This is a genomic window from Ornithinimicrobium murale (genome assembly GCF_003352835.1).
Classification (GTDB): Bacteria; Actinomycetota; Actinomycetes; order Actinomycetales; family Dermatophilaceae; genus Ornithinicoccus; species Ornithinicoccus muralis.
In genome coordinates this window covers 115,343-206,209 of record NZ_QLVD01000001.1, presented here as the reverse complement: position 1 = coordinate 206,209, position 90,867 = coordinate 115,343, and the positions used below count along the sequence as shown (strand labels likewise).

Below are 90,867 nucleotides of genomic sequence, written 5' to 3'. Positions count from 1 at the left end.
CTCGGTGGGGGTGGATCTCGCGTGTCGGTGCGCTCGGTGGGGGTGGATCTCGCGTGTCGGTGCGCTCGGTGGGGGTGGATCTCGCGTGTCGGTGCGCTCGGTGGGGGTGGATCTCGCGAGTCGGTGCGCTCGGTGGGAGTGGTGGGTCAGCCCCAGGCGGGAAGGGTCGGGAGCGAATGGCGGCTGGTGAGGCCGTTGTCGATTCCTCGACTCACCCACCGCAGCAGGTCGGCGGGCCGGCCGTGCACCTCGGTGCCCCCGCCGGCGACGTGCCAGTGTCGTCCGTCGGTTCCCATCAGGGTCAGGGGCGGCGCACCGGCCCGCGAGAGACGCTCGGCAGCTTCGACGAGACCGGCGCGCACCACCTCCGGCGGCACGTCGGCGAAAGTGAACTCGCGATCGAGATCGACGTGATGGAAGGTGACCTCGCGCAGCCGGGCCCAGGGCACCTGGTCGCCGGGTAACGTGGCGGCGCCCAGCCGCACCGGGTGCAGGTCGGTGCGTCCCCGCAACGACTGGACCCTGGCGCGGAAGGCATCGGCTGCGGAGAGCACGTCGGCTCGCAGCCGGGCGATCGGTTGGGTCGCGCCGTCCTCGATGTCCTGATCACGTTGCTCGCGGGAGGAGTAGGCCGGCGTCTCCTGGCCGCTGGCAGCCCACAGCACGAGGTGCTGCAGGGCATCGGCATTGCGCGCCAGATGGGCCAGCACGTGCGCGCGGGTCCACCCCTCACACAGGCTGGCCCCGGACAGGTCCTCCTGGGTCATCCTGGCCAGCGTGCCGGCCAGCGCCTGGTCGGCCTCGGCGAGCAGGTCGATCGTTCGACCCACGGACGGGTGTCCCTCTGACATGGTTCCTCCCTCAGCCGCGGCCCGGCCGGACGGTAGCCGGTCCTGCTGTCGATGGTGCCGCGCCGGGAGCCGACCCGCAACAGGGGCAAGGTGCCTGTCGGGCGGTGGACCACTAGCGGGCGCGACCCACGCTCCGGAGGACGAAGTCGGCGAGGTCCTGGGACTGTTGGACCCGGGACGGTTCGTGCACATACATCATGTGTCCGGCCTCGTAGTAGCGGTGCTCGATGTTGTCGTGCAACGCAGGCGGGATGTCCAGCTGGGCCAACACCTCACGCGCGGCGAAGAATGGCGTGGCGCCGTCGAACCAGCCGTAGGCCACGTGGAGCTGAAGGTGTGGGTTGGCGCGCATCGCCCGGGCGAGCCGGGGGGTGACGTCGACGGGCTTGCCCTCGAAGTCGGAGTAGGACCACGGATGCACCCGGCGCGAGATCTGCTCGTAGTGCAGGTCAGAGTGATACCCGAGGTCGGCGCGCACGTGCTGGTTCCACGCCGCTGCGTAGGGACCGGAGATCGCATCGTGACTCGGGTCCGCGTCCATCATCTCCGCGTTGCCCGAGGCCGCCGGTCCGGTGAAGCGCGAGTCGAGCCGCCCGACGACCTTGCGCTCGGAGCGCAACAGCTCGGTGAAGAACCGGACGTGCTCGACTCGCAGGTCGGCGCGGTCCACCCACTCCTCGGAGAGGCCGGTCAGCTCGGACACCCGGGCGACGTGGCGGGCACGTTCGGGGCCGACGAGACGCACGCCCCGGCTGAGTGCATAGGCGTAGTCCTGGGCGGCGTACTCCTCGGCGGCCCGGACCACTGTCGACAGGGACTTGCGTCCGTGCTTGCCGTGGTAGTGCGCGACGGCGGCGTAGGTCGGCAGGAAGCCGGCGAAGGCACGGGCGTCGGGCTCGTGCAGACCGATCGACCCGAAGTCCAGCACCGAGGAGATCAGCATGATCCCGTTGAGGTACATCCCGTAGCGGGTCTGCAGGTGATCGGCCAGGGCCGCAGCGCGCAGTGTGCCGTAGGACTCACCGGCGAGGAACTTGGGGGAGAGCCACCGCTCGTTGCGTGAGGTCCACAGGCGGATGATCTCGCCCACGGACTCGATGTCGCCGGTGAACCCGTGGTAGCCGTTGGGCTTCTCACCCTCGGCGGCCCGGGAGAACCCGGTGGAGACCGGGTCGATGAAGACCAGGTCCGAGACGGCCAGGAGGCTCTCGGGGTTGTCGATCAGGCCATAGGGCGGTGGCAGCAGTTCACCGACATCACCCATCTGGACCCTGCGCGGCCCCAGCAGACCGAGGTGCAGCCACACCGACGAGGAGCCGGGGCCACCGTTGAAGGCGAAGGTGACCGGACGCTCTGGCGCATCCGGGGCGCGGTCGGCGACGTAGGAGGTGAGGAAGACCTCGGCCTTGGGCTTGGTGCCGGTGAAGACATCGTCCTCGTAGACCTCCTCCCGCAGCACGACGCGGCCGGTGGTCGCCGTATAGGTGAGGGTCTCGCGGCCGATGGTCAGACTGTGTGTGGTGGTGACCAGGTCATCCTTCGGCTCAGCGGGCTCGGTGGTGACCTTCGGGCCACCTGCCTTCCCGCCGGTGGCGTCGGCGTCGGTCGTGGTGGGGTCAGCGGTGTCATCCGTGGGGGCCATGCCACGACCTTAAGGCAGGGTCGGGAGTATGGTCTGTGTCCGTGAGTCTCCAGCCCCATGGACCGGTCACGGTGGGTGTCGCCCTCCCGGTGCCCGAACCGTGGGGGAGTCTGGTCCGGGAAGCGCGGCTCGGCTACGGGGAGGATCGCGCGGCCCACATCCCGACCCACGTGACCCTGCTGCCGCCGACGGAGACGACCACAGACCGGCTGGAGGACCTGCTGGAGCACCTGGGGGTCGTCAGCCGGGCGAGTCCGTCCTTCGACGTGGTCCTGCGCGGGACAGGGACCTTCCGACCGGTGTCCGACGTCGTCTACATCCAGGTGGCGCAGGGTGTCTCGTCGTGCGAGCAGCTTGAGCGTGCCGTGCGTGCAGGACCCGTGTGCCGCACCCTCGAGTTCCCCTACCACCCGCACGTGACGGTGGTGCACGACGAGCCGCCCGAGGTGCTCGATCGGGCCTTCGCTGAGCTGGCCGACTTCACGGCCGAGTTCGTCGCGGACGAGTTCGTGGCCTATGTCCACCACGGCGATGAGGTGTGGCGGCCACTGGTGACCTATCCGTTGCAGGGCAGGGACGCTCAGGCCACCGCCGGGGAGTGCTGACCGATGGCACGGGCGTAGTAGCCGATCAACTGCTCGGTCAGCGCTGGCCAGGAACGCTCCTCCACCCGGACCCGGCCAGCCGAGCCCATCGACTCGCGGTCATCGGCCAGGTCGCCGCTGCAGAGCCTGGCAACCGCCTCGCGCAGCGCCCCAGGTCGGTCGGGGTCGAACAGCAGCCCGGTCCTGCCCTGGTCGATGAGGTCGACCGGACCGCCCCTGGCGGGGGCGACGACCGGCAGGCCGGCGGCCGCGGCCTCCTGCAGGGTCTGGCCGAACGTCTCCCGCGTGCCGGTGTGCACGAACAGGTCGAACGCGGCGTAGCTGCGAGCGAGGTCGACGGCCTCCTGGCGGCCCAACAGGACGACCCCGGGCAGCTGTTCGCGCAGGATCTCGGCGCTGGGGCCGTCGCCGACCAGCACGATCCGGGTGTTCGGGAGCCCGTTCAGCTCGGTGAGCCGGTGCAGCTCCTTCTCCGGCGCCAGCCGGCCGACATAGCCGATGAGGATCTCGCCGTTGGGAGCCAGCCGGCGGCGCAGATCGGCCGTCTGCGGGTCGTTCCGGCGGTCGGGGTGGAAGAGGGTGGAGTCGACCCCGCGCCCCCACAGCGCCACCCGCGGGACGTCGTGCGCGGCGAGGTCCTGGAGGGCGGCGTTGGACGGCGCCAGCGTGATGTCCGCCTGGGAGTGGATGCGCCGGATCCAGCGCCACGCGGCACGTGCCGTCAGGTCACCCACGGGGCCGGAGTGCTGACGGATATAGCTCGGCATGTCGGTCTGATAGATCGCGACCGACGGGATGCCCAGCCCGCGGGCCGCGGTCAGTCCCCGCACGCCCAGCACGAACGGCGAGGCGACGTGCACGACGTCGGGCCGGAACCGGTGCAGCACTGTCTCCAGCTCATAGGAGGGCAGCCCCACCCGGAACTGGCGGATCGGCAGACTGCTGACGGTGTGGACGGGATAACCGGCATAGCGTTCCGGGGCGGCCGTCTCGGCCCACGGGGTCGTGCCAGGGGCGACGACCAGGGCCTCGTGGCCGCCGTCACGCAGGCACTCCAGCACCTTGCAGACGCTGGTGGTGACGCCGTTGAGGGCGGGGAGGAAGGACTCGGTCACGATAGCGACGCGCACATGACCCAGGGTGTCGCCCTCAGGTGGTGGAACGGCGACCTCCGGGGAGGTGTCCAGTGAGCGTGAGGTGACCAGCGGGTGACCGAGGGCGTCCCGGAGGCGTCGCCGGTGCCGGGCCGGGTGGGTCATGTGAGGTCCTCACGGCCGGACTGCTGCAGGGTCTCCACGATGCCCTTGACGTCCTGCACCCGTGCCCGGGTGGTGACCAGGAGCGCGTCGGGGGTGTCCACCACCACGATGTCCTCGACACCCAGGGTGACCACCGTGCGTCCGGCGTGCGGTGCGACCAGGCCCGTGCTGTCCCGGGAGACGACCTGGTGGGCCGGACCCAGGACGCGCATGCCGTCGTGCTCTGTCTCCAGCAGCGACATCAGCGAGGCGAAGTCGCCGACGTCGTCCCACGGGAAGCCGGCCGGCACCACCGCGACCCGACCCGCGTCGGCAGCGGGCTCGGCCACGGCGTGGTCGATCGCGACCTTCGTCAGCGAGGGCCAGACCTGTTCCAGGGTGGCCGGCTCGGTCGCCAGCTGGCGCAGCGACTCGGCGAGCGCGGGGTGCCACCGGGCCAACAGGTCGAGCAGGGTCGAGGCACGCACCACGAACATCCCGGCGTTCCAGAGATAGTCGCCGGAGTCCACATAGGACTCGGCGGTCTCCCGGTCGGGCTTCTCCACGAACTCGGCGGCCTGCCGTGCCTGGCGGGCACCGGGCCAGGGGTCGCCCACCTTGATGTAGCCGAACCCGGTGGCCGGATAGGTCGGCGTGATGCCGAGGGTGACCAGGGCCCCGGAGTCCGCGGCACGCACTGCCTCGCGCACACAGTCCTGGAAAGCCTGGTTGTCGCCGATGACATGGTCGGCCGCAAACGAACCGAGGACCGCGTCGGGGTCACGCCGCTCGAGGACTGCGGCAGCGAGCCCGATGGCGGGCATCGAGTCCCGCGGAGCCGGCTCCACGAGCACCTGGTCGGTGGGAAGATCCGGCAGCTGTTCGCGCACGGCCTCGGCGTGCCGCACGCCGGTGACCACCATGACGCGGTTGCCGGTCAGGGGCTCGAGCCGGGCCACGGTCTCCTGGAGCAGGGACCGGCCGCTCCCCGTCAGGTCGTGCAGAAACTTGGGGGAGGTGCGGCGGGACAGGGGCCAGAGTCTGGTCCCGGCTCCTCCGGCGGGGATCACTCCCCAGAAATGGTCCATGCTTGCGTCCGCCTCGCTCACGTCGCCAGCATAGGGTGACGGACGTGAGCCAGCCCGACACCGACCTGCGGAACCGCGCGTTGCACCTCGGCTACGGGCGGGTGGTCAGGCCGGTCCTGTTTCGCCTCGGCGCCGGGGACGCCGAGGCGGCACACCACCGCACCGTGGACCTGGTCGAGGCACTCAGCGCCAGACCACGGCTGCTGTCCGCGGTGTCCCGGGTCCTGCGAGCGCCCTCAGTGCCCGTGTCCCTGCTGGGGCTGACCTTCCCCAACCGGGTGGGTCTGGCCGCGGGCATGGACAAGGACGGCCGGGGGGTGCGGGCCTGGGGGCCGCTCGGCTTCGGGCACGTGGAGCTTGGCACGGTCACGGCTCACCCGCAGCCGGGCAACGACCGACCGCGGCTGTTCCGGCTCCCGGCCAGCCGGGGGGTCATCAACCGGATGGGCTTCAACAACGCCGGCGTGCACGCCCTCGCCGAGCGGCTGCGGCGCGCCCGCGCGGAGGGGACTGTCGGCATACCCGTCGGGGTGTCGATCGGAAAGACGAAGGCGACGCCGTTGGACGAGGCGGTCGAGGACTATCTGACCTCGGTGCGGGCGCTGGACGGGCTGGCCGACTACCTGGCCGTCAACGTGTCCTCCCCGAACACCCCGGGCCTGCGCGGTCTGCAGGATGCCGGACCGCTCGCCGAGCTGATCGGGGCCGTCGTGGCACAGACCCGTGCCCTGGCGGGAGAAGGGCGTCCCGTCCCGGTGCTGGTCAAGCTCGCCCCAGACCTGACCGACGCTGCGCTGGACCAGGCCCTCGAGGTCGCCGTCACTGCCGGGGCCTCAGGCCTGATCGCCACGAACACCACGATCGGACGGCACCACGTCGCACCAACCGATCGAGCCCTCGCCGAGCGGGAAGCCGGCGGCCTGTCCGGTGCGCCGCTCACTCGCCGTGCCCGCGAGGTCGTCACCAGGGTGCGGGCCCTGACCGACCTGCCGCTGATCGGTGTCGGGGGTGTGATGACGGCCGATGACGCGGCCGCGCTGCTGGACGCGGGGGCCGACCTGGTCCAGCTCTACAGCGGCCTGATCTATGCCGGTCCGGGCCTGATTCGTGAGGTCGCCGCGCTCTAACCGGAACGGCGCCAGGTAACCTGGCCAACGGACATCCGCCCACCCCGACCCCAGGACCTGACCCGCGTGACGCTGCACCAGACCCCATCCGCCGCTCCCGTTCCCGCCACTGACGACCTGATCGAGGCCGCAGCGGCTGCCGTGGAGGCACGACGTGAGGATCTGCTGACCCTGCGCCGCGACCTGCACGCCCACCCGGAGGTGTCGTGGCAGGAGCATCGCACCACCTCCACGGTCATGGAGCACCTGGAGGCGGCCGGCATCTCGGTGCAGGCGATGGCCGGCAGCGGTGCCATCGCGGACCTCGGGGCTGCCGACCCACGCGTCAGGATCGCCCTGCGAGCCGACCTCGACGCGCTCCCGGTCGAGGAGGAGACCGGCCTGCCCTTCGCCTCCCGGCAGCAGGGGGTCTGTCACGCGTGCGGACACGACGTGCACACCGTGGGGGTCCTCGGCGCCGGGCTGGCACTCGCCTCGCTGCAGGAGCAGCTCGAGTCCCGCGGCGTCGGCGTCCGGCTCATCTTCCAGCCCGCCGAGGAGTCGATCCCCGGTGGGGCGCACAAGGTGGTTGAGGGCGGCTGGCTGGAGGGCGTGCACCGCGTCCTCGCCGTGCACTGCGACCCCTCGATCGATGTCGGCACCATCGGGCTCAAGGTCGGTCCCATCACGGCGGCCTCGGACTCCGTCCACGTCACGCTGGCCGGTCGCGGCGGTCACACCTCTCGCCCACACCTGACCCAGGACCTCACGTTCGCCCTGGGCAAGGTGATGACCGACGTGCCCGCCGCGCTGTCTCGCCGGCTCGATCCCCGCTCGGGGACCGTTCTGGTCTGGGGCGCCGTCCGGGCCGGCAGTGTCGCCAACGTGATCCCCTCCCGTGGGGAGTGTGTCGGCACGCTGCGGATGCTGGACTCCGAGACGTGGGCCACGACCGGCCCGCTCATCGAGGAGATCGTGCACGCCGTGGTCAGCCCCTACGGCGTGAGCGCGGAGGTGCGGCACGTCAAGGGCGTCCCCCCGGTGGACAACGACCCCGCCGCCATCTCGGCGATGACCGCGGCCGCCGGTGCCGTGCTCGGTCCCGCGGCCATCGTGCCCACCCGGCAGTCCCTGGGCGGGGAGGACCTGGGGTGGTTGCTCACCGACGTGCCCGGTGCCATGGCCCGGCTGGGCACCCGCACGCCCGGCGGGGCGACCCACGAGTTGCACCAGGGTGACCTCGTCGTCGACGAGGAGGCCGTGCTCATCGGTGCCAAGTTCCTGGCCGCCGCGGTTCTCAGCTCCGTGGGTGCCGACGGCCTCGTTTGAGGGGTGACCCCCAAAGGTCACGAATTCGACACCATCTGCTCATCTGAGGAGTTTGCGGCCCTGCGGCGCGCCTCCCGCGGGTTAGCATTCCCGTGATCTACGTCCCCTTATCAAAGGAGTGCCCCGTGAGGGTCTTCAAGATCGCCGCTGTGAGTGCGGCTGCCGTCATGGTCCTCGCTGCGTGTGGCGATGCCCCGGACGAAGAAACCGAAACCACCTCCGACACCGACAACGCCGCCGATGAGGGCGAGCAGACCGGCGACGACGAAAGCGAGGAGACGGCTGCCGGGGGTGACAACTCCGACTTCAAGGCGTGCATGATCTCCGACGCCGGTGGCTTCGACGACCAGTCGTTCAACCAGGCCGCCCACTCCGGTCTGACGGGTGCAGAGGAGTCCCTGGGCATCGAGATCGCCGATGCCGAGTCCAACTCTGATGCGGAGTTCGCTCCGAACATCGACGCGATGGTCCAGCAGGGCTGTGACTTCGTCATCGGCGCGGGCTTCCTGCTCGAGCAGGCCATCGAGGACGCGGCCAACGCCAACCCGGACACCAACTTCGGGCTGGTCGACTCCGGTTTCCAGGACGCGGACTTCGCCCCGATCGAGATCGACAACGGCAAGCCGATCCTGTTCAACACCTCCGAGGCAGCCTTCCTGGCCGGCTACCTCGCCGCGGGCATGACCGAGACCGACAAGGTCGCCACGTACGGTGGCCTGCCGATCCCGTCGGTCCAGATCTTCATGGACGGCTTCTCCGACGGCGTCGACGCCTACAACGAGGACAACGGCGCCGCCGTCGAGCTCCTCGGCTGGGACAAGGAGGCCCAGAACGGCTCCTTCGCGAACAGCTTCGACGACCAGTCCCAGGGTGCCTCGCTCGGTGAGCAGTTCATCTCCCAGGGTGCAGACATCATCATGCCGGTGGCGGGCCCGGTCGGGCTGGGCACCGCCTCGGTCGCCGAGGGGACCGACACCAAGTTGATCTGGGTCGACTCCGACGGCTACGAGACCACCGAGTACGGCGACCTCATCCTGACCTCGGTCCTGAAGCACATGGGCCCGGCTGTCGAGGGCGCTATCACCGAGACGGTGAACGGTGAGTTCTCCAACGAGCCGTACGTCGGCACCCTGGAGAATGAAGGTGTCAGCCTGGCGCCCTTCTACGACTTCGAGGACGCCGTCCCGCAGGAGCTGAAGGACAAGCTGGCTGAGTACGAGGAGCAGATCATCTCCGGGGAGCTCGTCGTCGAGTCCCCGAACGCACCGTGAGCCACTGAACCGAGGAGGGACTCAAACTCTCCGATGTAGCGGCCCAGCCACCCCTGGCTGGGCCGCTACGCTGTCCCGGAACCACGAGGGAGGAGCCGAGGAGCGATGAAGCTCGAACTGCGCGGGATCACCAAGGTCTTCGGGCCGTTGGTGGCCAACGACCACATCGACCTCGTCGTCGAACCCGGCGAGATCCATGCCCTGCTCGGTGAGAACGGCGCCGGGAAGAGCACGTTGATGAACGTGCTCTACGGCCTCTATGACCCAGACGGCGGCCAGATCCTGCTGGATGACACACCGGTCACCTTTCCCGGCCCCGGCGACGCTGTGCTGGCTGGTATCGGCATGGTGCACCAGCACTTCATGCTCGTCCCTGTCTTCACGGTCGCCGAGTCGGTGGCGCTGGGATATGAACCTGTGGGGACGGGGGGGATGCTCGACCTCGCGTCTGCGCGGCGCAAGGTGCGGGAGATCTCTGAGCGATTCGGCTTTGACGTCGATCCGGATGCGCTCATCGAGGAGCTGCCGGTCGGGGTGCAGCAGCGGGTCGAGATCATCAAGGCGCTCTCCCGAGACGCTCAGATCCTGATCCTCGATGAGCCCACGGCGGTCCTCACCCCGCAGGAGACCGATGAGCTGATCAAGATCATGGGTGAGCTCAAGGCGGCTGGCACCTCGATCGTCTTCATCACCCACAAGCTCCGTGAGGTCCGGGCGATCGCGGACCGCATCACCGTCATCCGCCGCGGGAAGGTCGTGGGGGAAGCCAGCCCGCAGTCGACCGAGACCGAGTTGGCCTCACTGATGGTTGGTCGCTCCGTGAACCTCGCCGTGGAGAAGAACCCGGCACAGCCCCGCGACAACGGGTTGGTGGTCTCCGACCTCACCGTCCTCAGCGGGACGACGGCCGTGGTGGACCGCGTCGGCTTCGAGGTGCGCGGTGGTGAGATCCTGGCGATTGCCGGTGTGCAGGGCAACGGCCAGACCGAGTTGGCCGAGGTCATCCTCGGCATCGACGAGGCCGCAGCAGGCACGATCACCCTCGACGGGGAGGAGCTGCTGGGCCAGAGCGTGCGGCAGCGCCTGCGCACCGGGCTCGGCTTCGTGCCCGAGGACCGCTCCACCGATGGTGTGGTGGCCAGCTTCTCGATCGCCGAGAACCTCGTCCTGGACCTCTACGGCACCGACGAGTTCTCCCGGGGAGTCTCGCTCAACCTCGGCAAGATCGCGCGGAACGCGGAACACCGCACGAAAGAGTTCGATGTGCGGCTCACCGACATCCACGACCCGGTCTCCACCCTGTCCGGGGGCAACGCGCAGAAGGTCGTCCTGGCACGCGAGATGTCCCGGCCGCTGCGGTTGCTGGTCGCCTCTCAGCCCACACGTGGGCTGGACGTGGGATCGATCGAGTTCGTCCACGAGCGGATCGTCGCCGAGCGCGACCGGGGCACACCCGTGATGATCATCTCGACCGAGCTGGACGAGGTGCTCGCCCTGGCGGATCGGGTGGCGGTGATGTATCGCGGACGGATCGTGGGAATCATCGACGCCGCCGAGTCCGGGCCCGCGGGCATCAATCGTGACGTGCTCGGCCTCATGATGGCAGGCGTTCCCCTGGAGGACGCCGTGGAGCAGGCAGCCGGCACCCAGTCAGTGCTCGCCAGTGCCGACGCAGCGGCCACAGGAAGGGACCTCACGTGAGCGAGCCGAACAGCCCGGGCAGCCGACCAACCTCGGACGACTCCGGCCACGAGGAGCCGACCCAGGCGGACACCAGCCAGGACGAGGGCGGCCCGGCCGGGTCCACAGGAGCCGACGACACGGCATACGACCCTCGCTCTGGCTCCGCGATCCTGCGCCAGGTGGTCGGTGGCGATGTGGTGATCTCCCTTCTGGCGGTCGTCATCGCGCTGCTGCTCGGTGGCGTGTTGATCGCCTTTGCCGACGAAGACGTCGCCAAGACGGTGAGCTACATCTTCGCCCGTCCGGCCGACTTCTTTGCCGCTTCCTGGGAGGCGGTGAGCGACGCGTACAAGGCGCTCTTCCGCGGGGCGATCTTCGACTACGAGGCGGACACGTTCAACCGCAAGATCCGACCGATCACCGAGTCCATGACGTTTGCCACTCCGCTGATCCTGGCCGGTCTCGGCATCGCCGTCGGCTTCCGTGCCGGCCTGTTCAACATTGGTGCCCAGGGCCAGATCATCGTCGGTGGCATCGTCGCCGCCTACCTGGGGTTCGCCTACGACCTGCCCGCGGTGCTGCACCTGCTGCTCTGCATCCTCGGTGGGGCGCTCGGTGGGGCGCTCTGGGGTTTCATCCCCGGCATCCTCAAGGCCCGCACCGGCGCCAACGAGGTGATCGTCACGATCATGCTCAACTGGATCGCGGTCAACCTCATCGCCTATGTGCTCACGCTCGGCAAGTTCAACGCCAGCGGCACCGGGCTGCGCAGCCCCCAGATCGGCCCCCATGCCGGCTACCCACCGCTGATCCCAGATTTCCTGGTCCCGGGCAACACCTTCCGCCTGCACTGGGGCTTCGTCGTGGCGATCCTCGCGACGATCTTCGTCTGGTGGCTGCTGGAGCGCTCGACGATCGGCTTTGAGGTGCGGGCGGCCGGCGCCAACCCGCACGCCGCACGAACCGCTGGCATGTCCGTGGGCCGGGTCACCGTCCTCACCATGGTCATCGCCGGCGGCCTCGCTGGGCTGGCCGCCACCTCGCAGGTGCTGGTCACCGGGGGGTCCCTGACGGCCGGCGTCGCCGCCACCTACGGGTTTGACGCCATCACGGTGGCCCTCCTGGGCCGCTCCCGACCGCTCGGCACCTTCCTGGCGGGGCTGTTGTTCGGTGCCTTCCAGTCCGGAGGCACCTTGATGCAGTCGGTGACCTCGACACCCATCGACATCGTCTTTGTCGTGCAGTCCGTCATTGTCCTGCTGATCGCTGCCCCGCCGCTGGTGCGGGCGATCTTCCGACTCCCTGATCCTGATGCGCCGCCCAAGCGCGGTCGGGCTGCAACGAAGGAGGCCGCAGCATGACCACGCCAGTCGTGCCCGTGACAGCCGGAACGCCTACCGGGGATGTGCCCGCCGACGGGGCCGTCCTGGGGAAGATCTCCTACCGGATCCCGGTCATCTACGCCGTCCTGGTCGTCTTCGCGCTGCTCGGGCTCGTCGGCACGCTGCTCCGTCGGGAGGGGGTCTGGAGCCAGACGACCGAGTTCCAGTCGCGTTATGGCGACCAGTGGTTCACGATCCCGAACTTCAGCGTCCCGTCGCTGCTGACGATCATCGTGCTCACGGTCCTGATCACCGGTGCCACCGGTTACGCGTACGTGCTGACCGCCGCTCGCAGGACGATCCCGGTCTGGCTGCACATCGCGGTGGGTCTGGCCTTCGTCGCGGCCTTCCTGACCTGGGCAGGCGCGGGCAAGACCTCCGTGATCCCGGTGACCTCGTTGCTGGCCGGAGCGCTGGCACTGTCGGTCCCGCTGATCTTCGGCGCGATGTCGGGCGTGGTCTGTGAGCGCTCGGGCGTCATCAATATCGCGATTGAGGGGCAACTGCTCTTCGGTGCCTTTGCCGCGGCGGTGGTCGCCTCGCTGGCCACGCAGCCCTATCTGGGGCTGGTGGCGGCGCCGATCGCAGGTGCCATGGTCGGTGCCCTGCTGGCTTGGTTCGCCGTCAAGTACCAGGTCAACCAGATCATCATCGGGGTGGTGCTCAACACCCTGATCCTGGGACTGACCAGCTTCTTCTTCTCCACCCTGCTGGCCGACAACCGGGAGACCTGGAACGCGCGTCAGCCCCTCGGGGTCATCGAGATCCCGCTGTTGAGCCAGATCCCGATCATCGGTCCGGTGCTCTTCCGGCAGAGCATCCTGGTCTATCTGATGTACGCCGCCGTGATCATCCTGCAGATCATGCTGTTCCGGAGCCGGTGGGGGTTGCGCACGCGCGCCGTCGGTGAGCACCCCAAGGCCGCGGACACCGTCGGTATCCAGGTCAACAAGCGTCGAGTCTGGAACACCATCCTCGGCGGAGCCATCGCGGGCCTGGGTGGGGCGTTCTTCACCGTCGGCAGCGGCTTGGCCTTCGGACGCGAAATGTCCGCCGGCAACGGGTTCATCGCGCTCGCGGCGATGATCCTGGGCAAATGGAACCCGACCGGTGCCCTGGTGGCCGCCCTGCTGTTCGGCTTCTCCAAGAACCTTGGCAACGTCCTGGGGACCATCGGTTCGCCGATGCCCTCCCAGATTCTGGCGATGCTGCCCTATGTCATTACGATCTTTGCGGTCGCCGGGCTGGTCGGTCGGGTGCGCCCGCCTGCCTCCAATGGCGTCCCCTACTCCAAGTGAGGTGGCACGATGACTTCTCCTGAGATCGACTGGTCCGCGCTCCAGGCGCGAGCGACCGAGCTGATGGAGCGCGCCTACGCGCCCTACTCGAACTATCCGGTCGGTGTCGCCGGACTGGTCGACGATGGCCGCATGGTCGGCGGATGCAACGTGGAGAACGCCGCCCTGGGCGTCGCGCTCTGTGCCGAGTGCGGCATGGTGTCCGAGCTCGTCGCGACCGGGGGCGGCCGACTCGTGGCCGTGTCCTGCGTGAACCGGGCCGGCGAGACGATCATGCCCTGCGGCCGCTGCCGCCAGCTCATCTGGGAGCACGGCGGAGCCGAGTGCCTGCTGGCGACCCCCGAGGGGGTCCTGCCGATGTCGCAGGTCCTGCCCCAGGCGTTCGGGGCCGAGGACCTGCAGCGCTGATCAGTCGCCGCCGAGCAGGCACTCCTGTGGCAGGCCGGCGGCGAGCATGCGGGTGGCGTGGGCGCCGTCCGCGGCGACGAACAGGGCCGTGCCGCCAATGCCCTTGACCTTGTCGTAGGCCGTCCTGACCGTCCCGGCATCGATGGCGAGGCGGCCCTGGGCCTCGGGGAGGAAGGTCGGCGTCGCGCCCTCCTGAGCCGGGACGTCCTCCGTGCGGGCGACCTTCGTCGGGTCGAGGGCGGCCTGGCTCATCGCCCGGGCCAACTCGTCCATCAGCGTCCGGTCGTCGGGTCGGCCGCGCTCCGGCGGCCCGAAGGACACCTCACCCTCCCGCACCAGGTAGCGCTGCACCGCCAGGCTGGCCTGCTTGTCGCGGTTGAAGGTGGTGTAGGCCATGCCCTCGCCAGCCGTCTGGGCGGGCAGGTCCTCACTCTGCTCGCGCCCAGGGAGGTTCACCTGAGCGGCGATGACCAGCATCTGGGGGTCCAGGCCGATGGCCAGCGTCTGGGCGCAGGCGACCACTGCCGTCAGGCGGGGGGCCGTGACCACGGTGAGCACCCGATCCTCCCGGAGGGCGATCAGGGACGGTGGCATGGTCGTCTCCCCACCGCGCTGGGTCAGCGAACGGCGCTTGAGGTCCTGCACGGCGGGGACGATCTGCTTCATGGCCTGGGCGAGATTCACCGGCACAGGATCGCACACCCGTCTCCCGGTCTCCGGCACCCACGGCGACCTGACCCGCGGACCCGGCCCCTCGGCATACGGCCGGATCGGGGACTCACTCGGGGTCGGTGCCCGGTTGCAGGTAGGGAACGCTCATCCGTCCCTCCGGATCCAGGACACCCACCAGGCGCTCGGTGATGTCGGCCAACTCGGACACCTGCTCCTGACTGAGGGCGTCGAAGACCAGCCCGCGCACCTGGGCCACGTGCTCGGGGGCGGTGGCCACAACCAGGTCCCACCCGGACACGGTCAACCGTCCGATCGTGACGCGACGGTCCTGCGGTGACGGGGTCCGCTCCAGCAGGCCCCGCTCCTCCAGCCGACGCGCGACGTGGGAGAGGCGGGGGAGGGTGGCGTTGGTGCGGGCTGCGAGCGCGCTCATCGGCAGGGTTCTGTCGGGGGCCTCGGAGAGCATGGCCAGCACGTAGTAGTCGAAGTAGGTCAGCCCGGCCACCTGACGCAGGTGCGAGTCGAGCTGGGCGGGCAACAGTTCCAGGACGGTGACGATGCGCACCCACACCGTGAGCTGCTCATGGTCCAGCCACTGTGGCTCGTCGGGCTCGCGCGTGGTCATGGGGCACACTCTAACGTCGAACTTGTGGGAACAACCAACCGTGGCAGGGTGGCGCGGATCTCCTGACCGCGTGGCGTGCCGGGGCAGATGTCGCGCCGGGGCCCCCAAACGCGACCGATTGCTGTTGGATGGAGGGGTGAGTGAGAACTTCGACGCCGTTGACATCATCCGGGCCAAGCGCGACCGGCACGAGCTGTCCGGCGAGCAGATCGCCTGGACCATCGATGCCTATACCCGTGGCGTGATCGCCGACGAGCAGATGGCCGCGCTCGCGATGGCGATCCTGCTCAACGGCATGGATCGCCGCGAGATCAGCGACTGGACCGCGGCGATGATCGCCTCGGGGGAGCGGATGGACTTCTCCGCGCTGAGCCGTCCCACCGCGGACAAGCACTCCACCGGCGGGGTCGGCGACAAGATCACCCTGCCGCTGGCACCGCTGGTGGCCGCCTGTGGTGTGGCGGTCCCGCAACTGTCCGGCCGCGGACTCGGGCACACCGGTGGCACCCTCGACAAGCTCGAGGCGATCCCCGGCTGGCAGGCCGACCTGTCCAACCAGGACATGCTGACCCAGCTGGAGGCCATCGGGGCGGTCATCTGTGCCGCCGGTGCGGGACTGGCCCCGGCGGACAAGAGGCTCTATGCGCTGCGTGATGTGACCGGCACGGTCGAGGCGATCCCGCTGATCGCCTCCTCGATCATGAGCAAGAAGATCGCCGAGGGGACCGGTGCGCTGGTGCTCGACGTCAAGGTCGGCTCCGGTGCCTTCATGAAGGATGCCGCGCAGGCCGGCGAGCTGGCCCGCACCATGGTCGGCCTCGGCACCGACGCCGGCGTGCGCACGGTCGCCCTGCTCACCGACATGTCCACGCCGCTGGGGCTGACGGCGGGCAACGCACTCGAGGTGCGCGAGAGCGTCGAGGTGCTGGCCGGTGGGGGACCCGCAGACGTGGTCGAGCTCACGGTGGCACTGGCGCGCGAGATGCTCGTCGCCGCGGGCGTCGACGACGTCGATCCGGCCGATGCCCTCGCCGACGGTCGGGCCATGGACGTCTGGCGGGCCATGATCTCCGCGCAGGGTGGGGACCCGGAGGCGGCGCTCCCGGTGGCCCAGGAAACGCAGCAGATCACCGCCGGGGCGGACGGTGTGCTGACCCGCCTCGACGCGCTCCAGGTCGGTGTCGCAGCCTGGCGGCTGGGGGCCGGACGTGCCCGCAAGGAGGACCTGGTGCAGGCCGGTGCCGGTGTCGAGCTGCACGCCAAGCCGGGTGACACGGTCACCGCGGGGCAGCCGCTGCTGACCCTGCATACTGACACCCCGGAGCGCTTCTCGCGGGCCCACGAGGCGCTGGACGGTGCCTGGGAGATCTCCACCGCCGGGGCGCACGTCCCGACCCCGCTGATCATGGACCGGGTCTCGGCCGACTGACCGTGGCGGTCACCGACGAGCGCCGGACGGCCCACGTCGTCCTGGCCCGGGATGGGGTCAGAGCGGCTTGACCATGAGCAGGCTCGGCCCGTCCCAGTCGAGGCCCTGGAACTCCTCGAGCGGCAGGAAGTCGCGGGCGGCATAGAAGGCCCGCGTGGCGGCATATCCCTGATCCTCGTAGGACTCCCCGACGGTCTTGACCTCCAGCAACCGGACACCGTCGTCGCGCAGGTCCTGCTCGATGGCGGCCACCAGGGCTGAGCCGGCTCCCGTGCCGTGGTGCTCGGGGGCGACGGCAATGAGGTGGATCTCGGCGGTCACCGGGAAGTGTCGATCCACGAGTGCCACCCCCATGGTGGTGCCCTCGACCTGCGCGAGGTAGGAGTCCTTGGTGGCCGCGGCGGTGACGTAGTGCTCGTTGGCCGAGGGGATGCCGAACCAGTCGGGCAGGGCGCCCAGGATCCGGCGGGTCGCCTCCGGGTCGTTGCCGCGGATGATGGTGATCGTCATGCGTGTCCTTCCAGGTGGAGGTGCTCCCCGGTCCAGCCCTCGCGCAGCCACCGGTCGTGGCTGGCGACGACGACGGCCCCGGGATAGTCCGGCAGGGACTGTTCCAACTCGGTGACCAGGAGCAGTGACAGGTGGTTGGTCGGTTCGTCCAGCAGCAGCACATCGGGCGGGTCAGCCAGTAGCACAGCGAGGTCCAGGCGGCGACGCTGCCCCACGCTGAGGGCGCCCACCCGACGATCGGCATCCCGACCCGGGATCAGCCCGAAGGTGGCCAGTGGGGTGCCCTCGGCCCGGTCCAGGCCCACTGCGGCGGCGTATGCCGAGCGCACCGTCTGCGACGGGTCTCGCCGGAGCGGTTCCTGGCTGAGCAGGGCGACGCGCAGCCGGTCGGGGCGGGTGATCGAGCCCGCGTCGGCCGCGAGTTCCCCGGCCAGGACGGACAGGAGGGTCGACTTGCCCGAGCCATTGGCACCGGTGACCAGCAGCCGGGTGCGTGCCCCCAGTGACACAGAGGTCGGGGACAGCCGATGGGTCACGGCGAGACCGGTGGCGGTGAGGACCGGCCCGGTCGCCGGAGCTGGGCGCGCATCCGAGGCTGCCGTGCCACCGAACCCGACAAAGCGCATCCGGGCCGGGGGCTTGCGCACCTGGTCCTGCTCGAGGCGCTCCAGCGCGGCCGCGGCGTCGTTGACGCGACGTGCCACCACCTTGGCGTTGCGGTCGGCATAGAACTTCTTGGCTATCCCGCCCTCGGTCCGCGGGGGTCGGTCTGGGCGTCCGACGGTGTGGTCGTCGCGCACCCGCTGGCGGAGGCGTGCAAGCTCGGTCTGCTCGTCCCGGAACCGGCGCACCCAGCGCTCCCGCTCGTCCTGCCGGTGCCGCAGATAGTCGGTGTAGCGGCCGGAGAACTTCGTGAGCCCAAAGCCGGAGCCGGGGGAGTCCGTGTCGTGCCGGACCGAGACGAACGGTCGTGGTGCCGGGTCCAGGTCGAGCAGCGTCGTGCCGACCTCATCGAGGAACGCACGGTCGTGGCTGGCCAGCAACACCGGGCCCGACCACCCCTGGAGCAGACCCACCAGCGCCTGGCTGGCCGCGTCATCGAGGTGGTTGGTGGGTTCGTCGAGCAGCAGGGTGTCGGGGGAGCGAAGCAGCAGCCAGGCCAGGGACAACCGGGACACCTGTCCACCAGAGAGTGCCTCAGCCCGTCGGTCTCGGGGGAGGTGAGCGAGTCCGAGCCCGGACACCACGCGGTCGATGCGGTGGTCCAGCCCCCAGGCGTGGTGGCGCTCGGCGGCCTCGATCGCCCGCTCCAGTCGCTCTGCAGCGCCGGCATCACCCGCGGCCATGGCCTGGCCCTCGACCTCGACCTGCCTGGCCAGCTGGCGCACCGGGGCGGTGGCGTCGGCCAGCACCCCCTCGATCGTGAGGTCGAGCGGGAAGGGCGGCTCCTGGTGGAACAGGCCGACCGAGCCGGGCACGCTGATGGCGCCCGCATCGGGCTCGTCGCGGCCGGCGGCGATCCGCAGCAGGGTCGACTTGCCGGAGCCGTTCTCACCGATCAGGCAGGCGACCTCACCGGAGGAGACGGTGAAGGAGACGTCCGTCAGGACACGGCGATCCGGGAACGAGCGCGAGATGCCGTCGAGGCGCAGGTGATCGGCGCCGGAGACGGCAGGGGTATGCAGTGCAGCTGGCTGGGTCATGGGAACTCCCGTGAAAGCGGTGGTCCGCAACCGTCCGAGGACTCGGCGTGACGGCGCGGCAGGACGGCTTCAGGAGATCCACATGTGTCCGACTATACGTGTGAGCACCGAGACCGGCGAGCCAATTCTCGGCCCACTGCTCCACTGAGACCGGGGAACACCGCACCTCGCGTTACCCACCGTCAGTGCCGCGCGTCATCGTCCGCGCCTCGCGTCACCCACCGTCAGTGCCGCGCGTCATCGTCCGCGCCTCGCGTCACCCACCGTCAGGTCCGCGCGTCATCGTCCGCGCCTCGCGTCACCGTCTGCTCGTGTGTCATGCGGTTCCGGTGTGACGGTTTTCGGGCTCTGACCCGAATCTTGCAGGACCGAGATCGCATGACAGGCCGTTGCTGGGTGGTGAGAGACGTCTTGTGGTCGCATCCCGGCCCGAGGGCAGCGGCGTGCGGCTCCCGGACGGCACGGAGCTCGAACTTGCCGCGGCGCAGCGCGAACTCGCCAGCGCCAGCAGCGCGGCATCGCTGAGCACAGCACCGCGCCCAGGTGAGTCACTCGTCCAGCGTCTGGAGCGTCTCACCGAGGCCCCCTGACCTGGTCAGCGGCCTTTGGGGTGCCAGACGGTCTTGGTCTCCAGGAAGGCTTCGAGTCGGTCCAGGCCGGGTTCGGTGGTGAAGTCTGGTTCGGTGGCGGTGGCGGTGGTGCCTGCGGGGCGCAGCACGCGTTTGAGGTTGGTGGCGGCGGTTGCCTCGAGGTCGCCCCAGGTGAGGCCTTCGACGTCGGCGGCGCCGGTGAGGTCGATGGCGTTGACGTCGCGGTGGGAGGCGAGCCAGGGGGCGATTTCGGCGGTGTGGCCGGTGATCAGGTTGACTACGCCGCCGGGGACGTCGGAGGTGGCCAGGGCCTCGGCGAGGGTGATCGCGGGGACGGGGCGGTCCTGGGAGGCAAGGACGACGCTGGTGTTGCCGGAGACGATGATCGGCGCGAGGACGGAGACCAGCCCGAGCAGGGAGGAGGATTGGGGTGCCAGGGCGGCTACGACGCCGGTGGGTTCGGGGGCGGAGATGTTGAAGAACGGGCCGGCGACGGGGTTGAGGCCGCCGAGGACCTGGGCGTACTTGTCGGACCAGCCGGCGTACCAGACCCAGCGGTCGATGGCGGCAGAGACGGTGGCCTCGGCGCGGGTGGGGGTGAGTCCCTCGGCGGCCCGGACCTCGGAGACGAACTGGGCGCGCCGGGACTCCATGACCTCGGCGACGCGGTAGAGGACCTGGCCGCGGTTGTAGGCGGTGGCTCCGGCCCAACCGGGCTGGGCCTTGCGGGCGGCCACGACGGCGTCGCGGGCGTCCTTGCGTGAGCCCTGGGCGGCGTTGGCCAGGAACTTCGGGCTCCGGCCGGTGGTGTAGACCTCGTAGGAGCGGCCGGACTCGGAGCGGGGGAAGGCACCGCCGATGTAGAGCTTGTAGGTCTTGCGGACATCGACCCGGTCCGGGGAAGTGCCCTTGCCCGGAGTCTTGCGGGTCTGGGTTGTGCGGGTCTGGGTTGTGCGGGTGCTCACGTGGCGGCTCCTGTCGTGACGTAGGCGGACAGGCCGTGGCGGCCGCCCTCGCGGCCGTAGCCGGATTCCTTGTAGCCGCCGAAGGGGCTGGTCGGGTCGAACTTGTTGAAGGTGTTGGCCCAGACCACGCCGGCCTTGAGCTGGTCGGCCATCCACAGGATCCGGGAGCCCTTTTCGGTCCAGATGCCGGCGGAGAGCCCGTAGGGGGTGTTGTTGGCCTTGGAGACGGCTTCGCCGGGGGTGCGGAAGGTCAGCACGGACAGGACCGGGCCGAAGATCTCCTCCTGGGCGATGCGGTGGGTCTGGGAGACGCCGGTGAACACGGTGGGGCGGAACCAGAACCCGTTGGCCGGCAGCTCGCACTCGGGGGACCAGCGGGTCGCGCCCTCGTCCTCGCCGACCTTGACCAGGGTGTTGATGCGCTCGAGCTGCTCGGCGGAGTTGATGGCGCCGATGTCGGTGTTCTTGTCCAGGGGGTCTCCGACGCGGAGGGTGGCCAGGCGGGCTTTGAGTTTGTCCTCGACCTCCTGTGCGATGGACTCCTGGACCAGCAGGCGGGACCCGGCGCAGCAGACGTGGCCCTGGTTGAAGAAGATCCCGTTGACGATGCCCTCGACGGCCTGGTCGACCGGTGCGTCGTCGAAGACGATGTTGGCGGCCTTGCCACCGAGCTCGAGGGTGGCCTTCTTGCGGGTGCCGGCGATCGTCCTGGCGATGGCCTTGCCCACGGCGGTGGACCCGGTGAAGGCGACCTTGTCGACGTCCTGGTGGGCGATGAGCGCCTGGCCGGTCGGGCCGGCGCCGGTGATGATGTTGACCACGCCCGGGGGCAGGTCGGCCTGCTGACAGACCTGGGCGAACAGCAGCGCGGTCAGCGGGGTGGTCTCGGCGGGTTTGAGGACGACAGTGTTGCCGGTGGCCAGAGCCGGGGCGATCTTCCAGGCGAGCATCAGCAGCGGGAAGTTCCAGGGGATGACCTGCCCGACGACGCCGTGCGGGCGCGGGTTCTGACCCAGGGAGGCATAGGCCAGCTTGTCGGCCCACCCGGCGTGGTAGAAGAAGTGCGCCGCGGCGATCGGGACGTCGACGTCGCGGGACTCCTTGATCGGTTTGCCGTTGTCCAGGGACTCCAGCACCGCGAACTCCCGGGCCCGCTCCTGCATGATGCGGGCGATCCGGAAGAGGTACTTGCCCCGGTCCGCGCCACTGAGGCTAGACCAGGACCCGAAAGCGGCGCGCGCGGCGGCCACGGCCCGGTCCACGTCCTCCGCGCTGGCCTCGCAGACCTCGGCCAGGACCTCCTCGGTGGCGGGGCTGATGGTCTTGAACGGCGTGCCGCCACGGGAGTCGACGAACTCGCCGTTGATGAACAGCCCGTAGGAGCTCTGCAGATCAACGACGGAGCGGGACTCCGGCGCCGGTGCGTACTCAAAAGTCGGCATGGGTCAGCTGCTCCTAGTAGAGGCTGGGGGAGTCGTCGGCGATGTAGTCGGCCCCGGAGTAGGCGCCCGTGGCCAGCTTCTGCCGCTGCAGGATCAGGTCGTTGAGCAGGCTGGAGGCGCCGAACCGGAACCACTGGTTGGTGAGCCAGTCCTCGCCGGCGACCTCGTGGACGGTCACCAGGAACTTGATGGCGTCCTTGCTGGTGCGGATGCCACCTGCGGGTTTGACCCCGACCTGCTGCCCGGTCAGTCCCCGCCAGTCCCGGACCGCCTGCAACATGATCAACGTCACCGGCAACGTTGCCGCGGGTGCCACCTTGCCGGTGGAGGTCTTGATGAAGTCGCCCCCGGCCAGCATCGACAGGTAGGACGCGCGCCGCACGTTGTCGTAGGTGACTAGCTCACCGGTCTCCATAATCACCTTCAACCGCGCGTCGCCGCAGGCTTCCTTGACCGCGACGATCTGGTCGAAGACGCTCAGGTAGTCGCCAGAGAGGAACGCACCCCGGTCGATCACCATGTCGATCTCATCGGCGCCCGCGGAGACGGCGTCCGCGACATCGGCCAGCTTCACCGCCAGGCTCGCCCGCCCCGACGGGAACGCGGTCGCGACCGCGGCGACCTTGACACCACTGTCGCCGAGCACGTCCCGGGCGTGGCCGACCATGTCGCCATAGACACAGACCGCCGCCGGTCGCGGCGTGGACAGGTCACTGGGGTCCGGGGTCAGGGCACGAATGGCCAACCCCCGGACCCGACCGGCAGTGTCGGCACCCTCCAGCGTGGTCAGGTCGATCATCGAGATCGCCTGATCGATCGCCCACGCCTTGGACGTGGTCTTGATCGACCGCGTCCCCAACGACGCCGCACGGGCCTCCGCGCCGACCTGGTCCACACCAGACAACCCGTGCAACCACGAGGTCAACGCCGTGTTCGTCAACCGCGAGACCCCAAGGACCTCACGGGCACGGGCAGGCGCGTCGGACGCAGTCGTCACGGGGGCGGCGGTGTCGGTGCTCACCGCTCGAGTCTAGCCCGGGAGACCCGTCCGGCACCTAGGATCGGGTCATGGCAGAGCACTTGGAACCGGTCCGCATCCCCGTCCCCGGCGGGAAGATCATCGAGGAACTGGCCGGTCGCGTCTCGACCGGCCACAACAACTACTCGGTGGCGCGCATGAGCGCCCCCGCCGGGTGGGAGGAGCCAGCCCAGACGCCGGTCTTCGACGAGGTCACCTATGTCGTCTCCGGCGAGATCCTGGTGCACACCGGCGAGGGCACCGAGACGATCCGGGCCGGGGCAGCCCTCCTGACCCGGGCCGGTGAGCGGGTGCGCTACGAGGCCGGCCCAGACGGTGCCGACTATCTCGCGGTCTGCGTGCCGGCCTTCTCCGAAGAGGGCGCCCACCGTGCCTGAGCCACTGGCCCCCGAGGTCATCCGCTCCGCCCCGAAGGCGGTCCTGCACGACCATCTCGACGGTGGCCTGCGCCCGGCCACCATCCTGGAGCTGGCCGGGGAGGTCGGCCACGAGCTGCCCGCCGATGACGTGGACGGTCTGGCGGTCTGGTTCCGGGACAGCGCTGACTCGGGGTCCCTCGAGCGCTACCTGGAGACCTTCGACCACACCGTGGCCGTCATGCAGACCAGGGACCACCTGGTGCGCGTGGCCCGGGAGTGCGTGGAGGACCTGGCTGCCGACGGCGTGGTGTATGCCGAGGTGCGCTATGCCCCGGAGCAGCACCTGACGCGAGGGCTGAGTCTCGACGAGGTCGTCGAGGCCGTGGACCTGGGGTTGCGCGAGGGGGTGGAGTCTGCTGCGGGTCAGGGCAACACGATCCGGGTCGGTGCGCTGGTGACCGCCATGCGGCATGCTGCTCGCTCGCGGGAGATCGCCGAGCTCGCCGTCCGCCACTGGGACGCGGGGGTCTTCGGTTTCGACATCGCCGGTGCTGAGGCGGGCTTCCCACCCACACGCCACCTGGACGCCTTCGAGTATCTGCGGCGCGAGAACTTCCACTTCACTATCCACGCCGGCGAGGCCTTCGGGCTGAAGTCGATCTGGGAGGCGATCCAGTGGTGCGGTGCCGAGCGGCTCGGCCACGGCGTGCGGCTGGTTGACGACATCACCTGCGACGGCGTGCCGGTCGCGGAGATGGACGACCAGGTGCCCTACGCCGACTGGACCCAGGACCAACTGGACGGGGTGCAGCTCGGCCGGCTCGCGGCATACGTCCGTGATCGCCGGATCCCTCTGGAGATGTGCCCGTCGAGCAACCTGCAGACCGGCGCCTCGCCGACCATCGCAGCCCACCCGATCACCCTGCTGGACCGGCTGCGTTTCCGCGTCACGCTCAACACCGATAACCGGCTGATGAGTGGGACGTCCATGTCACGGGAGATGGAGCTGCTGGTCGCCGAGGCGGGGTGGGACCTGCCTCACCTGCGGCGGGTCACGGTCAACGCGATGAAATCGGCCTTCCTGCCCTTCGACGAGCGTCTGGCGATCATCGAGGACGTGATCAAGCCCTTCTACGACCAGTAGGTGCCCGACCCGTCGTCAGCGGGACAACGGGTCGGGCCCCAGCACGCGGGCACGGAGGCGGTCGTCGCGCTCCAGTTTGATCATGTCGCGCCGGCGGCGCTCGGCCATGATCGCTGACATCACCGCCTCCGGGTGTGCCCAGGGTGGGGGAGGCGGTGAGACATAGGGCATCAGGTCGGAGAACAGTGCTGAGCCGGTGGCCGCGCGGCTGGGCGGGGTGAGCTCCTGGCGCCGGGTCAGGAACTGCCGGACTGCAACGGCCAGACCGTCCGGGATGACGCCGATGTCAGTGCCGATCGCCCACGGAGCCAGCTCGGCGGGCATCTCCGCCGGGGCAGGCAGGGAGAGCCGCACCCGTTCGCGGACGACGTAGGTGCCTGCGAGAAAGTCACCGAGCCGCTTGGCCCGCTCGTTGGAGGCAGCGATCAAGAGCGCGAGTCCACCGGCGGTCAGCCACACCTCGAACCAGGCGGTCAGCCCCCGGATCAGGGCGTGCCGGAAGCCGATCGGCCCCGTGTCATCACGCACCGTGCGCAGCCCGAAGACCAGCTTGCCGAGGGTGCGTCCCTGGCTGAAGGTCTCGCTGGCCACGGGCACCGCCACCAGGGAGCCGACCAACAGCAGGATGAGGATCGCCTGCAGGAGCGCCATGTCCTGACCGACCAGGCTCCACGGGGAGGCCCAGAAGGCGAGCAGGAGCACGATCACCACGATGGCCAGGTCGATCGCGCCCGAGGCCATTCGCATCGGGAGGCTGGCGGCGGGCAGGTCGATCTCGACGGCCTCGGAGGTGACGAAGCGGTCGGTCTCGAAGATGCCCCGGGTTGCCATGGTGGCGCCAGACTACTGGCACGGCACCGCCCGCGGTGCGCCACGGCATACGGCCTGCGCCCCACCGGACCACTGACGGGGTGCCCGTATCCTGACCGAGTGGACCTCGACGCACTCGTGACGCGCCGCCGACCGGGCTGGGACCGGCTCGCGGCGCTGTCCCGGCAGCGTCTGCTCGGTGGTGCGGAGGCCGATGAGCTGCTCGACGGCTATCAGCGCGTGGCGACCGATCTGTCGACGGTGCGCTCGACCGCTCCCGACCCGTCGCTGATCACGCACCTGTCGGGGTTGTTGGCGGGGGCGCGGTTGCGCTCGGCCGGGGCCCGAACCTTCTCCTGGGCGATGGTCGGCCGATTCTTCGTCGAGGACTTCCCGGCGGCGCTCTACCGGCTGCGGCACTGGTGGATCCTGACCGCCCTGATCAACGTCCTCGTGGGGTTCGCGCTGGGCACCTGGCTCTACTACAACCCGGTGATCGAGAACACGCTGATCTCCCCGGCAGAGGTGGCGCAGCTGGTGGAGAGTGACTTCGCCAACTACTACTCGGAGAACGCCGCGAGCAGCTTCGCGGCCCAGGTCTGGATCAACAACGCCTGGGTCGCTGCGCAGTGCATCGTCTTCGGCGTCCTCGGCCTGCCGGTGATCTATGTCCTCTGGCAGAACATCGCCAATGTGGCGGTGACCGGCTCGTTGATGCACCAGCACGGTCGGGCCGACGTCTTCTGGGGGCTGATCACCCCGCACGGCCTGCTCGAGCTGACCGCTGTCTTCGTCGCCGCCGGGGTGGGGCTGCGGCTGTTCTGGGCGTGGGTGGCGCCCGGGCCCCGAACCAGGCTGTCCAACCTGGCGCACGAGGGCCGCACAGCCGCCGGAGTCTCACTCGGGCTCATCGTGGTGCTGCTGATCTCCGGCCTGATCGAAGCGTTCGTGACACCGTCGCCGTTGCCGACCTGGGCGCGAGTGGGGATCGGCGTGCTCGCGCTGGGGCTGTTCGTGCTCTATGTCTTCACCCTCGGGCGCTCCGCGGTGCAGCGTGGCATCACTGGCGACGTGGACGAGTTGCAGGTCGGGGCGTCGGCGCCCACGGTGGGCTGACGAGCTGGCGCGCTGACGAGCTCCGGGCAGCCTCCCGCACGCTACGAGCGTCAGCGCCGGCCGCGATGTCAGGCGTTCGCGTCCGCACTCACCGGCCGAGGGGCAGGCAGGTGGCCAGAGTCGACCAGAACGTCTCGGCGACGGCGGGCGGCACGGGGCTGGCCCAGGACTGGTTGGTCAGCAGGACTGCGACGAGGTCTCGGGCCGTGTCGTTGCGCCAGGTCGAGCCCAGCCCGCCGTCCCAGCCGTAGCTGCCCACGACGGTGGGGGTCGACCCCTCGAGGGTGACCCCGACGCCCAGCCCCCAGCCCGCGCTGCCATCGGGTGAGGGCCCGGACGCCCGGAGCTGGGCGTCGGTCAGCTGGTTGCTCGTCATAGCGGTGACGCTGTCCGCGGAGAGGATGCGCTCGTTGTCGCGATGCCGGCCGTCGCGCAAGACTGCCCCGAAGGAGAGGAAGTCCTCGACGGTGGAGACGAGCCCGCCGTCGCCGCCCTCAAAGGTCGGTGGGCTGCTCCACTGACCATCCGGCGGGTCGTAGACCTCGAGGCGCTCCGGCTCTGGGGGCTGTCGCTCGCTCTCCGGACCAGCCGCCGCGAAGCAGGCACCCAACCGGGCCAGTGACTGAGCAGGCACGGAGAAGGCGGTGTCCGGCATACCGAGAGGATCGAGCACCCGCTCACGGAGGACATCTCCCAGCGCGGCGTCGCTGCAACGTGCCAGCAGCACCCCCAGCACCTCGGCACCGGTGTTGTAGAGCCAGCGCTCCCCAGGCTGGTGCCGGAGGGGAACGCTGCCCAGAGCAGCCAGCCACGCGTCGGGAGGCAGGTGGTGCTGTGGTGCCGGGGGGCCAACGACCAGGCCTAGTTCGGACAGACGCTGGTCCAGCGGAGTGGGGACCCCGAGCATGGTGAAGTCCATGCCGTGCCCGAGGCGGAAGGTCAGCAGGTCCTCGACCGTGATCGGCCGGTGTGCGGGCTCGGTCTGCTCAAGGGGGCCGTCCGGGCGGGTGAGCACCCGACGGTCCGCGAGCTCTGGCAGCAGCTCATCGACCGGCTGGTCCAGGGACAGCACGCCGTCCTCGACGAGTGAGAGGGTTGCGACCGCCGTCACCGGCTTGGTCATCGAGCTGATGCGATAGATCGTGTCCAGCCGTGCCGGGACCGTGCGCTCCGGGTCGAGGTGACCCAGCGCACCGGTGCGGCGCTCACCTCCGACGTCGAACCCCCAGGTGAGGCCGGGTGGAGTCCCTGCCTGCACCAGGGGCTGCAGGGCTCGGGTCAGTTCGGCGGAGACGCGGTCCAGGTCAGCGGCAGTCATGGTCACGTGAGAGTAGACCGGGCCACCACGACAACCTCATCGGCACGGTGCCGCACGTCCGTCCCCTGCGCCCTGACGACGGGTCGGACGTGCGGCACCCGGAATGCTGCAATCCATCGGGCTCAGCGCCGCGTACCACCTCAATCAGTTCTGTGATGCACAGCACACTCACTCTGGAGGAATGATGCGACGAACTGCCCTTGTGTCAGCGACTGCTCTCGCCCTGACCGCTCTGCCCCTGGCTGCTTCCGGTGATGCAGCCGACACCGGCCGACCCATCACGGTCGCGATGACCGGCGCCGCCGAGCGCCCAGATCCCGGTGACCCGGACGGCTCCGGAACAGCGCACTTCCGCATCAATCCGGGCCAGGAACAGTTGTGCTACACCCTCGAGGTCTCAGACATCGCGGCAGCCACCGCAGCGCACATCCACGTCGCCGGACCCGACGTCGCGGGACCGGTCGTCATCCCGCTCGCACCACCCACCACCGGCATGTCCTCCGGGTGTGTCGACGCAGACCGGGCGCTGCTCCGCACGATCATGACGGACCTCGATGGCTATTACGTCAACGTGCACAACGCGGAGTTCCCGGGTGGCGCCGTGCGGGGCCAGCTGGGTTAGGCGATCGTCGCCGCGGTGCGCTCGGTGGGCTGGGATCGCGCGTCACGGTGCGCTCGGTGGGCTGGGATCGCGCGTCACGGTGCGCTCGGTGGGTTGGAATCGCGCGTCACGGTGCGCTCGGTGGGTTGGAATCTCGCGTCACGGTGCGCTCGGTGGGTTGGAATCGCGCGTCACGGTGCGCCCGGTCGGGAGGGGAGGCGGGGTTAGAGGAGGCCCTGGGCCTTCAGCGCCAGGTAGTGGTCGGCCAGTTGCGGCGGCAGCTGCTCGGGGTCGGCCTCGATGACGTGCACGCCCATCCGCTCCAGGGCGTCGGCGGTGCGCTGTCGCAGGGAGATCGTCCGTTCCGCAGCCGCCGCGTCATAGACCGCCTCCAGGTCACCGAGGTCGGCGCGCATCCGGCCCAGCTCCGGGTCGGCGACGGAGGCAACGACGACGCGGTGGTGAGCGGTCAGCGCGGGCAGCACCGGGAGCAGCCCCTCCTCGATCGCCGCCGGCTCCAGCGCGGTCAGCAGCACGACCAGGGCTCGTCGCCGCGTCAGGCCGGTCACCTTGCCGGCCAGCAGGGTCCAGTCCGCCTCGACCAGCACCGGCTCGATGGGCGCCATCGCCGTCACCAGCTGGGCCAGCAGGGCCTGACGGTCGGTGTCGGGGGTGACCCGACCCCGGACCCGGCGGTCACCGGCGATCAGGTCGATCCGGTCACCGGCCCGGGAGGCCAGGGCAGCCAGCAGCAGCGTGGCATCCATCGCGGCGTCGAGACGTGGCTGGTCGTCGATGCGGGCCGCGCTGGTCCGGGAGGTGTCCAGCACCAGGATCACCCGCCGGTCCCGCTCCGGCTGCCACGTCCGCACCACCACGTGCTGCCGGCGGGCGGTGGCGCGCCAGTCGATCGAGCGCACGTCGTCGCCCTCGACATAGTCACGCAACGAGTCGAACTCGGTGCCCTGACCGCGGGTGCGCACCGCGGAGCGGCCGTCAAGCTGACGCAGTTGGGCCAGCCGGCTCGGCAGGTGCTTGCGGGAGTGGAAGGGGGGCAGGGCCCGCACCGAGCCCGGGACGCGTTCGGACCGCTGACGGGCCGCGACGCGCAGCGGTCCCCAGACCCGGACGGTCACCCGGTCGGTGCGGCGGTCGCCCCGTCGGGTGGGCACCAGCCGGGTTGTCATCCGGCGGCGCTCGCCGCCGGGCACCGCCAGGGGGTGCCGCTCGCCGGAGGCCCCGGCCGAGGGCACCCAGGCGTCGCGCACTTGGCCGTGCATCCGGCGTCGGGTCGGGTTGGTGACCGTCAGGGTCGTGGTGGTGGCCTCGCCGAGCCGGACCTGCTGGTCTGCGCTGCGGCTCCACCTCAGCGTCTGGGGCGAGGGTGCCAGCAGCAGGTCCAGGCCGACGATGACCAGGACGCCGAGCACCCACCAGCGGACCGTCGACAACGCCGGCCACTGCAGGACCGGCGCCAGGCCCAGCAGGACCAGCGCCACGGCCCGCCAGCTGAGAGCCACGGCTAGCGGGGGACCGGCACGGAGTTCAGGGCGCTGTCCAGCACCGAGGTCACCGAGACGCCCTCGAGCTCGGCCTCCGGGCGCAGCGCCAGCCGGTGGCCGAGGGTGCCATGGGCCAGGGCCTTGACGTCATCCGGCGTCACGAAGGACCGCCCGTTGAGCCAGGCCCAGGCCCGGCTGGTGCTCATCAGGGCGGTGGCACCACGTGGGCTGACGCCCAGCTGCAGCGACGGGGCCTGACGTGTGGCGCGAGCGATGTCCACGATGTAGGCGATGACCTCCGGGGCCACCTGCACGCTCCGCAGGGCGGCGGATCCGGCACGCAGATCGGCGGGCCCGGCCACCGGACGCACCCCGGCGCCGGCGAGGTCGCGCGGGTTGAAGCCGGCGGCGTGGCGCTGCAGCACCTGCATCTCGTCCTCCCGCGGAGGGATCGGCAGCACGACCTTGAGCAGGAACCGGTCCAGCTGTGCCTCGGGGAGCGGATAGGTGCCCTCGTACTCGACCGGGTTCTGCGTCGCCGCCACCAGGAAGGGGTCGGGCAGGCGCCGCGGGGTGCCGTCGACAGTGACCTGCCGCTCCTCCATCGCCTCCAGGAGCGAGGACTGCGTCTTCGGTGGGGTGCGGTTGATCTCGTCGGCCAGCAGCAGGTTGGTGAAGACCGGCCCCTCCCGGAACTCGAAGTCGCTGGTCCGTGAGTCATAGACCAACGAGCCGGTCACGTCTCCGGGCATCAGGTCGGGCGTGAACTGCACCCGCTTGGTGTCCACGTCCAGCGCGGCTGCGAGCGCACGCACCATCAGTGTCTTGGCGACGCCGGGCACGCCTTCGAGCAGGATGTGCCCGCGGGCCAACAGCGCCACGATCAGACCGGTGACGGCCTGGTCCTGGCCGACCAGGGCCTTGCCCACCTCGGCGCGGACCCGCTGCAGGGCGTCGCGGGCCTGTTCAGGGGAGCGCGGCTCCGGCCCGCCCCCGGTGGCGCGAGCTCGCTCGTCGTTCGTCGTCATCAGCCGATCATCCCTTCCTCGAGGGACCGCACCTCGCGGGCGATCCGAACCAGTGTCTCGTCATCGGGTGCGGTCGCCTCGACCAGCAACCGGTGCAGCTCATCGGTATGCCGACCGGTCGCCTCCGCGACGGCCTGCACCACCAGGTGTGGCGGGGCGTGCCTGGTCAGGCCCACCCGGGCCGCCAGGCGGCGCCGGGCCCCGAGCTGCAGGACGGCCAGGGCACGCTCGCGGTCCTGGGCCCGCCGGTACAGCTGGCTGCGGCTCCGGGTCGTCTCGACCGACCTGATGAGGGCGGGCAGTGGCTCGGTCACCACCGGGCCGAGGCGGCGTCCGCGCCACAGCATGGTGGCCAACAGCGCCAGCACCAGCAACACCACCGAGGGAAGGAAGGCCTCGGGCAGCACGTCGATGAGGGACTGGGGAGCGGTGTCGCCGGCGTCGGACACGGCCGGGACATACCAGACCAGGTGCGGGTGGGCCCCGAGCAGCCGCAGGCCCGCAGCGGCGTTGGCGTCATCGGTGATGTGCTCGTTGGTCAGCGACGTGGCGATGCCGGCCACCACGGTGTCGGGGCGGTCCCCGGCAGCAGGCAGCTCGACAACGAAGCCGGCCTGGGCACCACCCGCGTGGTAGCCGGGGGTCGGCGGGAAGCACGGGACGACCGACCGGTCGTCGCCGGTCACCTCGACCAGCCGGTTGGCGCCGCTGACCTGGTCGCCGTCCCGCCAGTGCAGCAGGCCGGCCTCGCAGCCCGGCGCGGCCGATCCCACCTGCGCATAGCTGCCGCCCTCGACCGGCAGGTCGAGGACCTCCCCGGTGTTGGACTCGGGGCTGAGGACGACCAGTCGACCGGCCCCCTCGGCATACCGGCTCAGTTGCTGCCCCGCATCCTCGCCGACCAGGGCCGTGCCGGCCACCAGGACCGTGCTGTCCGGGGAGACGGGTGTGCCCAGCAGCTGGGGGAGACCACGGGCGACGGTGACCTCGACACCCTGCCGCTCCAGCACCCGGGCGAGAGCCTGCATGCCGTTGTCCTCGGGGTTGTCCGGGTCGAACGGGAGCTCGTTGGTGGTGCGCATGCCCCCCAGGACGGCCGCGGCGACGGCAAGGACCAACACGACCACGCCCCAGAGGGCCAACCGGCGTCCGGTGCTGGCCCTCACGAGGCGACTCGGGCTGGTCGGGTCCGGGCGAGGGTCCGGTCCAGCTCGCGCACCCGCTCGGCCTGCACCTGCTGGGCAGTCCGACCGCCGTAGCAGACGGCGTCGAAGGCATCGGCGGCGGTGAGCAGGTCGCTGGCGCGGTCGGGGAACGGCTGGCGCAGGGCGACGGCGATCTCGTGCGCCGTGGTGCCGGGCAGCTCATCGAGCAGCGCCCGCTCGTCGGTCGCCGCGGCGATGGCACGGTAGGAGTCCAGCAGGACGGCGTCCCAGTCGCCGGCCCGGGCGGACGCCGCAGCCCGGGCACGGTAGTCCTCTGCGCTCAGCCCGGCCTCGGCCAGCACGGGACCGGTGTCCCGCGTGGTCAGCCGGCGGGAGCGTCGCGTGCCACGGATGGCGAAGAACACGGCCACGACGACCAGCGCGATCACCACGCCCAGCAGCAGGGTGGACAGGCCGGTGGAGCCGGGGATGATCTCGATCAACCCCGAGAGTCGCTCCATCAGCCAGTTGAGGGCTCGGGCGATGAAGGACTCGGGCCGGTTGTAGTCGGCGCCGGAGAGCTCGCGCTGCAGCAGCTCCCGGGCCTCGTCCCGGTCAGGATCGAGCACGGGTCAGGACCGTCGCGCGGCGGCGCGCTCCTGAGCGGCGCGGACCAGACCGACGTCCAGGCCCTCGCGCCGCATGCGCTGGTCGAGGTAGAGCAGGGCCGTGACGCCCGCGGTGAAAGGCGTCACGATCGCACCGACCAGGAAGGTGCTCACGTGTTCGACGATGACGCGGAGGTAGTACTGCGTGCTGATGTCACCGGAGACCAGCTCGATCAGCAGCCCGATCAGGAGTCCAAGGATCCCACTGATGAGTCCCGCGAAGATGGTGGCGAGCAGACCGGCCAGCAAGGTGATGCCCAGCACGCGCCAGGCCTGCTTGCCCTCGGTGAGGGCCCAGGTGCGCTTGATGCCGGTGCCCGGGCCGGCCTTCTCCAGGACGACGGCTGCCGCTCCGAGGGACAGGCGGGCATAGAGCCAGAGCGTCAGCGGCAGGATCGCCAGGAAGATCGGGATCATCGCGATCACGCCCAGGGGGCCGAGCACAGCCAGGGCCACCATGACCAGGACCAGCCCCAGGACGAGCCCGACGATGATCAGGAAGGACAGGATCGAGATGCCGATCAGCGAGGGGATGCGTCCCTTGACCGCGCTCCACGTCTGCCCGATGCCCACCCGGTCACCCAGGGCCGCCTCGCTGACCACATAGATCACAAAGCCGCTCAGGGCCATCGTGGCCAGGGAGTTGAGCAGGGTAGGCACCAGACCCGCCACGGCGATGGCATCGAGCGTCGCCAGATCGGGGAACAGCGTGGGGATGAACATCGTGAAGGCCAGCGAGGGCACCATCAACACGCCGAGCACGAGCACGGCCATCCCGATCGTGGCCTCGGGGTTGCGCCGCATGGTCCGCAGCGCGCCCTCGAACATGTCACCCAGCCTCAGCGGACGGAGCGGGATGACTCCTGGCTGGTGCAGCCGCGCCAGCTCCTCCGGCGGAAGGTTGTGCCACTGCCCCGGCTGTCCGTAGGTGGGTGGCGGTGCCTGTCCGTAGGGCGGCTGTTGGCCGTAGCCCTGCCCGTAGGGCGGCGGTGGGGGCTGTCCGTAGGGCGGCTGTTGGCCGTAGCCCTGTCCGTAGGTGGGCGGTGGGGGCTGTCCGTAGGGCGGCTGTTGGCCGTAGCCCTGTCCGTAGGTCGGTGGCGGGGCCTGTCCGTAGGTCGGTGGCGGGGCCTGTCCGTAGGGCGGCTGTTGGCCGTAGCCCTGTCCGTAGGTCGGCGGTGGAGGCGGTGTCTGCTGGCCGTATGCCGAGGGGTCACCGTAGGTGGCCTGCTCGCCAGGGGGAGGTGGCGAGGCAGGGGTATCCCGACCGGCAGGCGGGGACTGCGGGTCGTCGGAGGCGGGCTCCTCGTCGTGACCGGAGTCGACATAGCGTCCCGGCTGCCAGTAGGTCGGCTCGGCGTCGGAGTCGTCGTCGGACTGCCAACGGTTCTGGTCAGGATGCTGTCCCACGTCGACGCGCCTCCTGCTCGGTGTGTCCCGGTGTGCGTGCGATCAGGTCCGGGATCCTGCCCTCGGCCTCACGGGCAGTCATCGGCTCGGCTCCCAGGGCCTGCTGGGCACCGACGATACCTGGCTCCAGCCGCCGGAGCGCCAGCCCTCTCCGGATGAGGGTGAGCGGTGGTTTGCGCCGCTCGGCCAGGTCGCGGATCAGCCGGCGGGCGAAGGTCTTGGTGGGGCGGTTGCGGATGCACCAGGCGTCGGCAAGCAGGCCGCGGCACCTCAGTCCGGCGATCGTGTCGGCGGCGAAGATGCCCTCGGCGATCACGACGGGGTGACCCTCCAGCTCCAGGCGGTGCGTGCCGGTCGCGCGGGAGGTGGCGATGTCATAGACGGGCACCTCCACCGACCCCTCCCGGCAGAGGGTGTCCAGGGCCTCGAGCGCGTCGTCCAGCCGCCACGAGCGCACGTCGTCCCAGTCGGGCAGGTCGGCCTGTGGGCTCATCGGCAGGTCCGGGTCGTCCACCTCGCGATAGAAGTCGTCGAGCTGCACGATCGGCCAACCGTGGGCGGCGTGCAGGCGGCGGGCGAGCCGCGACTTGCCGGCTCCACTGGGGCCGGCGAGCACCAACACCCGGGCACACGGGGCGGACTCGGGACTCATGGGGCAGCAGTTTACGTCCCCGGATGGGCCGGTCCCGGCCCTACACTGACCGGACCATGGCTGCCTCCGAGTCACAGACCTATCGCACCCTGCCCGCACGCATCGTCGGGTGGGTGATCCTGGTGGCGGTCGCCGGGCTCGCCGTCGTGATGGGCTCGGTCGAGGCAGGTCTGGGCAACAACCCGTTCTCACCCGCCGCCTTCCTGGCCGTCGTCGCAGCGATCGTGTGGGTCGTGCTGCTGCGGCCTGCCGTGCGGATCGAGCCTGGCGGGGTCACGATGAGCAACCTGGTCACCGACGTGACGGTCCCCTACGAGCGGCTGGGCGCGGTCAAGCACCAGTGGGCGCTCGAACTGGTCGACAACGCCGGGACCAAGCACAGCTCCTGGGCGATCCCCGTCCGGCGGGAGCTGCGACCCCGCCGCGACATCGACAGCTATGCCGAGTCGACTACCCGACGGAAGGCCCGGGAGGGCAACAACGCCGAGGTGATCGCGGGCCGGGTGGAGAAGGAGTGGCAGCGGTGGAGGCTGGCTGGCGGGGTGGAGGAGCCCGGGCGCGGCGTGCACCGGACCTGGGCCAGGGGCGCCCTGGTGCCCCTGCTCGGATCCGTTGCGTTCCTGCTGGTCATCTTGCTTGTCGGCTGACCGACGGGCGGTGCTCGTGCCGGTTGGTCAGGCCCGGGTCAAATCCTCCATGGTGGCGCGGACCGCACTCAGGCGGCGTCCCGCCTCGGACCGTGCCGCCGCTAGGTCCTCGCCCTCGACGGGGACGATCGCCTCAAGGTAGACCTTGAGCTTGGGCTCGGTGCCACTCGGCCGGACGATCACCCGGGTGTCGTCGGCGAGCAGGTAGCGCAGGCCCTCGGTGGGCGGCAGACCGTCCGCGCCCTCGGCGAGATCCTCCAGGGAGGCGACAGCGACACCCCCGAGCTCGGCCGGGGGATGGCTGCGCAGACGCTGCAGCACGGGGGCGATCATCCTGAGGTCCTCGACCCGCACCGAGAAGGCGTCGGTCTGGTGGACACCGTGGGTCAGGGCGAGATCATCCAGCAGGTCCTGCAGCGTGCGGCCCTCCTGCTTCAGGGTCGCGGCCAGCTCGGCCACGAGCAGAGCGGCGGTGATGCCGTCCTTGTCCGGCACGGTGGCCGGGTCGACGCAGTAGCCGAGCGCCTCCTCGTATCCGAAGCGCAGTCCCGGCACGCGTCCGATCCACTTGAACCCGGTCAGCGTCTCCTGCGCGGGCAGGCCGGCGGCACGCGCCATCGCGCCCAGCAGACGGGAGGAGACGATGGAGCGGGCCAGCACGGTGCGCTCCCCGGAGGGGTCGACGCCACGGTTGAGGATGTGCTGACCGAGCAGGGCACCCACCTCGTCGCCCCGCAGCATGCGCCAGCCGTCCGGGCCGGGCACCGCCACCGCGCACCGGTCGGCGTCCGGGTCGTTGGCCAGGACGACATCGGGCTGCACCGTGTCCGCCTGGGCCAGAGCCGCATCGATCGCGCCCGGCTCCTCGGGGTTGGGGAAGGAGACGGTCGGGAACTCCGGGTCGGGCGCAGACTGGGTCAGCACCGTCTGCGGTGCCGGGAAACCGGCCGCGGCGAAGGCGGCCAGCACTGTGTCGGACCCGACACCGTGCAGTGCGGTGTGCACGACGGACAGCTCCCGTGGGCTGTCGGGGGAGACGACCGCGGAGGCCGCCTCGACGTAACGCTCCACGAGCCGGTCGTCGAGGGTCTCCCAGCCGGAGGCTGCCAGGGTCACCTCCGTGGCGGTGGCGACGGCGCCGATGTGCGCCGCAATGTCGGAGTCGGCCGGAGGCACGATCTGGGAACCGTCGCCGAGGTAGACCTTGTAACCGTTGTCCTGCGGCGGGTTGTGACTGGCGGTCACCATCACGCCGGCGTCGGCACCCAGGTGGCCGATCGCGAAGGCCAGGACCGGGGTCGGCAGAGGTCGCGGCAGCACCAGGGCACGACCACCGGCGGCGGTCACCACCGCCGCGGTGTCCCGGGCGAAGACGTCGGAGTTGTGCCGCGCGTCGAACCCGATGACCACGGTGGGCGCCGCGTTGACCTGCTCCTTGAGGTATGCCGTGAGGCCGGCTGCGGTGCGGATCACCACCACGCGGTTCATCCGGTTGGGACCGGCGCCCAGGGCCCCACGCAGGCCGGCCGTGCCGAACTCCAGGAGGCCGGAGAACCGGTCGGCCAGCTCGGCCAGAGCAGGCCCGTCGGAGGACCTGGCCGCCTCGATCAGCGCGGTCAGCTCGTCCCGCGTCTGCTGGTCCGGGTCGTCGGCGAGCCAGGCCTCGGCGAGGGGGATGAGGTCGGTGGCTGTCGGCATACTCACATCCTGCCGATGATCTGCGCGAGAAGGGTTCCGCAGCGCTCTGCCGCGGCCTGGCCGGCCTCGATGACCTCCTGGTGGGACAGGGCGGTCTTGCTGATGCCGGCGGCCGGGTTGGTGACCAGGGAGACGCCGAGGACTTCCATGCCTGCCTCGCGGGCGGCGATCGCCTCCAGGGTGGTCGACATGCCCACCAGGTCACCGCCGAGGATCTTGGCCATCCGCACCTCGGCCGGGGTCTCGTAGTGCGGGCCGCGGAACTGGACGTAGACCCCCTCGGGCAGGCTCGGGTCGACCTCCCTGGCCAGATCCCGCAGCCGTGGTGTGTAGAGGTCGGTGAGGTCGACGAAGTTGGCGCCCTCGACGGGCGACTCTCCAGTCAGGTTGATGTGGTCGCTGATCAGCACCGGCGTGCCGGGTGCCCAGTCGGGGTCGAGCCCGCCGCAACCGTTGGTCAGCACGATGGTGCGGCACCCGGCGGCCGCCGCGGTGCGGACGGCGTGCACGACGGCACGCACGCCGCGACCCTCGTAGAAGTGGGTGCGCGTCCCGAAGACCAGGGCCCGCTTGCCGCTGCCGCTGATCTGCACCGAACGCATCGTGCCGGTGTGCCCGGCGACGGCCGCGTCGGTGAAGCCCGGAACCGCGGTGTTCTCGATGGTGGTGACCGTCTCACCGACCAGGTCGGCGGTCTGGCCCCAACCGCTGCCCAGGACCAGGGCGACGTCGTGCTGAGGGGTGCCGGTGTGCTCGGAGATGACGGTCGCGGCCGCCCGCGCGAGCTCTGCAGGGGATTCGGTGATCACCGGGGCACTGTACCGATGGTTGGATGGGTCCTGTGAGTGGAATGCAGAAGTCAGTGGTCATCGTCGGGGGCGGACCTGGAGGGTATGAGGCCGCACTGCCGGCTGCGCACCTGGGTGCCAGGGTCACCGTGGTCGAACGGGAGGGGGTCGGAGGGGCCGCGGTCCTGACCGACTGCGTGCCCAGCAAGGCCCTCATCGCCACCGCCGACTTCATGGACCGGTTCAGCGCAGCCGACCGGATCGGTGTCGGCTTTGACGGCGCGCCCGGCGACCAAGGGGTCCGGGCCCGACTCACGGATGTGAACAGCCGCATCATGCGACTGGCCAGCGCCCAGAGCACGGACATCCGCGACAAACTTCTCGACGCAGGGGTTGAGGTCATCAGAGGGGCTGGTCGGCTGGTCCGCCCCGGCGTGGTCGAGGTGGCCACCGAGGTGGACAGCGTGGAGTCCGGGGAGGAGCCATCCCCCTCAGCCGAGGAGCGGCGCGGGGGCACCCGCCAGCTGGACGCCGACGTGATCCTGGTGGCCACGGGTGCGCGACCACGGGTGCTCGACACTGCCGTTCCCGACGGGGAGCGGATCCTGACCTGGCAACAGATCTACGAGCTGCCCGAGCTGCCCGAGCACCTCGTCGTCATCGGCTCCGGTGTCACCGGCGCCGAGCTGGCGCACGCCTATCTCGGGCTCGGCTGCCGGGTCACCCTGGTCTCCTCGCGCGAGCGGGTGCTGCCCGGTGAGGACCAGGATGCCGCCACGGTGCTGGAGGAGGTCTTCCGCAGCCGTGGCATGACCGTCCTGAACCGCTCCCGTGCGGCCGGTGTGGTCCGGGTCGGTGACGGGGTCGTGGTGACCCTGGAGGACGGTCGTGAGGTCAGTGCCTCGCACGCGCTGCTCGCCGTCGGCTCGATCCCGAACACCGCTGACCTGGGTCTGGAGCAGGCCGGCGTCCAGCTCTCCGCCTCAGGCCACATCGACGTCGACCGGGTCTCGCGGACCTCGGTGCCCGGCATCTACGCCGCCGGGGACTGCACGGGCGTGCTGCCCCTGGCCTCCGTCGCGGCGATGCAGGGGCGCATCGCGATCGCCCACGCCCTGGGCGACGCGGTGGCGCCGCTCAACCTCGGCCGGGTCAGCTCCAACATCTTCACCGACCCGGAGATCGCCACGGTGGGCGTCTCCCAGGCCGATGTGGACTCCGGCAAGGTCGACGCCCGCGCGGTCATGCTGCCGCTGACCGGCAACCCGCGGGCCAAGATGCAGAACACCAAGCACGGTTTCGTGAAGATCTTCGCCCGCAACGGAAGTGACACGATCCTCGGCGGTGTGGTCGTGGCGCCCCGCGCCTCTGAGCTGATCTTTCCGTTGACGCTGGCGGTGGCCAACCGGCTGAACGTCGACCAGTTCGCCTCGACCTTCACGGTCTACCCCTCGATGTCGGGGTCCATCGCCGAGGCAGCCCGCCAGCTGCACACCACCCTGGCCGACTGAACCGGCCGCTGGCTCAGGCGACGAGGTCGCTGGCTCAGGTGACGAGGTCGCTGGCTCAGGTGACGAGGTCGCTGGCTCAGGTGACGAGGTCGCTGGCTCAGGTGACGAGGTCGGCCGGGCGGGTAGGTAGGCTGCGAATATGAGCGACTTCGACCTGTTCCGCATCTCCGAGGACCATGAGGCACTGCGTGAAGCGGTGCGCGAAGTGGTCGATCACAAGATCACGCCGTTCGCGGCCGCGGTCGACGAGGAGAGCCGGTTCCCGCAGGAGGCCCTGGACGCGCTGCGCGCCACGGATTTCCACGCCCCGCACATCGCCGAGGAGTACGACGGCGTGGGGGCGGACGCACTCGCGACCTGCATCGTCATCGAGGAGGTCGCACGGGGCTGTGCATCCTCCTCGCTCATCCCGGCCGTGAACAAGCTGGGCACGATGCCGCTGATCCTGGGCGCCAGCGAGAAGATCAAGGCCACATACCTCCCGCCGGTCGCGCGCGGCGAGGCGATGTTCTCCTACGGCCTGTCCGAGGCGGGCGCCGGCAGCGACACCGCCGGCATGAAGTGCAAGGCCATCGAGCAGCCCGACGGCACCTTCCTGCTCAACGGCCAGAAGTCGTGGATCACCAATGCTGGCGTCTCGGACTACTACACGGTCCTGGCGGTGACCGACCCCGACGGGGAGCGGGGTCGCAACGTCACCGCCTTCGTGGTCGAGAAGACCGACGAGGGATTCACCTTCGGTGAGCCGGAGAAGAAGCTCGGCATCAAGGGCTCCCCGACGCGGGAGCTGCTCTTCCAGGACTGCTCGATCCCCGGCGACCGGATGGTCGGTGCACCGGGCGAGGGCCTGAAGATCGCGCTGCGCACCCTGGACCACACCCGCGTCACCATCGGGGCGCAGGCGGTCGGTATCGCTCAGGGCGCGCTGGACTTCGCCCTGGGCTATGTCAAGGAGCGCCAGCAGTTCGGCAAGAAGATCGCGGACTTCCAGGGCATCCAGTTCATGCTCGCCGACATGGGCATGAAGCTCGAAGCGGCCCGTCAGATGGTCTATGTCGCCGCGGCCAAGTCTGAGCGCAACGACGGGGACCTGCCCTTCTTCGGCGCGGCCGCCAAGTGCTACGCCTCGGACGTGGCGATGGAGATCACCACCGACGCCGTGCAGCTGCTCGGTGGCTACGGCTACACCAAGGACTTCCCGGTGGAGCGGATGATGCGGGACGCCAAGATCACCCAGATCTATGAGGGCACCAACCAGGTGCAGCGCATCGTCATGGCCCGCCAGCTCCTCAAGGGGTGAGACCCGTCGCGGTCAGCCAGGACGACCTGAGGCACCTGGCACGCTGCGTGGAGCTCGCGCGTGAAGCGCTGGAGGCCGGGGATGAGCCCTTTGGCTCGGTCCTGGTCGACGGGGCTGGGAGCGTGCTGTTCGAGGACCGCAACCGGGTCCGCGACGGTGACCGCACGCGCCATCCGGAGTTCGAGATCGCGAGGTGGGCTGCTGAGCACCTGACGCCCGACCAGCGGGCCGACGCCACCGTCTACACCTCCGGGGAGCACTGCCCGATGTGCGCCGCTGCCCATGGGTGGGTCGGGTTGGGGCGGATCGTCTATGCGGTGTCCTCGGCCGAGCTGCAGAGCTGGCGCGCACAGTGGGGCGCACCCGCCGGGCCGGTCGCCCCGCTCCCGATCGCCACGGTGGTGCCCGACGCGGTCGTGGCCGGTCCGGCGCCGGAGCTGACCGAGGTGATGCGTGCCCTGCACCGCGGCAGCGTCACTCGAGCGACCGGTGGGGTCTGAGTCACGACACACCGGCGGGGGAGCGCCCGGCCTGCTCGCTCCGTGCCTAGATTGCTGCCCAGACACCGGTCACCACGGGAGTGAGACGAGATGGTCAGCAGCCCTCCTCGCACCGCAGCACCCCGGGCGCAACGCCCGGCGCCAGCGCCGCGATGTCCGATCTCGGCGCGACAGCGTGCTGTCTACCGGCGCCGCAGGATCGTGGCGGCCGGCCTGGCGCTGCTCGTGCTCGTCGGACTCGTCCTCGGGGTCCGCGCGCTGGTCCTGGCGGTCACCGGTGGTGAGGAGGCGGCCCCACCACCGGCAGCGGCCGACCAAGCCGTGCAGATGGAGCTGCCCACCGGGGAAGCAGCGATCGCGCTGCGACCGGCGGACGTGAACAACAGCAACCGGATCGACCCGGAGCCGGGCGAGGCCGTCTGGTACACCGGCCATGACCGGGTGCGCCCCGGTGAGCTCGGCACAGCGGTCATCGTGGGGCACGCCGAGCACGACGGCGAGCCGGATGCCTTCGCGGACCTCGGCTCGGCCGCCGAGGGGGAGCGGGTGCGGATCACCTTCGCCGACGGAGTCACCCTGGAGCTCGACGTCGTCAGCACCCAGGTGCTGACCGAGGATGAGCTCCAGCAGTCGGATGTCGTGTGGGGCCCACAGGACCAGACCCACCGGACGGTGCTGGTCACCAGCGACACGGTCGAACGCGGCGACGCCGAGGGCCACATCGTGGTGGTCAGCGAGTTGGGCTGATCCCAGGCGCCGTTAGGCTGAGGCCCTGTCGCGATGGCGCGGCCGCCGGCCCGGGCCGGTGACACGGTGGAGGCGAGAGGCAGGGTCGGTGGACAGCACGGCGCGCAGTCGGGACGGCAGTGTCCATGTCACCGACGAGCGGTTCAACACCGTCTCCCACCTGTTCGGGACCTGTTTTGCCCTGGTCGGCGCAGCCCTGCTGATCGCCCAGGCCGGCGGGCAGGCGGATCCGTGGAAGATCATCAGCTTCAGCATCTATGGAGCCTCCCTGATCACGCTGTTCCTGTGCAGCACGCTGCACCACGGCCTGGACCTCGGCCCACGGATCAACGGTGTCCTGCGCACGCTCGACTACACCTCGGTGTTCTTCCTGATCGCCGGCACAGTCACGCCGCTGGTGCTCGTCCTGTTCCGCACCACCTACGGATGGACCGTGTTCGGTGCCGTGTGGGGCATCGCGGCCATCGGCATCGTGATGCGCTCAGTGTGGACGCACCTGCCCAAGTGGGTGACCAACACCCTCTACATCACCCTGGGCTGGATGACCGTCCTGCTGGCGTTCGCCGGCGAGCTGTCCCTGGGAGCCCTGCTCCTGACCGCTGCGGGTGGAGTCGTCTACAGCCTCGGGTTCGTCATCTTCGTGCTCGAACGCCCCAACCCGTGGCCGGGTGTCTTCGGGTTCCACGAGATCTGGCACGCCCTGGTCGTGCTGGCGGCCTTCCTGCACTACCTATTGATGTACTTCTACGTCCTGCCTGCCTGAGCAGCCCCGACCGAGCCCGGGTCAGCCGCCCGCGCGCTGCACCGCAGCCAGCACCGCGGCCGCGACCGTCTCGTCGTGGTCCGGTGGCACACACCGCAGGTCCAGCAACAGGTCACCGGAGTCGAGGCGGCCGACAACGGCCGGGTCACCGGTGCGCAGGGGCGCGGCCAGCTCCTCCGGGAGGGCGACCGCCCAGCCGGGCAACCGGACCCCGGGGGCTCCACCACCGCCGACCACACCGTCATGAGCCCGCACCCGGCCACCCACCCGCTCGGCCAGGAGCTCGGCACGCAGCCGGAGGGTCTCCGGGTCCGCCGTGCGATAACGGGTGACCGGGACGTCCACGTCCTGCAGCGTGGCCTCCAGGGCTGCCAGTGCCAGTTTGTCGACCCGCAGGGCGCGGGCGAGGGGGTGGCGCCGCAGCTGGTGCACCAGCTCTGGCCGGCCGAGGACCAGCCCCGCCTGCGGGCCACCGAGAAGCTTGTCCCCGCTCGCGGTCACCAGGGCTGCTCCCGCGCGCAGGGCTGATGTGGCGTCCGGCTCGTCGGGCAGGGCAGCGTCGGGGGAGAGCAGTCCCGAACCGATGTCCACCACCACCGGGGGTCCGAGCGGGGCCAGGTCCGCAACCGCGACGCCGCCGGTGAACCCCTCGACCCGGAAGTTGCTCGGGTGGATCTTGATGATCGCGCCGGTCTGCGGGCCGACCGCGTCGCGGTAGTCGGCCACGGTGCTCCGGTTGGTCGTGCCGACCTCCCGGAGCCGGGCCCCGGTGGAGGTCATGAGGTCGGGCAGCCGGAAGCCGTCGCCGATCTCCACGAGCTCACCGCGGCTGACGACAACCTCCTGCCCTTCGGCGGCCAGAGCGGTCACCGCCAGGAGCAGCGCGGCAGCTCCGTTGTTGACCACGAGTGCGTCCTGGCCCTCCGGCAGCCGAGCCCGCAGCTCGGTGAGCACCGCCTCCCCGCGCGGGCCGCGGCGGCCGGTCGCCACGGCATACTCCACGTCGGTGTAGCCGCTGGCCCGGACCACAGCCCGCACCGCACGGTCGGACAACGGGGCCCGACCCAGGTTGGTGTGGACCACCACACCTGTCGCGTTGAGCACCGGCCGCTGGGACCCGGCACGGTCCGGAAGCTCCCGGACGGCCCGCTCAAGCACCTCCTCGGGAGCGATGGCACCCTCGCGGGCCAGCGACTGGGCAGCGTGGACGGCCGTCAGCACTCTCGACCGGGACAGGCCCCCGGCAGCAGCGGACAGGCGGGGGTCAGTCAGCAGCTCGTCGGTGCGCGGGATCCGGCGCCGCGGGTCGGTCTCGCTCACCGGGCCGAAGCGCTCAACGGATGATCTGGACCGGGCACTTCGCGTGGTGCAGCACGCCGCGACTGGTCGATCCCAACAGCAGACTGGTGAGCTCGCTGCGGCCCCGCGCGCCCACGATGAGTGCTGAGGAGTCCGCAGCAGCCCGGGCGATCGCCTGTTCGGGACGCCCCTCCACCACGACCGTCGTCACGGTCAGGTCCGGATCCTCGGCCAGGATCTCGGCCCGCGCCTCCTCGGCCACGGTCTCGGCACCTGCCGTGCGCACCTGCACCGCCTGGGCCATCGACGCGTAGCCCTGTGGTGGCATGCCGCGGTTGTCCTGGTAGGGCCGCTCCCACGCGGTGATCACCTCCAGCGGGGCGTCGTAGCGCTGGGCGACGTCGATCGCCCGGCGCACCGCCCGGGCCGCGCTCGGCGAGCCGTCCGTGGCCACCGACACCTTGTGCTCGGGACCTGGCACCGGGAGGTCGCCCTCGGGGACGATGGTCACCGGACAGCGGGCCAGCGAGGCCACGTGGTAGGCCGTGGAGCCGAGCAGGATGCCCGCGACGCGCCCGCGGCCGCTGTTGCCGACGACGATCATCCGCGCGGTCAGGGAGATCTCCTCCATCGCCGCAGCGGGGCTGGACAGGGAGGACTTGGTGCTGACGTCCAGGTCGGGGGCCAGGTCACGGGCCACCTGCGCACCGCGCTCGGCGATGCGTAGCGCTGCCTCGTGCGCCTCCTTCGGCGTCCAGAGCCCGACGCCGGCATCCTGCACGAACCGGATGCGGTCAGCGGCGTGCAGCACCACCAGCGGCTCCTTCTGATGCTCGGCGATGTGCGTTGCGAACTCGACGGCCTTGGTGGCCCGGTCCGATCCGTCGAAACCAACGACAACCGGGTGGGCTTCGGGACTACTCATATCGTCTCCTTGCGGGTTCCGTGCGCCCATAGTGTCGCGTTGTGGCCGCTCGTGCCACCGGGTCGGTGCGTGTCGTGGCACGTCAGGCGCGACGGGTGACCAGGTGTGCCTTGACGACCAGCAGCTCCCGGACCGGCATCGTGGTGAAGGGATGCACCAGCCTGAGCTCGTCCAGGTCGCCGCGCCCACGCCGCGTCAGCGTCTCCTTGGTGACCCTCCACCCCGTCTCGGCGAGCAGCCGGTGATAGTCGCTGAGCTGCAGCCGGTTCTGGTAGCCGAGGCGGTTGTTGGCCAACCGCCACCGGCGGGGGCTCAGGGTGAGGAAATGGAACTCGCTGATGCGGGGGTCGTAGCCTGCGTAGTGGTCGGCGAGGTCCACATAGTGGCTCATCCGGGCGTCGCCCGAGCCCACTCGTCCGAACTCCTCGAAGATGCCGCGCATGGTCTCTGCGGGGATGTGCTCCAGGGTGTTGTTGGAGACCAACAGGTTTGCGCCGTGCGTCTCGGGCATCCCGGCGAGGTCCCGGGCGTCACCGATCCGCAACGTGATCCCCAGGGGCGCGAGCAGGTCCGGGGCCGGGGTGTCTGTGGGGGAGCCGAGCAGGGTCCGGAGCAGGGCCAGCCGGTCCGCCGAGCCGACGCGGATGCGACCGGTGGCCGCCAGGTCGCTCAGCACCTGCATCGCCAGGCGGACCCGTTGGGGGTCTGTGTGGTTGCCGACGTCGATCGTCACGACGGTTCCCCCGTGCACCGCCAGGCCCAGCGGCACGATCGGGAACCAGCCCGTGCCCACCTCGATCGCCCGCGTGCGTCGCAGCGCAACACCACCAGGGTTCCCGAGGGCACGCAGGTGCTGTTCCACGTGGTGCCACTTGGACAGGAAGTAGTCCTCGGCAAGAGCAGGCCCACGCAGTCGGCGCCGGACGGCATCACCGAGGACACCGCCACCTGGTGTCGCGGCCAGCACACCCTGCGCGGCAGCCTTGACCCACCAGCGGTTCAGCACCCGGCGCGTCACGGGCTCACGGCTCGATGGAGAGTGGTTGACCGGTGCGCAGCGCCTCGAACATCGCGTCTGCCGCGGCCTCGTCCCACAGGACGCTGGAGCCGGCGTGCGTGCTGTAGTTGGCGTCGCCGATCGGGACGGTCAACGACTGCCCCTTGCCCTGCGCGATGGAACGCATCCCCAGGGCCATCCGGCCGGTCTCCCACATCGAGGTGTCCTCGCCCAACGCCATGGCCGAGCCGGTCGCCGTGCCGACATCCCTGAGCCGCCACGGCACCAGCATCGTTTCCGGGGTCGCCATCTCCTGGGTCAGGGCCGAGAGGAACTCGCGCTGGCGTTCCACCCGGCCGAGGTCGCCACGCGGGTCGCTATAACGCATCCGGACGTAGTTGAGGGCTTCCGCGCCCTCGAGCCGCTGACACCCCTCCGGCAGGTCCAGACGGGTCTTCTCGTCCGACACGGGCTCGTCCAGGCACATCTCGACGCCGCCGACGGTGGACACGACCTCCACGAAACCGCCGAAACCGATCTCCAGGTAGCCGTCGATCCGCAGCCCTGTCGACTGCTCCAGGGTGTCGACCAGGAGCGGCGGGCCACCGATCGAGTAGGCGGCGTTGATCTTGTTGGAGCCCTGACCGGGGATCTCGACGTAGGAGTCGCGAGGGACGGAGACCAGGATCGGTTCCCCGGAGTCGGGCAGGTGCAACAGCATCATCGTGTCCGCGCGCGCGCCCTCCGCGTGGCCGGTCACCAGGTCGTTGCGCTCCGCGCGGCTCAGGTTCTCCCGGCTGTCGGTGCCGACCAAGAGGAAGTTGCTGCCGGCCCCGTCTGCCGGACGGGCCGCGTTGGTCGGGGTGGCGTCGACCCGGTCGATGCTGTTCCAGATGCTGGAGACCGCCCAGATCATCGACCCCACATAGGCCAGGACCAGCAGGAGCAGCACGGCCAACACCCGCCGCAGGCGATAGCGCTTCCTCCGGCGGCGGGGTGGGCGGCCACCGGGGCCACGGGGGCCATCGGGGTCGCCAGGGGGCCGCCCGCGAGAGGAGACCTCCCGCGCACCCGAGCGGGACCGCCCGGCCGGCTCCTCGGCATACTCCTGCTCGACCCACTGCTCGTCGTCGAACTCGTGCCCGGTGTAGCCGTAGTCGGCAGCCGTGGCCCGGCGCCCGCTGGGCAGTTCCCGGGTGCGGTCGTCATAGCCCTGATCGGCGTCGGGCGGGTAGCCACCCGGGGGCTGATCCTCCGGACCGGCGATGTAGGCCGGCTCGTGCCAGTCGTCCCGGGGGTCACGGCGGCCGCCGTTGCCGCGCGGTGTGCGCGGAATGGGTCGGGTCCAGTCATCCTCGGGGTGGTTCGGCACGCCGACAGAGTAGGCGCTCCGGCTGGGGGAAGGCTGGCGCCCACGCCGGTCGGTCAGGCTCAGGATCACTTTTCGGGCCGTCCCCGGGTAGCCTCGTCGCGTGAGCCTCCCCTATCCGCCCGTCTCCGTGATCATGCCGGTCCTCAATGAGGAGCGGCACCTCGCAGAGGCGGTTCGGTCGGTGCTGGCCCAGGAGTATGCAGGGGAGCTGGAGGTCGTGGTTGCCGTCGGCCCGAGCCGGGACCGGACGCTGCAGGTCGCTGAAGAGGTTGTCGCCTCAGACCCGCGGGTCACGTTGGTGCAGAACCCAACTGGTCGCACGCCCGACAGTCTGAATGCCGCTCTTGCGGCGGCACGGCACGAGATCATCGTGCGGATGGACGGGCACGGGGAACTGTCCCCGGGCTACATCGCCCGGGCGGTGCGGGTGATGCAGGAGACGGGCGCGGCCAATGTCGGGGGCGTGATGGCCGCCGAGGGGCAGACCGACTTCGAGCGGGCCGTGGCGCTCGCCATGCGTTCCCGGCTGGGACTCGGCTCCGCGCGGTTCCACGTGGGCGGTCCACCCGGCCCCGCCGAGACGGTCTTCCTCGGGGTCTTCCAGCGGGACTGGCTGCGTCGGGTGGGCGGTTATGACAGCACCTACTCCCGGGCGCAGGACTGGGAGATGAACTGGCGGATCCGGCAGATGGGCGGGACGGTCTGGTTCGACCCGGAGCTGGAGGTCACCTACCGCCCGCGGCCGGACTTCGGCGCCCTGGCCCGGCAGTACTTCACGACCGGCCAGTGGCGTCGCCGGGTGATGCGGCAGCACCCCTCCTCGGTCAGTGCCCGCTATCTCGCACCTCCGGTCGCTCTGGTAGCCGTCGTCGCCGGCGGTGTCGGTGGGCTCGTCTGGCGGCCGGCGCTGCTGGCCCCGCTCGGTTATGCCGTGGCGGTGACCGTGGGCGGCCTGGCCATGGGGGCCCGTCAGGGCCCGTCGGTGGCGCTGCGGGTCCCGGCGGTCCTGACCACGATGCACATGGCGTGGGGAGCGGGTTTCCTGCGCGGGACCAGCCGGGACTGAGCCCACGACGTGGCCCCTGCCCGGTGGTCCGGTGCAGGGGCCCTGTCGCGAGTCTGAGATCAGGTCAGGTCGACCGTCAGCTGCGCGCCGGTCTTCTCCTGGACCTCCTCGGTGGTGACCCCCTCGGCGACCTCGCGCAGGACCAGGCCGTCGTCGGTGACGTCGATGACCGCGAGGTCGGTGATGATGCGCTGCACCACGGCCAGGCCGGTGATGGGCAGTGAGCACTCCTGCACGATCTTGTGGGTGCCGTCCTTGGCGACGTGGTCCATCAGCACGATGACCTTCTTGGCGCCCAGGACCAGGTCCATCGCCCCGCCCATGCCCTTGACCATCTTGCCGGGGATCATCCAGTTGGCGATGTCACCGGCGGCCGAGACCTGCATCGCCCCGAGGATGGCGGCGTCGACCTTGCCGCCTCGGATCATGCCGAAGCTGGTGGCCGAGTCGAAGATCGAGGCGCCGGCTCGCAGCGTGACGGTCTCCTTGCCGGCGTTGATCAGGTCCGGGTGCTCCTCACCCTCATAGGGGTAGGGACCCACCCCGAGGATGCCGTTCTCGGACTGCAGCACCAGCTCCACATCGTCGGGCACGTAGTTGGGCACCAGCGTGGGCATGCCGATGCCCAGGTTGACGTAGTCGCCGTCGTGCAGCTCCTGGGCGGCGCGGGCCGCCATCTCCTGACGGGTCAGTGCCATGGCTCAGGCCTCCTCGGTGGTGCTGCCCGGGCGGGGCCGCGTGGTGTGCTTCTCGATCTGCTTGGCGGCGACCTGCTCGGGCGTCAGCGGGAGCACCCGCTGCACGTAGATGCCAGGCAGGTGCACCTCGTCGGGGTCGATCTCGCCGGGCTCGACGAGCTCCTCGACCTCGGCCACGGCCACCCCGGCAGCCATCGCGCACAGCGGGTTGAAGTTGCGGGCCGAGCGGTTGAAGACCAGGTTGCCGTGGCGGTCGCCGCGGGCCGCACGGAGCAGACCGAAGTCGGCGAAGATGGACTCCTCGAGCACATACTCGCGCGTGACACCGCGCACGGTGAACTCGCGCTTCTCCTTCGGCGGCGACTCCTTGATGACCTTCCCCTCGGAGTCGTAGTGCCACGGCATGCCGCCCTCGGAGACCAGGGACCCCACACCCGTGGGCGTCCAGAAGGCCGGGATGCCGGCACCGGCCGACCGCATCTTCTCGGCCAACGTGCCCTGCGGGGTGAGCTCCAGCTCCAGCTCACCGGAGAGGTACTGCCGGGCGAACTCCTTGTTCTCCCCGACGTAGGAGGCGATGACCCGGCTCACCCGGTGCTGTGCGAGGAGCACTCCCAGCCCCGCGTCGTCGACACCGCAGTTGTTCGAGACCACCTGCAGGTCGGTGGTGCCCGCCTCAAGCACCGCGTCGATGAGCACGCTCGGGACCCCCGAGATGCCGAACCCACCGACGGTGAGGGTCATGCCGTTCTCGATTCCTGCGACGGCTTCCGCAGCACTCCTGACAACCTTGTCCATGCACCGCACCCTACCGGCGCCCGGCCCCCGCCCACGCGGCGGGGCTATGTGCGGACGGTCACACCCTCGCTGAGGATCCGGGGGTCCTCGCTCGCCGGTTCCGGGCCGCGCACCAGGACGAGGGAGGACCCGGTCGCCAGGGCGCGGAGCAGGTGCCCGAGCAGGTCGTATGCCGAGGTGCCGGTGACCAGCACCCGTGACCCGGGCGCCCACTCCGCCTCGCCGAACAGCTCCGCGTAGGGGGTCCGGTTGCCGTCGTGCACCAGGGCGTCGTCCTCGGCCTCCGGCTCGTCCCACGGGGTGAAGCCGTCCCCGAAGCTGGAGACCTCCTTGGCCTCGTCCATCACGCCGGAGCGCAGGTCGCCGGCATACTCCCGGGCCAGCGCGGCCAGCGTCACGGCGACGACCTCGTCGGCGTCCTCGGCCGTGGGCGAGTCCGGGTCCGTGGTGACCAGGACGTCCGCGCCCTCGTGCGGGTCCAGGGTCAGCGTCGCACCGACCGCCCAGACCGCCAGGGCCCAGTAGCAGGTGCGCCAGTGCGGGCAGGGAAGGTCGAGCAGCACGATCGAGCCACGCTGGACATCGAGCCCCTCCTGCAGGGCGTTGGCCGCCTTGGCTACCCAGTTGTCCAGGACGCGCCGGGAGATCTCGATGCGCTCGCCCTGGGTGGGGCCGGGGGTGTCGTCGTAGAAGGTGATGGCAGGCCGCGTCGGGTCCTCGCGCACGAGGTCGGTGAGCGCCTGGTGTGGGGTGAGCACGGGGTCACGCTAGCCGAGATGGCCGCGACCTCGGGAGGGGTGCCGTTGTTTTCCGGTGGCCGACGGCTCAGGCCCCGGCCGATGAGAGCATGGATCCGTGACAGGGACGGCACACCCTCGGCCGCTCGCGCGACAGTGGTCGCCGGGTCGTCCGGTTGACGTGGCCGCCACGTGGGGGACGCTGCAGCGCGGCGCGGGTGACCCCACGTGGATCGGTGCAGACGGGGTGCTCTGGCGCGGGGTGCGCACCCAACTGGGGCCCGTGACCCTCCGGCTGTCCAGCCGCCCCTCGGAGGGGCGGGTCGTGGCCCACGCCTGGGGTGAGGCGCAGGCCGCAGAATCGCTCCTGGACCGGTTGCCACAGATGCTGGGTGAGGATGACGACCCGTCCTCGTTCGTGCCGCGCCACGAGCTGGTGGCCACCGCGTTGGCGCGGCGCGGCGCCGGCTGGCGGGTGCCCCGGACGGGCCTGGTCCTGGAGTCCCTGGTGCCCGCGATCATCGAGCAGAAGGTGACCGGTCAGGAAGCCTTTGGTGGCTACCGGAGGATCGTGCGGCGCCTGGGGGAGCCGGCACCAGGGCCCGGCCGGGAGCTGGGGCTGTATGTCGCACCCTCCCCTGGGCGACTGCGCGGCGTCCCCTCCTGGGAGTGGCTCCGGATGGGGGTCAGCCCACAGCGTGCCGACACGGTCATGCGTGTCGTGCGGTTGGCCGACCGGTTGGCGCCGGTGTGTGACCTGCCGCTGGCGCAGGCGCACCGGCGGCTGCGGGCCGTCCCGGGCGTCGGGGTCTGGACTGCGGCCGAGACTGCACAACGGGCACTCGGCGACGCCGACGCGGTGAGCTTCGGTGACTATCACGTGGCCCGGAACATCGGTTGGGCCCTGACCGGGAAGGAGCTCGACGACGACGGCCTGGCCGAGCTGCTCGAGCCCTACCGCGGCCACCGCTACCGCGTCCAACGACTGCTCGAGCTCGCCGGCGTGATGCGGCCGCGGCGTGGTCCGCGCATGGCGCCGCGGAGCCACCTGCCGGTGCGGTGACGCGCGTCAGGGACGGGTGGAGCAGGTGATGACGACGTCATTCAGCGACTCGCTGGCCAGCGCCACCTCCAGACGCGCACCGACCCGGCCCGCGACGAACGGGTCGTCGGCGTGCACGACCAGGCCGCCATCCGATGACGGCACCACCGAGGCGGCGCCCTCCCCGTGCAGGGCGAGGCGGGTCGCCCGGGTCAGCCGGTCAGCATACGGTTCCGGGACGACCGAGGCGACGCCGACCTGATCGGCCGCAGCCGATCCGGGGGCGACTCCGAGGGCGGCGCGGACCGCTTCGGCCGAGCCGAGCGCGAACCAGTCGCCGGGGCCGGTCCGGACCATGCTCCGGGCTCCGGCACTGCCCGGGCCGGTCACCGTGCCCTCGGGCAGCCCGCGGACCAGGGCCACCGGCACGGCGCGCGACTTGCCCTTGACCAGGTCCGCGGCGGCGGCGATCTCGTCGGCCACCGCCCGCGAGGTGACGGCCAGGGGACGCCCGTCCGTGTCGGTGCCGCCGCGCAGGTCCTCGACGACAGCCACCGAGCACGCGCCCAGGGCGAAGTCGGTCTGGCCCTCACGCCAGGGCCGCCCGGCGGTGTCGGTCACCACGATTCCGATGCGGGGGAGCGGGTGCGGCGCGTGGGCGGTCAGCAGGTCGGCGTAGAGCTGGCGCGCCGCCAGGTCGGGGTCGGCCGGGAGCAGCAGCAGCCGCTCGTCGGGACCGGTGTTGGAGCCGTCGATCCCGGCACCGGCCATGACCGGCCCGGCCAGCGCCTCGACGACGCGGGTGGTGCCGGTGGGGGTGCGGCGCTCGGCCACCACCCGACGGCTGTGCTGCAGCACGGAGTCCGCGCGGCCGTCGTCGGCGGTCCGCAGCCCCTGTGCCTTGGAGATCACCTTGCTGGAGACGGCCAGGACGTCGCCCTCGGTGAGGGTCAGCCCGGCCCGGTCGAGGGCGTCCCGGATGACGCGGCCGAGGTCGGCACCGGACCCGATCTCCGGTATGTCGTGGAGCGGGTGGATCGTCACCGTCCCGGAGCCGGGGGTCGGGTCGGTCATGCGCTGCGCTGGACGGAGAGCTCGGCGGCCAGGTCGAGGGCGGCTCCGGCGATCCGCGCGGCGCCCGCCTCATCACGCATCCGCAGGTCCAGGGCGCGGGTCTGCAGGCGGGGTGTCTGGACCGTGCCGGTGTCCGCCTCGTCGACCAGCCAGCCGTCGAGGAAGTCGGCATAGAGGCCTGCGACGCCGCGCGCGCTGACCTCGACCTCCATCGCCGACAGGCAGGCGTCGGCGTGGCCCCGCACGGGGGCGCCGCCGATGATCGGGCTGACACCCACGACGGGTGCGCGCGACCCCCGCAGGGCGTCCCGAACGCCCGGCACGCCGAGGATGATGCCGATCGAGACGACCGGGTTGCTGGGCGGCAGCAGGATCACGTCGGAGGTGCGGAGCGCCTCCAGCACCCCGGGCGCGGGGACAGCCTGGCCGAGCCCGGCGACCGTGAAGCGGCGAGCGGGCACGGCCGCCTGCAACTGGACCCACCACTGCTGGAAGTGCACAGCCCGTTCGCCAGCGTCGGACCCGTCAGCGCCGGCTTCGTCGAGGACGACGTGTGTCTCGATCGGGGTGTCCGTGGCCGGCAGCAACCGGACGCCCTGGCCGGGCAGCCCCCAGCGCTCGGCCAGGCGGGCGGTGACCTGACTGAGGGTCTGGCCCTGCCCGAGCCACTGGCTGCGCGCGATGTGGGTGGCGAAGTCCCGGTCGCCCAGGCCGAACCATTGAGGCTGTGCGCCGAGCTCGGCCAGCTCGGCCTGCACGGCGTGGGTCTCCTCGGCCCGTCCCCACCCCTGACGCTCGTCAATGCCACCACCGAGGGTGTAGAGGATGGTGTCCAGGTCAGGGCAGATGCGCAGCCCGAAGAGGGTGATGTCGTCGCCGGTGTTGCCCACGACAACGACTTCGGTCTCCTGGTCGCCGCGGACCGCGCGCAGCTCGTGCAGCAGCCCCCGCACGAAGCGCGCACCGCCGACCCCACCGGCTAGTGCGGTGATCCTCATCTGCTTGGGCGTCATGGTCAGAATCCTCGCACCATCGGGACACCGCTGCGGAACCGGCCACATCGCCGCGGTCCCGCGCACCGGGACGCCGCCTGTGCTCCCGGGCCACTGCGGCCTGTCTGAGGGCCTCGGGCGCTCGCGCCGGGAGGTCCCACGGGACGGTCATAGCAGAGGTCGGCGGGGAGGCCTAACAGCGAGGTCAGGCGACCGCTAGCAGATCAGGGCTTGACTATCGCGCATGACACGCGTGTAATTCTCTTGTTGTTACTTGTGCTGGGTGAGGGTTTGGAGGAACCGTGCACGAGCTGGAGATCATGACATTTTTGACGAGCACCGACACCGAGTCGGAGGAGGCCTCGTGGCAGGAGCGCGCCCTGTGCGCACAGACTGACCCCGAGGCCTTCTTCCCGGAGAAGGGTGGCTCGACCCGCGAGGCCAAGAAGGTCTGCGTCGGCTGCGAGGTGCGCGCCGAGTGCCTGGAGTATGCCCTGGCACACGACGAGCGCTTCGGCATCTGGGGCGGCCTGTCCGAGCGGGAGCGACGCAAGCTGAAGAAGCGCGCCGTCTAGGACGGCCCTTCCGCATCGTGCCCGCCACACCCGCGACCCGGGTGCGCGATCGACCGCGCGTTCCGGTGGAGGACCTGACCGTCATCCTCCTGACGCACCCCGGCGGACCCGTGGTGCTGCAGACCCTCGACGCCCTCTCTCTGCAGCACCGGCTCCCTGACCGGGTCGTCATCACCGGGCTCGCCTCCGATGATGAGGAGCTCGGCGAGGCGCGGGCCCATCCCCTGATCGCTGAGAACGGGGTCGAGCTCATCGTCCGGGAACCCGTCCCGGACCCCGACCGAGACCCGCCGCTCTGGCGGGTCCTGGAGGACGCCAGAGCGGGTCTGTCGACCGACCCCGGGCACTGGATCTGGATCCTGCACGACGACTCCGTGCCCGAGCCCGAGGCCCTCGGCAACCTGATCGAGGCGGGCCGCCGGTCCAGCGGCGTCGGCATCGTCGGACCCAAACTGGTTCGGGCCGACGACCCGCGCCGACTGGTCTCGGTCGGGCACCGGATCACCCGCGGCGGGCGGGACGTCGACGCGCACGTGGCGCGGGAGCTCGATCAGGGGCAGCACGACCAACGGGTCGACGTCATTGGCGTTCCCCTTCCGGGGCTGCTGGTCCGTAGTGACGTCCTGGAGTCGGTCCGCGGCATCGACCAGGCGTTCGGGGACGGGGTGGAGGGCCTGGACCTGTCCTGGCGCAGCCACCTGGCCGGGCACCGTGTCGTCGTGGCCACCGACGCCGTCGTGCGCCAGGGCAGCAACGGGCATCCCGTGCCCACCCTGACGACGCGGCGTCGCACCCGGCAGATGGCCCTGGCCCGCGGCTCCTGGTGGGCCGCGCCCTGGCGGGCGCTCGGCGTCCTGCTCACCTCCCTCCTGGTGGGCCTGGGCCTGCTGCTGGTGAAGCGACCTCACGAGGCGGCGGCCGAGTTCGCCGACACCGGAGCGGTGCTCGCTCCTGCCCGGGGGCTCGGGGCACGCTGGCGCTTCCGCGGCCGCAAACGCGTCCGGCGACGTGACCTCGCAACGCTGTTCGCCCCCGGCAGCAGCGGGTGGCAGGGCACCACCGACACGGTCCACGGAGCCCTGGTCGACCGGGACGGGCGACGCGGCGCCGCAGCCCTGGAGACCGGACCGGTCTCCGAGGAGGTCGAGTCACTGGAAAGTGCCCCGAGCCGGTTCCGCACCCTGTGGAGCTGGCCACTGGTGCTGGCCCTCGCGGCGGCCGTCGGCGCTGCCCTGGTGCGTTGGCGCGAGCTGCTGCCTGCCCTGTCCGGCCAGGGCTACGGCGTGGCCGGTGGTGAGGTCCACACGGTCTCCGCAGGCTGGTCCGAGCTGTGGCACAGCTGGGCGGACCCCTGGACCGGTGCGGGTCTGGGCAGCGCCGCGGCCCCAGCACCGTGGTTGCTGCCGATGAGCGGCCTCACCTGGGTCGTGGAGCAGCTGCCGTGGGTCGATGGCTCCCGATCGCCGGCGGCGGTCACCCTGGCCTGGCTGCTGTTCGCCGCCATCCCGTTGTCCGTGGTCGCGGGCTACTTCGCGGCCAGGATCGGCGTGCGCACGCGCTGGGTCCGGGCCCTGGTCGGCCTCGTCTGGGCCGGGATGGCACCGCTGTCGTCAGGCGTCGACGAGGGACGGCTCGGCCCGGTGATGGCGCACGTCGCCCTGCCGCTGATCGTCGCGGGGATCGTGGTGGCCGGCTCCCGGCGACACGGCGTGCAACGCACCACCACGACCTTCGCCACCATCCTGCTCACCGCCCTGGTCGGGCTCTTCGCCCCCGCGGTGCTGCTGCTGACCACCGTTGCCGGGGTCCTCGTGCTGGTCTGTGGCCCCGGGTGGGGACGCCTGCGCGGCCTGCTGCTGGCGCTGCTGCCCTGGGCACTCACCGGCCCATGGCTGCGCGAGGTCCTCGCGGACCCCCGGGTGGTGCTCGGTGGGGCGGGGACGACTCTGGCCGGGCCACCCGAAGCGTCCCCGTGGCAGGTGCTGCTGCTGCACGCGGGCGGTGCGCTCTCACCCACACTGTGGTGGACGCTGCCACTTCTCGTGCTCGCGGGCGGCGCGACCCTGCGTCGCGGGCACCGGGGACGTCGGGCGGGCGCACTGCTCCTGGGTGCCGTCCTGGGCCTCGCCGCGGCGCTGGCCGCGCCCCTGGTCCAGCTGGGCACAGTGGCCGCCGGCCACAGCGAGGCGGGCGAAGTCGTCACCGCCTGGCCGGGCCTCTTCCTCAGCGCCGCCGGCGCGTGTCTGCTCCTGGCAGCCGCGCAGGCCGTTGAGCTTCCGCCCGCCCTGGGTCGTGCCCCCTGGCATGCCCCGGTGGTCGCCGTCCTGACCGGCGTCGTGGCCGTCGCTGGGGTCGGCACCCTGGCCTGGGCCACCTGGGCGGGCGTCGGGGGACAGCTCACGGAGGCCGCCCGCCCCTATCCCGCGGTCGTGGACGCCCAGGCCACCGGGCCCGAGGCGCTGCGGGTGCTGGACCTCACCGTCGAGGACGACCGGGTCACCTACCAGCTGGACGGGCAGGAGCCCGGGCTGTGGGTGCGGGACCGAGCCACCGAGCTGGTCCGGGCCAACGCCGCCCCCGGAACCTCTGGCCCAGGGGAGCAGGCGCTGGTCGAAGCCGTGCACACCCTGACCACCCCGGCGAGCGCGAGCGACTCCAGCGCCGCTCACGACGCCCTGTTCGACCTCGGGGTCGGATACGTCGGGCTGCGTGCCGAGCCGGATGACCCGTTGGTCGCCGGTCTGGACGCGACCGCCGCGCTCTCCCGGGTCAATGCCCCGGAGGGACTGTTGCTCTGGCGGGTCGGCAGCGCGGGTGCCGAGGATGCGCTGGTGCCACCGGCACGGGTGCGTCTGGTCGACGAGTCCGGCACGCCGCTGGCGGTCGTTCCCGTGGACGGCCCACGTAGCGTCCTGCGCAGCAGTGGCGAGCGGCCAGGGGGAACGGCCGGCCTGGTGATCTCTGAGGGAGCCGGGTGGGCCGGGGTGGCCGAGGTCCGCGCCGGTGGCGAGCGGCTCGAGCCGGTGGCCGGGCAGTGGCCGCTGCAGTATGCGGTGACCGCAGGCAGCGCGGAGCAACTCCAGGTGACGCTCACCCGGCCGGACCTGACCTGGCAGATCGGCACGGCCGCCCTCGCGGCCCTGGTGCTCTTCCTGGCCCTTCCCTTCGGATCACGACGCAGGAGGTCCTCCTGATGGTGCGCAGGCGCAAGCGCGGCCGCGGGACCGCGCAGCCGAGGGTCGACGACCTGTTCTATGGCAACCCGCCCCTGGAGCCAGGGCAGGACGACCCCGCCCCGGCTGCGGGAGACGCGGACCCAGACCTCGACACCAGCCCGCCGGGCACGGGACCGGGTGAGGTCCTCGACCCGCCAGAGGAGGCTGTCTCAGGCGACCCAGAGAAGCCAGAGTCGGAGAAGGCCGATGCCGCTCCGGGCGACGCGGAGGCGGGCGACTCCGAGGACGGTCACGGCGTCGTCGGACCGCTGGCGGGCGGCGAGGAACACAGCTACGCAGCCCGGGCTGACCGAGGCACCCCGGAGCAGGCGGAGGAAGCCCGACGGCTGACCCGGCGCGGGCGGTTCGGCACGGCCGGCCGCTGGGCGAGGGCGGCGGGGATCGCGGCCCTGGCAGCGGCGCTCGTCTACGGTGCAGGATCGGGACGCGTCGGCACGCTCGATCTTGCGGACGCGCTCGACCGGCAGGGCCCGACGCCAGCCGGGACGGACCGTCCGGCTGGACTGGCCGTCCTCGATGACAGCACGCTGGGGTGCGTGGGCCCCGGCCTGGTCGGGTTGGACGACCCCAGTGTTCCCGAGCCCGAGCAGGGCGCGAGCGTCGCGGCCGGTAGTGCCCCGACCGAGGCGCTCCCGGAGGGTGTCGCGAGCGAGGCCGGCGGTGCCGTCTCGCTGGGCGGGGTCCCCGACGGCGCCACGGCTGAGGCGAACCAGCGTGGTGAGGTGCTGACCCTGGCTGTCGAAGGCTCTCGGTGGGTGCGCGGGGCCGCGGAGGGCACCCTGGCGGCGGGTTTCGCGGCGACCCAGCTCGGCTACAGTTTTGAGGAACAGCAGTGGGGGATGGCGACGGCTGCGTGCGGCATGGCCAGGGACGATCTGTGGCTCGTCGCCGGCGGGGCGGAGGCCGGACGTGTCGAGCGCCTGATCCTGGCGAACCCGACCGGCAACCCGATCACCGTCACCGCCGAGGTGCTGGGCGCTGCGGGACCGGTGAGCGTGGTCGGTGGCACCGGCATCGTCGTGCCGCCGGCCGGTCGACAGGTTGTCCTGCTGGACGCCCTCGCTCCCGGAGAGGAACGCCCCGTGGTCCATGTGACCACCACCGGTGGCCCGGTCGTCGCCGCGCTGGGAGACCGCTGGCTGGAGGGCACCATCGACCGCGGAGCCGAGGTCACCACGCCAGCGGCGTCACCGGCCACCAGTCTGGTCATTCCCGCGGTCCCGGCTCCCCGGCCGGACACCGCTGACACCGCGTCCGTCCGGGTGGCGGTCCCGGGCGCCGAGACGGGTGTGGTCCAGCTCCGGGCGCTCACAGCGGACGGTCCGGTGCGTCTCGAGCAGGGGGTGACCACCGTCGAGCCCGGTGCCGTGGCGGACATCGACGTGGCGGACCTGCCGGCCGGGACGCAGGGTATCGAGGTGACCGCGGACACCCCGGTCGTGGCGGCCGCTCAGGTGCAGCGCCGGGACGAGGCGGGCGGCACCGGTGACCTGGCCTGGATCCCGGCCGTCACACCCAGCAGCGGCCTGCAGGGTGCACCGCTGGCCACGAGCGTCGACGGCGCCATCGCCGGCTCCCTGAACATCACGTCGCTGCAGGGCGCACGAATCGCCGTGGTGACCGTCGTCGACGGCACGGTCACGACCACTGAGCTGGCCGTCCCGGCCGCCTCGACCCGGACCGTGGAGCTCGCGAAGCAGACCGAGAGCGTGTGGCTGCACCCCCTCGAGGGGACTGTCTCAGCGGGCGTGATCTCGACCCTGGAACACGACCTCGGCCTCCAGATCGCCGGCCTGCCGCTGCCGACAGCCCCGGTCACCCGCGAGGTGCGGGCGATCGCACCCTGGTTGCCCTGAGAGTCGGGCCTGAGTCGGGCCTGGAGTGGCGGGTCCGAGTCGGCTAGAGCAGCTCCTCGGGATCCAGCCCGAGCATGCTGGCGACCTGCTCGGCCAGGAGCTCGTGGATCAGGGCCGCCAGCTCATCACCCTGCGCCCGGGACTCCACGGGGCGCCGGTAGACCACGACGCGGGCAGGTAGCGAGCCCTCGGCGGGGAAGAGCCGCCCCAGCGCGATGCCGGCCTCCCAGGGGGCCGGGTCGGCGGGCGGCACGTCCTCGACGGCGACCTCCAGGTCACTGAGCTCGCGGCCCAGCCGCTGCTCGATCAGCTGGACGGCGTCGAGCACCAGATCATCGAACCGGGCGGAGCGAGAACGCATCGCGGGCACGCGCGGCCACGCGAGCGGGCCCCGCATGCCTCGACCACGGCGGTCCCGCCGCCGCAGGCTTGACCGAGTGTGCCCACCAGTCACCTGTCCACCTCCCGGACGACGCTCAGCGATGCACCGTCGTGTGGTGCGCCTGATGCCCCACTGCGGGGACCGTTCGCAGTCTGTCACGCAGGCCTCCCCGTCCTCGCAGACCCACCCACGAGAACTCTGTGCCCGGTGACTTCGACCGTGGGAGCACCGGCCGTTGGTCCGTGCAGGGAACACCGGGGAGGGCCCGCGTCGGCGTGGTTGCGGTGTCCAACCGGCCGGACGGCATACAGTCTGGGATCGTGGCTATCTCCCGTCAGTGCTCCAAGACCGCGTGCGGCAACAGCGCCTTCGCCACGCTGACCTATGTCTACGCGGAGCAGACCGCCGTGCTGGGCCCGCTGGCCACCTATGCCGAGCCGCACTCCTACGACCTGTGCGACGACCACGCACGACGGATGACCGCGCCGCGCGGCTGGGACATCGTGCGCCTGGAGATGGGGGAGGAGCCGCCGGATGACCTGGTGGCGCTCGCCGAGGCGGTCCGGGAGCACAAGTCGCACACCGAGGCGCCGGGCTCCCGTCCGCTCCGTCCGGCCGAGGCCAGCGTGACCGAGGTCGGTCGCCGCGGTCACCTGCGCCTCCTGCGCGACCGTTAGGCTCGCGGGGTGACCGCAGCGCGCCTCCAGGACTTCATCAAGGCCTATGACGTGCGGGGGCTCGTGCCGGAGCAGCTCAGCCCGTCCGTGGCGACCGCGCTCGGCTCTGCCTTCGCGCAGGTTGTCGTGCGCCCCGAAGGTGCCCGGGCCATGGTCATCGGCCACGACATGCGTCCGTCTTCGCCCGAGCTCTCGCGGGCCTTCGCGGCCGGCGCCGCGGCGCACGGTGTGGATGTCACGATGATCGGCCTGTGCTCCACCGACGGTCTCTACTACGCCAGTGGCGCCCGGTCGGTGCCCGGCGCGATGTTCACCGCCAGCCACAACCCGGCCGCCTACAACGGCATCAAGCTGTGCCGTTCGGGAGCCCGTCCGGTGGGCCTGGACAGCGGACTGGCCGAGGTCCGGGACCTGGCACAGTGGCTGCTGGACCGGGGGGGCCAGCACGACCTGCCCACTGGCGCGAGCGTCGGCACCCTCACCGAGGCCGACCTCCTGGACGACTACGCCGACTTCCTGCACTCACTGGTCGACCTGTCCGACGGGCGGCCCCTGAAGGTGGTCGTGGACGCGGGCAACGGGATGGCGGGGCACACCGTGCCCGCCGTCCTGGGACGCTCCGGACTGCCGCTGGAGGTGGTGCCGCTCTACTTCGAGCTGGATGGGAGTTTCCCCAACCACGAGGCCAACCCCCTGGAGCCGGAGAACCTGCGCGACCTGCAGGCGGCGGTGCTGGCCCACGGGGCTGACCTCGGCCTGGCCTTCGACGGGGACGCAGACCGGTGCTTCGTCGTCGACGAGCGTGGCGAACCGATCACCCCCAGCGCCATCACGGCCCTGGTCGCGCAGCGCGAGATCGCCCGGGAGGTCGCCTCCGGGGCTGACCCCGCTGACGTTGCCATCGTCCACAACGTCATCTGCTCCCGGGTCGTGCCGGAGACCATCGTGGACGCCGGGGCGCGGGCGGTGCGCACCCGGGTCGGCCACTCCTACATCAAGGCACTCATGGCCGAGCACGACGCCGTCTTCGGGGGTGAGCACTCCGCGCACTACTACTTCCGCGACTTCTGGTTTGCCGACACCGGGATGCTCGCCGCCATGCATGTCCTGGCCGCCCTCGGTGGGCAGCGCGGCCCCCTGTCTGAGTTGGTGGCGCCGTATGAGCGGTATGTCGGGTCCGGGGAGATCAACTCCCGGGTCGAGGACGTCGCGGCGGCCACGGCACGGGTCCGCAGCTGGGGTGAGGATCAGGGTGCTTCCGTCGACCAGCTCGACGGGCTGACAATGGGCAGCGGGACGCAGGAGAGGTTCTGGTGGATCTCGCTGCGGCCCAGCAACACCGAGCCGCTGCTGCGGCTCAACGTGGAGGCCTCCGACCAGGCCACCATGGAGACGATCCGCGACGAGGTGCTGAGGATGGTGCGCGCATGACTGACGCGATGGAGCCGTGGGTGCGAGAGATCCTGCGCTGTCCGGTCGGCCAGCACGAGCTGGTCGACGCCACGGACGAGGCCGGTCAGCCGGTGCTGGAGTGCGCCGAGGACTGTGGCGGCCCGGGCCAGCGGCGCCAGTTCCCGATCACCGAGGGGATCCCCGTCCTGCTCGAGAGCGACGCCACGACCGTCACGCGCTGAGGGGCTCCCATGTCACCGCATATCGACGACGCCTTGCTCGACGACTCCGACGAGCTGCTCCGCAAGGACAGCCGCCAGACCCTGCGCGCCCTGGCCACCGCCGGGGCCCAGGTCAGGGAGTCGGTGACCCTGTCCGACGAGGCGGGGATCGACCGGTTGGCCCGCCTCGACCGGCCCCGCTCGGTGCTGGTCGCCGCCCTCGGTGGCTCTGCCATGGTCGCCGAGGTGCTCGAACTCCTCGCCGAGCCCGGGTCGCCCGTCCCGGTGCAGGCTCGCCGCAACCTGCCACTGCCCGGTTGGGTGGGTCCGCTCGACCTCGTGGTGGCGGTCTCCCTGTCCGGCCGCGCCCCCGGCCCGCTCGCCATCGCCGCGGAGGCCGCTCGGCGCGGGGCGTCCCTGCTCACCGTGGGGGCCGACGACTCGCCGCTGGCGGAGGTATGCCGACGGGCCAGGGGGGTGCACATCGGCGTCGGCCGGGGTCGCACCAGCTCGCGGACCGGGCTCTGGAGCCTGCTGGTTCCGGTGCTCCTGGGCGCCGATGCGATCGGCATCGTCGACACGCCCGCAGGAGCGATGACAGAGGTTGCCGAGCGGCTCGACGAGAGCGCCGAGGCGTATCGGCCCGCGTCGGAGTCCTTCGTCAACCCCGCCAAGCTGTTGGCGCTCCAGCTTGCCGAGACGGTGCCGATGGTGCTGGGCGACGGTCCGCTCAGCGGTGTCGCCGCGGCACGGGCCTCCTCGATGCTCGCCCGCACGGCGCGGATTCCCGCGTCCTGGGGTGAGCTGCCCGACGCGGCCAGCCAGATCGTGGCCTGCTTCGACGGGCCCTACACCGCGATGGGTGGGCTGCGCCCCGGCACCTACGACGCGGGCCGGATCCGGTTGGGCGACATCGACACCAGTGGCTGGGAGCCGCACCACTTCGCCGAGCCCGAGGGCGACCTCGCCGAGATCCCCCGAGGGCAGTCGGGCCGCGACATCTTCGCTGACCCCTTCCTGGACGGTCCCTCCCTGCCGGAGCTCGGTCTGCTCACGCTGCGGGACGCGCCGGTTGACCCACCGACGCAGGAGTCGGTCCAGGTCGAGGCGCTGACGGACGCGGTGCTGGTCACCGCCCGGGACGCCGGCGTGCGGGTGATGGACGTGATCGCCCAACCGGGCCGCCCGCTGACCAGACTGGCCGAGCTGGTCTCCACGGTCGACTTCGCCGCGACCTATCTTGCGCTGGGGCTGGGGCTGGACCCCTCGGTCTCACCGCACGTGGCGGACCTCAACGACCGCACCCGCTGAGCGGGAGGGCGGGCGTGAGTGGCGAGAACCAGGCCCTGACGCCGCTGGGCCTGGACGAGCACGAGGAAGAGCTGTACCGACTCCTGGTGGATCGGCCCGGTCTGACCCTCGCCCAGTGCGAAGGCCTCGTGGACGCGAGCACGGCGGCGGCCTTCCCCGGTCTGGCCGAGCGGCTGGTGGCCCGCGGCCTGCTGATCCAGGAGGAACCAGGCCCTACCTTCCGGGCCAGCCCGCCCGCCCTGGCGCTGGGGCCACTGGTGGCGGCCCGGCAGGAGGAGCTGCAACAGGTCAAGGCCACCGTGGCGACGCTCGCTGACCACTTTCGAGCCTCCCACACCGTGCCGCCCGGGTCACCGGTGGAGGTCGTGCTGGGGCGGGAGGCAGTCGCCCACCGTTTCCTCCAGCTCCAGCTGGCAGCCCGGCGCGAGATCCTCGGGATGATGCCAGTTCTGGGTGACTCAGCCGTCGTGGCGAGTGACGAGAACACCGCCGAGGCCGATGCCATCCGGCGCGGCGTGCGCTACCACGTCGTGATACCGCGGGACTGGCTCGAGCAGCCGGCCGCCGAGCGGCAGACCCAGTGGGCACTGGATGCCGGACAGCGCATCACCGTGGTGGATCAGATCCCGGTCCAGGCCGTCATCGCCGACCGCGCCATGGCGATGGTGCCCCTGTCATCAGGAGGGGCCGCGTCCGAGCCAGCCGTGACGATCGTCCACGAGTCTGGCTTGGTGCAGGCCCTGGCAGCACTCTTCGACCTGGTGGCTGCCGGTGGGTGGCCCTTGGTGGCCGCCGGCACGCATCACGGAGCGGGGGCCGAGGCTGCTCCGCGGCTCGACGAGGTGGACCAGAAGGTCCTGGCGCTCCTCCAGGCCGGGCAGACCGACACCGGCATAGCCCGGCACACGGGCACGTCGCTGCGCTCGTTGCAGCGCCGGATCCACCGGTTGATGTCGTTGGCGGGTGCGAACAGTCGCTTCCAGCTCGGCTGTCACGCGGTGCGGTCCGGCTGGCTGCCCCCCGATGAGGACGAGGCGACCACCTAAGACGCGAGCAGGCGGAGCCCGGCGTGTTCCCGCCACTGCCACTTCCCGCCACGGTCAAGCCTTGTGGGGGCGGTGCCCGCCTGGTGACATGAGCACACCGAGCTCGCCACCCCGCGGCGAGCCGACGTCCCAGGAGGTATCACGTGGTGAACCCACGTTTACGCATCGCCCTGAGCACCACGGCCAGCATCGCTCTGGTCAGCAGCCTGCTCGCGTCCCCATCCGCGGCCGAGCCCTCGGCACAGGGAGAGCAGCACCGCAGCCCGACGGCTGAGCGGGTCCTGCACGACCCCGACACCGCCGCCCCGGTGATGACCCGCGATATCGACGACACGACGCGCCGCGGCTCTGCCGCTGCGGTGGCGCGGGCCCATATCGCGGCCAACGCCGACGTCTACCAGATCGAGAGCACCGAGCTCGTTCCGACCGGCAATGCCCGGAGTGCCGCGGCCGGCGAGTCGGTCCGGTTCCAGCAGAAGCACCAGGGAGTGCCGGTCCTGGGCGCGGAGTACGTCGTGCACACCGCGGGTGACTCCACCGCCCGCACCGTCGAGACGGTGACCGGCAAGGTGTTCACCGAGCTCGCCGTCGACACCACCCCGACCGTCGGCCTGGAGGCAGCACGGGAGCGGCTGTGGATGGACCCGACCGTCGGCGGCATGGACGACCCCACGATCACCGATCAGGGCCTCACCATCGTCCCCTCCGGCCAGGGCGTGCTGGCGTGGCAGTTCGAGGTGACCGGGACGGACGCGTCCGGCGCACCAGTGCGTCAGAAGGTGTTCATGGACGCCACCGTCGGCGCGGTGCTGCTCTCGTTCAACCAGATCCACACCGTTGAGGGGGTCGAGGGGACAGGCCTCACGTTCGACGGCCCAGAGGTCCCGTTGGCTATCAGCACCACCGACGGCGGGCGCTTTGAGCTGCGCGACCAGAGCCGAGCCATGTTCGCCGAGACGGGTGGAGAGATCCACACGCTCGACGCCCTGGGCCGTCCCTACCAGGACTACGCCAACGCCCTGCCCGAGGACACCCCGCTGTTCAGCTCCGACACTGCGCGGTTCGACGGCGCTGCCACCAGCCTCGGCGCGGTCGATGCTCACGTCAACGCCGGCAAGGTCTATGAGTTCTTCCTGCACGAGCTCGGGCGGGACGGTGTCGACGGCGAGGGAGGCACGATGCTCTCGGTCGTCAACGTGACGTCCAACGGCCGGGAGTACGCCAACGCCTTCTGGGACGGCACCAAGATGGTCTACGGGAGCTCCGACGGGGTGCCTTTCTCCAAGGCGTTGGACGTGGTGGGTCACGAGATGAGCCACGCCATCACCGAGCACAGCGCCAACCTGCTCTACATCAACCAGAGCGGTGCGCTCAACGAGGCGATCAGTGACTACTTTGGCAACGCCATGGAGGTCGACGACCTGGAGATGTCGATGACCGACCCGCGCGCGGGGCTGATCGGGGACAACCTGTGCGCCGTCGGCAGCGTGCCCGAGGAGTGCGCCATTCGCGACCTGAACGACGGCCGCCGGGCCGACGAGGACTACCGGCTGCTGTCGGTGGGCCACGACAACGGAGGTGTCCACCTCAACTCCACCATCGTCGGAGGCGCCCTGTGGGACCTGCGCGAGACGCTGGACCCGAGCGTCTCTGACCGGCTGATCTACACGGCACTCACGGAGTACCTCACTCCGTTGTCGGACTTCACCGACATGCGGGTGGCAGTCGAGCTGGTCGCCCGCGCCGAGAAGCTGCCCGAGGCAGATCGAGACGCCATCGCCGCGGCTTTCGACGCCCACGGCATCTACGCCGGCTGGGAGACCGCCTACCCCGAGGACGCCGACGTGCTGCTGAGCAACACGGTCTCGGCCTACGAGGGTTACGCGGGGCACGCCGACGTTGCCGCGGTCACCAGCGGCAACCGCTGGGCCACCTCGACCCTCGACATCGAGGGCTTCTTCGCCGGGGCACCGAGCTACGCCCTGGTGGTCGGCACCTACGCGCCCGGAGAGCCGCGGACCATCAACAGTGACGGCGCCTGGGACATCCAGCCGGCCATCTCCGGCGCCAACCTGACCTGGACCCGGGTCTCCGGAGACGTGATGCAGGTGGTCGAGCAGAAGGGCAACGGTCTCGGCGGCACCCGGGTCGTCTCCACCAACCCCGGTGAGAGCTATCAGCCCAGTGTCGACGGGAGCTCCGTCGCGTGGCTGACCCGCCTGGACGGTGAGACCGATGTCTGGGCACGGGAGGCTGGCGGTGAGCCCGTCAACCTGACCCCGGAGGACGGGACCCGGGCCACCCAGGTGGTGGTCGACGACGGCGTCGTCGCGTGGATCGACAACTCCCGCGTCACCCGCCTGGACCTGGCCACCGGGGAGCGCAGCACCGTGCACAGCGGAGCAAACATCTTTGCGTCGGCCGATGCCCTCGCGATGACCGACGACGGGCTGTTCTGGCGCACGACTGGCTTCTTCGGAGACCACCTGTTCCACACCTCCCATGCCATGGAGGAGGCGGCAGAGCTGTCGGTCGGCAGGGTGTATGTCGGGCAGTTCGCGGTGAACGACGAACACTTCGTCTTCAACACGACCACGATCTGGGGCAGCTGGGGCTACCCGGCGGGCGAGTCCGACATGCACAAGCTCAAGATCGCTCCCGCCGAGGACGTGATTGCCGGCACCGCGACGTTCGAGCGCTACAGCTGTGGCTTCGGAGAGCAGCTGTCACCGTCGTTCGGCGACGGAGAGCGGTTGGTCTACCTGAGCACCTCGCAGGCACGCACCGACCTGGTCACCCGGGCCGAGCCGGCCGGGAGCTGCTGAGGCACAACACGGGCAATAGTGGTGCCGTCGTCGTCAGCGGACGACGACGGCACCACTCTGCATGTCAGAGCTTCACCCCGTGGCCGGTGATCGTGGGCTGGGGAGAGGGTGCTGCTCCTCGAGCTGCATCAGTCGGGCTCCGTTGTGCCACAGGACGTCCCGGAGCCAGTCGTCGCCGAGGTCCCAGCGGGCCAGGGCCTGCAGCTGGTGCGCGTAGGGGTAGGGGATGTTCGGGAAGTCGGCCCCCAGGACGACCTTGTGCTGCAGGTCCCGCAGCCGGGGGAGGTAGTCCGCCGGCAGCGGAGCCCTGGCCTGCACGTAGTCGGTCCCGGCCATCGTGGTGTCCAGGTGCACCCCGGCATACCGTTCGGCCAGGTCGGCGAACTCGTGGTGCTCCGGCATCCCCAGGTGGGCGATGACCAGCACCAGTCGGGGGAAGCGCCGCAGGAGCGCAGCCACCGGGCCGGGCCCGGTGTGCCGACCGGGGTGCGGTCCGGACCCGGCGTGCAGGACGACCGGCGCGCCGGCGTCCTGCAGGTCTGACCAGACCGGGTCCAGCATCGGGTCGGTGGGATCGAAGTCGCCGACAGTGACATGGGTCTTGAACAGCCGCGCGCCATCCTCCAACGCCTGGGGGACGTAGGTGGCGGCGGCGGGCTCTGGGAAGAACGTGCCGCAGGGGACAGCGTCCGGGACGCGGCGCGCGAAGTCGGCGCACCACTGGTTGAGCCAGGCCGCCATCCCCGGCTTGTGGGCGTAGGTCAGGGCCGGGATGGCGCGCAGCCCCAGGGACCGGACCGTGGCCAGCCGCTCCTCCTCGGGGAGCCGGTAGTGGATGGGCCAGTCGCCCGCCTCGGTCCAGCCGTGCGCATCGAAGTGGGCCCACACCTTCTGCAACACCCGCTCGGGCAGGAAGTGCACGTGGACGTCGGCCAGCCCGGGTAGCCCGAGTCCGGCCACCCACGCCGGCACCGCGGCGTCCGTGGCGGGCTGTCTGGTCGAGGTGTCGGTCTCTGGGGCGGTCGGCACGGGTCCGAGTATGCCGTGGGTCGGCTCACGACTCTCGCGCCACCCTGGCCAGCAGGGGTGAGGTGGCCAGCAGCGTCAACCACACCAGGGCTATCCCAGCCGCCAGCAGCAGGGCGGTGGTCACGAGGGCGAGCGGGTTGGTGAGCAGCGCGATCCCGGCCAGCGGGAAGATCAGGGTTGCGGCCGCCAGGGCCGACCCCAGGGAGACCAGGCGCAGCGGTGAGAGCACCGCCCGTCGGCGGGCGCGGTCCATCCCCAGCAGCGGCATGCCCATGCGCTCCAAGCTGGCGAACAGCTCTCGGCGGTCGAGGATGTCGGCCGCCTGGTTGACCGCGACCGAGGCCGCGACCGTGACGAAGGAGATCAGCAACGTCAGGGCGATGCCGGTGCGGAGATCAGCCAGCAGCAGCGCGTCCTCCTGGGAGGACGCCCCCGAACCGGCCATCGCGTCCGTGACCGCCAGTCCCACCCCCGCGAACACGGCGATGAACGAGGTGAGCGCGACGCCGCTGACCTGTCGCCAGGCGGCCTTCGGCGAGTCCAGCACGGTGCGGGCCGCCAGGAGCCGCTCCGCGGCATGCCGGCCGGTGGCGCGCCTGACCTGCACCCGGGCCACGACGCCCAGCAGCCAGGGCCCGACCAGGTTGAGGACGGCCATCGTGAGGCCGAAGGTGAACACCATGCCCGCGACCGTCGCGACCACGCCCTGGTCGATCTGGAGGGCCTGGCCGGCGAACAGGCCCGCGCCGAGTGCTGCACCGATAGCCACCAGGCGCACCAGGCTCATCCGGGGCACGTCCTGACGGGTGCGCACGCCCAGTGGCGAGACCGTGACACCGCGCAGCCCGAGCAACGAGCTGATGGCTGCCAGGGCGAGGAGAGCGACCGCGCAGAGCACCGTGCCGGCGGCTCCGAGCAGGATGTTGCCAGCACCCAGCCGCTCACCGTGGAAGACCAGCAGCCCGAGCAGCGGCGCCAGGGCCAGGTGACCGAGGACCCCGACGACCGTCCCCGCGGCGGCGAGCAGCGTGGACTCCAGGACGGTCATCCAGGTCAGGGTGTGGGTGGGGGCACCGAGCAGGCGCAGGGTGGACAGGTGCTGGTCCCGCCGCCTGGCGGACAGGCGTGCTGCGGAACCGCAGAGGGTGAGGAGCGGAATGACCAGGAGCGTCACGGCCAGCGCGGCGAGGGACTGGTAGAACGCGGCCAGGTCTCCCTCGATGGTGAAGAAGAAGCGTGCTCCACCCAGGACGGTGAGGGCGAGGGCGGTGACGACCGCGAAGGCGACCACCGGCAGCGCCAGGGACGCACGGCTGGTGTCGCTGCCGCGACGCACCAGCAGCAGGGTGAGGTGGCTCGCGGTCCTCACGAGGCCACCTGCGTCGGCCTCGGGGTGTTGTGCTGCTCACGGACGATCCGGCCATCGCTCAGGTGCAGCACCCGGTGGCACACGGCGGCGACCTGCTCGTCATGGGTGACCACGACCAGGCTGCGGCCGGCGCCGGTGGTGGTCTGCAGGAGCGCCTGCATCACCTGGGCGGAGGTGCGCGAGTCCAGGGCCCCGGTCGGTTCGTCGGCGAAGACGACCCCGGGGGCACCGACCTGCGCACGGGCCACCGCGACCCGCTGCTGCTGACCGCCGGAGAGCTGGCCGGGGCGACGTCCCTCCATGCCGGCCAGGCCCAGCGTGTGCAACCAGTGGGTCGCCTCGGCCTCGGCAGCACGACGCTCCACGCCGTCCAGCAGCAGCGGGAGTGCGACGTTCTCGACAGCGGTGAGCTCGGGGAGCAGCAGTCCCTGCTGGAAGACGAACCCGTAGTGCTGGCGGCGCACCCGGGCGCGCCCCTCGGGGCCGAGCGTGTCGATCCGCAGGGCGCCCTGTGGGGCGTGCAGGGTGATCGCTCCGGCGTCGGGGGCGATGATCCCGGCGAGGCAGTGCAGCAGGGTGGTCTTGCCGGAGCCGGAGGCTCCCATCACCGCCACCGCCTCCGAGGCGGCGATCTGCAGCGACACCCCGGCGAGGGCGACGGTGGGCCCGTAGGTCTTGGTCACGGACTGGGCCTGAAGGACTGATGTGTTCATGCTATCCAGCCTCTATCGCGGAGGGGGTGTGCGGCGTCGGACCGCGGGCCGGACCTCGGACCTCCCGTGCTACGACCCGGGGCGTGCCCGGATCAGCCCGTGGGTGGAGACCGCAGCTGCGGCATAGCGCCAGGCCCGCTGCGGTGTCGGTGTGGGGCGAGATACCTTGGGGATCCCACCCACGAGGAGGTTTGCGTGTCCGACGACGTCGCGCCCGACCAGGCCGGATCAGACCAACCGGCATCACGGCATACCGCTGCGCAGCGAGAGATCGAGGAGGGCATCGAGCGGGACTTCACGCGCAATCTGTCCTATGGGGAGTACCTCGAGCTGGGGAAGGTGCTGTCGGCGCAGCATCCGCGGTCGGTGCCGACCCGGCACGACGAGATGCTGTTCATCATCCAGCACCAGACCTCCGAGCTGTGGCTGAAGCTGATGCTGCACGAGCTCCAGTCGGCCCGTGAGCTGATCCGGAAGGATGACCCCCGCCCCGCTCTGAAGCGGCTGGCGCGGGTGAAGCACATTCAGGTCACGCTGACCGAGCAGTGGTCGGTGCTGGCCACCCTGACACCGAGTGAGTATGCGGAGTTCCGTTCGTTCCTGGCCACGGGTTCGGGTTTCCAGTCCTGGCAGTACCGTGCGGTCGAGTTCATCCTGGGCAACAAGAACGCGGAGATGCTGCGGGTCTTCGAGCACGACCCGGCCGTGCACGCCGAGTTGTCGGGGTTGCTGGGTGAGCCGAGCCTGTATGACGAGGTGCTGGCCTGGCTGTCCAGGCAGGGGTATGCGGTCCCCGCGGAGCTGCTGGATCGTGACTGGTCCCGCCCGCACCTGGAGAACGACGCGCTCACCGATCTGTTCGGGCAGATCTATGCCGCGCCGCATGACCACTGGGGGGTCTATGAACTGTGCGAGGAGCTGATCGATGTTGAGGACAACTTCCAGTTCTGGCGGTTCCGGCACCTGAAGACCGTGGAGCGGATCATCGGGTCCAAGCGGGGGACCGGTGGGTCCTCGGGGGTGCCCTTCCTGCGGCGCGCGCTGGACCTGACCTTCTTCCCCGAGCTGTACGCCGTGCGGTCCCGGATCCAGGACGTCGAGCCGGAGGGGTATCACCATGACTGACGGGTTGGCGACTGACTGGTTGGCGCGTGCCGCCGAGCTGGATGCCGCCGACCCGTTGGCGGCCTTCACCGACCGGTTCGAGGAGTCGCCCGGCCTGGTGGCCTACTTCGACGGCAACAGCCTGGGCCGGCCGGTGCGTGGCACGGCCGCGGAGTTGGCGCGGTTCGTGGAGCAGGAGTGGGGGACCCGGTTGATCCGGGGCTGGGACCAGGCGTGGATGCGGTGGCCGGAGGAGACCGGTGACCTGGTCGCGGCAGCGGCCCTGGGTGCTGCCCCGGGACAGACCGTGGTGGCCGACTCGACCACGGTCCTGCTGTACAAGATGCTGCGTGCGCTGGCCGACGGGCAGGTCGCCGACGACCCGGCCCGGACCCAGATCGTGCTGGACACCGACAACTTCCCGACCGACCGGTATGTCGCCGAGGGCGTGGCCGCCGAGCGCGGGATGGAGCTGGTCTGGATCGAAGCGGACCCAGCTTCCGGGGTGAGCATCGAGCAGGTGGCCCAGGTCGTGGGGGAACGGACCGCCGTCGTGCTGCTGAGTCACGTGGCCTACCGCTCGGGCTACCTGGCCGACGCGCCGGCGATCACCCAGCTCGCGCACCAGCACGGTGCCCTGGTCCTGTGGGACCTGTGCCACTCGGCCGGGTCGGTGCCGATGGCCCTGGACGAGTGGGGCGTGGATGCCGCAGTCGGCTGCACCTACAAGTACCTCAATGGCGGCCCCGGCTCCCCGGCCTTCGCCTACCTGGCCAGCCGGCACCACGGCATACTGCAGCAACCGATCCAGGGGTGGATGGGGCGCCGGGACCCGTTCCTGATGGCGGCCGGCTACCGACCCGCCGAGGGCATCAGGTCCCTGGTCAGCGGCACCCCGCCGATCGTGGGGATGGTGCCGCTGCGACTGTCCCTGGAGCAGTTGGCCCAGGCTGGCATCGAGGCGGTGCGCGCCAAGTCCCTCGCGCTGACCGAGCTCGCCTGGCAGATCGTGGAGTCCTGGTCGCCGGACCTGGGTGTGGACATCGCCTCACCCCGGGACCACGCCCACCGCGGCGGGCACATCACGATCCGGCGGCACGACTTCGCCGACGTCAACGCCCGCCTGTGGGAGCAGGGTGTCATCCCTGACTTCCGCTCACCCGACGGCCTCCGCCTCGGCCTGGCCCCGCTGTCCACCAGCTTCTCCGAGGTCGTGACTGGCCTCCAGAGGGTCCGTTCCCACCTCACCTAATTTTGGGGAGGATCGGACCGCCCTGCGCGCAAGAAAAGGGAGGATCGGACCGCTCGGCGCTGGTCCGATCCTCCCCAAGAACAGGCGGTGACCGGTCCGATCTTCCCTCAGAATAGGGTGGCGGCCGTGGCTGACTACGACCTGATCATCATCGGCACCGGCTCGGGCAACTCGCTGGTCACCGAGGACTTCGCGGACCAGAGGGTGGCCGTCATCGAGCGCGGTGTGTTCGGCGGCACCTGCCTGAACGTGGGCTGCATCCCGACCAAGATGTTCGTCTATGCCGCGGAGGTCGCGACCACCATTCGCGAGGCCCACCGGTTCGGCGTGGATGCCACCCTCGATGGCGTGCGGTGGGCCGATATCCGAGACCGTGTCTTCGGCCGGATCGACCCGATCTCCGAGGGGGGCCGCGACTACCGGGTCAACGGCCCCAACACGGACGCCTACCTGGGGCACGCCACCTTCGTTGGCGAGCGGGAGCTCGAGGTCGAGATCACCCAACCGGGTGGGAAACACGCGGTCGGGGAACGGCACCGGATCACCGGGGACCAGATCGTGATCGCCACCGGCAGCCGGGCCACCCTGCCCCCGGCCATCGCTGACTCCGGTGTGCCGGTCGAGACCTCCGACACGGTGATGCGTCTGGAGGAGCTGCCCGCCTCCATGGCGATTATCGGCGGTGGGGTGATCGGCGCCGAGTTTGCCCACGTCTTCTCCGCGCTGGGGGTGCGGGTGACGCAGATCCAGCGCAGTGAGCGTCTGCTGCACCACCGGCTGGACCCGGAGATCAGCGAGCTGTTCACCGAGCAGGCTCAGGAGCACTGGGATCTGCGGCTGAACACCGAGGTGACCGGGGCGACCCGGACCGACACCGGCGTGCGCCTGGAGCTCAGCCAGGGGGACCCCCTCGACGTCGACGTGTTGCTCGTGGCCACCGGCAGGGTCCCCAACAGCGATGGCATGGGGTTGGACGTGGCCGGCGTGGACGTGCGCCCCGATGGCCGGGTCGTCGTCGACGCACACGGGCGAACCAGCACACGCGGGGTGTGGGCGCTCGGCGACGTGAGCGCGCCCGTGCAGCTCAAGCACCTCGCCAACCACGAGGCGCGCGTGGTCGCCCACAACCTGGTGCACCCCGAGGACCTACGGACGTTCCACCACGACGCGGTGCCAGCGGCGGTCTTCAGCCACCCGCAGGTGGCCACCGTCGGACTGACTGAGCAGGAAGCTCGTGCCGCCGGCTTCGACGTCACCGTCAAGCTGCAGCGCTATGGCGACACGGCTTACGGCTGGGCGATGGAGGACACGACGGGCGTGGCCAAGCTGGTCGGGGACGCATCCACCGGGCTGATCCTGGGTGCCCACTTCATGGGGCCGCACGCCTCGACGCTGATCCAGACGGTCATCCACGCGATGACTTTCCAACAACCGGCGCACGAGGTCGCCAGGGACCAGTTCTGGATCCACCCGGCCCTCGCCGAGGTCGTGGAGAACGCGCTGCTCGGGCTCTGAGCGGACGGTCCTGCTGGAACCCGGGCCGCTGTGACCGATCCGGTCGCAAGGTTTCCGGGCACGGCGCTCTGCGTGTCGTGCACTGGTGCGGGATCGGTGCTGCGAACACCGCGCTCTAGCCCGGGACACGCCGCCCCGATGTCGGCACAGTGCGCGACACGCCGGCGGGGGGTGGGCGCGGACGAGAAGTGGGACGGAACAGACGGGGAGTCGGCGCGGACGGGAAGTGGGACGGAACAGGCGGGAGTGGGCGCGGACGGCAAGTGGGGCCGGAGCCGGCGGGTGGCCGTGGGCCCGTGACTGCGCCGCGCGCTCGGGAAGGCGGTGCAGTCGGGCTGAGAACGTAGGATGGGGAAATCTGGACCGGACCCGATGACCCGGCCCCACGGCATACTGCGCCGTGAACCCACCCTGCAACCGACGGAGCACCAGAGCATGACGTTCGACTTTCAGGTCAGGGATCTGTCTCTCGCCACGGCGGGACGGCACCAGATCCGTCTCGCAGAGCACGAGATGCCGGGGTTGATGGCCCTGCGTGAGCGCTACGCCTCCAGCCAGCCACTGGCCGGAGCCAGGATCGCCGGGTCGCTGCACATGACGGTGCAGACCGCCGTGCTGATCGAGACGCTGGTCGCGCTGGGCGCGCAGGTCCGCTGGGCCTCCTGCAACATCTTCTCCACCCAGGACGAGGCGGCCGCGGCCGTCGTCATCGGCCGAGACGGCAGCCCGGAGGACCCGCAGGGGGTCCCGGTCTTCGCGTGGAAGGGCGAGACCCTGAAGGAGTACTGGTGGTGCACCACCCAGATTCTGGACTGGCCGGGTGAGGACAGCCCCAACATGATCCTGGACGACGGCGGGGACGCCACCCTGCTGGTGCTCAAGGGCCGCCAGTGGGAACAGGCCGGTGCCGTGCCGACCGCGACTGAGGAGGACAGCGAGGAGTATCGCGTCATCCTCGACACGGTGCGCGAGACCTTTGAGTCCCAGCCGACGCGCTGGAGCACGATCGCCGAGGGGATCCGGGGCGTCACCGAGGAGACCACGACCGGGGTGCACCGTCTCTATCAGCTGCACGAGACGGGCGACCTGCTGTTCCCGGCGATCAACGTCAACGACTCGGTCACCAAGTCCAAGTTCGACAACAAGTACGGCTGCCGCCACTCCCTGATCGACGGGATCAACCGGGCCACCGACACCCTGATCGGCGGCAAGGTCGCCGTGGTGTGTGGGTTCGGCGACGTCGGCAAGGGATGCGCCGAGGCGCTCGCCGGGCAGGGCGCCCGCGTCATCGTCACCGAGATCGACCCCATCTGCGCGCTGCAGGCTGCCATGGAGGGTTATCAGGTCGCGCAGCTCGAGGACGTCGTGGGGATCGGCGACTTCTTCGTCACCACCACCGGCTGCTGTGACGTGATCCGCCCCGAGCACATGCTCGCCATGAAGGACAAGGCGATCGTGGGCAACATCGGGCACTTCGACAACGAGATCGACCTGACCGGTCTCGCCCGGGTGCCGGGGGTGCGCAAGACCGAGATCAAGGCGCAGGTCCACGAGTGGACCCTGCCGGCCCAGGACGCGGACGGCGACACCCCGGCCCGCGAGGAGCGTTCGATCATCGTGCTGTCCGAGGGGCGGCTCCTGAACCTGGGCAACGCCACGGGCCACCCGAGCTTCGTGATGTCCAACTCCTTCGCCAACCAGACACTGGCCCAGATCGAGCTGTTCACGCGGCCGGACGACTACCCGGTCGGCGTCCACGTCCTGCCCAAGCGGCTCGACGAGGAGGTCGCCCGGCTGCACCTGGGTGCGCTCGGCGCGGACCTGACCGAACTGTCCAAGAAGCAGGCCGAGTATCTCGGGCTGGACGTCTCCGGCCCGTTCAAGCCAGAGCACTACCGCTACTGAGGGTGAGACGTGAACGCACGCGTATTGGTGGTCGATGATGATCAGGCACTCGCCGAGATGCTCGGGATCGTGCTGCGCAAGGAGGGCCTGGAGGTAGCCCACTGCGCGGACGGCGGGCGGGCCGTGGCCCTGTTCCGTGAGTTCCGGCCCGACCTGGTCCTGCTGGACGTCATGCTCCCCACCCTGAGCGGGGTGGAGGTATGCCGACACCTCCGGGCCGAGTCCGGTGTCCCGATCGTGATGCTCACCGCGCGCACGGACACCAAGGACGTGGTGGCCGGACTTGAGGCCGGCGCCGACGACTACGTCGTCAAGCCGTTCAAGCCGCAGGAACTGCTCGCCAGAATCCGGGCCCGGCTGCGCCGCAGCGACCGACGGGAGCCGTCCCAGCTGAACGTCGGCGACCTCGTCGTCGACGTGGCGGGCCACACCGTCAAGCGCGAGGGGGAGGAGCTGCCGCTCACCCCGCTGGAGTTCGACCTGCTCGTGGCGCTGGCCAGCCGCCCCAACCACGTCTTCGACCGCGAGTCGCTGCTGGAGAAGGTCTGGGGCTACCGGCACGCGGGTGACACCCGTCTGGTCAACGTCCACGTGCAGCGGCTGCGGGCCAAGATCGAGAAGGACCCGGAGAACCCGCAGATCGTCCTGACCGTGCGCGGAGTCGGCTACAAGGCCGGGCCGGCCTGAGGAGATGACCGCCCCCGCGCAGGACGCCGGGGGAGTGCTGACCTGGTGGCGCTCCTCCCTCCGGTTGCGGGTCATCGCCACCACGATGGCGCTGGGCACGGTCGTCACGGCCGTCATCGCCACGATCCTGTTCGCCCAGGTCGCCGAGGGGTTGGTCCGTCAGGCGGTCGCGGCCGCCACGACGGACGCGGCCCAGGAGGTGCGCAACGCCCAGGCCAGCTTTGACGCGGTCGACCGCAGTGACGACACCAGCCTGAACGCGACCGCCAACGACATCGTCAACGCGATCGCCCCCGCGGACCAGGCTCTGCGGCGCACGGTGCTCATGCGCAGCCTGGACAACGACCGGGACGCGCGGATCACGACCCTGGCTTCGCCTGGGATCGACCTCGACAACCTCCCGGAGCGGCTGGCCGAGGCGCTGCGTGACGACCCCAGCAACCAGCAGGTGGTCGTCAAGGACATGCAGCTGGCAGGGCAGCAACGTCCGGTGGCCTCGGTGATCGTGGGGTCACAGGTCGACATCTCCCGGGCCGGGCCACACGACCTCTACCTGATCTATCCGATGGCCCGTGAGCAGGACACCCTGGACCTCATCCGCCGGTGGTTCGCCCTCGGTGGGGTGGCCCTGCTCGGGCTGATGGGCGCGGTGGCCTGGGTGGCGACCAGCATGGTGGCCAGGCCCGTCGGACACGCGGCGCGGGTCAGCCAGCAGATGGCACAGGGCCACCTGGACGAGCGCCTGCCGGTTCGGGGCTCGGACGAGCTGGACCAGTTGGCAGTGTCGTTCAACACGATGGCCGACAGCATCCAGACCCAGATCCGCCAGCTCGAGACACTGTCCATGCTGCAACAACGCTTCGTCTCCGACGTCTCGCACGAGCTGCGCACCCCGCTGACCACGATCCGGATGGCCGGGGAAGTGCTGCACGCCTCGCGGGACGACTTCGCAGGACCGGTCGCCCGGTCCGCCGAGCTGCTCTACGAGGAGCTCGGCCGGTTCGAGGACCTGCTGACCGAACTGCTGGAGATCAGCCGCTACGACTCCGGCGCAGCCGACCTGGAGATCGAGCGGATCGACCTCGTCGGTGTCGTCCGCCAGGTCGTGGAGGCTCTCGGTGCCCTGGTGAACCACACCGGGTCGGACGTGCGCCTGTCCCTGCCCGAGGGCAAGGTGATGATCGAGATGGATCAGCGTCGGGTCAGCCGCATCCTGCGCAACGTGATCGCCAACGCGCTCGACCACGGGGAGGGGACCCCGGTCGAGATCTGCGTCGCCGAGGGCGACGGGGTCGTCGCCGTGACGGTGCGCGATCACGGCATCGGGCTGACCAGGGAGCAGGCGGCGCGGGTCTTCGACCGCTTCTGGCGGGGCGACCCGGCACGCAACCGGACGACCGGTGGCACCGGACTGGGGCTGGCGATCTCCCTCGAGGACGCCCGCCTGCACGGCGGCTACCTCCAGGTGGTCGGTCGTCCCGGGCAGGGTGCCGCCTTCCGGCTGACCCTGCCGCGCACCCAGGCGACCCCGATCGTTGTCGAGCCTGGCCCCGTGCCGCTCGACTCCCGGCAGGACACTGAAGTTCCGCAGGTGACCGTTGAGAAGGTCACCGCCGCCACAGAGGAGAGGACATGACCACCCGCCACGGGGAGCGACGCACCCGGCTGCTGATCGGCATACTGCCGCTCCTGCTCCTGTTGTCTGCCTGCGCCGGACTGCCCACCAGTGACACCGTCGAGCGGGGTCTCCCGGTGCAGGGAGCCCCGGTCCAGGAGGTCCAGGCGTTGCCGGTCGGACCGGAGGAGGACGCCAGCCCCGACCAGATCGTGGCCAGCTTCCTGCGCGCCAGCGCCAGCTTCGCCGACGACCACGAGGTGGCCCGTTCCTTCCTGACCGGCGACCTCGCGCGGCAGTGGCGACCCACCAGTCAGGTCCTGGTGTATGCCGGCGAGCCACGGCTCACCGTGGTCGACGGCACCACCGTCGAGGCGGAGGTGCAGGTGCGCGGCACCGTCGACGAGCAGGGCTATCTGGTGGAGGAGCCTCGCGATACCACCCGGACCCACCGGTTCTCCGTGGAGCAGGTCGCGGGCCAGTGGCGGATCAGCACCTTCCCGGACAACTACGGTGTGTGGCTGTCGGAGACCACCTTCGAGCTCCGTTACGGTGCCTACGCCATCCACTACGTCACGCCGGACAGTGGTCTCCTCGTGCCGGACATCCGCTGGTTCCCCCGCGGCGACGGTCTGCCCACCAGCCTGGCCAAGGCCCAGCTCGGGCCGGTTCCGGACTACCTGGATGGCGCTGCCTCCACCGGCATCTCCGAGGACCTGCACCTGGTGGCCAGCGCCGTGCCGGTTGACCCCGCCACCGGCTCGGCCACCGTCGAGCTGCGCGGGCTGTCCCTCGGCAACTCGCCGGCGCAGCAGAAGGAACTGTTTGCCCAGTTCGCCCAGACGCTCAAGCAGGCGCCGGGCGTCAACAGCGTGTTGATCCGGGGAGCCGGCAGGGCCCTGGAGCTGGAAGGCGTCGAGAACCCCATCTCCGATGTGGCGACCACCGGCTTCGAGGCCGGAGACTGGGACGTGCCCTATGCGCTGCTGCGCAGCCGGGTCGACCTGATCCCAGTGATGCCGTTGCACTACCAGCTGCAGGACAACCGGGCTGTTGACACCGAGGGGCTGCCCAGTGTGCCGATCCGGTGGGAGGACATCGCGACCGACACCGAGGTCCGGGAGTTCGCCGGCGTCTCCGCCGTGAGCGGCGACGAGCTCTGGCGGTGGCGCGGGGGCGTGGAGACCACGATGGAGGGGATCGGCACCGAGCTGACCGCCCCGACCTTCGACCGCTCCGGTGGGCTCTGGGTGGCGGGGCGGTCCACGACCGGTCCGCGCGTGTGGGTGATCGCGCGCCGCGAGCCCTTCAGCCAGGCTGTGGCCTGGCCCCTGGAGGCCCCCTGGCTCGAGGACAACCTCACCGTCACCGAGTTCCGGGTGGCCGCTGACGACCAGCGAGCCCTGATCGTGCTCACGGACCGGGACACCGAGGAGACGCAGGTCGGGATCACCGGCATCATCCGCGACAAGGACGGCCGGGCGACCGCACTCACCGAGCCCTACTGGGTGGCCTCGACCCTGACCAGTGTGAGCTCGGCCGTGTGGGCCTCGCAGACCGAGTTGTTCGTGCTGGGGCGTCAGGGGCAGGACACGACCGACCGTCCGCACGTCGTGCACATCGGCGGATGGTTGGAGCCGCTGCGGCTGGTCTCCGAGGCGACCGAGGTGCGGGCCGTGCCCTCGGAGGACAGCAGGGCCCTGCTGGTGCTCAGTGAGCAGGGCCGCATCTACACCCAGGACCGCAACGACTGGGGCATCGGCCGTGGCGGCGACGACCTGATCGTCCCGGGCACCTGACCGGTGTCCCCAGGGGCACCCGACCCCTCGGGTCCGTCCACCGCCGGCCGGGGAGGTGACCGTTCCGCGGCGCGCCGCGAGATGCTCTGAGGTATGCGGAGGCGCACCGGACCGTCCAGCGTGCCACCCGTGCGTGGCAGGGCCTGGGACCGCGGGTGGGTCGGTCGCGGCATCGGCCGGCAGGCACGGGCCGGGTGGCTGGCCGAGGGTTCCGCCGCCCTCAGTGACCTCGTGCTGCCGGTGCGGTGCGGTGGGTGTGAGGCACCGGGGTCGCCGTGGTGTCAGCAGTGCCAGGCGGTGCTCGCCGCTGCCCCGGCTCCCCAACGCTGGGAGCCCACCCCGGCACCGCCCGGACTGCCACCGGTCTGGACCGTGCTGCCCTACGCCGGGCCGGTGCGGTCTGCGCTGGTCAACTGGAAGGACAACGGTCGCCGCGACCTGGCGGCCGCCCTCGCGCCCGTGCTCGCCGAGGTGCTGCTCAGCGGCCTGCTGTCCTGCGATCAGAGGCCACCCACGCACGTGACTCCTGCGGCAAGTGCTTCGGGAACGACTCTTGTGGTGCCAGCACCGTCGGGCCGGGCCAACACGCGGCGCCGTGGCGACCATCCGCTCGCCGGGCTGTCCCGGGCCGCACTGCGCCAGATCCCGCCCCGGTCCCGACCGTCCTTGGTGCCGGCGCTGCGACTGGCCCGCACGGTGGCCGACCAGGCCGGTCTGGACAGCGGGAACCGCGCGCTCAACCTGGCCGGCGCCATGACCGTGACAGCGGGCCACGCGCGCCGGATCCCGGGGATGACCTGCCTGCTGGTCGACGACGTCATCACCACAGGTGCCACGATCGCCGAGGGGGCACGGGCCCTCCGGGTGGCCGGTGCGGGGCACGTGGTGGCGGTCACGCTGGCGGCCACCCAGCGACATGCGCACCCCCCACTGTCATTCCCGAGGGAACCGGGCTAGTGTCTGTTTATGGGAAGCCTCGAGCATCCGAAGGCCACGGACATGCTGAGCCGGGAGAGGTGTGAGAGGCGCCCGGGGAACCGCCGCAAGGAGGTGGTGCCGGACGTGTAGAGGGCCGCGACAGCCCAAGGTTCAGCACTGTTCTTCAGCTCGAGGAGGATCCTATGGAAATCACCGTGACCGGCCGGAAGAAGCAGGTTACTGACCGCTTCCGCCGCCACCTGGAGGAAAAGCTCGACAAGATCCCGCAACTCTCGCCGCGGGTCTCCCGCACCGACGTGGTCCTCACGCACGAGGCCAACCCGCGTCAGGCCAAGGAGAGCGAGCGTGTGGAGATCACCTGCTATATCAAGCGGACCGTGGTCCGTGCCGAGGCCGCTGCGGACGACGACTACGCCGCCCTCGACCTCGCGATGAACCGCCTCCTGGAGCGACTCCGTCGGTCGAACGACCGGCGCCGGATCAGTCACACCGGCAAGCACCGCAAGGCCTCCGTCGCGGAGGCCACCTTCGGACTGCCGACCGACCCACTCCCCACCGAGCTGCCCAGCGAGCCGTCGCAGAACGGCAAACCGTTGGACCCCGAGGAGGCGGTCGACCAGGCCCTCGGCACCGAGGGGAACAGCCCCATCGAGCTGCGTGAGAAGGTGCATTCCTCGGAGCCGATGAGCGTGGGCCAGGCACTCAACGAGATGGAGCTCGTGGGCCACGACTTCTATCTCTTCCACGACGAGGCCACCGACCAGGCGAGCGTGGTGTACCGCCGCCGCGGGTGGTCCTATGGTGTGCTCCGCCTCGGAGATCCTGAGGCCAGCGACCAGGACGCACGGCCCGAGCAGGTTGCCGTCGGGTGACCGGCCACTAGGCAACTGCCCCCTTCGGGGACCGCATACCTGGGCGAGGGCCCCGACGAGTGTCGGGGTCCTCGTCTATGTTCTGTGCCATGGCAGCTGAACTGACCGCGGGGCAGGCACGTCGCATCGCCCTAGCCGCCCAGGGGTTCCTCGATCCCCGCCCGGAGCGGCCCACGATGCGCCACATCCAACGGGTCATCGACCGGCTCCAAGTGGTGCAGATCGACAGCGTCAACGTCGTGACCCGGAGTCAGTATCTTCCGTTCTACTCCCGGCTGGGTGACTATGACACCGGCCTGGTGGACCGGGCTCGGGACGGCACAGGACGGCGGTCCCGGGAACCGCGGCGCCTCGTGGAGTCATGGGCGCACGTCGCCAGTCTCATCCCGCCGGAGACCTGGCCGTTCCTCGGGTTCCGCATGGAGGCCGTGGCCCAGGATGGGTGGGCACGGAAGGTCGAGGTGGAGCACCCCGGCGTCCTCGACAGCGTGCGCGAGGTGGTGCACGACCACGGTCCACTCACCGCACGGGAGGTGGACCGCCTCATCGAGCACGGCGCGATCCACACCCGTGACAACTGGGGCTGGAACTGGTCACTGGTCAAGCAGTGCCTGGAGCACCTGTTCGGCACCGGTCAGATCGTCTCCTCCGGGCGCAACAGCCAGTTCGAGCGACGCTATGCAGTCCCGTCCCAGGTGCTGCCTCCCGAGGTGCTCGCACGAGCACCGGGGCGACCCGGAGCGCCCGACAGGGCGGAGTCCGCGGTGGAGCTGATGCGGCGGGCGGTGCGCGCCCACGGCATCGGCACCGCGAGTGACCTCGGCGACTACTTCCGGCTCAGGCAGGCTATGGCACGCCCTGCCCTGGAAGAACTGGTGCGGCGCGGTGAGGTCGAGCCGGTCAGTGTGCGCGGGTGGGACCGCCCCGCCTTCCTCGACACTGCGGCTCGGCGTCCGCGCGCGGTCTCGGCACGGGCCCTGCTGAGTCCCTTCGACTCCCTGATTTGGGAGCGGGCTCGCACCGAGCGGATGTTTGGCTTCCACTACCGGATCGAGATCTACGTCCCCGAGCCGCAGCGGGTGTTCGGCTACTACGTGCTGCCCTTCCTCTGGGGTGAGGACCTGGTGGCCCGGGTCGATCTGAAAGCTGACCGGGCCACCGGCCGCCTGCTCGTCCGCCGGGTGCACCTGGAGCCCGAGGCACCGGACGGCACCCGGGAGGCGCTCGCTGCCGAGTTGACGCAACTGGCCGGATGGCTCGGGCTGGAGCGGGTCGTCTTCACCTGACAGGTCGTGACCGTTCACCGGGGCGACCTGCCCGCGGACGCGCGCCGCCAGGCGGTGGCCTCAGTTTCGACGGAGGGGCCGCGACGATTAACCTTGCACTGAGGTCCGCGTACGGTTCACGTGGTCACCACAACGCGTCAGGAGTCTTCGTGCCCAAGTTCTTCGAGAAGTTGCTGCGAGCCGGTGAGGGCAAGACCCTGCGCCGGCTGGGGGTCGTCGCGCAGCAGGTGAACGCCCTGGAGGAGGACTTCAAGGGGTTGACCGACGCTGAGCTGCGGGAGGAGACCGACAAGTTCCGGGCGCGCCTGCAGGACGGGGAGACCCTGGACCAGCTGCTCCCGGAAGCGTTCGCCGCCGTGCGAGAGGCCTCGGCGCGCACCATCGGCAAGCGACACTTCGACGTGCAGATCATGGGTGGGGCAGCCCTGCACCAGGGGAACGTGGCCGAGATGAAGACCGGTGAGGGCAAGACCCTCGTGGCGACCCTGCCGTCGTATCTCAATGCGTTGACCGGCGACGGGGTGCACGTCATCACCGTCAACGACTACCTGGCGGAGTACCAGGCTGAGCTGATGGGCCGTGTGCACCGGTCGTTGGGTCTGGAGGTGGGGGTCATCCTCTCCAAGATGACCCCCGACCAGCGACGGGCCGAGTACGCCAAGGACATCACCTATGGCACGAACAACGAGTTCGGGTTCGACTACCTGCGCGACAACATGGCGATGTCGACCAAGGACCTGGTGCAGCGGGGCCACCACTTCGCCATCGTCGACGAGGTCGACTCGATCCTCATCGACGAGGCGCGGACGCCGCTGATCATCTCCGGACCGGCCGACGGCTCGCCCCGCTGGTACACCGAGTTCTCCAAGCTGGCCCAGCGCCTCACCCGTGGCGAGAACGGCACGGGCGACTATGAGGTCGACGAGAAGAAGCGCACGGTCGGTGTGCTGGAGCCGGGCATCGAGAAGGTCGAGGACTACCTCGGGATCGACAACCTCTACGAGAGCACCAACACACCACTGATCGGCTACCTGAACAATGCCATCAAGGCCAAGGAGCTGTTCAAGAACGACAAGGACTACGTCAACGTCGACGGCCAGATCATGATCGTCGACGAGCACACCGGGCGCATGCTCGCAGGTCGTCGCTACAACGAGGGCATGCACCAGGCGATCGAGGCCAAGGAAGGGGTGGAGATCAAGAACGAGAACCAGACCCTGGCCACGGTGACCCTGCAGAACTACTTCCGGATGTACCAGAAGCTGGCCGGGATGACCGGCACGGCTCAGACCGAGGCCGCTGAGCTGCATCAGATCTACAAGGTGGGCGTGGTCTCCATCCCCACCAACCGGCCGATGATCCGGATGGACCAGTCCGACCTGATCTATCGCACCGAACAGGCCAAGTTCGACGCCGTCGTGGACGACATTGCGGCGCGACACGAGAAGGGGCAGCCGGTCCTGGTCGGCACCACCTCGGTCGAGAAGTCCGAGCTGCTCTCCGAGCAGCTGCGACGCCGCGGGATCCCGCACGAGGTCCTCAATGCCAAGCATCACGCCCGAGAGGCGTCAATCGTCGCCGAGGCGGGACGCAAGGGGGCCGTCACGGTCGCGACCAACATGGCCGGCCGAGGCACGGACATCATGCTCGGTGGCAACCCGGAGTTCCGGGCCGTGGCGCACCTCAAGAGCAGGGGCCTGGACCCGGCCGAGACGCCGGAGGAGTACGAAGAGGCCTGGGACGAGACGCTGGCCAGGGCTGAGGAGGCCGTGCAGGCGGAGTACCAGGAGGTTCACGACCTCGGGGGGCTGTACGTACTCGGCACCGAGCGGCACGAGTCGCGGCGCATCGACAACCAGCTGCGTGGTCGCGCCGGCCGTCAGGGTGACCCCGGCGAGAGCCGTTTCTACCTTTCCCTCCAGGACGACCTGATGCGCATGTTCAATGCCGCCATCGTCGACCGGGTGATGCAGACCACCGGAATGGACGACAGCGTGCCGATTGAGTCCAAGGTGGTCAGCCGCTCGATCCAGAGCGCGCAGGCCCAGGTGGAGGCGCAGCACTTCGAGACCCGTAAGAACGTGCTGAAGTACGACGACGTCATGAACCGGCAGCGCGTGGTGATCTATGACGAGCGCCGTCGGGTCCTGGAGGGTGAGGACCTGGAGGACCAGGTCCGCGACTTCATCAATGACGTGGTCGGTGACTATGCCAAGTCTCTGCAGGGGGACGAGCTGGAGAAGGACGAGCGGGACATGAGCAGGGTCCTGAACGACCTCCGCACGGTCTATCCGGTCAGCCTCACCGAGGATGAGCTGGCACAGGCCGTCGGCGGGTCGGGAGGCCTGACCCCCGATGTCCTGGCCGAACAGCTCACCTCGGATGCGCAGCACGCCTACGACGAGAAGGAAGAGATCGTCGGCCCAGAGCGGATGCGCGACCTGGAGCGTCGCGTCGTGATGCAGGTGCTGGACCGTAAGTGGCGTGAGCACCTCTATGAGATGGACTATCTCAAGGAAGGCATCGGCCTGCGGTCGATGGCACAGCGCGAGCCGATCGTCGAGTACCAGCGCGAGGGCTACCAGTTGTTCCAGGCGATGATGGAGTCGGTCAAGGAGGACACCGTCAGCGCGCTGTTCCGCCTGGAGGTCAAGCGGCCCGATGATGCCGAGGCCGCCCCGGCGGGCAGCCTGGCGGTGCCGTCCGCGTTGGCCGGTCTGGTCGACGCCAAACCCGCCCCGGCCGCGGCCCTGACCTATAGCGCGCCCTCGGAGGATGGTGGGGTCGAGCAGCGGCGGGTCTCCGCGGATGGCACCACGTCCGGAGCGGCGCGGCCGGTGACGGCCGGCTCAGACAACCGCGCCGAGCGTCGGAAGGCCAAGCGAGGCAAATAGCAGGTCGCGGGGCAGTTCGGCGCAGCCATTGCGCCTTTACTGAATCTTGACTAACTTTACCTAAGCATGACCTCATTCGGAGGTTACACACAGGGTAGGAGTTTCGTCATGAAATCATCTCTGCGATCTGTTGTGGTCGCGGTCGCTGCCGCGACGCTGACCATTGGCCTCGTGCCGGGGGCTGTGGCCGAGAACATCGGCCATCAAGGCTGCACGCCCGGGTACTGGAAGAACCACACCGACAACTGGGAAGAGACCAACCCCTCGGTGCTGGTCGGGGCGCTGTATGCCTCGGCTCCGTCCTCAGTGGCTGGACTCACGCTCGCCGAGGCCCTGAATGGTGGCGGAGGTCCCGGTGTCGACGGTGCCGCGAGCATCCTGACACGGGCCGCGGTGGCATCCTGGCTGAACGCCGCGCACGAGGGCCTGGGCTTCCCGTGGCGCCGTCACGCAGACGGCCTGGACGGGCGCACGTCGTTGGTGGCGGCGGTCAATGAGGCCTTCGCCTCGAACGACCGGGCCACCATGCTGGCTCTGGCGAGCGAGCTGGATGCGGACAATAACCTGGGCTGTCCACTCAACTAGCTGGGCGCGTCAGGCTGACTGGGCGCGGCCAGCTGACTGGGCACCGTGCTGTCTCGGACTGGGTGGTCTCCTCACCCCGACTCCGCGATCATCCCAGCTCGAAGACGGTGATCAGCCAGCGCCCGTCCACGCCGCTCATGCGCAGGGCCAGGGCCCGCACTCGGGACCGATAGCCGATGACCGCAGCGACCTCGGCGATGCCGTCCGCGGGCTCGCAGACTCGCAACGCCCGCACCTGAGGTGCGCCACCGGGACGCTGGTGGCGCTGGCGGGCCAGGACGCCGCGGCGCGCCACGCGCTCCCGGATGTCGGGAGTGATCCAGCGGCTGAGCTGCGTGGCCGGGCGCAGGCCGTCCATCGTCTCCAGGAGGGCGGTGATGAGCCGTCGCGCCCACGCGTCCGGATCCGGCAACGCTTCCCGCCGTGTCGACTGGGGCCCGAAGAGCTCATCGTGTCCCTCGAGCCGGAAGTCGACAGCGAGCCGCCCCTGGACAAAGCGCGGGTCAGGGCTGGGAAGGTCGGCTCCCCGGGGCAGGGGTGGCGGTTCGTTGTCCGGGATCGGCAGGATCCGCAGGTGTGCACCCGCTCTTCGAGTGGCACCGCTTCCTCGGCGACCTGCGGCCCCCCTCTGGTCCGGGTCCGTGACTGGGCGGACCCCGGTCTGCTCGACGGGCTGCGCGCTCACGACGACACCCGCGTCGGAGTGCCCTGCAGCTCTGGCGGCACGAGCGTCGTCCCGGGCAGCAGGAGGTCCGGGTCGGGGCCGATCGTCTCCCGGTTTGCTTCGTGCCAGCGGGGCCACTCCTGCGCGATCTGCGCGGCATCCGCGTCCGGCCCCAGGTGTCGCGCCGCGATGTCCCACAGCGTGTCACCCGAGCGCACCACCACGGTGTCCGGCGCGGCGCCGCCCCGGCTGACCAGCTCGATGGCCGTGCCGCCCGTGGTCCCGGTCCCTGGCGAACGTGTCGGTCGCCAGCCGGGCTCAGGGCCGAGGCGGCGATCCGATGGGTCCGCTGGCTGGTCGGCCGCCGGAGTCGTCCCCTGGGTTGCCTGAAGGTGCGCGTCTGTCGCCGCCGGACCGTGAGGCGCGTGGGGCTGCGTGGTGGTCGGAGTCGGCGCCAGAGGCGCGTCGGCCAGTGCCGTGCCCCCGGGGCTGACGGCCAGGATGGACCCGACCAGACCCGCCGCGATCCGGGGGCCGAGGTGCGGTGCGCACCGAGTGGCGAAGGTGTGCACCCGCGGCAGCCGTTCTGTTGGCAGTGCCTGGATCGAACCCACGAGCAGGAGCAGTGTCAACCAACCCGCAACGAGCGCGGCCGTGCCGAGGGTCAACAGCTCCAGCCCGTGCGCGGGGCTGGTCAGGCTATCCCCACCACTGGCCAGCAGGCCGACGGCCTGGTGTCCACAGGTCAGGCACAGCAGCGCGCAGCCGGCCGAGAGAAGGCCCCCCAGGACGCCGGCACGCAGGGCCACCTGGTCGCCCTCGCCACGGTGGTCTGGTGGCCGGGTCGTCCTGTCGTGTGGTGTCCCCATGGTCCCACCCTCTCTGAAATGCGTTCATTTGCGTTCAGTTGCGGTCACTGACATGCATTACAACGCAGTATCGGCTCGAGTGCAAGAGAAGGTCCCCGCTGTGGATAACGCGGGGCACGTGACGCACTGCGGCACAATCGGGCTATGCGCTGGACCGACCTGTTCGACGACCTCGAGGCTCAGCTCACGGCACAGGAGGTCGCGGAACGACAGGGGGAGGTGGTTGAGCACACCCGTGCCGGTCGGGGTCGGGTCTTTCTCAGCGACCGCTACCTGGCCGACGTGGGGCGGGATCTCCGGCTCACGCTGCGGGGCGGACTCATCCTGGAGGGCGGGCTGACCCAGGTCGGCCAGGAGTGGCTGCTGCTGAGCCACCAGGACTCGGCCCGCGGCCGGGAGTCACTCGTGCTCACCGGCCAGCTGGTGGCGGTGCAGGGGCTGTCCGGCCGGTCCGACCCGGGGCGGATAGAAAGTGTCCAGCGAGCCCTGGGGATCCGGCAGGCGCTGCGAGCGCTCAGCCGGGACCGTGCCGTCGTCCGGATGCACCTGGTCGAGGGCGCCACGCTCACCGGGACCATCGATCGGGTGGGCGCCGACCACCTGGACCTGAGTGCCCACCCTGCGGACCTGCCGCGACGCAGCCGCGCGGTCCACTCCCTGGTGACTGTGCCCTATGCAGCGCTGACCAGCGTCGTGCACAGGGGCGACTGACACTCAGGACAAGCCGGCTCGGCCGGCAGCTGCCTCCGCTCCTAGTCCTCTTGCTCGTCACTGGCCGCGGAGTGCGCCTCCTCGCCTACCAGGGCGATCGACTCGCGGGTCTGCTCATACATGCGCTGGATGTAGTCCTCGAGCATGCTCGCCTCGACCCGCCAGATCCCGCGACCCCCGATCTTCACCGCTGGGAGCGAACCGCTGCGGACCAGTGCCTTGGTCTGCGCCATCGAGATGTTGAGCGTCTCAGCGACGTCCGTGAGCGTGAGGAACCGATTCTCCAACGGGCTGCTCCGTCCGGTTGCACAGGTCGCCGGGGTGGCGAACCTTGACGTGGATTTTACTTCCTGCGGGTGGTCTCTGGGGTGCCCTGTGGACAAGATGAACGACACCCGGGCGGGGACACTAGCCTGCCACCAGTTGCAGGAGCCGACGAGCAGACGTTACAGGGGGAGACGTGCAGGTGCAGTCGACCGGTCACGACCGGGGTCAGGTCACCACGGCCCGTCGTCTGCGTCGGCCCAGCTGGCGTGACACGAGATTGCTGGTGGGTGTGTTGTTGGTCCTGCTCGCAGTGGCTGGTGGTGTCCGCCTGGTCTCCGAACTCGACGAGACGACCGCGGTGTATGCCGCGGCGCACCCGATCCTGCCCGGTCAGGAGATCGCCGCCGAGGACCTGGAGAAGGTGAGTGTCCGCTTGGACTCGGCGGTGTCCCACTACGTGGATGCCACCCAGCCCGTCGCCACCGGCACGGTGGCGCTCCGGCAGGTGGAGAAGGGCGAGCTGATCCCGTCCAGGGCGCTGGGAAGTGCCAGTCAGGCACAGGACAAGACCGTCACTGTCCCGGTCGATCCCGCGAGTGCCCAGACCCTGACCGTGGGCACCGTGGTCGATCTCTGGGTCAGCCGGCAGGATCCCGAGCAGACGGGCACGGCATACAGCGAGCCGCAGCTGCTGTTGAGCAGTGCCGTGGTCGCACGCACGCCCAGCACGGGCAACGGCTTGGGCATGGGAGTGGGACGGGCAGCGGTCCAGGTGGTCGTTCCGGCCGATCAGGTCGGTTCCGTGATCTCCAGCGTCGATCAGGAGGCCAAGGTCACGTTGGTGCCCGCGCCGGGTGGTTCCGGGTCGTGACCTCGTGAGTCTGCCGCTCCTGACGGCCGTCACCCCCCGCTTCGAGGCCGAGCTGGTCACCAGGCTGGGCAGTAGTCGAGCCGTTCACGTGGTCCGCCGGTGTGCCGACCTCGCTGAGCTCCTGGGGACAGCAGCTGCCGGGGTTGGGCGTGTGGCCGTCGTCTCGGCCGAGCTGCGGGGGCTGGACCTCAGCGCAGTCCGAGAGCTGCATGAACGAGGTTTGCTGGTGCTCGGCGTGCACCGGCCGGACGACGAGCCAGCCGAGCGGAGGCTACGGCGCTGGACGGTGCGGGTCGTGGTGCCGGCAGATGCGGATCAGTCCCAGCTCGATGCGGCCTTGGCTGAACTGATCGAGGCCGGTCCCGCGCCGGAGCACCGTCCGAGCCCCGAGGCTCAGGCGAGTGAGTCGCTGGGGGTGACGACTCCGCATACTGCCGAACCGCTCGACGGGACGGCTGGCGAGGGCGACCCGTCGCGGGAGAGCGCACCGGACGGCAACGGCCGGATCGTGGCAGTGTGGGGGCCGGTCGGCGCCCCCGGGCGCAGCACGATCGCCGTCAACACTGCGGCTGAGCTCGCCGAGCCGGGACACCCGGTGATCCTCGCCGACCTGGACACCTACGGTGCCTCGGTAGCCCAGCTGTTGGCGGTGCTCGACGAAGCGCCCGGGATCGCGGCGGCCGTGCGTGCCGCAGATCAGGGAAGCCTCACCCCCGAGGCGCTCAGCACGATCGCTCCGGAGGTCTCACCCGGTCTACGGGTGCTGACCGGTATGCCACGCCCCGATCGCTGGACCGAGCTGCGTGAGCACGCCGTCCAG

At 70.6% G+C, this 90,867-nt stretch carries 83 protein-coding genes (1 of these 83 running past the window's edge); 46 read left to right on the top strand and 37 right to left on the bottom strand.

Translation table 11 applies throughout. From position 1 onward, the window contains the following. Positions 1–146: 146 nt before the first annotated feature. A complete protein-coding gene (locus tag DPQ65_RS00880; RefSeq protein ID WP_162801942.1) occupies positions 147–851 on the bottom strand; it encodes a maleylpyruvate isomerase family mycothiol-dependent enzyme in 705 nt (234 codons plus the stop codon). A 112-nt stretch (positions 852–963) separates the two neighbouring features. Beyond that, positions 964–2,493 carry a S10 family peptidase gene (locus tag DPQ65_RS00875; RefSeq protein WP_114905488.1) on the bottom strand — a complete coding sequence of 510 codons (1,530 nt, stop codon included), beginning with the start codon at positions 2,491–2,493 and terminating at the stop codon, positions 964–966. Between the two features lie 41 nt (positions 2,494–2,534). On the opposite strand from DPQ65_RS00875, the gene DPQ65_RS00870 reads away from it, so the two are divergent. Further along, on the top strand, positions 2,535–3,098 hold the full coding sequence (locus DPQ65_RS00870; RefSeq protein WP_202862955.1) for a 2'-5' RNA ligase family protein: 564 nt from the start codon (positions 2,535–2,537) through the stop codon (positions 3,096–3,098). On the opposite strand, the gene DPQ65_RS00865 is transcribed toward DPQ65_RS00870, so the two are convergent. Continuing rightward, entirely contained in the window at positions 3,074–4,228 is a 1,155-nt protein-coding gene (locus DPQ65_RS00865) for a glycosyltransferase family 4 protein (RefSeq protein ID WP_202862958.1), read from the bottom strand. The two genes, DPQ65_RS00870 and DPQ65_RS00865, sit on opposite strands and share 25 nt — an antisense overlap. Before the next feature lie 125 nt (positions 4,229–4,353). Further along, a complete protein-coding gene (locus tag DPQ65_RS00860) occupies positions 4,354–5,424 on the bottom strand; it encodes a mannose-1-phosphate guanylyltransferase (protein ID WP_114905485.1) in 1,071 nt (356 codons plus the stop codon). A gap of 44 nt (positions 5,425–5,468) precedes the next feature. On the opposite strand from DPQ65_RS00860, the gene DPQ65_RS00855 reads away from it, so the two are divergent. From DPQ65_RS00855 to DPQ65_RS15825, 7 genes are all read left to right on the top strand, one after another. Beyond that, the gene (locus DPQ65_RS00855; protein ID WP_202862954.1) at positions 5,469–6,551 is read left to right on the top strand and encodes a quinone-dependent dihydroorotate dehydrogenase; all 1,083 of its coding nucleotides are present in this window, start codon (positions 5,469–5,471) and stop codon (positions 6,549–6,551) included. A 66-nt stretch (positions 6,552–6,617) separates the two neighbouring features. Continuing rightward, positions 6,618–7,859, top strand: a complete 1,242-nt coding sequence (locus DPQ65_RS00850) for an amidohydrolase (RefSeq protein WP_337589668.1) — start codon at positions 6,618–6,620, stop codon at positions 7,857–7,859. Between the two features lie 125 nt (positions 7,860–7,984). Then, positions 7,985–9,130 (top strand): BMP family lipoprotein, encoded by a 1,146-nt coding sequence (locus tag DPQ65_RS00845; protein ID WP_238146599.1) that lies wholly within the window; start codon positions 7,985–7,987, stop codon positions 9,128–9,130. Between the two features lie 105 nt (positions 9,131–9,235). Continuing rightward, positions 9,236–10,831 carry an ABC transporter ATP-binding protein gene (locus DPQ65_RS00840; RefSeq protein WP_114905484.1) on the top strand — a complete coding sequence of 532 codons (1,596 nt, stop codon included), beginning with the start codon at positions 9,236–9,238 and terminating at the stop codon, positions 10,829–10,831. Beyond that, positions 10,828–12,174 (top strand): ABC transporter permease, encoded by a 1,347-nt coding sequence (locus DPQ65_RS00835; RefSeq protein ID WP_114905483.1) that lies wholly within the window; start codon positions 10,828–10,830, stop codon positions 12,172–12,174. The genes DPQ65_RS00840 and DPQ65_RS00835 overlap by 4 nt, the downstream gene beginning before the upstream one ends. After that, complete coding sequence (locus DPQ65_RS00830; RefSeq protein WP_202862953.1) at positions 12,171–13,493, top strand: ABC transporter permease; 1,323 nt, start codon at positions 12,171–12,173, stop codon at positions 13,491–13,493. Before DPQ65_RS00835 ends, DPQ65_RS00830 begins: the two co-directional genes overlap by 4 nt. 9 nt (positions 13,494–13,502) lie before the next feature. Beyond that, positions 13,503–13,901 carry a cytidine deaminase gene (locus DPQ65_RS15825; protein WP_202862952.1) on the top strand — a complete coding sequence of 133 codons (399 nt, stop codon included), beginning with the start codon at positions 13,503–13,505 and terminating at the stop codon, positions 13,899–13,901. Here the strand turns inward: DPQ65_RS15825 and DPQ65_RS00825 are convergent, their stop codons facing one another. Then, complete coding sequence (locus DPQ65_RS00825; protein ID WP_162801941.1) at positions 13,902–14,585, bottom strand: hypothetical protein; 684 nt, start codon at positions 14,583–14,585, stop codon at positions 13,902–13,904. A 94-nt stretch (positions 14,586–14,679) separates the two neighbouring features. Further along, the gene (locus DPQ65_RS00820) at positions 14,680–15,198 is read right to left on the bottom strand and encodes a MarR family winged helix-turn-helix transcriptional regulator (protein ID WP_114905481.1); all 519 of its coding nucleotides are present in this window, start codon (positions 15,196–15,198) and stop codon (positions 14,680–14,682) included. Positions 15,199–15,334: 136 nt separating this feature from the next. On the opposite strand from DPQ65_RS00820, the gene DPQ65_RS00815 reads away from it, so the two are divergent. Next, positions 15,335–16,627, top strand: a complete 1,293-nt coding sequence (locus DPQ65_RS00815) for a thymidine phosphorylase (RefSeq protein ID WP_202862951.1) — start codon at positions 15,335–15,337, stop codon at positions 16,625–16,627. A gap of 57 nt (positions 16,628–16,684) precedes the next feature. On the opposite strand, the gene DPQ65_RS00810 is transcribed toward DPQ65_RS00815, so the two are convergent. Further along, positions 16,685–17,137: a GNAT family N-acetyltransferase gene (locus DPQ65_RS00810; RefSeq protein ID WP_114905479.1), complete on the bottom strand. Its 453-nt coding sequence runs from the start codon at positions 17,135–17,137 to the stop codon at positions 16,685–16,687. Next, the gene (locus tag DPQ65_RS00805) at positions 17,134–18,840 is read right to left on the bottom strand and encodes an ABC-F family ATP-binding cassette domain-containing protein (protein WP_114905478.1); all 1,707 of its coding nucleotides are present in this window, start codon (positions 18,838–18,840) and stop codon (positions 17,134–17,136) included. Before DPQ65_RS00805 ends, DPQ65_RS00810 begins: the two co-directional genes overlap by 4 nt. A 413-nt stretch (positions 18,841–19,253) precedes the next feature. Between DPQ65_RS00805 and DPQ65_RS15430 the strand changes: the two genes are divergently transcribed. Then, entirely contained in the window at positions 19,254–19,430 is a 177-nt protein-coding gene (locus DPQ65_RS15430) for a hypothetical protein (RefSeq protein WP_162801940.1), read from the top strand. 5 nt (positions 19,431–19,435) lie between these two features. Here DPQ65_RS15430 and DPQ65_RS00800 read toward each other — a convergent pair whose 3' ends face one another. From DPQ65_RS00800 to deoC, 3 genes are all read right to left on the bottom strand, one after another. Next, positions 19,436–20,290 carry an aldehyde dehydrogenase family protein gene (locus tag DPQ65_RS00800; RefSeq protein WP_238146601.1) on the bottom strand — a complete coding sequence of 285 codons (855 nt, stop codon included), beginning with the start codon at positions 20,288–20,290 and terminating at the stop codon, positions 19,436–19,438. A 101-nt stretch (positions 20,291–20,391) separates the two neighbouring features. Continuing rightward, the gene (locus tag DPQ65_RS00795; RefSeq protein WP_114905476.1) at positions 20,392–21,837 is read right to left on the bottom strand and encodes an aldehyde dehydrogenase family protein; all 1,446 of its coding nucleotides are present in this window, start codon (positions 21,835–21,837) and stop codon (positions 20,392–20,394) included. A gap of 13 nt (positions 21,838–21,850) precedes the next feature. Further along, positions 21,851–22,858 carry a deoxyribose-phosphate aldolase gene (gene deoC / locus DPQ65_RS00790; protein WP_114905475.1) on the bottom strand — a complete coding sequence of 336 codons (1,008 nt, stop codon included), beginning with the start codon at positions 22,856–22,858 and terminating at the stop codon, positions 21,851–21,853. Positions 22,859–22,905: 47 nt separating this feature from the next. On the opposite strand from deoC, the gene DPQ65_RS00785 reads away from it, so the two are divergent. Next, the gene (locus DPQ65_RS00785; protein WP_114905474.1) at positions 22,906–23,253 is read left to right on the top strand and encodes a cupin domain-containing protein; all 348 of its coding nucleotides are present in this window, start codon (positions 22,906–22,908) and stop codon (positions 23,251–23,253) included. Next, positions 23,246–24,379 (top strand): adenosine deaminase, encoded by a 1,134-nt coding sequence (locus tag DPQ65_RS00780; RefSeq protein ID WP_238146598.1) that lies wholly within the window; start codon positions 23,246–23,248, stop codon positions 24,377–24,379. The genes DPQ65_RS00785 and DPQ65_RS00780 overlap by 8 nt, the downstream gene beginning before the upstream one ends. A gap of 15 nt (positions 24,380–24,394) precedes the next feature. Here the strand turns inward: DPQ65_RS00780 and DPQ65_RS00775 are convergent, their stop codons facing one another. Continuing rightward, positions 24,395–25,210 (bottom strand): RDD family protein, encoded by an 816-nt coding sequence (locus DPQ65_RS00775; protein ID WP_114905473.1) that lies wholly within the window; start codon positions 25,208–25,210, stop codon positions 24,395–24,397. A 99-nt stretch (positions 25,211–25,309) separates the two neighbouring features. Here DPQ65_RS00775 and DPQ65_RS00770 point away from each other — a divergent pair, with 99 nt between their 5' ends. Beyond that, positions 25,310–26,305 (top strand): stage II sporulation protein M, encoded by a 996-nt coding sequence (locus DPQ65_RS00770; protein ID WP_114905472.1) that lies wholly within the window; start codon positions 25,310–25,312, stop codon positions 26,303–26,305. A gap of 88 nt (positions 26,306–26,393) precedes the next feature. Here the strand turns inward: DPQ65_RS00770 and DPQ65_RS00765 are convergent, their stop codons facing one another. Then, positions 26,394–27,623 (bottom strand): serine hydrolase domain-containing protein, encoded by a 1,230-nt coding sequence (locus DPQ65_RS00765; protein ID WP_162801939.1) that lies wholly within the window; start codon positions 27,621–27,623, stop codon positions 26,394–26,396. A gap of 181 nt (positions 27,624–27,804) precedes the next feature. Between DPQ65_RS00765 and DPQ65_RS00760 the strand changes: the two genes are divergently transcribed. Beyond that, positions 27,805–28,245, top strand: a complete 441-nt coding sequence (locus tag DPQ65_RS00760) for a CHRD domain-containing protein (RefSeq protein ID WP_162801938.1) — start codon at positions 27,805–27,807, stop codon at positions 28,243–28,245. A 203-nt stretch (positions 28,246–28,448) separates the two neighbouring features. On the opposite strand, the gene DPQ65_RS00755 is transcribed toward DPQ65_RS00760, so the two are convergent. The 6 genes from DPQ65_RS00755 to DPQ65_RS00730 are packed head-to-tail and all read right to left on the bottom strand — an operon-like array spanning position 28,449 to position 34,626. Continuing rightward, the gene (locus DPQ65_RS00755; protein ID WP_114905469.1) at positions 28,449–29,744 is read right to left on the bottom strand and encodes a DUF58 domain-containing protein; all 1,296 of its coding nucleotides are present in this window, start codon (positions 29,742–29,744) and stop codon (positions 28,449–28,451) included. A 2-nt stretch (positions 29,745–29,746) separates the two neighbouring features. Continuing rightward, the gene (locus DPQ65_RS00750; RefSeq protein WP_114905468.1) at positions 29,747–30,754 is read right to left on the bottom strand and encodes an AAA family ATPase; all 1,008 of its coding nucleotides are present in this window, start codon (positions 30,752–30,754) and stop codon (positions 29,747–29,749) included. After that, positions 30,754–31,920 carry a DUF4350 domain-containing protein gene (locus DPQ65_RS00745; RefSeq protein WP_114905467.1) on the bottom strand — a complete coding sequence of 389 codons (1,167 nt, stop codon included), beginning with the start codon at positions 31,918–31,920 and terminating at the stop codon, positions 30,754–30,756. The genes DPQ65_RS00750 and DPQ65_RS00745 overlap by 1 nt, the downstream gene beginning before the upstream one ends. Continuing rightward, positions 31,917–32,528 carry a DUF4129 domain-containing protein gene (locus tag DPQ65_RS00740; protein WP_114905466.1) on the bottom strand — a complete coding sequence of 204 codons (612 nt, stop codon included), beginning with the start codon at positions 32,526–32,528 and terminating at the stop codon, positions 31,917–31,919. The genes DPQ65_RS00745 and DPQ65_RS00740 overlap by 4 nt, the downstream gene beginning before the upstream one ends. A 3-nt stretch (positions 32,529–32,531) precedes the next feature. Then, positions 32,532–33,974 carry a DUF7847 domain-containing protein gene (locus DPQ65_RS15950; RefSeq protein ID WP_114905465.1) on the bottom strand — a complete coding sequence of 481 codons (1,443 nt, stop codon included), beginning with the start codon at positions 33,972–33,974 and terminating at the stop codon, positions 32,532–32,534. Next, on the bottom strand, positions 33,958–34,626 hold the full coding sequence (locus tag DPQ65_RS00730; RefSeq protein WP_114905464.1) for a uridine kinase family protein: 669 nt from the start codon (positions 34,624–34,626) through the stop codon (positions 33,958–33,960). The genes DPQ65_RS15950 and DPQ65_RS00730 overlap by 17 nt, the downstream gene beginning before the upstream one ends. A gap of 56 nt (positions 34,627–34,682) precedes the next feature. On the opposite strand from DPQ65_RS00730, the gene DPQ65_RS00725 reads away from it, so the two are divergent. Beyond that, a complete protein-coding gene (locus DPQ65_RS00725) occupies positions 34,683–35,273 on the top strand; it encodes a hypothetical protein (RefSeq protein WP_162801937.1) in 591 nt (196 codons plus the stop codon). Between the two features lie 27 nt (positions 35,274–35,300). Here the strand turns inward: DPQ65_RS00725 and DPQ65_RS00720 are convergent, their stop codons facing one another. Together DPQ65_RS00720 and DPQ65_RS00715 are read right to left on the bottom strand one after the other, a co-directional pair. Further along, positions 35,301–36,971 carry a phospho-sugar mutase gene (locus tag DPQ65_RS00720; protein ID WP_114905462.1) on the bottom strand — a complete coding sequence of 557 codons (1,671 nt, stop codon included), beginning with the start codon at positions 36,969–36,971 and terminating at the stop codon, positions 35,301–35,303. 2 nt (positions 36,972–36,973) lie between these two features. Beyond that, on the bottom strand, positions 36,974–37,777 hold the full coding sequence (locus tag DPQ65_RS00715) for a purine-nucleoside phosphorylase (RefSeq protein ID WP_202862957.1): 804 nt from the start codon (positions 37,775–37,777) through the stop codon (positions 36,974–36,976). Positions 37,778–37,821: 44 nt separating this feature from the next. Between DPQ65_RS00715 and DPQ65_RS00710 the strand changes: the two genes are divergently transcribed. From DPQ65_RS00710 to trhA, 5 genes are all read left to right on the top strand, one after another. Continuing rightward, on the top strand, positions 37,822–39,270 hold the full coding sequence (locus DPQ65_RS00710) for an NAD(P)H-quinone dehydrogenase (RefSeq protein WP_238146597.1): 1,449 nt from the start codon (positions 37,822–37,824) through the stop codon (positions 39,268–39,270). A 139-nt stretch (positions 39,271–39,409) separates the two neighbouring features. Then, the gene (locus tag DPQ65_RS00705) at positions 39,410–40,570 is read left to right on the top strand and encodes an acyl-CoA dehydrogenase family protein (RefSeq protein WP_114905459.1); all 1,161 of its coding nucleotides are present in this window, start codon (positions 39,410–39,412) and stop codon (positions 40,568–40,570) included. Then, the gene (locus tag DPQ65_RS00700) at positions 40,567–41,070 is read left to right on the top strand and encodes a nucleoside deaminase (protein ID WP_114905458.1); all 504 of its coding nucleotides are present in this window, start codon (positions 40,567–40,569) and stop codon (positions 41,068–41,070) included. The genes DPQ65_RS00705 and DPQ65_RS00700 overlap by 4 nt, the downstream gene beginning before the upstream one ends. Positions 41,071–41,271: 201 nt before the next feature. Next, entirely contained in the window at positions 41,272–41,817 is a 546-nt protein-coding gene (locus DPQ65_RS00695) for a class F sortase (protein WP_162801936.1), read from the top strand. 88 nt (positions 41,818–41,905) lie between these two features. After that, the gene (trhA, locus tag DPQ65_RS00690) at positions 41,906–42,580 is read left to right on the top strand and encodes a PAQR family membrane homeostasis protein TrhA (protein ID WP_114905456.1); all 675 of its coding nucleotides are present in this window, start codon (positions 41,906–41,908) and stop codon (positions 42,578–42,580) included. 21 nt (positions 42,581–42,601) lie between these two features. On the opposite strand, the gene selA is transcribed toward trhA, so the two are convergent. The 4 genes from selA to DPQ65_RS00670 form a co-directional block, all read right to left on the bottom strand. Continuing rightward, positions 42,602–43,900: an L-seryl-tRNA(Sec) selenium transferase gene (selA, locus tag DPQ65_RS00685; RefSeq protein ID WP_114905455.1), complete on the bottom strand. Its 1,299-nt coding sequence runs from the start codon at positions 43,898–43,900 to the stop codon at positions 42,602–42,604. Positions 43,901–43,913: 13 nt separating this feature from the next. Continuing rightward, positions 43,914–44,804: a universal stress protein gene (locus tag DPQ65_RS00680; protein WP_162801935.1), complete on the bottom strand. Its 891-nt coding sequence runs from the start codon at positions 44,802–44,804 to the stop codon at positions 43,914–43,916. Between the two features lie 82 nt (positions 44,805–44,886). Then, positions 44,887–45,822, bottom strand: a complete 936-nt coding sequence (locus tag DPQ65_RS00675; RefSeq protein WP_114905453.1) for a hypothetical protein — start codon at positions 45,820–45,822, stop codon at positions 44,887–44,889. Between the two features lie 4 nt (positions 45,823–45,826). After that, a complete protein-coding gene (locus tag DPQ65_RS00670) occupies positions 45,827–47,173 on the bottom strand; it encodes an LCP family protein (protein WP_238146596.1) in 1,347 nt (448 codons plus the stop codon). A gap of 100 nt (positions 47,174–47,273) precedes the next feature. Here DPQ65_RS00670 and DPQ65_RS00665 point away from each other — a divergent pair, with 100 nt between their 5' ends. Further along, positions 47,274–48,239, top strand: coding sequence for a glycosyltransferase family 2 protein (locus DPQ65_RS00665; RefSeq protein ID WP_238146595.1), 966 nt, complete (start codon positions 47,274–47,276; stop codon positions 48,237–48,239). 59 nt (positions 48,240–48,298) lie between these two features. Here the strand turns inward: DPQ65_RS00665 and DPQ65_RS00660 are convergent, their stop codons facing one another. The 3 genes from DPQ65_RS00660 to DPQ65_RS00650 are packed head-to-tail and all read right to left on the bottom strand — an operon-like array spanning position 48,299 to position 50,493. Further along, entirely contained in the window at positions 48,299–48,937 is a 639-nt protein-coding gene (locus DPQ65_RS00660; RefSeq protein WP_114905452.1) for a CoA transferase subunit B, read from the bottom strand. A 3-nt stretch (positions 48,938–48,940) separates the two neighbouring features. Continuing rightward, the gene (locus DPQ65_RS00655) at positions 48,941–49,735 is read right to left on the bottom strand and encodes a CoA transferase subunit A (RefSeq protein WP_114905451.1); all 795 of its coding nucleotides are present in this window, start codon (positions 49,733–49,735) and stop codon (positions 48,941–48,943) included. Between the two features lie 44 nt (positions 49,736–49,779). Next, complete coding sequence (locus tag DPQ65_RS00650; protein ID WP_114905450.1) at positions 49,780–50,493, bottom strand: TIGR03089 family protein; 714 nt, start codon at positions 50,491–50,493, stop codon at positions 49,780–49,782. 97 nt (positions 50,494–50,590) lie between these two features. Between DPQ65_RS00650 and DPQ65_RS00645 the strand changes: the two genes are divergently transcribed. After that, on the top strand, positions 50,591–51,535 hold the full coding sequence (locus DPQ65_RS00645) for a DNA-3-methyladenine glycosylase family protein (protein WP_238146594.1): 945 nt from the start codon (positions 50,591–50,593) through the stop codon (positions 51,533–51,535). 6 nt (positions 51,536–51,541) lie between these two features. Here DPQ65_RS00645 and DPQ65_RS00640 read toward each other — a convergent pair whose 3' ends face one another. Together DPQ65_RS00640 and cofD are read right to left on the bottom strand one after the other, a co-directional pair. After that, on the bottom strand, positions 51,542–52,588 hold the full coding sequence (locus DPQ65_RS00640) for a coenzyme F420-0:L-glutamate ligase (protein ID WP_114905448.1): 1,047 nt from the start codon (positions 52,586–52,588) through the stop codon (positions 51,542–51,544). Further along, complete coding sequence (cofD, locus tag DPQ65_RS00635; RefSeq protein ID WP_114905504.1) at positions 52,585–53,586, bottom strand: 2-phospho-L-lactate transferase; 1,002 nt, start codon at positions 53,584–53,586, stop codon at positions 52,585–52,587. Before cofD ends, DPQ65_RS00640 begins: the two co-directional genes overlap by 4 nt. Before the next feature lie 314 nt (positions 53,587–53,900). Here cofD and DPQ65_RS00630 point away from each other — a divergent pair, with 314 nt between their 5' ends. The 3 genes from DPQ65_RS00630 to DPQ65_RS00620 are packed head-to-tail and all read left to right on the top strand — an operon-like array spanning position 53,901 to position 59,247. Further along, positions 53,901–54,155 carry a WhiB family transcriptional regulator gene (locus tag DPQ65_RS00630; protein WP_114905503.1) on the top strand — a complete coding sequence of 85 codons (255 nt, stop codon included), beginning with the start codon at positions 53,901–53,903 and terminating at the stop codon, positions 54,153–54,155. Between the two features lie 17 nt (positions 54,156–54,172). Further along, positions 54,173–57,349 (top strand): glycosyltransferase, encoded by a 3,177-nt coding sequence (locus DPQ65_RS00625; RefSeq protein WP_162801934.1) that lies wholly within the window; start codon positions 54,173–54,175, stop codon positions 57,347–57,349. Beyond that, complete coding sequence (locus DPQ65_RS00620) at positions 57,349–59,247, top strand: DUF5719 family protein (protein WP_114905446.1); 1,899 nt, start codon at positions 57,349–57,351, stop codon at positions 59,245–59,247. The genes DPQ65_RS00625 and DPQ65_RS00620 overlap by 1 nt, the downstream gene beginning before the upstream one ends. Before the next feature lie 43 nt (positions 59,248–59,290). Here the strand turns inward: DPQ65_RS00620 and DPQ65_RS00615 are convergent, their stop codons facing one another. Next, positions 59,291–59,608: a metallopeptidase family protein gene (locus tag DPQ65_RS00615; RefSeq protein ID WP_202862950.1), complete on the bottom strand. Its 318-nt coding sequence runs from the start codon at positions 59,606–59,608 to the stop codon at positions 59,291–59,293. A gap of 341 nt (positions 59,609–59,949) precedes the next feature. Here DPQ65_RS00615 and DPQ65_RS00610 point away from each other — a divergent pair, with 341 nt between their 5' ends. The 6 genes from DPQ65_RS00610 to DPQ65_RS00585 all read left to right on the top strand — a co-directional run bounded on the left by DPQ65_RS00610 (position 59,950) and on the right by DPQ65_RS00585 (position 67,101). Then, on the top strand, positions 59,950–60,306 hold the full coding sequence (locus DPQ65_RS00610; RefSeq protein WP_114905502.1) for a DUF3499 domain-containing protein: 357 nt from the start codon (positions 59,950–59,952) through the stop codon (positions 60,304–60,306). Between the two features lie 9 nt (positions 60,307–60,315). Further along, complete coding sequence (locus tag DPQ65_RS00605; protein WP_114905444.1) at positions 60,316–61,737, top strand: phosphomannomutase/phosphoglucomutase; 1,422 nt, start codon at positions 60,316–60,318, stop codon at positions 61,735–61,737. Next, the gene (locus tag DPQ65_RS00600) at positions 61,734–61,940 is read left to right on the top strand and encodes a Trm112 family protein (RefSeq protein WP_114905443.1); all 207 of its coding nucleotides are present in this window, start codon (positions 61,734–61,736) and stop codon (positions 61,938–61,940) included. The genes DPQ65_RS00605 and DPQ65_RS00600 overlap by 4 nt, the downstream gene beginning before the upstream one ends. Positions 61,941–61,949: 9 nt before the next feature. Then, positions 61,950–63,230, top strand: a complete 1,281-nt coding sequence (locus tag DPQ65_RS00595) for an SIS domain-containing protein (RefSeq protein WP_114905442.1) — start codon at positions 61,950–61,952, stop codon at positions 63,228–63,230. A gap of 14 nt (positions 63,231–63,244) precedes the next feature. Beyond that, entirely contained in the window at positions 63,245–64,276 is a 1,032-nt protein-coding gene (locus DPQ65_RS00590) for a helix-turn-helix domain-containing protein (RefSeq protein WP_114905441.1), read from the top strand. Positions 64,277–64,419: 143 nt separating this feature from the next. Continuing rightward, positions 64,420–67,101, top strand: coding sequence for a M4 family metallopeptidase (locus DPQ65_RS00585; RefSeq protein ID WP_114905440.1), 2,682 nt, complete (start codon positions 64,420–64,422; stop codon positions 67,099–67,101). Positions 67,102–67,173: 72 nt separating this feature from the next. Here DPQ65_RS00585 and DPQ65_RS00580 read toward each other — a convergent pair whose 3' ends face one another. From DPQ65_RS00580 to DPQ65_RS00570, 3 genes are read right to left on the bottom strand one after another with little or no spacing between them, the layout of a single operon-like run. Continuing rightward, a complete protein-coding gene (locus DPQ65_RS00580) occupies positions 67,174–68,130 on the bottom strand; it encodes an amidohydrolase family protein (protein ID WP_114905439.1) in 957 nt (318 codons plus the stop codon). A 25-nt stretch (positions 68,131–68,155) separates the two neighbouring features. Further along, positions 68,156–69,499: an FtsX-like permease family protein gene (locus tag DPQ65_RS00575; RefSeq protein ID WP_238146593.1), complete on the bottom strand. Its 1,344-nt coding sequence runs from the start codon at positions 69,497–69,499 to the stop codon at positions 68,156–68,158. Continuing rightward, positions 69,496–70,212, bottom strand: a complete 717-nt coding sequence (locus DPQ65_RS00570; protein ID WP_114905438.1) for an ABC transporter ATP-binding protein — start codon at positions 70,210–70,212, stop codon at positions 69,496–69,498. Before DPQ65_RS00570 ends, DPQ65_RS00575 begins: the two co-directional genes overlap by 4 nt. 270 nt (positions 70,213–70,482) lie before the next feature. Between DPQ65_RS00570 and kynA the strand changes: the two genes are divergently transcribed. From kynA to DPQ65_RS00510, 12 genes are all read left to right on the top strand, one after another. Next, complete coding sequence (kynA, locus tag DPQ65_RS00565; RefSeq protein WP_238146600.1) at positions 70,483–71,337, top strand: tryptophan 2,3-dioxygenase; 855 nt, start codon at positions 70,483–70,485, stop codon at positions 71,335–71,337. Then, positions 71,330–72,568 carry a kynureninase gene (locus DPQ65_RS00560; protein WP_114905436.1) on the top strand — a complete coding sequence of 413 codons (1,239 nt, stop codon included), beginning with the start codon at positions 71,330–71,332 and terminating at the stop codon, positions 72,566–72,568. Before kynA ends, DPQ65_RS00560 begins: the two co-directional genes overlap by 8 nt. 126 nt (positions 72,569–72,694) lie before the next feature. After that, on the top strand, positions 72,695–74,083 hold the full coding sequence (locus tag DPQ65_RS00555; RefSeq protein WP_114905435.1) for a mycothione reductase: 1,389 nt from the start codon (positions 72,695–72,697) through the stop codon (positions 74,081–74,083). A gap of 435 nt (positions 74,084–74,518) precedes the next feature. Then, positions 74,519–75,988, top strand: coding sequence for an adenosylhomocysteinase (gene ahcY / locus DPQ65_RS00550; protein ID WP_114905500.1), 1,470 nt, complete (start codon positions 74,519–74,521; stop codon positions 75,986–75,988). A 9-nt stretch (positions 75,989–75,997) separates the two neighbouring features. Then, a complete protein-coding gene (mtrA, locus tag DPQ65_RS00545; protein WP_114905434.1) occupies positions 75,998–76,675 on the top strand; it encodes an MtrAB system response regulator MtrA in 678 nt (225 codons plus the stop codon). Positions 76,676–76,679: 4 nt separating this feature from the next. Next, positions 76,680–78,311, top strand: a complete 1,632-nt coding sequence (gene mtrB, locus DPQ65_RS00540; RefSeq protein WP_114905433.1) for an MtrAB system histidine kinase MtrB — start codon at positions 76,680–76,682, stop codon at positions 78,309–78,311. Beyond that, positions 78,308–80,089: an LpqB family beta-propeller domain-containing protein gene (locus DPQ65_RS00535; RefSeq protein WP_114905432.1), complete on the top strand. Its 1,782-nt coding sequence runs from the start codon at positions 78,308–78,310 to the stop codon at positions 80,087–80,089. The genes mtrB and DPQ65_RS00535 overlap by 4 nt, the downstream gene beginning before the upstream one ends. A 129-nt stretch (positions 80,090–80,218) precedes the next feature. After that, entirely contained in the window at positions 80,219–81,046 is an 828-nt protein-coding gene (locus DPQ65_RS00530) for a ComF family protein (protein WP_162801933.1), read from the top strand. 164 nt (positions 81,047–81,210) lie between these two features. After that, positions 81,211–81,900 carry a ribosome hibernation-promoting factor, HPF/YfiA family gene (gene hpf, locus DPQ65_RS00525; protein ID WP_114905430.1) on the top strand — a complete coding sequence of 230 codons (690 nt, stop codon included), beginning with the start codon at positions 81,211–81,213 and terminating at the stop codon, positions 81,898–81,900. A gap of 89 nt (positions 81,901–81,989) precedes the next feature. Then, entirely contained in the window at positions 81,990–83,186 is a 1,197-nt protein-coding gene (locus DPQ65_RS00520) for a winged helix-turn-helix domain-containing protein (RefSeq protein WP_238146592.1), read from the top strand. Between the two features lie 149 nt (positions 83,187–83,335). Then, on the top strand, positions 83,336–86,080 hold the full coding sequence (secA, locus tag DPQ65_RS00515; RefSeq protein ID WP_114905428.1) for a preprotein translocase subunit SecA: 2,745 nt from the start codon (positions 83,336–83,338) through the stop codon (positions 86,078–86,080). A gap of 108 nt (positions 86,081–86,188) precedes the next feature. Continuing rightward, entirely contained in the window at positions 86,189–86,665 is a 477-nt protein-coding gene (locus tag DPQ65_RS00510; protein ID WP_162801932.1) for a hypothetical protein, read from the top strand. Positions 86,666–86,753: 88 nt separating this feature from the next. Here DPQ65_RS00510 and DPQ65_RS00505 read toward each other — a convergent pair whose 3' ends face one another. Together DPQ65_RS00505 and DPQ65_RS00500 are read right to left on the bottom strand one after the other, a co-directional pair. Further along, complete coding sequence (locus DPQ65_RS00505) at positions 86,754–87,350, bottom strand: Rv3235 family protein (RefSeq protein WP_114905426.1); 597 nt, start codon at positions 87,348–87,350, stop codon at positions 86,754–86,756. After that, positions 87,347–88,198: a LysM peptidoglycan-binding domain-containing protein gene (locus DPQ65_RS00500; protein WP_114905425.1), complete on the bottom strand. Its 852-nt coding sequence runs from the start codon at positions 88,196–88,198 to the stop codon at positions 87,347–87,349. The genes DPQ65_RS00505 and DPQ65_RS00500 overlap by 4 nt, the downstream gene beginning before the upstream one ends. A 144-nt stretch (positions 88,199–88,342) precedes the next feature. Here DPQ65_RS00500 and DPQ65_RS00495 point away from each other — a divergent pair, with 144 nt between their 5' ends. Then, positions 88,343–88,909: a hypothetical protein gene (locus DPQ65_RS00495; protein ID WP_114905424.1), complete on the top strand. Its 567-nt coding sequence runs from the start codon at positions 88,343–88,345 to the stop codon at positions 88,907–88,909. Positions 88,910–88,950: 41 nt separating this feature from the next. Here DPQ65_RS00495 and DPQ65_RS00490 read toward each other — a convergent pair whose 3' ends face one another. After that, on the bottom strand, positions 88,951–89,196 hold the full coding sequence (locus DPQ65_RS00490) for a helix-turn-helix domain-containing protein (RefSeq protein ID WP_114905423.1): 246 nt from the start codon (positions 89,194–89,196) through the stop codon (positions 88,951–88,953). Between the two features lie 173 nt (positions 89,197–89,369). On the opposite strand from DPQ65_RS00490, the gene DPQ65_RS00485 reads away from it, so the two are divergent. After that, a complete protein-coding gene (locus DPQ65_RS00485; RefSeq protein ID WP_114905422.1) occupies positions 89,370–90,047 on the top strand; it encodes an SAF domain-containing protein in 678 nt (225 codons plus the stop codon). A gap of 4 nt (positions 90,048–90,051) precedes the next feature. Further along, a protein-coding gene (locus tag DPQ65_RS00480; RefSeq protein ID WP_114905499.1) for a CpaE/TadZ family protein crosses the window boundary here: on the top strand, positions 90,052–90,867 show its 5' portion. It continues 519 nt past the right edge of the window; only the first 816 of its 1,335 coding nucleotides appear in the window; the start codon lies at positions 90,052–90,054; the stop codon falls past the right edge of the window.

Coding starts and splice junctions, on each gene's coding strand:
- DPQ65_RS00725 (WP_162801937.1), top strand. CDS start 34,683: ATGGCTGCCTCCGAGTCACAGACCTATCGCACCCTGCCCGCACGCATC.
- DPQ65_RS00570 (WP_114905438.1), bottom strand. CDS start 70,212: ATGAACACATCAGTCCTTCAGGCCCAGTCCGTGACCAAGACCTACGGG.
- DPQ65_RS00500 (WP_114905425.1), bottom strand. CDS start 88,198: ATGGGGACACCACACGACAGGACGACCCGGCCACCAGACCACCGTGGC.
- DPQ65_RS00705 (WP_114905459.1), top strand. CDS start 39,410: ATGAGCGACTTCGACCTGTTCCGCATCTCCGAGGACCATGAGGCACTG.
- DPQ65_RS00810 (WP_114905479.1), bottom strand. CDS start 17,137: ATGACGATCACCATCATCCGCGGCAACGACCCGGAGGCGACCCGCCGG.
- DPQ65_RS00765 (WP_162801939.1), bottom strand. CDS start 27,623: ATGACTGCCGCTGACCTGGACCGCGTCTCCGCCGAACTGACCCGAGCC.
- DPQ65_RS00805 (WP_114905478.1), bottom strand. CDS start 18,840: ATGACCCAGCCAGCTGCACTGCATACCCCTGCCGTCTCCGGCGCCGAT.
- DPQ65_RS00710 (WP_238146597.1), top strand. CDS start 37,822: ATGCAGAAGTCAGTGGTCATCGTCGGGGGCGGACCTGGAGGGTATGAG.
- DPQ65_RS00820 (WP_114905481.1), bottom strand. CDS start 15,198: ATGACCACGCGCGAGCCCGACGAGCCACAGTGGCTGGACCATGAGCAG.
- DPQ65_RS00750 (WP_114905468.1), bottom strand. CDS start 30,754: ATGACGACGAACGACGAGCGAGCTCGCGCCACCGGGGGCGGGCCGGAG.
- DPQ65_RS00560 (WP_114905436.1), top strand. CDS start 71,330: ATGACTGACGGGTTGGCGACTGACTGGTTGGCGCGTGCCGCCGAGCTG.
- hpf (WP_114905430.1), top strand. CDS start 81,211: ATGGAAATCACCGTGACCGGCCGGAAGAAGCAGGTTACTGACCGCTTC.
- DPQ65_RS15825 (WP_202862952.1), top strand. CDS start 13,503: ATGACTTCTCCTGAGATCGACTGGTCCGCGCTCCAGGCGCGAGCGACC.
- DPQ65_RS00840 (WP_114905484.1), top strand. CDS start 9,236: ATGAAGCTCGAACTGCGCGGGATCACCAAGGTCTTCGGGCCGTTGGTG.
- DPQ65_RS00655 (WP_114905451.1), bottom strand. CDS start 49,735: ATGGACAAGGTTGTCAGGAGTGCTGCGGAAGCCGTCGCAGGAATCGAG.
- cofD (WP_114905504.1), bottom strand. CDS start 53,586: ATGAGGATCACCGCACTAGCCGGTGGGGTCGGCGGTGCGCGCTTCGTG.
- DPQ65_RS00730 (WP_114905464.1), bottom strand. CDS start 34,626: ATGAGTCCCGAGTCCGCCCCGTGTGCCCGGGTGTTGGTGCTCGCCGGC.
- DPQ65_RS00520 (WP_238146592.1), top strand. CDS start 81,990: ATGGCAGCTGAACTGACCGCGGGGCAGGCACGTCGCATCGCCCTAGCC.
- DPQ65_RS00860 (WP_114905485.1), bottom strand. CDS start 5,424: ATGGACCATTTCTGGGGAGTGATCCCCGCCGGAGGAGCCGGGACCAGA.
- ahcY (WP_114905500.1), top strand. CDS start 74,519: ATGACGTTCGACTTTCAGGTCAGGGATCTGTCTCTCGCCACGGCGGGA.
- DPQ65_RS00595 (WP_114905442.1), top strand. CDS start 61,950: ATGTCACCGCATATCGACGACGCCTTGCTCGACGACTCCGACGAGCTG.
- DPQ65_RS00535 (WP_114905432.1), top strand. CDS start 78,308: ATGACCACCCGCCACGGGGAGCGACGCACCCGGCTGCTGATCGGCATA.
- DPQ65_RS00795 (WP_114905476.1), bottom strand. CDS start 21,837: ATGCCGACTTTTGAGTACGCACCGGCGCCGGAGTCCCGCTCCGTCGTT.
- DPQ65_RS00880 (WP_162801942.1), bottom strand. CDS start 851: ATGTCAGAGGGACACCCGTCCGTGGGTCGAACGATCGACCTGCTCGCC.
- mtrB (WP_114905433.1), top strand. CDS start 76,680: ATGACCGCCCCCGCGCAGGACGCCGGGGGAGTGCTGACCTGGTGGCGC.
- DPQ65_RS00875 (WP_114905488.1), bottom strand. CDS start 2,493: ATGGCCCCCACGGATGACACCGCTGACCCCACCACGACCGACGCCGAC.
- DPQ65_RS00615 (WP_202862950.1), bottom strand. CDS start 59,608: ATGCGTTCTCGCTCCGCCCGGTTCGATGATCTGGTGCTCGACGCCGTC.
- DPQ65_RS00760 (WP_162801938.1), top strand. CDS start 27,805: ATGATGCGACGAACTGCCCTTGTGTCAGCGACTGCTCTCGCCCTGACC.
- DPQ65_RS00495 (WP_114905424.1), top strand. CDS start 88,343: ATGCGCTGGACCGACCTGTTCGACGACCTCGAGGCTCAGCTCACGGCA.
- DPQ65_RS00720 (WP_114905462.1), bottom strand. CDS start 36,971: ATGCCGACAGCCACCGACCTCATCCCCCTCGCCGAGGCCTGGCTCGCC.
- DPQ65_RS00600 (WP_114905443.1), top strand. CDS start 61,734: ATGACTGACGCGATGGAGCCGTGGGTGCGAGAGATCCTGCGCTGTCCG.
- DPQ65_RS00620 (WP_114905446.1), top strand. CDS start 57,349: ATGGTGCGCAGGCGCAAGCGCGGCCGCGGGACCGCGCAGCCGAGGGTC.
- DPQ65_RS00775 (WP_114905473.1), bottom strand. CDS start 25,210: ATGGCAACCCGGGGCATCTTCGAGACCGACCGCTTCGTCACCTCCGAG.
- DPQ65_RS00830 (WP_202862953.1), top strand. CDS start 12,171: ATGACCACGCCAGTCGTGCCCGTGACAGCCGGAACGCCTACCGGGGAT.
- DPQ65_RS00785 (WP_114905474.1), top strand. CDS start 22,906: ATGGCAGAGCACTTGGAACCGGTCCGCATCCCCGTCCCCGGCGGGAAG.
- DPQ65_RS00640 (WP_114905448.1), bottom strand. CDS start 52,588: ATGACCGACCCGACCCCCGGCTCCGGGACGGTGACGATCCACCCGCTC.
- DPQ65_RS00680 (WP_162801935.1), bottom strand. CDS start 44,804: ATGAGTAGTCCCGAAGCCCACCCGGTTGTCGTTGGTTTCGACGGATCG.
- DPQ65_RS00630 (WP_114905503.1), top strand. CDS start 53,901: ATGACATTTTTGACGAGCACCGACACCGAGTCGGAGGAGGCCTCGTGG.
- DPQ65_RS00510 (WP_162801932.1), top strand. CDS start 86,189: ATGAAATCATCTCTGCGATCTGTTGTGGTCGCGGTCGCTGCCGCGACG.
- DPQ65_RS00660 (WP_114905452.1), bottom strand. CDS start 48,937: ATGGCACTGACCCGTCAGGAGATGGCGGCCCGCGCCGCCCAGGAGCTG.